We start from the raw sequence: 113,145 nt of genomic DNA, 5'->3' as shown, positions 1-113,145 counted from the left end.
ACCGGGCACTTCGCGGGCTCCTGGGTGCACCGGCCGATCTGCCGGGCCGTCTCCTCGTACATGCCGTCGACGCCGGAGTACGTGGCGGGGTGGGCCTTGACCTCGGCCTGGACCACGGCGACGGCGTCGACCCGGTGGACGTCGTCGCCGGGGACCTTGATGCCGGGGACGGTCTGGGTGTCGGTCTCGCCGTAGTCGAAGGGCGGCGCGGTCGCGGGCGCCAGGTCGGGCCAGAGGCGGACGGGGCCGACGGCGGCCGGCGTGGGACCGGCGCTCTGCAGGCCGCCCTCCTCATCGCAGCCGGAGAGCACGAGCGGCGCCGCCGCGGCCAGGGCCACGGCGGCGACGAGCGGCAGTCCGCGCGGTCTCACTCTGCTCCTCGGGTCGGTCGGTCTTCCCATAGACCTTATTCGTAGGGAAGTCCTTTTTGTCGACCTGCTGGAACGCGCGGACTGCTGGAACGGGAGGATCGCGAAGGTGGCGGCGGAGTGCGGCGGCGAAGCCGTCACAGCCCCGTCAGAGCTCCATCGGGTCGGCCATCAGAGCTCCGTCCGGTCGGCGTCAGAGCTCCATCCGGTCGAGCGCGGCGCGGCAGAAGGTCAGCAGCTTCTCGTCCTCGTGGACGTCATGACAGCTGTAGCCGCTCTCCCGCACGTTGTGACGGCGGCGCCGGGACAGTTCCGTACGGATCACCCACCGCGCCTCCGTCGCCGCGGGCCCCATCTCCGCCAGGCACTCCGCGATGTCCACGCGCGCGTGCCGGTTCTCCTCCCAGGCCGCGAGGAGCACGGGCAGCGCCGATGCAGCGTCCCCGGAGACCCGCCACAGGGCCGCCGCGCTGCGCACCCGTACCCACAGGTCGCGGGCCGCGAGCCCGGGGAACAGGGCGGGCGCGCTGCTCGCGGCGGCAGGGCCGATCGCGCCCAGGGCCCGGGCCGCCGCGCACCGGTCCGGAGCGGTGGCGTCCGGTCCCAGCCAGCCGGCGAGCGCCGGCAGTACCGCCCCGCGGTCGCCCTCCACCGACCACAGCGTGAGCGCCGCCTGCGCGGAGACCGCCGCCGACTCGCTCTCCAGGAGCGCCCGCGCGTCCGGGATCGCCTCCCGCGCGGCAGGACCGAAGGCCGCAAGCGCCCGCAGCGCCGCCTCCTGCACCCAGTCCCGCCGGTTCGGCGGCGCCCCGCGCAGCACTCGCAGCACCTCGGGCAGGGCCTGCACACCCCGCACCGAGGCCAGGGCGAAGAGCAGCGGCGCCGCGTGCTCGTACAGCCGGTCGTCGAGCTCGACGCGGGCCAGCCGGCGGCGCAGCAGCGGCGCGAGCGGCGCGGCGGCCGGCCCCAGGGTGGGGACGGCGTACAGCAGATCGCGCCGTACGTCCGGCTCCACCAGGGCGCGGGCGAGCAGCGGCACGGCCCGCGCGTCCCCGGAGCGGGCGAGGGCGAGCAGCGCCCTGGCGCGCCCGTCCGGCGCCCCGGGCGGCCCCTCCGGCCGTTCCGCCCACTCCGGCCGCTCGGGCCTGCCGGGGCGCGCGGCGAGCCGCGCCGCGAGGGCGTCGGTCGCGGGTCCGGTGAGCTCGAAGAGCCCCTCCAGGAACGAGGTGGCGGCCTCGCGCAGCCGTGGCTCGGGGTCGGCGAGCTGCGCCCCGATCAGTCGCACCACCTCCTCGTACCGTCCGCGCCAGACCCGTATCAGACCGCCGCTCAGCCAGATCGCGTCGGCGCGCTGGCACCGGTCGGGGCTGCGCAGCTGCGCGAGGATCAGCGCGATACGGTCCTCGACGCGGTCGTCGAGCGCGGTGTGCAGGGTGCGCATCAGCTCGTCGGTCCACGGGCACGGCCGGCCGGCCGAGTGCTCCTCGAACAGTTCGCGGACCTGCCCGGCGAAGGTGGGCGTGGACGGCCGGGCGGTCTCCGGCGCGGCCGGCTCCGGCGGCGCGGTCCGCACCTCGTCGAGCAGCCGCGTCACCCGCTCCACGACGTCGTCCGGGACCTCGCCCGGCTCGCACCGGGCCAGCTGCGCGAGCGCCGCGAGCCGCAGGCCGGGCGCGTTCGCCGCCCGGGTGAGCCAGCCGAGCCAGTCGACGGTCTCGGCCCGCAGCGACTCGTGCCGCCGCGCGATCCGCCCCACGGCCTCCACCAGCGCGAGCCGCACCTCCGTGTCGCACTCGACCGTCAGCCGCTCCCGCAGCAGGGTCAGGACGCGGGCCGGGTCGGGGTGCAGCGAGGCGAGCGCGCACGGCGCGGCGAGCCGCACCTCGGGGTCCGGGTCGTCGACGAGACCGAGGAAGACGTCGGCGCCCGCGGCGACCGCCGCGGCGGCCATCGCGTAGTTCGCCGCGGGAATGAAGTCCTCGTCCTCCGGGTCGAGTTCGTCGAGCTCCTCCTCGCCGCTCAGCTCGATCCCGCCGATGCTGGTCAGCAACTCGACGATGCCGCCCCGGTCCTGGACCTCCGGATCGGCGACCAGTTCGAGCAGGAAGGGGATGCAGGCGAGCGTCGAGTCGTACACGTCGCCCTGGTGGTGCACCGCGCCGTACATCCCGTCGAGGGCCAGCTCCCGCTCCGCGGGGTCGGACGAGGCGAGTCCGCGCAGCATCCCCGGTACATCGTCGGCGGGGCCGTAGGCATGCCCCAACGAGGCCCAGTCGACCTCCTCGATCCCCGTCAGCATGCGGCCGCCGCCTTCCCCGTGAGCGCTGTACCAGGCAGCAAGTGTGCACCACCACACCGTCAACCAGGACCCGCTGACCGGACGCGGTCCGCGAAGGGCCCTCGGGCCGCTCGCTTTGCGCCATCTGCGGGAGCGGTACGCGGAGTTGCTCGCGGCCGTCTGTCAACAGGGCCTGCGCGGGGCCTCCGAGGCCGCCCTCGGCGCCGCCGTCGCGCGGACTTCGACGCGGCCCGCGCGAGCGCCGGGCGGCGGCTGACTGTCGGCCCGCGCGTGCCTGACTGTCGGCCCACGCGCGCCTGACTGTCGGCCCGCGCGTGCCTGACGGTCGGACGGTGCGCGCCTGACGGTCGGTCCGTGCGCGTCGCCTGACGGTCGGTCCGGGCGCGCCTGACCGACGAACCAGTGCGCGCCTGACCGGCGGACCGGCGCGCGCCTGACCGGCGGACCAGCGCGCGCCTGACCGACGGACCAGCGCGCGCCTGACCCGACGAACCAGCGCGCGCCCGACCGTCGGCCCGCGCGCCGCCTACCCCTCGTACCGCACGCGCACGAAGCGGATGGTCACGTCGTGCCGCCCGCCCAACTGGCGCAGCTCGACGGGCAGCGGGTCGGCCAGCGGCGTCACCGGCCCGTGCTCGGGATCGACCACGGGCTCCCCCAGCCGGCCCGCCGCCAGTTCGCCGACCTCGCGGGCCTGCGCCGGAGTCAGCCGCGGCGAGGTCGTCACCGTACGGCCGTCGGTCAGGCGGACGACGAGCGCGCGCGGCCGGTCCACCGGGCCGACCAGGCCGAGAAGCGTGCCGTCGAGCGTGTCCATGTGCCGTACCTTCCGCCACGCCCACGTCTCGCCCGCCCGGTACGGCGAGCGCAGCGCCTTCGCCACGATCCCCTCGACGCCCACCGGCCGCAGATCGCGGAACCAGCCGCGCGCCGTCTCCTCGTCCAGCGTCGCGAGCACGGCCTGTACGGGCGGCCCGACCTCCCGCAGCGCCGTGCCGAGCAGCTTCCAGCGCTCGACGAGCGGCAGCGGCCGGACGTCCCGGCCGGGGAGGGCGAGGACGTCGAAGGCGATGTACGAGACCGCGACACCCGCCTGCCTGCGGTCGCCGCGGGAACGGAGCAGATCGGTGAAGCTCAGCCGCCCGTCGCGGTACGCGCACAGCTCCCCGTCGAGCACGACGCCGACCGGCAGATGCGCGCCCAGATGCGCCGCGATCTCGGGAAACTCCCGCGACAGGTCCCGGTGCGAGCGCGACTGCAGGAACACCCTGCGGTCCTCGAGTACGAAGGCGAGCGCGCGGAACCCGTCGAGCTTGAGGGAGTACTGGAGACCGCCCGGCGTGCTCCCCTGCGCCGGGATCTCGTCGGCAGGACGGGGGCGCATGACGTCGACGGGGGGCCGCAGGACGGGGGTCGTCGTGGGGACCGGGGTCATGGCAGGGCCCCGGCCCGGTCCGGGTCGAGGAGCGGCCCGAGCAGCTCTCCGTACCGCTCCAGACGTGGCGCGATGTCGTCCATCAGAAGGACGAGCCCCTCGGGTGTCTCGCACGCCTCGACCTCCTCCCACGTCACGGGCGCGGAGACGGTGGGCCGGGGCCGGGCGCGCAAGGTGTAGGGGGTCGCGGTGGTCTTGGAAGCCGCGTTCTGGCTGAAATCGACGAAGACCTTGCCCGGCCGCAGCGCCCGCGCCATCCGGTGGACGACCAGCGCCGGGTGGTCCGCCTCGGCCTGCACGGCGAGCTCCTTCGCGTACGCCGAGACCTCCTCGGACGGGGTCGGCTCCAGCGGTACGAGCAGATGCAGGCCCTTCGCGCCGGACGTCTTGGCGAAGGCCTCCAGACCGTCCGCCGCGAGCCGCTCGCGCAGCCAGAGGGCCACCCGGCAGCACTCCACGACGGTCGCGGGCGGCCCGGGGTCGAGGTCGAGGACGAGCCGGTCGGCGACGGCCTGGGAGCCGGCCCGCCACTGCGGGGTGTGGAACTCCACGACCAGGTTCGCCGCCCACATCAGGGAGGCGAGGTCCTGGATCATGACCTGCCGCGCGCGCGGGTCGTCGGAGCGGGGGACGGGCGCGGTCTTCACCCAGGCGGGCGTGCCGGGCGGCGGGTTCTTGGTGAAGAAGAGCTGCCCCTCGGGGCCGTCCGGATAGCGCAGGAAGGACACCGGGCGGTCGCGCAGATGGGGGAGGATCGCGGCGCCGATGGTGGCGTAGTAGTGCAGCAGCTCGCCCTTGGTGGTGCCGGTGGCGGGGTGGAGGACCTTGTCCAGATTGCTCAGCGGGAGGCGCCGCCCCTCCACCTCCGTGATCGGCGTCATACGATGAGAATCCCACGAATCCGGCACTTGTATGTGAAAGGGATGAAACGTGCGATCCATATGGAACGGCGCCATCTCCTTCGGCCTGGTCAGCATCCCGATCAAGCTGGTGAACGCGACCGAGAGCCGGTCCGTGTCCTTCCGCCAGATCCACACCGCCGACGGCGGCCGCATCCGCTACCGCAAGGTGTGCGAGCTGGACGGGGAGGAGGTCTCCCAGGCGGAGATCGGCAAGGCCTACGAGGAGGGCGACGGGACCATGATCCCGATCACCGACGAGGACCTTGCGGCGCTGCCGCTGCCGACGGCGAAGACGATCGAGATCGTGGCCTTCGTGCCGTCCGGGGAGATCGACCCGCTCCAGATGGACACCGCGTACTACCTCTCGGCGAGCGGGGTACCAGCCGCCAAGCCGTACATCCTGCTGCGGGAGGCGCTCAAGCGGAGCGAGAAGGTGGCGGTCGCGAAGTTCGCGCTGCGGGGCCGGGAGCGGCTCGGGATGCTCCGGGTCGTGGACGACGTGATCGCGATGCACGGACTGCTCTGGCCGGACGAGATCAGGGCGCCGGAGGGGGTGGCCCCGGAGACGCAGGTCACGGTGCGGGACGCCGAACTCGACCTGGCGGACGCCCTGATGGCGACGCTCGGCGAGGTGGACATCAGCACCCTGCACGACCACTACCGGGAGGCGGTCGAGCAGATGATCGCCGCCAAGGCGGAGGGCGGCGCCGCGGTGGCACCCCCGGAGCCCGAGGCGGAGGGCGGCAAGGTCATCGACCTGATGGCGGCCCTGGAGAGCAGCGTCCGCCAGGCGAAGGAGGCGCGCGGGGAGGCCGCGGAGGGCGAGGGCGCCGAGGTGACCGAACTGCCTCGCCGTAAGGCGGCCTCGCGCACGCCGAAGGAGACGGGCGCACGGAAGTCCACGGCGAAGACGGCGGCGAAGAAGACGGCGGCCCCGGCCCGCAAGTCGACCTCGAAGGCGACGGCCGCCAAGACGACGGCGGGCGACAAGGCGACGGCGTCCGCGAAGAAGACCACGGCGAAGACCACGGCGAAGAAGACGACCGCGTCCGCGAAGAAGACGACGGCGAAGAAGACGACGGCGTCCGCGAAGAAGGCGACACCGCGCAAGCGCTCGGCGTAGAAGGCCGCGGGGGCGGGGCGGGTGGCCGGGGCGAACGGGCCGGGGCGAACGGGCCGGGGCAGGTGGCCGGAGCGAACGGGCCGGTGACCTGACCCCGGCCCCCCGCGCTACCCCTCCACCAGCTCCCGCAGCGACGCCTTCATCGCGCTGACGAAGCCCTCCCGCTCCGCCTCCCCGACGAGGTCGAGCGAGAGGTACGGATTGAGGTCCTCCAGCTCCACGAGCAGCAGCTCCCCGCCCGGCGCCCGGCAGGCGTCCACGCGCTGGATGCCGTACGCCAGGTCGTTCCAGTCCACGAACCGCCGCGCGAACTCCAGGTCCGCGGCGGTCGGTTCGTACGGCTCAAGGACCCAGCGGGCCGCCGGATCGGGCGCGTGCAGCGCGTACTGGAAGGCGCTTCCGACGAAATAGAACGAGACCTCGTACGCGAACGGTATGCGCGGCTGTACGAGCATCCCGGCCGGGTCCACGTCCCCGAGCCGCGCCCGCTCCACGAACCGCAGGCCGACCGAATCCGCCCCGAGCAGCGGCTTGACGACGTACTCCTCGGCCTCCGGAAGCCGCGCGAACTCCTCGCGCCGGCCGGCCGTGGGAATGACCGGAAATCCCTCCCTCGACAGGTGGAGGAGATAGTCCTTTCCAGCCATGTCCCCCTTGCCGTCGAGAGAGTTGAAGACCTTCACCTGGTTCTCGCGGGCGGCGCGCGTGAAGGCGTCGTACGTCTCCTGGTAGTGGATGACGGGTCCGCTGTTGCGCACCACGACGGCGTCGAAGCGGTCCATCAGCGCGGCCGCGTCGAGCGGATGGCATAGCGCGACCTCGAACTCCTCGCGCAGCCGGCCTGACAGCCAGATGTCCTCGTCGCAGTAGCGCCGTCCCCGCGCCTGATAGCCGAGGTCGGTGACGTACAGAAGCTTTCCCATCCGGGTATCTAACCAGGCCGAATGCGCCGCATAACGGACACAGTTGGCCACCCTCCGGACAACTGATGGTCAAATCCTTGTTGCAGACCTGTCAAAAAGCCTCTTTCGCTGGCACGCTCACTGCCGCGCAACCCCCACAGCAGCATCAGCGAAGGAGCCCGCGTGACCCGCCTGCAGTCCTCGCAGCACCGCACCCCCGCACGTACCACCGCACGTGCCGCCGCACTGATCGCCTCCGCCGCCATGGTGGTCGTGGGCGTCCAGACCGGAACGGCCGGCGCCGCCGTCGACCGTGAGAACGCCACCACGACGAAGAGCGGCGCCACCGCGCTCGTCCTCTCCGCCGGTGAGCGCGCGACGGCGATCAAGGGTGCCCAGGCCGAGGCCGCCACCACGGCCCAGGAGATCGGCCTCTCCGGCAAGGAACGCCTCGTCGTCCGTGACGTCGTCAAGGACGCCGACGGCACGGTCCACACCCGCTACGAGCGTACGTACGAGGGCCTTCCGGTCCTCGGCGGCGACCTCGTCGTCCACGAGAAGAAGAGCGGCGCGCGCTCGACGACGAAGGCGACGCAGGCCCGCATATCGGTCCCGACCACGACCGCGGCCGCCCCCACCGCCCTGGCCGACTCCACCTCCCGCAAGGTGATCTGGGCGGCCAAGGGCAAGCCGGCCCTCGCCTGGGAGACGGTCGTCACCGGCACACAGGCCGACGGCACGCCGAGCGAGCGCCACGTCATCACGGACGCGACCACGGGCAAGGAGCTGTACGCCTACGAGGCCATCGAGACCGGCGTGGGCCACAGCCAGTACGCCGGCGACGTCACCCTCGGCACGGCTCCCTCGTACACCCTGACCGACACCCTGCGCGGCGGCCACAAGACGTACGACCTGAAGGGCGGGACCAGCGGCACCGGCACCCTCTTCACCAACAGCACCGACATCTGGGGCAACGGCCTGCCGACGAACCGGGAGACCGCGGCCGTCGACGCCCACTACGGCGCGGCCCTCACCTGGGACTTCTACAAGAACGAGCTCGGCCGCAACGGCATCAGGGGCGACGGCGTCGCCGCGTACTCCCGGGTCCACTACGGCAACGCGTACGTCAACGCCTTCTGGTCCGACCAGTGCTTCTGCATGACGTACGGCGACGGCGCGGGCAACGCCAAGCCGCTGACCTCGATCGACGTGGCCGGCCACGAGATGACCCACGGCCTGACCTCCGCCACCGCCGGCCTGCGCTACAGCCGCGAGTCGGGCGGCCTCAACGAGGCGACCTCCGACATCCTCGGCACCTCGGTCGAGTTCTTCGCGAACAACGCCGCCGACGCGGGCGACTACCTCATCGGCGAGAAGATCGACATCCGGGGCAACGGCACCCCGCTGCGCTACATGGACAAGCCCAGCCGCGACGGCAACTCCCGTGACTACTGGGACCGCAACCTCGGCCGCCTGGACGTCCACTACTCCTCGGGCCCGGCGAACCACTTCTTCTACCTCCTCTCGGAGGGCAGCGGCGCGAAGACCCTCAACGGCGTCACGTACGACTCCCCGACGTACGACGGCTCGACGGTGACGGGCATCGGCAGGACCAAGGCGTACCAGATCTGGTACAAGGCCCTCTCCACCTACATGACCTCCTCCACGGACTACGCCGGCGCCCGTACGGCGACCCTCCAGGCGGCCTCCGACCTCTACGGGGCGGGCAGCCCGGAGCAGGCGGCGGTGGCGACGGCCTGGAAGGCGGTCAACGTCAACTAAGTGGCCCCGGGGGGAGGGCCGGCCCGCCCTCCCCCCGGCTCAACTCCCGTCGTCTCAACTCCCGTAATGCAGAGTCCCGTCCAGATCCATGGTGGGATGCATCTTGATCGGCCCGTACTCGTCCACATCGGACGGGCGCGGCGTCTCCGGCCCGTCCTCACCGAACCTGACCAGCCGCTCGACCCGGCAGATCCGGAAGAGCCGGTCGTCCACCCGCGCCTCGTCGGCCCGCCCGGCGGCCCGGAACTCCTCGCCGGCCAGCCGGTAGCGCTCGGCCTTCCGCTCGCCGTACTCGTAGATCCGGGCCCAGAGCTCGGTCATCCCCGTGTAGAGCGTGCGCCGCGCGTCATGGGGAGTCGCATGCAGCGACCCTCTCGGCGTCCATCCCGCCCCACGACGCTCGGCGACGCCGAACGTGACGGGCAGCAGGGCGATGTCGGGGTGCGTCTCCACGGCCCGCAGCGAGTCGTCCCGTACGGCGGCGGGAAACCGCTCCCCGGTGTACGCGAACGTACGCAACCCCAGCTTCAGGGCCTCCTGGGTGAGCCCGTCCTCCCGCTCCGGCGCGAGCACGAACCCGAGATCGGGCGAGGGCGGCCCGCCCCGCCCCTCCCACGAGGGCTCGCCCGGTTCCGGATCGGTCGCCCGCGGCGGCTCGAGCCCGCCCTCCCCGCTCCGCGCGAACTCGTCGGCGCGCACGATCCGGTACCGCTCCCCGACGGCCTCGACCTCGTCGACGGGCTCCTTCTCCAGAATCGCGACGGCCGCCAGGAGATCCCGTCGCACCTCCGGATCGTCGGTGTCGTCCTTGGCCCGGAACCACAACAACGAATTCAGCCCGTCCCGAGCCTCCTGCGGCATCCCGGCCCCGATCTCCCTGACGACCTCCCACCTGCCCGCCCGCTCGACGGCCACCCCGAACAGGGGCCCGCGCAGGGCAAGATGGGGATACCGCAGGGAAGCCTCGACGCCATCGGCCTCCTTGACCCACGCCACGGGGTCGTCCCGCCCGATCAAGTCCTGATGCGCCTGCTCGAGCCGTCGCTTCCAGTCATCACCCATATACGCATTGTGTCGACGCGTGGAGTTGCCCGGGGCCGAAACGACCCAACTTCCGCCTTGGTTGGGATCAGGCGTGACGGGCGACGCGCAGTTGCAGCCAGCAGGCCAGTCGGTCGTCCGGGGCGTCGAGATCGAGCCCGAAGAGGTCCCGTGCGCGACGGAGCCGGTACTTGAGCGTGTTCTGGTGCACCATCAGCTGCCGTGACGCTTCGCCGATGTTGCCCACGGCGTCGAGCCAGGCCGCCACGGAGGCGGCGTACGAGGTGTGATGGGTGCGGTCGTGCTCCAGCATGGCCGCGATGGCGGGGTGGCGGAGGCGTGGGCGGCGGGCGAGTTCGTCCGCCACGTGCGCGAGGAGCACCTCGGCGCGTACGTCCGACAGGGCGGCGATCGGGGGTGCTTCGGGGTCCGCCGTGGTGACCCGCAGTACGTCGTCGACCTCCGCGCGCAGCTCCGGCAGTTCGGTCACGTGCGTGGCGGGCCGGCTGAGGGCGGCGCGCGGCGGCTCTGTCCGGGGCCGGGTGGTGGCGGCGACGGCCTGTGCCGCGAGCCGCCGGGCGGCTTCCACATCGTCCTCGGGCAGCAGGGTGTAGACGGCGCGCGGACCGGTGGCGACCGACGCGGAAGGGCGCAGCGCCGTCCAGTGCCGGCCGAGGTCGGCACCCATGCGGGCGAGGTGCGGTGCCGCCTCGGGGGATCCGCCGGCCGGGGATCCGCCGAGCCGGGATCCGCCGGCCGGGGCGAAGCCGAGGAGAATCAGCGGCGTGCCGGACGGCAGCCCGAGGCGGTAGGCCGCCTCCTCCGCCGGGCCCGTACCGTCCAGGGCGGCACGCAGCGCCTGCTCGCGCGCATGGAGTTCCAGGGCGGCGGCACCGCGCCGGCGCAACATGTGCAGGGCCGCGGTCCGGGCGCCGTCCAGCAGGGCCCGTTCGGCGGCCTCGCCCGGAGGAACGCTCTCCATGATCGCCCAGATCGTGCCGAGGGGGAGGTCCTTCGCCCGGACGGCGACCGCGGCGCGCGGCAACTCGCCCTCGGCCAGCGGCGGCAGCGACACGACGGCGGGCGCGGCCAGCACCTGCCGGTACTGGCGCAGCTGCCGCTCGGCCTGCTCCTCGGGCTGATCCGGGACGCGCCGGCCGAGAATGCCCTGGCGTCGCAGCTCGTCGATCCGCTGCCCCGGCAGCGTCGAGTACGCGAGGACCCGCGTGTCCAGGTCCTCGATGGCCACGGACCCGCCGATCACCGCCGCGATGGCGTCGGCGAGCGCGAAGAGCTCCTCACCCGTCCCGTCACCGGGCTCCCAGCTTGGCGATTCCGGCAAGGTCATGGTGCAAGCGTAGGCGATTTCACCAAAGCCACGGACACGGGCGGCCCCGAGCATGGTTCCACCGGCCCCGCGTGGGGGCCGGCGCACCACGCCACCGGAGGAACCCATGGCCCTACCGGCCACCGCCCCGCCCACCGCGACAGTCCCGACCGTCCCTTCCGTCCCACCTTCACAGGAGGAACTGCTCGACCTGTTCCCGCCAGGCACCGCCCTCGATGCCGACGGCGTCCTGATGATCGGCGGCTGCCGGGCGACCGACCTCGCGGAGCGCTTCGGCACCCCGGCGCTCGTCGTCGACGAGGCAGCCCTGCGCGCCCGTGCCCGCCGCTACGCCGACGGGCTCGCCGCCCGCTGGCCGAACTCGCGGGTCGCCTTCGCCTCCAAGGCCTTTCCCTGCACAGCCGTGTACCGGCTGCTGGCCGAAGAAGGGCTGAGCATCGACGTCGCGGGCGGCGGCGAACTGACCCTCGCCCTGGCGGGCGGCGTCGACCCGGCGTCCCTGGTGGTGCACGGCAACGCCAAGACGGACAGCGAACTGGAACTGGCCGTCGAGGCGGGGGCGGGGCTGATCGTCATCGACAACTTCGACGACATCGACCGCCTGGAACGGATCGTTCCGCCAGGTACCGAGCAGGGCGTCCTGGTGCGTGTGACGCCCGGAATCCGCCCGGACACCCACGCCGCCGTGGCCACCGGGCAGGAGGGATCGAAGTTCGGCCTGTCACTGCCCCAGGCCCGGGAAGCCATCGCCCGGCTGCGCACGAGTGACACGCTGCGGCTGGACGGCGTCCACGTCCACATCGGATCCCAGATCCTGGACACCGCGCCGTTCGCCCAGGCCGTGGAGGCGGTGGCCGGCCTCGGCGCCTTCGCCGTCTACGACCTCGGCGGCGGCCTCGGGTCCCGCTACACGTACGACGATCGTCCGCCGAGTGTCGAGGAGTACCTGGACACCCTCGTGGCAGCCGCCCGGAAGGTACTGCCGCCCGAGGCGCAGATCATCATCGAGCCCGGCCGGTCGATGGTGGCCGAGACGGGAGTGACGCTCTACCGGGCCGTCACCGTCAAGCACGGCACCGCCACCTTCGTCGCGGTGGACGGCGGCATGGGGGACAACCTCGAAGTCGCCCTCTACGGGCAGCGGTTCGAGGCCACTGTCGCCACTCGGGTGGGTGGTGGCGACCCCTGCCACCTGGTGGGCCGGCACTGCGAGTCCGGCGACACCCTCAGCGCCGGGGTGCCGCTGCGCGACCCGCGGCCCGGGGACCTGATCGCCGTACCGGTCACCGGCGCGTACTGCTACTCCCTCGGCAACAACTACAACGGCGCGCTGCGCCCGCCCGTCGTCTTCTGCCGGGACGGCGAGGCACGCGAAGTGGTGCGCCGGGAGACGTACGCCGACCTGCAACGCCGCGACCTGCCCTGACGAGAGGCCGCTCCACCCCACGCTTTCCCCCTTCACCCAGGAGAAATCCGATGCCAGTTGTTCAGCCGACGCTGCGCCAGCAGCTCCGCAGACGCAAGCCCCTGCACGCCTTCGCGGCCGAAACGGCCGGCGGCGGGCTGCGCCGGACCGTAGGCCCCTTCCAGCTCACGATGATCGGCGTCGGTGCCACCATCGGCACCGGCATCTTCTTCCTCCTCAGCGCGGCGGTGCCGGAAGCGGGCCCGGCGGTGATCGTGTCCTTCGCCGTCGCGGCGGCCGCCGCGGCCCTGACCGCACTGTGCTACGCGGAACTCGCTTCGGCGGTGCCGGTATCCGGCTCCTCGTACTCCTACGCGTACGCCACGCTGGGCGAGTTCGCGGCCTGGGTGGTGGGTGCGTGCCTGCTGCTTGAGTACGCGGTCTCCGGGGCGGCGATCGCGGTGAGCTGGGGGCAGTACCTCAACGATCTCACCGAGCGTCTCTTCGGATTCCAGATGCCCGACGCGATCTCGGCGCCGCCCGGCGCCGGGGGAATAGTCAACCTGCCCGGGGTCGTGCTGGTGGGTCTGTGCTGCCTGCTGCTGGTCCGGGGCGCCAGGGAATCGGCCGTGGCCAACACGGTGATGGTGCTCGTGAAGCTCGGGGTGCTCGCGCTCTTCGTGGTGGTCGGCGCCACCGGCTTCGACTCCGGCAACCTGCAGCCGTTCGCGCCCCTGGGGATGGCCGGTATCAGCACCGCCGCGGCCACGGTCTTCTTCGCGTTCATCGGCCTCGACGCCGTCTCCACGGCGGGCGAGGAGGTACGCGATCCCCGGCGCACCCTCCCCCTGGCCATCATCGGCGCCCTGTGCGTGGTCACCCTCATGTACATCGCGGTGGCCGTGGTGGGCGTGGGCGCCCAGCCCTGGACGGCCTTCGAGGGACAGGAGGCCGGGCTCTCCGCCATCCTCGCGGACGTCACCGGAGCCGGCTGGCCCGCCGTCCTGCTCTCTGCCGGCGCGGTGCTGTCCATCATCAGCGTCACCCTGGTGGTGCTGTACGGGCAGAGCCGCATCCTCTACACCATGGGCCGCGACGGCATGCTGCCCCGGGCCTTCCACCGGGTGAGCCCCCGCACCGGCACGCCGGTGTTCGCCACGATGGCGACCGGCGGCTTCGTCGCCGCCCTCGCGGCGGTCTTCCCGCTGGACCTGCTCACCGACCTCACGAGCATGGGCACGCTCGCCGCCTTCATGGTGGTCTCACTCGGCGTCCTGATCCTGCGCCGCACGGCCCCCCACCTGGAGCGCCGCTTCCGCGTCCCCGGCTACCCCGTGGTCCCGCTCCTGTCCCTCCTCGCCTGCGCCTACCTCATCTACGAACTCCCGCTGGACACCTACCTGCTGTTCGGAGCCTGGCTGACCCTGTCCCTGGCGGTCTACCTGCTCTACAGCCGCAAAACCTCCCACCTGAACGCGCCCCCCAACCCCACCCCCGCCGAGGCCCCGTCCACGCCACTCACGCGCGAGCTCTGACACAACGACGGAGAGCCGGACCCAGCGAAACTGGGTCCGGCTCTCGATGTCTGCCACGTCCACAGGCGAGCTGCTTGCTCACGCTGCTCCGGCCTCTGTGCCCCCAGCAGGACTCAATCGAAGGCAGGTGCAGTCTCGGGGAGCGCCTGCCGACTGCGTTGCTGTCACGCCTCGATCGTAACGGTGCGGGTGACAGGCCGGGGGTATGGGGCGGGCCTTCTGCGGCTGGGGTGTGGGTCAGCCCAGGTAGGAGAGGAACGTCTGCCAGGCGTGGGGGGTGAAGGCGAGGGCAGGGCTGGCGGGGCACTTGCTGTCGCGGACGGGGACGAGGTGGGGAAGGTTGGGGGCGACCTCGACGCACTCACCCTGACCGCCGCTGTAGCTGCTGGTGCGCCAAGCCGCTCCGGCGAGGTCGGGCAGGGCGAGGCGGGCCTGGTTCATGGTCTGTGCTCCTTGGCGATGCGGCGAATCAGCGCGAGCGATTCCGTCGGAGGCAGCGCAGAGGTGCGTGCATCGTCGAAGAGTCCTCGATAGCTTGCGACCTCGGACTCCCCTTCCGTCCAGATATTGCCGGTCGGGGTCTCCGTCAGCACGAGGTCCTGCGCCGACACCTGCGGAAAGCTCATCAGCAGGTACGGGCCGAACATACCTGAGTGCGCGCCACGCGAGAACGGCAATACCTGGACGGTGATGTTGGGCTGCTCGGCCATGGTCGCCAGGTGCTCCAGCTGGTCGCGCATCACGGCCGGTCCGCCGACCTGCTGCCGGAGCACGCCTTCGGCGAGCACGGCCCAGAGTTCCAGCTGCCCCTCGCCAGTCAGCCGCTCCTGCCTCGCAAGTCGCACCTGGACGAACTGTTCGATCTCCTCAGCTGTCTGCCACGCACGCGAGGCAACGGTGACGGCGCGACCGTACTCCGGCGTCTGAAGCAGCCCGGGTACCAGCTGTGCCTGGAAGGTTCGGATGCTGCCGCAGATGTCCTCCATCTCGATGTAGTCGCGGTAGGTGTCGCCGAGGACGGAGCCGTACTGGTGCCACCAGCCCTCACGCCGTCGTCGATTGGCCCTACGGGCCAGGGCGCTCAGGCGCTCCAGTGTCTCCGCATCATTTACCCCGTACGCGTTCAGGAGTGCGACGAGGTCTGGCGTCCGGACCGGAACGTGGCCGTTCTCGATGCGGCTGATCTTGCCGCCAGTGCAGTCGAGCGCCTTTGCGGCTGCGGCGGTGGTGAGACCAGCAGCATCGCGGAATCGCCTGAGCTCATCGCCGAGTTGGCGACCGAGGACGGTGGATGGCTTCACGTTCGGCATAGGTAATCCCTACCAGAAGCCGCGGCTTGGCCGAGGCGAGTTACTCGGAAGAGTGAATCCCGCTGGGATGCGGCATTCAATATTGCATGGATCAGCTTCGCGCGGCACTCTCTTCCTGTCCGGGCCGAACCCTTCGGCGCATCAACGGACTTGACCGACAGCTGTCGACCCTCAGGGGGCTGCTGTGTCCACGCTCAACGAAGCCGCCTTCCGGCTGTCCCGCCGCTCGCGCAGTGCGCCCAGAGCCAGGGCGGTACTGCACGCCGTGCTCGGCGACTGGGGCGCCGGCCAAGACATCGTGGAAGCCGCGGAACTCGTGCTGTCCGAGCTAGTCACCAACGCGCTGCGCGTGCGCGTGCCGAGCGACCGCCAGGTGGGCATCCGGATTGCGCACTCCACCAGGGACGGACTCCTCCGCCTGGAGGTGAGCGACGCGGGGGAGGGGTGCCCCGAGATCCAGGAGCCCGGTGAGGATGACACCCAGGGGCGCGGGCTCGTCATCGTGGACGCGCTCACGTACAGGTGGGGCGTGAGCCCGCGCGCTGGCGGGATCGGGAAGACGGTGTGGGCGGAGCTGAAGGCTCCGGAGCTGACCCTTCCGCCAAGGACGACGGAGGTTGCGGCCGTCACCGTTCGGGCGGGCCAGTCTGTACGGGTGTGGGGCGAATGGCGCACGGTCCGCAGCGTGGGCACGGAGCGGTACGCGACGGGCGGACTTGCGGTGGTGCTGGGGCTGGACGAGGGGCCACTCTTGCGAGTGCCGGCGGCGGAGCCGTTGGCCGTACGGACGCTGCCGTAGAGTGAAATGCGGATCCACAACGATCAGGTCCTGGCCCCGCACTCGCTCCCCGCAGGCAAGGAGGAGACACCTTGGCCAGCCCGGCCCCCCGGCCCATTCCAGTCCGCCGCGGACATCTGCGCGAAGCCGCCGAGAAGATCGAGCAGGCCACCGGCATGCGTGTGGAGATCATCGGAGGCACTCTCGTGATGTCTCCGAGCCCGAGTGGCAAGCACGCCGGGATCGTCATCGACCTGCGCGACACCATCCGTCCCGGTCTCGCTGCCGCGCACGAGGCGTACGAGAACGTATCTGTCCCCATGCCGGGGGATCCGGACGACTACTCGATCCCGGACCTGACCATCGGGCCACGCTCGTTCAAGGACGAGGACGGCTGGCTGCTGGATGCCGACGCGGTCGAGTTGGCGGTGGAGGTGATCTCCCCGAACGAGCGGCTGAAAGGGATCAACGAGAAGACCGCCTGGTACGCGGCGGCGGGCGTCGCCCGGCTCTTGCAGATCGATCCGCGCACCGGCACGTGGTCGTTGTTCACTCGCCCGGGAGAGGGCGAGTACAAAGGGGTCGTCCACGGGAAGTACGGCGAGGACGTCCCCCTCCCCGAGGAGCTCGGCGGCGATCTGGCCACGACCGGCCTCCCGGTCTACGGGACGCGGCCGGATCGTTGAGGACGGCGTGGTGCCATTGCGGGACTCGACCGAGCCGGGAAGGGCGGGCGCGTGGATTTTCCGCACGCGTCCCCCACCGTGCGTCAGGAGCTCTGGTCGAGCAAGCCTCGTTCGATCGCCTGTTTCCGAACCACAGCTAGCGGGATGTGGTTGCCGTCGGGGCGAGCGATGTGCCAGAAGTCCCATCCGGGACTGGACACGCTGCCGGTCGCGGCGGCGCCGGCGGCCGACAGGGATTTGAACTCCTCGCCACTCGGCTCAAGCCGGATCCCGCCGCTACTGGTGATCGTGGCGTCGAACACCCGCTGCGAACGCTTGAGTTCACCGCGCAGCTCGGTACCTGTGCTGAGCAGGCCCACGCGGATCAGATCGGTGATCTGTACCCCGTAGCGGAGTTTCTTTCGCTGCGGCGAGGTCACGCGCTGCGCGATCGGCGCTGCTGTCTCGATGAAACCGAGCTGATCGATCCGCCACACCCGCTCGCAGAGCTGTCGGTACAGCACTCCTCGCTGGTCGATCGCCTTCTTGTCGAAGCTATCCGGATGGGGAGTGAAGGAGCCTTCGAGGCCCCACTTCTTCCGAAACTTCTCGAACGTGGGATTTCGCTTGTAGGCGTTGGGGTGCAGTGACGCGGCCAGGATGTTCTGACGGAAGTAGTGAGGCAATTTTTCGGTGTAGATGTCTGCACCGAAGCTGGCGTTGATCGACTTTTCGAGGAGAAGCAGGCCACCCAGGCGGTTCCTTTCCCGCTTGAAGTCCTCCTCATTCGCCACGCCGGTTTGTACATGGAGGCTGTACTTGTTGGCCCAGATATGTTCGATCTCCCAGGGAGGAGAGCCATCTGTCACAGTGCTGGGCAACCCCAGGTATCGGTCTGTTTCGTCCGGGCGGCCGCATTCTGTCTCGGTGAAGGCCGTGAGCCGCGCAAGCAAATAGCGAATATGTTTCCGATTGTTGTGCAGGCTGAGTTTCTCAACTCCGGAGAACCCGTCAGGAAGGCTTGCTGCCTCACCGCCCAGGAGCTTGCGCAGCTCGTCGACCGTTGATGCCTGCCGGACGGCGGGCAGGAGGCGCTGAACCTCCTCTCTGAAGTCCTGTACCTGTACGGCGCTGTCATTGTTGGCGATGCGAAGCACGAAGAACAGGTCGAGATAGTTGGCGACGAGTCGCGCCTTCTCGCGAACTACCGGGAGTGAGTCTTCCAGCTGCAGCGCGGCCAGGATGAGGAGGAACTGGGAGTCAATGCCGTTGCCCGCGTTGTAGTAGACGGCGTGAAGGCCAGGGGTCCGGGCGCGGGCTGCCTCAAGAAGGAGGTTGTACTGCTCGGCGGACCGCGCGATGGTATTGAGGACGAAGTCGCGGTAGTCCTCGCCCTGGCGTTGGATGCCGACTCGCTCCGGCTTGGTGCGCACCCATTCGTGGAATGCTCGCTCGATCTTCTCGTCCTCGCTTCCGTCCGGAGGCGCGTAACGGGCCAGGAAGAGAGTCTCGAAGAACTTGCTGGGGTAGTGCCTCCCGAAGGCGCTGAGATCTGTGACCATCTTTCGCCACGCTGCGTTGATCCGGTCCTGATCGTGGTCCACCTGGGAGAGCACGAAGCTCTTCAGGAGGTCCAGGGAGGTGAGGCCGGCGCCGCGGTCGTTCATGGTCTCGAAGATTTCCCAGCCGAGATCCCGGTCATCAACGGAGATCTCGACGAGGAAGACGCGATCGGCCAGCCAGTCGGCGAATATGGGCAGGCACTCGTCTCGCACATCTGCAGGCAGGGTGTCGGCGACATCCTGGGCTCGCTGCCACAGGTTCTGTACGGAGACGGAGGCGCCGGTGGTGTCGAACTCCGCCCCGGTACGAAGTGCCTCCAAACACGCGCGGCGTTCCTCCACGTCAATCGCGTAGTGGTACTGCCCGGCCGCGTACCTACGGACCATGCTGCCCACCATCCCGGCGGCGCCTTCATCGCCCTGCTCCTTCAGTAGCCGCTCGATGTGCATGAGGAGCAGATGAAGTGTGGTGAAGCGCTGCTGTCCGTCAATCAGGTTCTTCTTCACCCCGAGGGTGTGACAGACGAAGGGGCCGAGGAAGTACGGCCGATACCGGGCGTAGCGCTGTCCGTCATGATCGACCCGCCAGTCGCGCAGAAACGCGTTCGCCAAGTCGTTTACGAGCTCAACGACGTGGTGTCGCTCCCACGTGTACTCCCGTTGGTAGGACTCGAGCACGTACTGCTTGGTGAACAGCTCCCTGACTGCGTAGTCCTTGCCGTGCAGTCCTTGCTGCGTACCTTCGCCCATCCTCACACCCCCAAGCTGCTGGCTTCGACGCGGTCGTCCTGCACGCGTCTCTTGGTTCTACCTGATGACACCGACAGCGGGGTGTGGATCAGCCAGATGTGTTCGCTAACCTCGCCGTTTCGGTTGGGTTGGTCCGGATGCTGGCCGATACGCGAAAGTGCCTTCCTGAGCTGGGACGATGAACCTTGTCTAGGGGTTTGATCGTCGCCAGCGGAAGGCACTTTCTACGTGCAGGTTATCGGTTCCCGTCCCAGGCTCGTGGTGTCCGCTGACGGGACTCGGGGGTGGTCGGGCATGCCGGGGCACGGTTGCTGGCTGATCTCGCCGATGCGACCGGGCTGACCAGCGCCTGTTCGAACGCTCTGCGGCGGTTGAGGCCGAGCGGGACCGGCCACGACCCGGGCCGGATCGCTACTGATCTCGCAGTGATGATCGCTGACGGCGGCGAGACCATCACGGACCTGGCCGTTCTGCGCGACCAGAGCGAGGTGTTCGGCCCCGTGGCCTCCACGCCCACGGCCTGGCGGCTGCTCGCCGACATGGACGGGGCCGGACTCGCTCCGCTGCGCTCGGCAAGGGCCCAGGCCCGGGAAGTGGCCTGGCTGCAGGCCGCCGAAACCGGCGAGGGCATACCCGCGGTGACGGCCGCAGGGCACGAACTGCCGGGGCTGGTCCTGGACATCGACGCCACACTGATCGCGTGCCACTCCGAGAAGGAGGCGGCCGCGCCCACCTACAAAGGCGGCTTTGGCTACCACCCGCTGCTGTGTTTCCTGGCGAACACCGGCGAGGCCATGTCCGGACTCCTGAGGCCCGGCAACGCCGGCGCCAACACCGCCGCCGATCACATCACGGTCCTCGACCAGGCCCTCGCGCAGATTCCCGACGCCCACCGGCACGGCACCTCGATCCTCATCCGTGCCGACAGCGCCGGAGGCGCGAAAGCCTTCCTGGCCCACATCCAGGCCCGGCGTGAGAACGGCCTGGACCTGCGCTTCTCGGTCGGATACCCGGTCACCGAACCAGTCCGCCGCGCCATCCGGGCCCTCCCCGACAGACTCTGGCACCCCGCCCTGGACCAGAACGGGACCCTGCGGGAGGGCGTGCCGAGGTCGCCGAGCTGACCGGCATGGCCGACCTTGCCGGCTACCCGGCCGGCACCCGCATCATCGTGCGACGCGAACGACCACACCCCGGTGCCCAACTGTCCCTGTTCGACCAGGACGAGGGCCTTCGCCACCAGGTGTTCCTCACCGACACTCCCCACGCGGGAGGCGGTTCCGCCCAGTTCCTGGAGGTCCGTCACCGCGGACACGCCACCGTCGAAGACCACATCCGGACAGGCCAGAGCACCGGATTTGGCCGCTTCCCCTCCCGGCGCTTCGCCATCAACGCCGCCTGGCTCGAGCTGTCCCTGGCCGCAATCGACCTGCTGGCCTGGGCACGCCTCCTGCTGCTGGACGGCGAGTTGGCCACCGCCGAACCCAAGAAGCTCCGCTACCGCATCCTGCACGTCGCTGCCCGCATCACCCGCGGCGGACGCCGCCTCCACCTGCGAATCTCCGCAACCTGGCCCTGGCGACACGAGCTGACCAGCGCATTCGCCCGCCTCACCGCCCTGCCCCGGCCATCGACCTGACCCGCGGCACCGCCCCTGCCCGCCCACGACCCGAGGCCCTGGAGCACCCGACCCGAGCGCCGGGCCCTACCCATACCCACCCGGCGACCAGCAAACGAAATCACCAGTACGCCGCGATCGGACCAGCTCAACCACCCAAAGCGAAACGGCGAGGTTAGCTTGCCGTTTGACGTCCGGCGGCCAGCACCAGCGCCCCGGGCATCCGTGCAACCATCACCCTCGCTCGGCAGCGAGCACCAGGTCATGGACCATGAAGTGGAGTTGCACGTCGTCCGTTGACTCCGCCCACAGGCCCTCGGCGTCAAGCACGGAGGCCGCGACCATCCGGTGCACTGTGACCGCGGGGGCCAGGCCTTTGTCCGGTCACAGTGATTCGGGCCTTTTCCTGGGCCCTGTGAGGCTGAAAAACGTGATGAGCGAGTACGACACGTCCGGCGGCTGGTTCGACGCCGATCCGGAGCTGGAGCCCACCGAGGACGCCTTGAGGTTTCTCGCCGCGCTGCGGGAGCGGGCGGAGTCCGGCGGATGGGGCTGCGAGCCCGACGACACCTGTGCGACATTCGCGGTCTTCGAGAATCGTACGGAACTGCTGGTCACCCTGGGTCTGTCCGATCCCACGACCGAGCCCGAGCAGCATGTGCTGACCGTGGGCGCGTTCTTCACCGGTTCGCGTCTCGTCGGCGCTGAATTCCACGATCAGCTGTACACCCCTGAGCGGACCCTGGAAACGCTGATCGAGGATGACGGGTCGCCGGAATTCCTCGCCGAGCGGGCGGCGGAGTGGTTCGCGCGGATGACCGAACTGCCCGTCCTGAGGAACGAGTTCGCCGTCGACGGCCGGGTGGTGAACCGGCAGTGGGGTGCTGGCCGGCTCCGGCCGGGAGCTGGCGGCGCAGTTCCGGGTGGAGCCGGGCGACCCACTCGCGCGCACGGTCCAGGTGCGGGGCGCGGGCGGTTCCGCGAGTGAGGGCGCGGCCAGCTCCACGGCCGGCTCCGAGGGCTGACCGCGGACGGACTCAGCCCTCCGCGGTGACGTCCCGCGCCAGGTCCACGAGCAGGCCGATCGCCGGGTGCGGGGCCGCGCCGCGCCAAGCGAGCACGACGGGGACGGGCGGGGCGTCCGCCAGGGTCCGGTGGACGACGCCGGGGTGCGGGTGCATCTCGGCGGTGGAGGCCGCCGAGACGCCGATGCCGCGGCCCGCGGCGATCGCCGTCAGTCGTGGTCTGGCGGCCGGGGGACCCCTGGCCCGCCGCGCGGTCTGGATTCCGCGGTGAGCGGGGCTGACGCGCTCGCAGCGAAAGCCTCTGACCTCCGTAGACGCGCTACGAGGGAGGCGGAATCCGCCACTTGGGACCCCGGTCGCCAGAGAAACTGCAACGGTCGCAAGACCGTTAACGTTTTGGCATGCACGAGAAAGGTCCCGACCGGCGTTTCCGCTGGCCAGGACCTCTTTCCGGAAGTGCCCCCGGCAGGGGACCCAGAACATGGGAACGGGGAGATCCGCCCGCGGGCAGGGGAGAGCTGATCATCCGAGACGTATTTCGGCTGCCGCGGTAGCCGTGGCCGAAGGTTCGAGTCCTGGGCGGGAGCCGCAAGCAAGGGTGGTCGGGACGCATCGCCTGTGGTCTGCGGAGATTCGCTCGTCGTCACCATGTCGGCGTGTCTACCGAAGACGCGGGTCGGCTGACGCGGTGATCACGATTCTGTGAATCGCTCGGTGCCGGTTGACGCTGTACGGCTACGGTGCCTGGGCGATGCGTAGCTGTCTTGGGGCCCAGGTGTCAGGGGCTCTCGGGCAACCATACGCCGGCACCCCACGCCTCTAGTCTGTCCCTCCGGATTTCGTAGTCGGGAAGGCCTCGGGAGACGGTCCGCCAGAAGTCGGGTGAATGGTTGGGCTCATGCAGGTGCGCCAGCTCGTGCACCAGGACGTAGTCCACGAGCGGGACTGGGAGCTGCATGACGGCCCAGTGAATGTTGAGTGCGCCTCGGCTGGAGCAGGAGCCCCAGCGGTAGCCGAGGGGACGGACTACCAGGTCGACGGGTGGGGTCCCAAGGCTCTTCGCCCATGGGCCGATGCGCCGGGGGAGCCATTGCCTTCCCCGGTCCACGTACCAAGCTGAGAGTGAGTCCTCGGCTGTCTCTACGCAGTCTCGTCGCAGTTGGAGCCGACCGGCGGTCAGCGTGACGGGGTGCGACGCGCTATCGATGACTTTGAGCCGGTAGCTGCGCCCGAGATAGTAGAAGCCCTCGCCGTCGACGAACCTGCGGCTTGGGCGCTGTGCTGCTTCCGCCTCGCGGTCTCGGACTTTGGAGTAAAGCCAGGGCAGGCGGGTGCGGATGAGACCTTCGAGGGCGTCACGGTCCGTGTCGCGCGGGACAGCCGCGACGATGCGTGCGTCGCGTTCCACCGTGACCCGGACGCTCTTGCGTCCGGGCACGTGGTGAACGTCGATGACGAGACCGCCTACGTGCAGCGGTTCCGCCGGGGTGCCGGGCATGGACGGGCTACAGATCCTTCTTGTTGTGCTGAATGATCTCCCGTACGGCGGGCGCGAGGCTGTCGACCGAGGGGAGGGTGCGATCGTTGACCGCGAGGAGCATCCAGATGTCGCTTTGCAGGTCGTGCAGTGCGGCGGCGTTGTGGAACAGGTCCTTGCGCGCACTGTGCCGTATCGCGACTGCTCGTGTTTCGCGCGCCAGCTCGATCAGTTCCACGCGCACATCGTCGGTGATGACTCCGTCGGTGAGGACGGTGGTCAGCTGCTGGTAGACGGCCTGCTCCAGCTTGCTGAGGTTGCGTACGTCTTCTGGGAGGCCTGAGGCCCGCCCGCGCGTCACGTCCTGGGCTTCCTGGGACAGGGTCTCGAAGGCTTCGGCCTGCTGAGCCCAGTTTTCTGCGTACTTCTTGAGGATTTCTTCCAGACGTTCACGGAGCTTCTCGTAGGCGACGGGGTTCTCCTGGAAGTGGAGTTCGATGTGGTTGCGCAGGGCGTGCGCCATCATTGATGCCTTGGCGCGGGCTCCTGGCATCTGCTCCACCTTGGCGCGGAAGTCATCGGAGGTGAGCCGGGTGGGCTCTATCGCGCGCTCCACGCCAAGGGACTTGACGTGTTCGTCGATCAGCTCGGCGACCCGCTCGCCGTAGGCGGCCGGGTCGAAGCCGTCCTCTTCCTCGCAGAACCGTACCCTCGCTGCCTGGGCGATGAAGCTGAATACCTTGGCTGGCTTCTGGTAGGGGCGGGTGGCCTCGCGCGGCATGAGCAGGTCGAGTGTCTGCAGGAAGGCCCGGAGTAGTTTGCGGTACGTGATCCGCCGCTCTTCATCCTCCAGGGTGTCCACCAGCCGGTGTACGGCGGTGGTGTTCTCGACGTCGACGAGGTCCCGAGTCAAGCCAAGGTGGTGGCGCAGTGCGTTGTACTGGTCTTCGAGCCTGTTCTCCTCGATGGCGAAGTCGAGGGGCGCTCCCTCGGCCTCGTCGGCGGCGTAGGCAGCCAGCGCTTCGAGCAGTGCTTTGGCCACGCCGGCGTAGTCGACGACGTATCCGGCCTGCTTCTTGTCCCCATAGGTGCGGTTCACGCGGGCGACGGCCTGCAGGAGTTCGGCTTCGCGCATCCGACGGTCCAGGTACATCACCTGCTCGATCGGTGCGTCAAATCCCGTGAGCAGCATGGTCCGTACGATAACCATGGCCACCGGCTTGGAGTCCGCGGTGAGATCAGAGGCGTTGGGGAAGGGGCTGCGGAACGCCTTGATGACCTTCTCCTGTGCGCTCCCATCGGACCAGGCGGCCCAGGAGGAGTCGTCCTCGGAGTCGGGTGAGATCACCGGCACGAAGTCGATGGCCTTGAGTAGTGCCAGCTGCTTGTGAGCGGCGACGAGCAGGCGCTGTCGGGGGGTGCGGTCCTCTGCCGGGGTGTCGTGAGCCTTGGCGAGAGTGCGGGCCGGTGCCTTGTCGGCCTTCTCCACCTCGGCGACCAGCTCATCCCGCGCATCGAGGAGAGCTTCCCGGTAGCGGACGGCGATGCCGCGTGAGTGGGCGACGACCTGGGCCTTGAAGCCCTCCTTCATGGCGCCTTCGACGTAGTGGCGCACTATGTGGCGGGCCTTGCGCCGGATCATGTCGTTGGCCGTGAGGACCGCCGAGGCATTGGCATAACGCTTCTGGAGCGCGTCGTACTGCTCGTCCGTGAGCTCTTCGAACTCTTCCTGCAAGGTCTCGTCCAGGGACTCGCCCTCAACGACCGCGCCCTTGGCGACATGCCCCTCGTAGTAGATGGGAACGATGGCGCCGTCGTCCTCGGCGTCCTTGAGGCGGTACGTGTCGATGAACTCGCCGAAGGTCGTGGTGGTCAGCTTGCGGCGGTTCATGATGATCGGTGTTCCGGTGAAGCCGATCCGCGCCGCGTTGGGCAACGACTCTATGAGGTTCTGGTGGAGCGCGGAGCTGTGCGAACGGTGCGCCTCGTCGACCAGGATGAGGATGCCGTCACGGTCGTTGACCAGCCCCCAGCCCGGGGTGCCCTCATCGGCGAGTGCGTCCGCGGCCTGCTGCCGGGCTTTCTCCGCGTCCTGCTGCTTTTGGATCATCACGAAGACCAGGCCGGCGTTCTCCAGGCCGAGGACCTTCGGTACCTGGGAGGCGCGGGTGATGACGTCCGGCTTCTCGCCCGCGAGGACGGCCGTCTCCGAGAGCTGGTCCTGCAACTGCTTGCGGTCGGTGACCACGACGACCTTGAAGTGGCCCAGGCCTGGCGTGGATCGCATCTTGCGCACCAGGAACACCATGGTCAGCGACTTGCCCGAGCCCTGGGTGTGCCAGATGATGCCGCCGCGCTTGTCCTCCTTGCCGTGGACCTGCCTGGTCTCACCCTTCTGCAGCCGTGCGATCGCCTTGTAGACGGCCCGGTACTGCTGATAGCGCGGGCCGATCTTCACGCGGGCCGTACGGCCCTCGGCGACCTCGACGTCCTTGAAGACGACGAAGTTCCGCACGATGTCGAGCAGCCGATGCGGATGCAGCACGCCGGCCACCAGCACTTTCTGAGCGCGGGCAAAGGCATCGTCCGGGTGATACGTCGTCTCTGCCACCTGCTGGGTGTCCAGGGGGTAGGCGTCTCGCCAGACCACGTAGTCCTTGGGACGGGAGGTGAACGTGCCCAGCAGAGCGGTGTCACCGGTCGTGGCCACGGTCAACTGCACCGTGCGGAAAAGCTGTTCGCTGCCCTCGGGAGTGGCCGACTCCCGCTTCTGGTTGGCGTACCGGCGCAGCTGCTGGATCGCCTTGTGGGCATCCCCCTGTCCGGCCTTGAGCTTCTTGCACTCGATGACGACCAGCGGAATCCCGTTCACGAACAAGACCAGGTCGGCAATCAGCTTCTTGGGCTTGCCATGGTCATCCCGCGCACCCGGGATCGTCATCGGGAACTGGGAGACGACCAGGAAGTCATTGTTCACCGGCGTCTCCCAGTCGATGAACCGAACCCTCTGCGCCCGCCCACCGTCCCAGCCCTCAATGCCGGGGACGGCAACACCTTCGATGAGAGCCTCGGTCGCCGCCTCGTTGGCGGCGATGAGCCCCCCGCCGGGAACGCCGCCCTTACTTAGGGCAGCGATCGCAGCAGCCGCGCGGGCATCATCCACCCACGCCGATCCGTCGGGCATCCGGTTGAGGCGCTCCAGCTGGCGCCGCAGGATCCCAGTGAGCAACGGGTCGTTGGTCCCCTGCCGGACGTAGGGTGCCTCGCCTGGCGCCTGCAGCTCCGCACCCTGAATCCCGACCACGTGCCGCCAGCCCATAGACGCATGGGTGAGCTGCGCGATCAGTGGAGCTTCTACGTACTTGTACTCGGGGCCGGACATAGAGGGTACGGTCTCCTTCAATTGACGGTACGCGGGGCTCATAGAGCAATGATTGGGGCTATGCGGGAGCGGGGAGTACGCAGACATTGCCAGTCAGGAGGTCGTCTATGAGGGCCCTCTTCACTTGGCGAAACTTTTCAACGTCTTTGAGGGCTTGAGTTCTCCTTGTCTTGAACTCCGACGCCAGTTTCATGGCTTCTGTCTGAATCTGTGCCGTCCCCCATGGGATGACCAGACCTCGCAGGGACTCCTGGCTGATGTTCTTCATGCTGTTGCTAGTTCCGGTGGCGGCCACCTCGATCTGGCGGCGCACTTCTGGAAGGCGCAGCAGATCGCTGAGGAACTGGGCGGACCCTGCGGTGCTGTGCAGGGTGAGCCGCAACGTCTTGTCGCAGAGCATAAGGCCGGGGCGGGTCGCCTCTACGACACATGACATTCCTACGAGGTCCGGTGTGTTCGCCCGTGTCACCAGCAAGTCACCGGGGCGCACTTCGATCGATGGATCGATCAGACTCGTATCATCGACCCGCTTGTTCTCTTCTTGACGGAAACCGTCGCGTCCTACTGCACTTACCTTGAGGAACCCCCACTGTCCTTCTCCGGCAGGCTTTCCCTCAAGGTCTGGACTGCTGCCTGCCTCGATGGCTGTGATGAGTTCGCCTAGGGTGGCGAACTCGAACAACCCTGATTTCGTGCCGACGAGCTCGCCAACACGCGACACCTCGGTCTCAGCAAGGTCCTTCAGTGGCTCGACTAGTAGGCGTCGAAAGGCAGAATTCCTGGCTGCACCGGCCTTGTGTGCCTCGTCGAGTGCCAGCTGAATTTGGGCGTCGACCTCGTCGAGGATCTCGGTGATTCGTCGCTGCTCTGCCAGTGGCGGAAGCGCGACTTCGATCTGCTTGAAGTCCCTGTACCGAACTGCGCCGCGGCGATCCACGGACGCCTGGTCGTGGAGCCCGTATTCGCGCAGGAGGTTGTCGCTCTTGAGTACGCGGTACATGAAGTTCTCGTCGACCTCAGGAGAACACGAGAAGACCGTGTAGATCGGGCTCACGCACGCGAGATCAACGAAATCCTGGAGCCCGATGGAGCCCTCAGTCAGGTGATTTGTCGCATATGCAAACCAGCCCCTCCGCACCAGCTTGTAGCCCGAGACGTCGTCGCTGTAGATCTGGCGATTCTTGAAGTACTCGTCTGACCTGACTAGACCGTGGTGTTTTGTGGACGAGAGGACAACCGCCTCATTCGCAAGGTCACCAACCCGAACACTTTGCTCCTGGGTGATAGCGCCTAGAGGAACTCGCTTCCAGCCTTCACGCATAGCCCAGCTCCTCCAGGTACCCTCGCAGTCGCTTGGCCGAGGCCTCGCGCGCCTGCTCCAGGTCGGTTAGTGGCACCGCGTATTTCTCGCCCCAGTTGCGGAAGACGTCCACCAGCGCACGGCGATCGGCGGCGACGAAGCGGGTCATGCGGGCGTACAGGTCCGCGTTCAGGAATCCGAGGACGACCTCGCGGGCCTGCTCGGGGGTCAGCTTCTCGGCTGCGCCCTCAAGTTCCGTCACAAATGAGGCCTTGATTCCGGCAAGGTTGAGCTTCGCTTCCCGGAGCTTCTTCTTCAGCGCGTTCAGCTGCTTGGGCGGCAGGACCTGGGACAGGTCGAGCTCTTCCTCGTCGCCGTCGTCTTCCTCGCTCGCCTTGGAGGTCTTTTTCGGTGGGGAGCCGGCCTTCACTTCCGCGTCCAGCTTGGCGACCAGGGCTTCTGCGGTCTCCAGTCGTTCCACATACGCTGGGATCAGTTCCGGGACCAGCCGGTGTTCGCGGGCCTTGCGCATTGCGGTCCGGTAGCGGGCCTTGGTCTTAGCATCGGCCTTTTCCGACGGCTCCTCGAAGGCCGAGGCGATGCTGCGGACCCATCCGTCGATCAGACCCTTGAAGTTCTTGGCCATCAGTACGTCGAGGTCGTTCTTCGCGTCGAACCACCACGCGGCCACGGCACCAGCTAGCTGGTGCTTGTCCAGCACGCCGACTGGCTCAAGCGCCGCGACGAAGGTGGTGAGCAACTCCTCGCGGGCCTGTGCCTTCTGCTGATGCACCGGGAGTTGTGCGAGCCGTCCCTGGTGTTCGTCCCACCATGTGTGGAAGGCGCGCCCGAGGATGACTTCCCGTTCCTGGGCCAGTCCGGGGATCTGGGCCGCTGTCGCCTCGTAGCCCTCTGCGAGGAAGTCGACGTAGTTGGGGTCGCTGTCCCTGAGCTTGAAGAGTGCGCCTTCGGGTTCGATGCCGAACGCCTCGAACTGGGCCTTGCGTGAGGCGATCTCGCTCCGCGGCACGCCCCCGTACAGGTGGGCACGTACATCCTGTGGCTCGGGCGGAGGTGTGTTGTCCACGTAGCGGCGGATGTTGAGGTTGTAGTCGTTCTTCGCCAGCTCGTCGAAGGGCACGACCCGGGCGAACCCGGGGATCTCCGCCCACTCCTCGTAAGCCGAGACGATCTTCTCGGCGTGCTGGGCCTCCAGCAGGTTCTGTGTGCGTCCGGCAGTGATCTCCCGGTCGGCGTTGATGAAGAGCACTCCGCCGCGACGCCCATCGGGCGCGCCGTTGCGCCCCCGCAGAACAAGGATGCAGGCGGGAATGCCGGTGCCGTAGAAGACGTTGGGGCCGATGCCGATGACGGCTTCCAGGCGGCCTTCCTCAATGATCCGTTCGCGGATCTTCTGCTCTTCGCCGCCTCGGAAGAGCACGCCGTGCGGCATGACGGATGCCGCGATGCCGTCGGCCTCCAGCACGGCGAGGACGTGCTGGATGAACATTAGGTCGGCCTTCTTACCGGACTCGGGAGTCCAGTTCACCATGCGTTCGGGGAACTTCATGCCTTCTCGGCGGTAGTTCTGTGCGAACGGCGGGTTGGTGAGGATGCGGTCGAAGCGCTGGAGCTGGCCGTCCTTGACGTGCTTGGGGTCGGCGAGAGTGTCGCCGTGGTGGATGACGCCATCGGCGACGCCGTGCATCAGCAGGTTCATCCGGGCCATGGCCCAGGCGCTGCCGTTGTCCTCCTGCCCGTACACCGCCAGGTGGGACTCGTCGCCGCCGTGGTCCTGCACATACTCCTTGGCGAGGATCAGCATGCCGGCCGAGCCGCAGCAGGGGTCGTAGACGGACATGCCCGGCTGTGGTTTGACCAGCTGGTTCATCATGCGGATGACGGAGCGCGGGGTGTAGAACTGGCCGCCCTTCTTGCCGCCCTCGTCGGCGAACTCGCCGATCAGGTACTCGTAGGCGTGCCCGAGCAGGTCCGGGAACTCGAAGTCGTCGTTGCTGAGCCGGTACTCACTGAAGTGATCGATGAGCTGCTGGATCACCGGCTTGGTCAGCTTGGTGTTGCCACCACGGGCCTCAGTGAAGCTGATGTAAGAAAGGACGCCGTCAAGTGCCTGATGATTGCTGTTCTCCAGCGCAGCCAGCGCGACGTTCAGTGCCCCGGCCGGGTCAGTGCGCGACTGGCTGACGATCGTGGACCAGCGGGATTCCTGCGGAACGTAGAACTCGTGCGCCTTGTATGCCCCACGGGCCTCGGAGATTCGCTGGGCCTGCTCCTTGGGCTTTCCCTCCGCAATGAGCTTCTTGACCATGGCGTCTTGCGCCACGTCGAACTGGTCGGAAGCACGCTTCAGGAACAGTAGCCCGAAGATGTAGTCCTGGTACTGCGCGGCGTCCATCTTGCCGCGCAGGATGTCCGCGGCCGCGTACAGATGCCTTTCCAACTGCGGCAGCGTGAGCTGTGCCACTCGGGTCTCCTCTTACTTCACGTCCCACAGGACGCGCGTCCTGTGACATATCGGCCCACCCTAGGGGTGGCCTATGACATTCGGTTCGTACGGCGGGTTCTCGGGGCTCTGCGTTCGAGGGACAACGTTTGCGGCCGGGAGGCCGCGCCCCCAGGCAGTTCATCGCCCAGCAGGTTTGTGAGCAGTCCCTGCTTGACAGAGTTCAGCCGGGTGAGGATCTGCTGCTGGATGTCCATCTGCACGCCTACCTCGGCGAGAGCCTTCGCCATGACCCGTTGGACGTCCGGCGCGGGCAGTACCACCGGCAGGCTCCTGAGCGATCCAGCGTTGAGGACCGGGACCGTGCCCACCTGCACGTGGGACAGAAGTTGGTCGACCACGGGGGGATGCGCCAAGTAGGCGGCGAGGTACACGGGGTTGACCCGCTCGGCGTCCGGGCGGATGCGGATACAGGACGAGTGGTACACCCAGTCGCCGGCGTCCGCGTCGAGCAGGGCGACCTTGCCGACGTTGCCGAGACGCACCAGTACCAGGTCTCCGGGGCGCAACCGGTACCGTTCCACGCCGGCAGGCGCATCCGGCAGACGGCGGAGTGTCTCGGTGCTGATCCGCTGGGTGCTGGTGATGTCAGCAGGAGTCACCACCGGCGTGCCCACCGCGCTGACGGTGAGCGTGGCGAACAGGTCGCTGGACGGGCTGGCTGTGATCTCGCAGAGGTCGCCGAGCGGCACGGACTGGGGCCTCATGAGCCGCCTCCCCCGCGCTGGGTGCAGACCCCGGGCCGACTTACGAGCAGCTGCGGCAACGCGGTGTCCGCCGCGTCGACACGGCAGGCCACCGCCTCGGACACGTAGCCGATCGCGGTCAGGGCGGATCTTCGGTCGGCCGCCAGATCGCGGCCCCCGATCCGGTCCTGGTGCGCCACCTTGTTGCGCAGCAGACGCAGATGATTCAGGCGGGCATGGAGCGGTCCGCGCAGGCCCCGGTAGCCGGGGAATCCGGAGCTGACCGGACGCCATACCTGCGTTTCGTAGTCGCGCCCGCGGCCCAGCAGCGTGACCCAGAACCCGAGCGGCACCTCGCGCAGGATGGCCGTAGGGGTGACCGGTACCCCGGCCAGTCGCAGCTTGTTCTCAGCGGTCTCGATCTTCTTCATGGTGCTGTACGTCAGCCGCAGACGGGGCGCATGCCACCAGTCCTCGCGCCCGTAGTGAGTCGACAGCCGGTCCGAGACAGCGCACCGCAGAACGTTCTCCAGGTTCCGGAGCAGCTCGTACGTCGCCTTCGCCGCGGCCATCTCCCAGTCGGACCAGGCGAGGACCTGCCGGCAGGTCGCCGAGCAGATCGTCGCGGGGTCAGCGTACCGCCCGGCATCGGTCACCTTGATGAGCTCCGTCTCGGCGGCAGTGGTGCACAGCATTGCGATCCCCCCCCGGGTTCGTGTTGCACAGCTAAGGGACAAGGCGTTACCGTGGCCCAGTAAGCCCCGGTGTGCGCCTCTGCTAGCAAGCGCCCCGGGGCATAGCTATGCCCCGGGAAAGCGGCTCTCCCGAACCGTGCGTCACGGCCCGAACACTGACTCGCAGGAGTACCGTAGCACAAGCCTTGGCCAAGGGGGCTCTCTAGCGTATGTGAATACACGACACTCTCACGCACCCTCTGGTTGCGGTGATGCGCATTGAGAGAGAGGTGGGCACGTCCCGCACGCCAAGGGGACCTCGGTCTGTGAGGAGTCGGCTATTCGTCCACAGGTCGGCGCCGTTATGGGAGCCTGAAGTGCTCAGGGCTCTCTTGATCGCGTACGGGTGAGGTGGAGGTGGCTGGCGGGGCGGAGTGGCGGTGCTCGTCCTGTCGCGCGGCGCTCAGCCGCTTCAACTCCGCCTCACAGTGCGGGCCTTGCCAGCATGGCACGGTCCCCAAGGTCGCCCCGGAGTTCTGGGCGGCTCCAGCCGTCGAGACGGCGGTCCGGGCCTGGGATCTCGGCGTGGTCGTGTGGCTCTTCCGGCAGCACACGGGGCTCTCGCAGGCAGCGCTGGCCCGACTGGTCAATATTGATCAGGCCGAAGTGAGCAGACGGGAGCGCGGCGGGAAGAAGGTCTGTGACTGGTGCCAATTCGCTCAGTGGAGCGAGGCCTTGGGCACGCCCAGGGAGCTGGTGAGCCCACTGCCAGACGCCGATCAGCCGTCCTTGTCGAGCAGGGGCGGCGCCGGTGGCCATCTGATGCTTCAGAACGGAGCGGGGCAGCTGCTTCTGCCCGCTGGCCGAAACCTTCCCCTGGCGGTGATCCCCACGCTCGCCGAACCTGTCGCGTCCGTGACAACACCTTGTGGCTCTCGCCGAGCCGGGACACCGCGGGCCGAGTCCTTCCTTGAAACCAGGGGGCTTCGACCGCGCGGATTGCCGCTCAGCGGTTCTCGCGCCGGAGATGAGCGAGGACGTCCGGGACCGCCAGGTCGTACTTGTCCTTGTCCCTCTCCCAGCGAGCCATGACGGTCGCCGCCGCATCGGCCATGTCCGTCGGTAGCCCGGCTTCGCGGAGCGTTTCGGCGATGTCCTGCATCTCGGGGGCCCAGCGCCAGGCCCTGGCTGCCACGCTGGGCAGGTATCCGGGGTCGGAAAGGATGTTGGAGGCCATCACTTCGGCCTCCGCGGTGAGCTGATCTCCGACGCCGTGGGCGTCCGCCAGTGCGTGTGCAACGCCTGCGAGCGTGCGAGCGGCCTTCTGGTAGCTGGCGAACGCCATCTTCAGTGCGGAGGCGGAGCCGACGTCGCCGCTCGCCCGCCGGACGGTGACGGCAGTGCCCTTGAACAGTGTCGCCAAGGAATCGGCCGCCGCACCGTCTCCGGCGAGGTAGAGACGGGCGGTCCGACCGCCGCGGGGCGGCGGGCCGAAGATCGCCCCGTCGAGGACCACACCTCCGGGACGGACCTCCTCCGCGATCCGCCGCATCCGCTGCGGGTTGATCGCATTGGCGTCGACGTACACCCCGGTGTACGCGTGGTCGGCAACGGTGGCCGCTACATCCTCCGCTGCCTGGGGCGGGCAGACCGACAGAACGACGTCGGACCTCCGTAGTGCCTCGCCGAGGGAGCCGACCGCCGTGGCCCCGGCTTCCTCGGCACGGCGGCGAGTCGCCTCGCTTCGGCGTTCCGGCACCCACAGCACCTCGTGGCCTGCCGCGACCGCCTGGGCGGCGACGGCCGATCCCATGGCTCCGGGGTGCAAGAGGGTCACGGTGGTCATTGGCTACCTCCGGGCGGAAGCTCGTGGGGTGTGCGCTGCTGATGAGCAATGATCACCTCACGGAGCCCGATCCCGGTAGCCGAGCCTGCGCCAGGATGCAGCGCGAGCTGTCGGCTGAAGTGGCCGACTCGGCGGTCGACGCTTTCGGTGCGACGTCGGGCGCTGACAGCGAGGACGGCGTGGACCTGGGTCGCGGCGCCGTCGATGTCACCCCGGCCCAGCCTCGCCATGGCCAGATCCATGCGGGCCAGCGACATCTCGCCCAGCCGTTGCTGTTCCGGCGGCGCTGCCTGGAACATCTCCACCGCTTGGTCGGCGCGTGCTTCAGCGTCGCTGAGGTGCTGTGCGCTTGCCAGCCAGAGGTGGGTGCTGCTGGCGTAGAAGAGTTGTTTCTCGACGGGGAAGGCCATCATCCCGCCGGGTACGTCATCGTCGGCCGCGAGACCCTCACGCAGACGGTCCGCTGCCTGAAGAGCGGCCAGAGCTTCGTTGCCTCTGTTGAGCTGCCCGAACGCCCGTGCCTTGATGCTCTCCAACCGGATCTGCGCCGTGCCGGATTCGGGGGTGAAGACGGTTCCCGAATCGGCGAGTCGCACGGCGTCTGCCGGGCGGCCGTCCCAGTACGCAATGAGGGCTTGGAGCCCGCGCACCCAGGAGCGGAGGCCGTTGTGGCCGGCGAGCTCGCCGAGGAGGAAGGCGGTGCGGGCCTGCGTCTCGGCGGCGTCGTAGCGACCGAGGTCGAAACTGGCATTCGCCAGCATTCCGCACAGGACGCCGGCGCCGACGTAAAGGTCTCGGGTGTACCGCGGTGGCTGGCGGCCTTCGAGGAGTTCGAAGGCGCGGTCGCGGAGGGAGCGCACTTCGCGGAACAAGGGCCCGATAGGTCGGCTGGGGTACGAGTGAAGAATGCGACGGATGTCAGCTTCCAGCTGCTCCAGTGTGTGCGGTCCCACGTTGCTGCTCTCTGCCTTGGCCGCGAACTGCGCCGACTCATTGGCCGCCGCCAGGACCACGTCCTCAAGGCCGTACTCGGATGGTTCCACTGCGATGCGGTCCTCGCCCGCATGCTGATGCGGCGAGGTGCCTGACCGGGAGGGCACGGGCCCAAGAAGGTGGGCGGCCGGGATGCCCGGGAACATGAACTCCAGGATTCGGCGCGCGACCGTCTGGGGGTTCCGGACCTCACCGTGCGCGTACCGGAAGAACTGACGCTTCTCGAGCGTCGCTGTCGGGAGCGAGCGCGGGCCTTCGAGCTCGGCTAACTGCTTGGCCGCCTGCTCGTACCGCTTCCTAAAGACCTCGTAGTCCTGCCAGCCCCGCTGGTTGATCAGGGTCTGAAACAGGGTCGGTCCTGCTTGCTCCACAGCGGCTCCCTCGCGCCGGCGCCTTCCTCCGGCGACCACGCTAGGCAGCAACCACAGTTCGGTGCAGGGGCATAGCCCAGAAATCCGGGCCGTACGGCGAATAGACACCGGTTCGGCACGAAAGGGCCGCGTTAGACATCGCTCAGGGCCTCGTTCAGGCAGCGCAGACGGAGAACACTTCGGCGTCGGCCCGGCAGTGCGGAGACCGCTCGTAGTCACCATCCAGCCGCGGTCCCGCAAAGCCAGGCAGCTCAGGAGGCCCGCTCATGGCAGTGCACCATCCGCTCGTGTTCCCTGTCCCTTGCACGGAGTCCGCCGTGCGGTCGGCGCGGCATCGTGTCGTGGCCACCGTCCGCGCCTGGGACATACGGCTCCCTGAGGACGTCCTGGACGCGATCGAGCTGGTGACCGGCGAGCTCATCGCCAACGCCGTGCAGCATGCAGCACTCGGTCCGATCTCCGTGGGCCTCCGACAGGACAGTGACGCTCTCGTCGTCGAGGTCGAGGACGCCGCGAAGGCGATGCCTCGCACGAACCCGTTGGATCCGGACGCTGAGTCGGGACGAGGACTTCAGCTTGTCTCCGCACTCGCCGACCGTCACGGCGCCGATCTGACGGAGACCGGTAAGCGCTGCTGGGCCCAGTTCCGCCTGCCCGCCGGGGCCAGCAGCAGGGGAGAGGACCAGAGCAACAACCGATGGGAGCGGCCGGTCTGCGCCGGAACCGCGTTCGCCTTCGGGACGGTCCGTCTCGCGCGTACGGGGTGACCGAAGGGCAACAGTCGGAGCGCTGACGAGCCACCGAATCGGCTGAATCGCTCGACTTTCAGGGGAAGTTAGGGCCCTAGACTCGTGCGCTTCCCCGAGGACACGCCCACGCGCGAATCGGCCTCGGGGGGGCATGCAGCTCCGGCTCCAGCAGGGGCCTGGGCCTCAGCTCAATGCACACCACGTGGAGGTAACCGATGCCCGAGAAGGTCACGAAGGAGAAAGTGCTCGTCTACGTCGTTCGCGACGGGAGACTGCTGGTGTTCCGCCACCCCGACTACTCGTACGAGGAGGTCGGTATCCAGGTGCCGGCGGGCAGCATCCGTCCCGGTGAGACGCCTGAAGCCGCCGCCCTCCGCGAAGCCCGTGAGGAGACGGGCCTGACCGACTTCAAGATCGTGCGCAAGCTCGGCGAGGCCGAGTACGACATCAGCCCGTACCGGTTCGAGATCCAGCACCGGCACGTGTTCCACCTGGAGCTCACCGAGCTGACACCGGAGCGGTGGATGAGCCAGGAGGACCACGACGGCCAGCAGGAGCCCACTCACTTCGAGTGCTTCTGGATCCCGCTGGAGGCCGCGCACATCCTGCAGTCCGGCCAGGGCGCCCTGCTCGGACGCCTGTACGACTAGCGATTCGTCCGTCTCAGCAGCACATGAGGAGGCAGCCGATGAACCACAGCATCGACGAGCGCCATCCAGTAGAGGGGCTTTACCAGAGTCTTGACGTGGACGACACCCGCACCGCGGTGTCCGTCATCGTCAAGACGCGCGGTGAGACGTGCGACATCGACTGCCTCTACTGCTACGAGAAACGCAAGGAGGCTCCCGGAGGGGCCCGCGTCAGCGCCAACCAGATCCGACGCCTGGCCGATCTCTTCCGGGGCCGCCCGCTCGCAGTAGAGCTCCACGGCGGCGAGCCGCTGACGGCAGGCCGTGACCACATTGCCGAGATACTGACCGAGCTGGCTCGCCTGTCCCAGGTCGTGCGTGTCACCGTGCAGACCAATGGGGTGCTGCTGGACGAGGACTGGCTCGACATGTTCGACGAGCTCTGTCCGGACCTGAGGATCGGTGTGTCCCTCGACGGTGACGCCCGAGGCAATGCCTGGCGAGTCGGATACGACGGCAAGCCCGTCTACCCGCGGGTCGCCGCCGCCCTGGAACTCTTGTCCCAGCGAGACCGCCACGTCGGCGTGATCGCTGCCGTCACCTCGGCGGTACTCGGGCGTGCCGAGGAGGTACTGGAACACCTCGCCGGATTCGGCTGCGTCAACGCGGTCAGCTTTGTTCCCTGCTTCGACTCCACGATCCGGCGGTCCACCGCCCTGCCTGGCCGACGCACTCCCGCCAGCCGGCAGCTCCAGCAGGCAGCGGTGAACGGCGCCAAGGGACCGGCGTGGGCGGTTCACCCCGATGAATACGCGGAGTTCGTGCTCGCTGCCACGGCCTACTGGATCAGCGCCGGGCACTTCTCGCGCATCAAGCTCGAGCCGGCCGTGTCCACGATCCGACGCTTACGGGGCCTGACGACCGGGTTCTGCCACTTCTCCGACCTGAAGTGTGACCACGTCTTCACCCTGTACCCCGATGGCCGCCTCGGATCCTGCGATGAGCTGCCATGGCCGCAGGCCCGGCTGGTCCAGCTCGACTCGGTGACCGAACAACGAGAGGTGGTTCTCGCCCAGCGGGACTCCCTCCTGCTGGATCAGGGCAAGGCCCTGATGGCCAAGTGCGCGACCTGCGGCTACCGCGACACCTGTGGCGGCGGCTGCATCGCCACCCGGTGGCGCATGGACGCGGTAGGCGGACATGAGGCGTACTGCGACTACCGGATGCGGATGGTCGACGGTATCGCCGCCCTCCTCGCACAGCCCGCGCGTCGCGAAGGCGCCTGGTGCCAGACCCTGCGATGGCGCCCGCGAAGCCCGAACACCATGCGCGACGTGAATGCCTTCCTCGTCCGCTGGGACAACTCCGAGGTCCACCGAGGCGAAGTGACGCTGCGCACCAGCGAGCACGGCAACATCAACACCGTCGGGATGGCCGGCGTACACGAGGCCGACGATCTCGACCCGGCTCACGCGATGTGGCGGGCAGCCATCGAGCCGGGTGTCTGGCCGCTGGTCGACACGATCACGCGCCACTGGGGCCTCATCACCTACGACAGCTGCCAGGGGCACCAGTACGTGGGCCTGGACCTTCCTCCGACGGGCTTACGCGTCGGGGTCCTCGCCCGCGACCGCGAGGAGTACGCTCGCGCAGCTGCAGCTCTGTGCCGGGCGGCGACAGTCGCCGCAGCGGCTCTTCCCGCGGGCATCGAGGTCAACGTCGGCCGCTCCGAACTGACCTGCGAGACCTCGGGTGTCACCACTCCGGTCCTCGATCTGAGCCTGGTCCCCAGCGTGGGCCGGAGCTGGGAGGCGTACTTCGCCAGCCTGGACCATGCCGCCGCCGTGCTGACCGCAAAACTGCTGGCCGAGCGCCCGGACAAGGGCACCACGTGTGCGTGCCCGCTTCCGGTACGGGCCACGGACGCGCAGGCGATGTCGGCATGAAGCCCGCGGACGAGGTCACCGTCCACCAGTTGCTGGGTCGCATCGCCTACTTCCACACGCTGTTCGTGGAGCCCGCCCTGACGTCGAACGGCCGGGCTGACACCGGCGAACTGTGCTGCAACCACCGGGAGACCGACCAGCCCGGCCATCCCGATGTCGGCACACTGCTGGCCGCCACCGCATGGTCGGTCCTCGACGAGACGGCCTCCGGCGTCGGCGAGCATCTGCGGCTCTGCCCGAAGACCGATGGTCACTGTTGCGCGACGTGCAGAGTCGCCGCATCCGCCGCTGCCATTGCGGAGGCGTGGGCATCCACCGAGCGCCGCGCCTACGGGCTGCCACCGCCCAGCGACCCGCTTCGGCAGGCGTGTCGCGCCGCAGCCGCGGTCCGTCTCGCCAGCGTGTTCGCCCAGCAGTACAGAACTCGCTGCTCGGCCCTCAACAAGCCTGCGGAGCCGGGCCCGCTGCCCGGCAGCGACGAGCTGCCGCTGACCGGAGAACTTCTCGCCCTGTGGGCGAACCCACTGACCGCCACCCGCAGCCCGGTCGTCAGCTGGCTCAACCACTGCACCGACCTGCACGACATCCACCGCGTGCTCCTGCAAAGGGGGACCACCAAGTGATCCACATCGCCGAGACCGTCGGCGTCGGCAGCATCGAGAACTTCCTCAGCACCGCCGAACGGAACCACCTCGCCGAGCTGATGTACGACGTCGTCCACGCGGACGACTCCGCCCGCTTCGGTTCCGAACGCCGCACCTCCATCCACGAGATCCCCGGCCACAGCCCCGAGGACGCCATGGCGGTCTACGAGCCCGCCGGACGCATCGAGATCCCCACAATCCCCGAGGCCGCCGACAAGCTCCTCGGCGCCGCCTTCGAACGTGCCCGCCCCGCCCTGTCCCGGATCATGCCCTCCATCACGGTGTGCCGTCCCTGGACGTACGTCGAGTACGGCGTGGGGCAGCACATCACCAGCCACCTCGACGGCATCGCGCCCGACCCGTTCGGATGGCCCCGCCAGATCGCCGGCATCAGCGTGGTGATCAGCGAGGCCGAGGCAGGCGGCGACTTCTACGTCGAGACGACCTCCAGCGACCTCCTGTGGTGCGAGCAAGCGCCCGACGCCGCCGCTAACGGCTACGCGGACGGGATGTGGCTGGCCCACGACGGAGCCGACAACTCATCCGACTGGTTCCAGGAGATGCCCCGCACCCGTTGGAGCGTCGCGCCCGCGCCTGGCACCGCTCTGCTGTACGGCTCCCAGCTCACCCACGGCACCCTCCCCGTCACGGCGGGCCGGGTCGCCAAGTTCATCAGCTGGCTGATCGCCGAACCGCCCGAGGTGAGGTGAACCCGTGCTCCTGGCACTGGAAGGCATAGCCGGCGCCGGAAAGAGCACCCTGCGAGACCGGCTCCTCGCCGACGCCAGCGCGGAACACCCCCTCAGCCACATCGGCCAGTTCTCCTGGCTCTCTCTGTCCGCCGCGCGCACCCTGGTCCGGCTGCGTGCCGGGCACCCCACGCACCCGGAAAACGCCGTGCAGGCGGCCTGCCTGGACCTGGCCTTGCACTCCTGCTTCAACCTCACCCCCGCCCTCGCCCAGGGCCCGGTCATCGCCGACCGATTCGCGTTGTCCACCGCCTGCCTGCTCGCTCTCCTCCACCGCCGACCTGTCAGCGCGTACGTCGGGCGCCTGGCCGCCGAGGAGCGGGCCCGACCGCAGCTGACGGTCCTCCTGACCACCGAGCCCGACCTCTGCCACACCCGCGTCACGCAACGCGCGACCGGCCGACGCTTCACCGACCACCCCATGGTCGCCGCCCGACTGGCCGACCTCTATCTCGAGGCCGCGACCGCCTGGACCAAGACAACCGGACTGCCGGTCGTCCACCACCCCTGTGCCACCCGCGAAGACCTGACCGTCCTGGCCGCTGCCTGCACGCGCGACCTCTGGGGCGGCAGCGGCCACACACCCCCGACCACGGAATTGAGCCGATGAGACTGCACCCGATGCACCCCGCAGCCTGGGTCCTCGACCAGCTCCGCACGGACGGCTGGCACGTGAAGGGCCTCCTCGCCTTCACCCGCGCCAGCACCTTGGTCAAAGCCAGCCGCCCGGGCCACGAGGACGTCGTCCTGAAGGCCGGCTTCGGCAGCAACCACGTCCTCAACGAGCTGGAGTCCGCCGAGCGCCCCGCAGCGTACGGCTTCTACTGGTACGCCCAGATGACCGATGCCGAGCGAGCCCTCACCCGCGAGGACTTCCGGCACGAGATGGAGGTCACCGCCGCGGCCGGAGCGTCGGACCACGTTGTCCCTCTGCTGGCACGCGGCAGCTCCGAACGGTTCGACTGGTACACCATGCCGCTCTGCGACGGAGGCAACTTCAGGTCCTTCATGGCCTCGTCGAAGGACACCGCCCACGGCCTCCGCATCCTGGCGGACGTCGCGGGCGGCCTGCACTGCCTCCATCAGCGAGGCATCGTCCACCGCGATGTCTATCAGGAGAACATCCTGATCGACCGCGGCCGTGGTCTGATCACCGACCTCGGCGCCGCCCGCCGCCTGGACATCCCCCGCGGACCCGAGCAACGGGGACCGGAGGTCCACTGGCCACCCGAATACCTCACCGGGCACCACCAAGCCACCCCTGCTGCCGACGTCTTCAGCCTCGCTGTTCTGATCTACCGCTACCTCGCCGTCGACATCCCCCGCCTCGGCGGCCGCAAGAACCTGGGCCTGATCCCGAGGCCGCTGCGCGCCCTCGTCGCGGCCGCGCTCTCCGACGTAGCCGAAGAGCGTCCCCGCATGGAAGAGCTACGAGACGCGCTCCGCGCCGAAGCCCACAACCTCCGGACCTGACCTTCGGGAGCACACACATGGCGAGGGCGAGAGCACCGCCCGGCAGCCCTGAAAGCGCCACTGCCAGGGCACAAGCCGAAACCGACTCACCGAAAGGCGGAACCACCCATGAACGACGACCGCATCGCCGACTTCCTCGCCAACGTCGAGGACCTGCGCGGCCAGGACGAGACCGTCCGCACCACCGCCCACACCTCCAGCGTCTCGGCCGAGGGCTGGCCGGCCGCCGAGGCGGACACCACCACCGCGTGACCCTCAACCGCACGGCGCTCTGAGCGCCGCCGGTGAACACACCTGGGGCCGGACCACCAGCAAGACCGGGTCCGGCCCCAGGCCCCACCCATCCGATCAGGAGCCGCTCGTGGACGCCCTTGCCGACCTCTTCGACTTCCCGCCCATCAGCTGTCTGCACCAGGACCGCGCCCGGCGCATCCAGGCGATCATCCACCCAGGCGCCAACCGTTATGAATCGGGCATCAGCACGGCCGCCGAGTACTCCCTCGCCCACCACACCCTCGAAGGCGCCGAAGCCGCTGCCCGCGTCGGTGACACGGCCACATTCGACTGGTACACGGCCCACCCTGACGCGGGTGCCACCGATGTCCCCGTCGTCGTCGCGCCCGACCTCACGGCGCTGCCGCGATCGCCGATCTCCGAGACGCCGTATTACGTGCTCGGTCCTGACAATGAGCCCGCCCCGGCAGACCTGCGTGACCTCGCCGCCCACGCATTCGCCGTGGCGACCGACACCGGTTTCGGCAACCTGCTCGACGCGCACGCCGTCGTTGTTTGCCTGCTGAGGGCCAAGGAGCTCGGCGACACCCTCGACAGCTGGACCATCACGCGGCTGCCCGGCACTGTGTTCGTCGATCACGTCCAGGACCCGGTCGTTCTGGCCCGTGACCTCATCCACGAAGGCGGGCACAACTGGCTCAACGACGCTCTCGCAGCCACTGGCTGCAAGATCGACGATCAGGCGCGCTTCTACTCCCCGTGGAAGCAGACGATGCGACCGGCCTTCGGCTTCCTCCACGCTTGCTGGGCGTTCCCGCTGACGATGCTCTACACCGTGCGGGCGCTGACGAATGCCACCGGAGCCCTGTACCGCTTTCTGGCCGCCTACCTCGACCAGCAGCGAACCCTCCTCGCCAGCACAGCGAACGACCACGCCCGCGCGCTGGAGCTGATCAGGGACGAAGACCTCCGTTGTCGCCTGGCCACGGTCCACGGGAAGGCACTCGCCCTGTGACCGCCGACCGCCGCCGCACCCCGGGCCTGTCCTTGCTCCTCCACGGGCCGGGAGAGGAGCCCGCCACTCTGCACACCGGGCTGTCCAGTCTCGAACACGGAGTCGCCATCGGGCCGGAGACCGCCTTCAACACCGGATCCGTCGCCAAGCAGATCACCGCTCACCTTGTCCTGCTGGCCGCCAAGGACGGCCTCCTGCATCTCACGCAGAAGGCGGCAGATCTGCTGCCCAGGCTGAGGATCAGCGACATTACCGTCGGGGACCTGATCACTCACCGATCGGGCCTTCGAGACGCCGAGTCCCTGCTCTCGCTCGCCGGCTTCCGTGACCTCGACCACTACACCGCCAACGACCTGCGGAACCTCGCCTACCGCCAGGACAGGCGCGCCGTTCCCAACGACCGCTTCATCTATAGCAACACCAACTACCTCCTCCTCGCCGAGATCCTCGAAATAGTCCACGGCATCACGCTGGCCGGTGCCGCCCAGCGCGCCCTCTTCGGCCCACTCGGCATGAACGCCACCAGCTTCAAGACCGATCCGCACGAAGTCATCCCGGGAGGCGCAGCCGCGTACCGCGCTGCTGCCACCGGCTGGGAGCACTCCGCGGCACCCGTCACCCTGCCCGGCCCGGGAAGCCTCTGGACCACGGCCAGCGACCTCAGCCGTTGGCTCGAGTACCTCCACGACCGCTGGCAGCCTGAGCAGCTCCCAGGGCAGAAGGACGTCCACTATCACCCCAGCGACTACCAGCCCTACCTCTACGGGCCCGGCCTGTACGCCGACGCCCGGCCCGGAAGAGCCTCGGTATTCCATTACGGCCATGAGCAGGGATTTTCCGCCGCGACTCATCTGAGCTCGACGGGTCTCAGGGTGGTCTGCCTATCCAACAACGCCGGCATTGCTGCCGATTACGTAGTCGCCGCACTGCTGCGCGAGCTGCGCACACGCCCCGCCCAGGATCTGGCTGACCTCTTGTCTCGTGCAGCTGCCACACAACCGCGATCCCAGAGGGTCACTCCCGCGAGCCCGGCACCGGCTGCGACCGAGCAGCACACCGAGCTCGGCACTTTCACGTGCGACCAAGTCCCGGGGCACCTGCGGATCACCCACATCGGTGACGCCTTGTACCTCTGGCGCCGAGGCACTGCTGACCAGCTCACCAAATCGGGGCCGCGGTCGTACAGCGGAGACGGGTACCGCCTCACCCTCATGGGCGATGCCGAACGACCGGACGCCTTCGTCCTCAGCCTTGACCGGGCACCGGGGCTCGTCTATGCCCGCCGCTAGTGCGACCTGACTGGAGTCCCTCGCTGAAATCTCACGCGCCACTGACTCGCGATCTCTGACACGCAACGACAAAAAGCCGGACCCAGTGGGACTGGGTCCGGCTCTCGATGTCTGGCACTTCCGCAGGTCAGCGGGTTGATCACGCTGGTCCGGCTTCTGTGCCCCCGGCAGGATTCGAACCTGCGCACACGGCTCCGGAGGGCATGATCAGGTGTAGAGAGAAGCCGCCTTTGACCTGCGTAAACGCCATTTCGAGATCAGGTGAGTGGGTGGCTCACACACTCCTCACACGAATGTGTCTGGCAGTCGACCAGGCGCGGCGGGGTCAGATGATCACCTGCCATGCCTGACTCTTGTTGCCGAGGCACGTCCACTGCGCATGGTCCGGGGGTTCAGAGGGCTGGTCCAACTTGGGACAAGTACCGGTTCGCCCAACCTCCGTTGCCCAGATGCGGTGGGATAGCTCGTCATGAGGCTTCGTAAACTTGCCAGGACTCGCATGCGGATCTCGACTCGCTGGATCCAACGCCACCGCGTCGCGGTAGGGCTGGCCATAGGTGCGCCAAGTGTCCTTCTAATCATCCTTGCAGTGCTGGGCCCAGTGTCCTGGCTGGTTGCCGGCGACGCCGTCCGTGGTCTGCATGGCAAGGAACAGGTAGACGCGCTGAACTCAGTGCGTCAGACCGTGCTGACCGCGACGGCAGGCACAGCCGTACTGCTCGGGCTGGGGTACACCGCGCGCACATATCAGTTGTCGCGTCGAGGGCAAGCCACTCAGCGGTTCAGCACTGCTATCGGGCAGCTAGCCTCTGCCAAGCTCGAAGAGCGGTTGGGAGGCATATACGCGCTAGAGCACGTCATGCTGGAGTCTCCGCAGGAACATACTGCGGTGGTTGGCGTGCTGGCCGCGTTCGTGCGCGAGAACGCCCGACGGGACACCCCGCCAGGTGCTGGCCCTCTCAACTTCACGGGGGACGAATGGGAAGACTCCCTGCCGCAGTGGGGCACCGAGCCACCGGCAGATATCAGGGCCGCGGTGGACGCGCTGGCCCGTCGGCCTGAACGCAATGAACCACGCCGCGTCGACCTTAGGTCTACCAACCTTGTCGGACTGTGGATACGCAGCTTTGAATTCGATGCTCCGCCCCGTCTCACTCGCATGTTCTTGACCTGGGCGGATCTACGCCGGGCAGCTCTGCACGGTGCTGACCTGCGTGGCACGATTCTCAACGGTGCGGAACTTAGCCGGGCAAACCTCGACAGCACGCGGCTCGACGGGACCCAGCTCGCCCATGCCAACCTGCGTGGCGCCAGACTTGTCGGCGCGGCACTGCTAGGTACCGATCTCATAGGTTCAGATCTCCGGGATACCGTCGGCCTGAGCGCCGAGCAGCTGTCCGGCGCCGTGATCGACGAGACAACGAGGTTGCCCTCGGCACTCGAAGATGATCCGTGGGTGCTGACCCGCATCGCAGACTGCCGCGCGTGGCGGGACGAGCACCAAGCACCCGCGCCACCTGCGCCGCCGACTGCCCAACCAGTGTGATCAGGATCGCCATGCGGCTGGTGTCTGATGACTGGCGTCGCTTCTGGCATCAGTATCGAGACTGCGGAGCCGTCTGGCGGGCCACACGTATTGTGCTTCGTGTGCAGCTGCTTGCTCTCTTCGACCTCGACAACACCCTGATCGACCGGCACGCCGCGCTGAAGGCGTGGATCGGGGACTTCTGCGAGTCTCGGGGGCTGGCTCATGACGCTGAGTTCCTACTTGGGGACACGCTCCGGGCGAGGGCCTATCCAGCAGAGTTCGAGCGGCTCCGGGGCTCCCTAGGCCTGACTGACTCGGTCGAATCGCTATGGAACGAATACGTCGCGGGCATGTCCGGCCGCGCGCGCCGTCTACCCGGGACGCGCAGTGGCCTCGGAGGGATGCGGGCGGCCGGGTGGACGCTCGGAGTTGTCACCAACGGCGCCGTGGACATCCAGCTAGCCAAGCTGGAGAGCGCGGGGCTGGCGGACCTCTTCGACGGAGTGTGCGCCTCGGGAGAGGCCGGCGTGCGGAAGCCCGCACTGGCCGTCTTCCACGCCGCCGCCGAGCGCTGTGGCACCACCCTCGCCAAGGGCGGGTGGATGGTGGGCGACAACCCAGAGACGGACATCGAAGGCGGTCGCGCGGCGGGGCTGCGGACGGCGTGGATCTCCGCCGGACGGCAGTGGCCCGAGGGTGCCCGCAGCCCCGACGCGATGGCCGTAGACGCCGTGGGAGCCATCCAGCACCTCATGGAGTGGGGACGCTCCCCCTCGCTTCAGCCTTCGCGGGCAGAGTGAAACGCGTCCAGCGCTTCCATGAGCCCCAGAGGCTGGTCCTTGAGGGCCGCCCACCGCTCCAGTACGTCAGCCGAGGCTTCCATGAGCGCGGCCGGAAGGTGCGCATCGTCAAGGGCGCTCGCTGCCTCACGCATTTCCGGGGCCCATCGCCACGCGCGAGCGGCCGTCTTCGGGAAGTAGGCCGTCTCCGTCAGATAGCTGGTCGTTCGTCCCTCGGCGATGTCGAGGAGCTCCTCCTCCACCCCGTGGTCGCTGGCGAGCGCGTACGCGACGGCAGCGAGAACCCGGCTTGCTTTCTGGTAGCTGCTGTAGGCCAGCTTCAGAGCTGACGCCTTCCCGAGGCCGCCAGCGAGAAGCAACGGGCGAACAGCCGAGCTATCGAAGAGCCGAGCCACGGCGGCTGACTCTGCTGCCGGGCCCGACAGATACAGCCGCGGCCGTTTCGATTCGGACGGGGGTGACCCGATCACTGAGCCATCAATCACTGCAGCTGCGTGCGGCGCCATGATCGTGCTGATCTGCGCCACGTGGGCAGGCGAAATGGCGTTGGCGTCAACGTAGATGCCAGAGAATGACTCAGCGGCGACGGATGCCGCGACTTCCAGCGCGTTGGCCGGCGGACAGAGGCTGATGATGAAGTCGCACCGACCGCACAGATCCGCGAGGTCCGGCGCTGCGGTCAGCCCATATCGAATGGCCCTTTCCCTGCTCGCGTCACTGCGTCCCTCTGAGCACCAGAGGACTTCCGCACCCGAGTGCCGCGCCTGTGCGCCGACAGCGGCGCCCATGCTGCCGGGGTGCAGAATTCCGAGCGTCGTCATCCGACCAGTCCTCGGATATCGCGAGTCTCCGCCGAAACTGCGGCCGTCACGGCGTCGTTGATGATGGCCGCGGTTTCGGCGGGGGAGTGGAGCTGCGTCTCGATGACGATGGACCACGGCTCTGCTGCGTGGTCCAAGAGGTCCTGCCGTGTCTCGTGCCAGACCTTGAGCCGAGCGTCCACGTCCTTGTCGCCGCGGTTAGTGCAGCGGTCGCGGGTCACATCCTCGGGACACCACAGCAGCACCTTGACCCAATGGATAGGAAAGGCTCCAACGGCACTCGCGCCGACAACCTGACCCATGTGCAGGACCGGGATGCGCCCCGCGTCGACGAGTGCGGACACCTCGCTGCGGTCGATCGCGTACTCAGCTCCGTACCGGGAGTTCCGGTACAGCAGTCCTCCGGCGTGTGCCAGTTCCTCGATGTGCTCGGCAGTCGTGAGGCGGTAGCCAGTGCTCCGACCCGGTCCGGCCTTGAGCCGCTGGAAGAGGGCGAAGGCGGGCCGCAGGCGAGACAGCTCGGCTGTCACCGTGTCCTTACCGGAGCCCGGCGGGCCGTACAGGATGACTCCGGACGGTGTCACAGCCCTCCTCCGCTCAGTACATCCTTGGCTTCGTCTACGAGGGCGACAGCGGCACCAAGTCGGTTGTCCACCACGAAATGCGGACCCTGCGGGCGCATCTTCAGATCAAGCCCCGAGACGTACTCGTCCCATGACTCCATCTTCCAGGCGTCACGGGCCGCTCCCCGGAACTCGATGTACTCGCGCATCGACTCCGGGTCGCACTCGACCCATATCGTCGCTACTGAGACTCGCTTTGAGCGGCAACGATTCTGGAAACGCTGCATCCATTCAGCCTGTGAGAATTCGGAGATGAATGGGGCGTCGAGAATGGTGGAGATGCCGCAATCGACGTTGTCCCATGCAGCCTCCATGAGGCAGCGATATTCCAGCGGCCGGACTTTCTCGCGGTACAGCGCTGAGCTTCGGTCGTGAGCTTCGCCGCCGAGGGCGACCAAGAGCTGATCCACCAGCGGGCGCGTGAGCGAGTCTTTGTCCAGGATGGGCCAGCCAGTGAGCCCACCCAGGAACTTGGCGAACTCGGATTTGCCGGATCCGGCGAATCCGCCCACGAGCACGACGGACGGTCCGTCGAGGCTTCCGCCTGTCGTGCGACGGCCCCACGCGTCCATTACGCGGTTGAGCAGAGCCTCGCTGTCCACGTCTTGCGTGCCTTCGCGGATGCTGCTGAGTGCCTGGCGTACTGCCTGGGGCTGGTCCGGGAGCTTTCGCTCGACCTGCGCGGGTACCGGGGCGGACTCCACAGGAGTTTCCTCTCCGGGCAGTGCTCGGCGGAAGCCCAATTGGGCTTCATTTCGACGATAGAGGCGGCAGTACGCGCGGCGGTAGTGAGGGCCGGGGTACACCGAACCTTTCTCGTGGCCCCAGATGGTTTGGAAGTTGGCTGCAATGTTGAAGCCGTGGCGCTCCGCGATTTCGCGGAGCTTTTCCCCTGTGTCTTCCAGTGTCAGCCCGATCTCTTCCCTGTGCTTGCGCAACAGATCGGGATTCCAATCCGGGTGCTTCCGAGCCATCTGCCCCTCCTAGATGGGTAGTCGGAGCCGCGAGTGTAGCGGTCCGAGTAGTCCCATGGAAATCAGTGATAGCGCATGTATAAGCGGATGTGTAAAACGGCTGAGACTTAGTCAGGTAACGGAACGTGATACAGGTTTATCGGCCGCAGTAGTGAACTGGAGCACATCCGAACGGGAGGTGTTCATGTGTCACTACGCGGCCACAGCGGGCGGGGTTGGGCCTGGTCTGGGCTCAGTTGCCTTCGAGGGCAGCAACGCGCTCCCGCAGGTCTCCGACCTCGGTCCGGAGTTTGGCCACCTCGTCTCGCAGCTCGGCGATCGCCCCGATCGGGTCCGCCGACTTTGCGGCGGTGCCGGCGTCTGCGGTCAGGAAGGCTCCCTTGCCCTGGTGGCTCACAGCGAGCCCATCGGTCTTGAGCTGCCTGATCGCGTCGCGGGCCACCGTGACGGTGATCCCGTAGGCAGCCTGGAGTTCTGCGAGCGAGGGCAACTTCCCCGAATCGGCGAACTCGTCGGCCGCGATCCTCCGGCGGAGGTCTGCCGCCACCTGCTGATAGGCGGGCTTACCGGTCCACTCGACCATCTTCACCTCGGTGTCTTCCTGTCTTCCGCCGTTTCCTGGCCTCTGCCTCATAGTGCCCAAGCGGCAGAGGGAGAACCAGCTCCCGCGACGACTTGTTCCGCACAGGCTTGACGCACTCTGCCTCACAGTGCACTCTGAGGCAGAGCCGCAAGGCGGTCCCTCGCTTGGAGGGACACCAGCCTCGCGACCTCTGTTTGACCTGCGTAAACGCCCGATGGGTCTCCATCGGGTGGTCTGAGTTCAGGGCGGGGACGCTGCAATCCCGCTAAAGGCCAGAGGACAGGGCTTCGGCCCGACTGGCGAGGTGGCCCGGTGACCGCGAGCAACGGCCGGAGGGTGGGGACACAGGTCCCCCTTGCAGTGCACATCTAACTGGATCGACAGGGAGGAAGCCCCTGATGCATCGACGAAGACCCCGGGCGCCGTACGTGCTGGACCTGCACGCCGGCCATGCTCACCGCGTCTCCCTGATCCGCCGCCACGGCGCACCGGGATAGCCGGTGATTCGCGGAGTCAGGTCACCTGCGCAGCGGTTTGCTGCGACCGGTTGCCTCCTCCGCCCGTCCGGCCCCCGCACGGGGCTCGTACGGGCGGGGTTGAGGGGAGCCGGAACTACAAGGCCCCACCCGCCGGAGCGGCTGCCTCTCACCACGGACCGAGGCCGCTCCGGTGTCCCTTCGACACCACCAGGAGTGATCAGTCATGCGTACATACATCGGCGGTCATCAGGCCGTCAGCAGCAACGACTTCGTGGAACTGGCCCTCGGTACCCCGGTGGAGTTGTGGCTCGGGGTGGAGGGCGAGAGCGAGATGGAGCGCGTGGCCCGGCTGGACGCGGCGCGCGACATCCTCGCGGACAACCCGAACCTGCCGGATGACGTGAGCCGGGTCGCCGCCGAGGCGATCGAGGCGTACGCGCCGGAGCTGTTCAACGTCATCCCGCTGGTCCGTCCGAGGGTCCGCCGGACGCGGTCCCGGAAGGGAGCGGCGGCATGAGCGGGAAGATTCTGCGTGCGCAGATGAGTGTGCGCTGCTGCGGGACAACCGCCCCTGAGCCGACCGCGGGTCCGTGCTGGCAGCTCTTCGTCGTCATCACGGGCTCGGTGAGTGAGTGGCCCGTCTTCACCTGGCCGACCTCGCTGGAGGTTCCGACGGTGGAGGAGCGGTCCGCGGCGCTGGCCTCGCTGGGGTTCGCGCTCGCTGACGGCACCGAGTGGGAGTGGACGGAGGACCTCAGCCCGGAGTACCACCCGCACCCGGTGCGGGTGAAGCTGACGGCTGGAGCCACCCAGATCGTGCGGCTGGACGGTGGCGCGCGATGACGGCCACGACCATGCCGGAGCGGTCGGCGGTTCCGCCGCTGACGCGCCCGGAGATGGGTCTCGCCGGGATCGGCGCGCTCGCCGCGGCCGGTGTCGGAGCGCTGGGGCTGATCTCCTCCTTCGACGCCGTGTCCGCTGCCGCGCTGCGGTGGGGGTTCGGTGAGCCGTGGATGCTGCCGGTCGGTATCGACGTGGCGATCCCGGTGTTCACCGTGGCCAACCTGCTGCTGATCCGGATGGACATGGCCCTCGCGTGGGTCAGGTTCGTGCCCTGGATTCTCACCCTGGTGACCTGCGGGCTGAACGTGGCCGCCGGCCATGGGGTGTGGGCGAAGGTCGCGCACGGCACGATGCCGCTGCTGTGGGTGGTGTTTTCCGAGATCGGCGCGCACATCTATGCCGTACGGATCGGGGCCGCGACCGGCCGTCGGATGGACAAGATCCGCGCCTCGCGCTGGCTGCTGGCCTTCCCTTCCACGTTCTCTCTGTGGCGCCGGATGACGCTGTGGGAGATCACCTCCTACGCCGACGCTCTCGCCCGGGAGAAGGAGCGGCAGCTCGCCCGCGCCGACCTGCGAGAGCAGTACGGGCGACGGTGGCGGTCGAAGACACCACGACGCGAGCGCGTTCTGCTCCGCCTCGGAGACCTGGCCCCCGAGGGAGCCGAGCCTGAGCCCGAGCCGGAGCCGAAGGCCCCGGAGGAGCCTGTACCGCCGCAGGAGCCGAAGGAGCGGGCGCCGCGCAAGCGTCCGGCTCGCTCGAAGGCGAAGGCGAAGGCTCCGCGTACGGGAGCGGAGCTGCTGGCGGAGGCCCGCGAGGCCACGGCCGAGTGGGCGGATGACGCGATCAACGCCGAGGCGATCCGGACCGCGCTGCACTGCTCGGCGGCGAACTCCCGGGCCCTGCGGGATGCGTTGCTCGCCGAGCGGGCCGACGGCCGGCCGCTCCACTCCGTCGACACCACCGACACGGACGAGACCGCGGAGACGGCCGAGGAGGTCGCGGCATGAGCACCCTCTTAACCGCTCTGGCTGCGGCCGGGCCGCTGGCTGCCGGTTGGTCCGGCCACGTGCTGTGGCTGCGCCGTCGGCTCCACACCGCCCGCCGCGACCCGCTCACCGGGCTGCGGACCCGCGAGGGCTTCACCCGCCGCGCCACCGCGCTCCTGCGCGACGAGCGGGCCGTCGTGATCCTCGCGGACGTCGACCACTTCAAGCAGATCAACGACCGCTACGGCCACGCGGCGGGAGACGTGCTGCTGAAGGCCACCGCCGAGCGGCTCGCCCACTACGTCGGCTCCCACGGTGTCGCCGGGCGGCTGGGGGGCGATGAGTTCGCTGCCGTCGTCATCGACACCCACGGCACGATCGCCGACCTCCTCGCCGTCCTGCACGGTGTGCTGGCCCGACCGGCGGACAGCGCCAACCCGCACGTGGCGACCACGGTGTCGCTCGGCTGGGTCCGCGCCGCCGACCACCCGGGCGAAGACCTCTCCGCGCTGCTCGGCCGGGCGGATGAGGCGATGTACGCGGCCAAGCAGGTACGCGCCGGGGTCCGGCGGGCGGGGCTGGGGCGGCTGTTCGCGACGGTGGCCGGCCGCCGCTCCGGACGCCGAGGCGCCCGCACCGACGCTCCGGCGATCGGGGTGGCTGCATGAGCGGGCTGCGGATCGGTTCGCTCTGCACCGGTTACGGCGGTCTGGACATGGCTGTCCGGGCCGTCTTCGGCGGGACGCTCGCGTGGGTCGCGGACAACGACCCCGGAGCCTCCCGGACCCTGGCCCACCACCACCCCGACGTGCCGAACATCGGGGACCTGACCACGGTCGACTGGCACGCCCTGGAGGGCGTGGACATCGTGTGCGGCGGCTATCCGTGCCAGCCGTTCAGCTCTGCGGGCAAGCGGAAGGGAACCGAGGATGCCCGGCATATCTGGCCCCATATCGCCCGTGCCCTTGGCGTTCTTCGACCCCGCTACGCGGTCTTTGAGAACGTCGCAGGGCACCTTTCTCTCGGATTCGACGCCGTCCTCGCCGACCTTGCCGCCCTCGGGTTCGATGCGGAGTGGTGCACTCTTCGCGCGTCGGACGTCGGCGCCGCACATCAGCGGAACAGGCTCTTCCTCCTCGCCCGGCCTGCCGACGCCAGCCGCGAGGGAGTGGCGGGGCGGCGGGCAAGCGGGGCAGCTTCCCACGGCCGTCACCTCGCTGCTGCCGACGCCTTCGACGTCGGAGAGCACGGGTGCGGGGCACGCGGCGCAGGGCGGGATGAACCTGCGGCACGTCGTCTCCCTGCTGCCGACCCCGAGGGCGTCGGCGAACGAGAACCGGCAGACCAAGCGGACCCCGTCGCAGGAGGCGGGGACGCACGGCCGCTGCCTGGCGGCCGAGGTCTGCGAGCTGCTGCCCACCCCGGCAGCAGCGGACGGCGAGCGTCAGAGCGCGACCTACGGGCGGGGCAACCCGACATTGCGTGGGGCTCTTACGAGCCCGCGATCACACGGTGGACGGAAGTCATCGGACGCCCCGCCCCCGGGCCAGTTGACGCTCTGGGACGGCTGAACCCGCCCCTAGTCGAGTGGCTCATGGGCCTGCCCGAGGGCCATGTCACCCACGTTCCGGGGCTGTCCCGTACGGCGCAGCTCAAGGCGCTCGGCAACGGTGTCGTTCCGCAACAGGCCACGGTAGCGCTCCGCGCGCTGCTGGCCCGTCTGGAGAACGCGGGACAGGGCGGGAGGGCGGCGTGATGGGGTCCGAGCCGATCGCCGCTGCTCGTCTGTTCCGCGCGGTGATGGTGGCCGCCGGCCACCGCTGCCAGTGCGAGGGAGAGTGCGGCCAGCCGCACACCAGGGGCGAGGGTCGCTGCGCTCGGGTGCACGACACCTACGCGAGCAAGCACAGCGGGCCGGTCCGCCTCATGGCCGCCGCTGCCGACCCGCTCACCCCCGACCGCGAGGCCGCGGCACTTCCCGCGAGCGAGCTTCGGGCCTGGTGCCCGAACTGCTTCACCGCCGCCCGCCGGGCCGCTCAACGGCAGACCACCCAGAGCCCGACCACGGATCAGTGCGGCCTGTTCGACCTGTGAGAAACGGGGTCCGGTCACGACCGACCAAAGCAGCGGCCGGACCCCGCCATCCCTCTTGAGAGAAGGAAGCCTCAGTGAAGCACCCCGACGAAGAGAACGAGTTCTTCAACCGACTCGAAGCTGACATGGCCACCGACTGGACTGCCGACTCGGGCGCCGATGTGGTCGACCTCGACAAGGCCCGGTCCGCCCGTACCGAGTCGGCCGACCCCGCGACCCGACCGGCCGCCGACGCGTCGGGCGACTCCCGCACCGACGAGTCGGGCAACGCCACTGCCGAGGGGGCGGCCGACTCGGACGATGACGAGTCGGCTGCCGTGTTGGTCGACGGCCCGGCGCCGACTGGACCGGGTCTGATGGACAGGGTCCGGGGCGGCAGGCGCCGTGACGTGATCCCCGGGTGGGCCCGCTCGAAGCCGGAGTTCCTGGACGCGCTTGGGTGGCTGGGCGGTTACGCGTGGCACACCACCGCGTTCCACACGGTCCGGCTGCCCTGGTACGGGCTGCGGCTCGCGTTCCAGGCACCGGCGGGTGCGGCGAAGTTCGTCGGCGGCGCGATGCGCTGGGTCGCGGACGCCGAGGGTGAGCCGCTGCGTCAGGTCGCCGCCCGGCGCGAGGACGTCGAGCAGTACCTGAAGTTGTCCCGGCAGCGGGACAACCGGGTCAAGCTCCGGGGCATCCTCGCCGTCCTCTCCCTGATCCTCGGGCCGGTCCTGGCGCTGCTGCTGTTCGTGCTCGCCCCGACCTGGCTGACGGTCATCGCGGTTGCGGTGCTGACGGCGGGGCTGGGGTTCCTCGGGGCGCCGGCCGACAAGCCCGTCATCTCTCGCGCGGTCGTGGCGACCGAGGTGGAGCGGTTGACGTCCGGGATCGTGGAGCGTGCCCTCGGCGCGCTGGGTATCGCGGAGATCAACAAGGCCCTGGCGAAGGGTGGGGAGGGCATCAAGTTCCCCGCCCCGATCACCCGCGACGGACCGGGTTGGCGTGCGGACGTCGACCTCCCGTACGGCGTGACGGTGCCGGACATCCTGGACCGGCGCGAGAAGCTCGCCTCGGGCCTGCGGCGCCCGCTGGGGTGTGTGTGGCCGGAGCCGGTCGCGGATGAGCACGCTGGCCGGATGATGCTGTGGGTGGGTGACAAGGCTCTGAACAAGACGCCGAAGGCGCCTTGGCCGCTGGCCAAGGGTGGGGAGGTGTCGCTGTTCAAGCCGTTGCCGTTCGGCACCGACCAGCGCGGGCGGAACGTCGACATCACGGTGATGTATGACAACGTCCTGATCGGTGCCATGCCGGGCATGGGCAAGACGTTCTCCCTGCGTACGCCCCTGCTCGCGGCCGCGCTGGATCCGCTGGCGGAGCTGCTGATCTGGGAGCTGAAGGGCACCGGCGACCTGGACCCGCTGAAGAAGGTCGCCGCCGACTACGGCTCCGGCCCGGACGACGAGACCTGTGCCGCCGCGCTGGACTCGATCCGCTACGTCCACAAGGACCTGGAGCGGCGGGCGAAGGTGATCGCCTCGCTGCCGAAGGACAAGTGCCCGGAGAACAAGGTGATCCCGTCGCTCGCGGGCAACCGGTCGCTGGGGCTGCACCCGCTGGTTCTCGCGGTCGATGAGTGCCAGGAGCTGTTCTCCCACGAGAAGTACGGCAAGGAAGCCGGGGCCCTGTGCACGGCCATCATCAAGCGCGGCCGTGCCCTCGGGGTGATCCTGCTGCTCGCCACCCAGCGCCCGGACAAGGACTCCCTGCCGCCCGCGATCAGCGCGAACGTGGGGACGCGGTTCTGCCTGCGGGTCATGGGCCAGATCGAGAACGACATGATCCTGGGCACCTCCACGTACAAGAACGGCATCCGGGCGACGTCGTTCACCAAGTCGGACAAGGGCATCGGCTACCTGGTCGGTGCCTCCGATGACCCGCAGATCGTCCGCGGCTACTACATGGACAACCCTGCAGCGGACGCCATCTGCGACCGGGCCCGCAAGGCCCGTATCGACGCGGGCACCCTCACGGGACTCGCGGCCGGCATCGCGCCGGAGCGGCGGGCGGCGGCGGACACGCTGCTGGAGGACGTCCTCGCCGTCACCCCGCCGGATGAGGCCAAGCCGTGGAACGACGTCACCGTCGACCGGCTCGCCGAACTCCGCCCGGAGCTGTACGGGCCGTGGGCGGAGTTGGAGCCTGCCGAGAAGGCCCGGCAGCTCACCACCGCGCTCAAGCCGTACGGCGTCACCACCGGCCAGGTGGCCCGCCGCATCAACGGCAAGACCGTCAACCGGACCGGGTTCGAGCGCTCCCGCATCCCCACCGCGATTGCGGAGCGTGACCGGAAGCGGGACGCAAGCTGACCGCCAGGGACCTCTAGCGCTAGGGGGCAAACCCTCTAGCGCTAGAGGTCCCGCTAGCGGCCCCTACGGCACTTGATCAGGCCGCTAGCCGATAGCGGCCCACCTGCAGAAACCCCGGAAACAGCCCTGGGAGGGCCCCTCATGACCCCTGCCCTGCTCGCTATCGCACTCCTGCTGTTCATCACCCTCAGTTACGCATCTCTGTGTGCGGCATCGCCGTTCGGAACCTGCCGCAAGTGCAACGGCTTCGGCTTCGCCACGACCACCGACCGCAAGGGCAAGCCCAAGCGCGGCAAGACCTGCCGCCGCTGCAAGGGCCACGGCAAGCGCATACGCCTCGGCCGCTGGCTCTACAACCGCGCCTCGCACACCTACCGCGTCGGCAGCCGCTGACTCGCTCCCAACGACCCGACAGGAGGCCCCTCGTGGCCGTCACCGTCTCTCTGGTTCTGCTCTTCGGACTCGTCCTGTTCTTCCTCCTGCGCTCCAAGAGCCTCGGCTACGGATCCGCGTTCATCGCCGTGATGTTCGGGTTCTTCCTCGCCTCCACTGGCGCCTCCGGACCCATCAACGAACTCGCCACCGCCGTCATCGACGCCATACCGAACCTGTAGGGAGCCCGCGATGAACGAACCGATCGTTGCCCGCCACTGGCTCGCCCACGCCGCCCCCAAGGCGGCCCCGGCGATCGCCACGTCCACGGTGCTGATCCTCGGCCGGATCTGGAACGCCAACGGCGCTGAACACTCCTTCGGGAACGCCGCGCTGATGGTCGTGCTGGCCGCTGGAGCGGCAACGGCTGGCGCGTTCGCCTCCGCCGGACGCAGCGGGGACGGTGTCCTCGCCGGAACCGCGTTCGCCACCTCGGGCGGGCTCGCGCTCGCCGGGGTCGCCGGATACGCCGACGGCCTCTCCCTGCCGCTGCTGCTCTGGGCGCTCGCCACGGCCGTGGCCTACGGGCTCGCCGCCCGCTACTGGCGTACCGACCGTCGCGACACCGTCGCGTACGAGCGGCGCAGCATCGAGCGGCGCGAGGACCACGCGCACGTCGAGCGCGTGGAAGCCCTGCGGGCCGGGGCACAGATCGAGGTCGCCCGCGAGAGCGCCGTCTACGCCACCGCCCTCGCCCAGGCCCTCACCCAGCGCGCCGCCCTGCCCGGCTTCGACCCGCTCGCCCTCACGAACGCCGGACTTCCCGAACTCCCCGCCATCGAGATCACCAAGGAGCACTGACCCATGTTCGAGATCCGCATCATCTGCGACCCCGACGACACCGACCGCATCACCACCACGCTGGCGGAGACGTTCGCGACAGGAGCCGTCCGGCGCGCGCCCTCCCGCACCACGGACAAGGCACGGCTCTACGTCACGGCCGAGCACCGCGACGACACCGACGCATGGCCGACGCCGGAGCAGGCGTACGCCAAGGCACCGAGCGTCATCAGCGAGATCGGATGGACCGCGCAGAGGGCTCGCGAGGCCCTGTGGCCCCTGCACCAGCCGGACGTGCGGGAGTTCTGGCTCCGCAAGGCCGCCCTGCTCGACCGCCTCGCCCTCGGAGACGCCAAGGGCCTCTCCGCCTCGGACGCGACCGAGCTGGCGACCGAGGCCGCCGAGGAGCTGACCGTCCTGGACTACGTCACCCCTGCCCGCGGGCCGCGGGCGTACGTCCGTCAGCAGTACGCCCTGTGGGCCAAGAACCAGTAGCTACGCCCGAGGCGGCCGCCTCTCACCACAAGACCGCGGCCGCCCCGGCTCTCCGTCCCTTCGACAGAAGCAGGAGAAACCCCAGCATGACCCATCCGATCCCGATCCTGGGAGACGGCCGGCCGGATCACCTTGGGACCGCGCTGCGCTTGGCCGCCGCCGGCGTGCCGGTGCTGCCGCTACGCGCCGGGAAGGTCCCGTTCGGCAACTGCTCCGCCTGCACGGACCTGGCGTGCGGCGGGCGGCCGAACATGAAGACCCCCGGACCCTGCACGTGCCCGCTGGCGTGCCACGGCTGGGCCGCAGCCACAACCGACCCGGACGTCATCTCCTCCCCCGAGTGGAAGGCGGCCTGGCGGCACGCCGGAGGAGTCGCGTACCACCCCGGCGGCGCGGTAGTGACCGTCGTCGACCTGGACAACGCCGACGCGGTTGCCTGGGCCCGCCAGACCCTTCCCGCCACCCGGACCGTGGCCACCACGCGCGGGGAGCACTGGATCTACCGGGGTGCCATGCGCTCGGTGAACGGCGCTCGTGAGGGTGTCGACCTCAAGTCCACGATGTCCTACGCGCGGTGGCGTGGGCCCGGCGCCGGGGCCATGGCGGACCTGCCGGCCATCGTGCGCGAGCTGGCCGTGAAGGAGCCCAGCGCGGTCCGCCCGGCGCCGTGCGCCGTCAGCGTGCCCGCACTGCCCGGGGGCGGGGAGTGCCCGCACCGCTCGCCTGCCTACCTGGAGCGTGGCATCGCCATGGCGGAGCAGCGCATCGCCGACGCCCGCAGTGCGGTCCACACCACCGTGTACCGGACCTTCCTCGCCGTCCTGTCCGCCCATGGCCGGTGCGGCTGTCTCACCGATGCGCACATCGCGCGACTGTTCACCGCCGCTCAGGCCAAGGGGGAGTCCCCCCGGCACTGCACGGACGCCTGGGACAACGCCCGTACGAGGTTGGGACTGTAGCCATGGCCGACGACGAGAAGACTCCGGCCCGCGAGGTCATCACCGACTACGCGCAAGCGCACTTCCGGTACTTCCGCACCGCCGACGGCACCGTGTTCGCGCAGAAGAACGGCCACCCCGTGGCGCGCCCGATCCGCTCGCAGGGCACCGCGGGCAGCCACCGGCAGGAACTGATGGTGGGCCTCTACGCCGACGGCTGCGGCGTATTCAACGGAACCGCATTGAAGGAGGCGTTGGACTTGATCGAGGCACTGGCGATGAGCCAGGAGGTACAGCCTGTCCACATCCGGGTTGCGCCGGGATTCGACGGGGCGACGTGGCTCGACCTGGGCCGCAACGACGGCAAGTCCGTCCGCATCCACCCCACCGGATGGGACATCGTCACCCCGCAGCCGCAGGAGGTGTGCTGGCGGCGGACCCAGCTCACCGGGGAACTGCCGCTGCCGGCCAAGGACACCGACGGCAAGGGAATCGACCTCCTGCTGCGGCTGTGCAACTTCGCCAACGCGGAGACCGAGTGCCTGGCCATCGCCTGGTTGATCGGCTGCCTTGGACCGTCCGTGCCCGTCCCCGCCCCGTTCCTCACCGGTCCCCAGGGCGCGGGCAAGTCCACCGGCGGGCGGATGCTCATCCGGATCATCGAGGGCATGAGCGGCGACCTGCGCCGCGCGCCGAAGGATGAGGAGAACCTGATCGCGGCCGTGGCTGCGGGCTGGGTCACGGCCCTGGACAACCTCTCCCATCTGGCCCCGGACCTGTCCGACCTGATGTGCTGCATCGTCACCGGGGCCGAGACCATCAAGCGGGCCCTGTACACCGACGGCGACGTGGTCCGCGCCCGCTACCGCCGCCCCCTGCTGCTGACCGGCATCGACGTCGGCGTCATCCGGCCCGACCTCGCCGAGCGACTCCTCCCGCTGCGTCTGGAGCGGCCCGGCGTGCGGCGGACCGAGGCGGAGCTGTGGGCGGAGTTCGAAGAGGCCCTGCCCGTGATTCTCGGGTCTCTGCTCGACCTCACCGTGAAGGTCCGGGCCGCTCAGGCAGACATCCCGACCGACCTGCGCATGGCCGACTTCGCCCACCTGTGCGCGCAGCTCGACGCGGCGACCGGCCTCGGAGCGCTGGACGCGTACCGGGCCAGCCTGGACGACCTCAACGACGACGTCATCGAGGGCGACCTGCTGGCGCAGACCGTCCTCAAGCACGCCGCCGGCATCGAGCCGGGGACGGAGGTTCGGATGACCTCGGCCGAGTGGCTGCACTGCCTCACCCAGCTCTACACCGGAGAGGACTTCCGCCCACTGCCAAAGGGGTGGCCCACCACGGGCAAGGTCCTCTCCGACCGCCTCAAGCGGCTCCAGCCGACCCTCGCCGCCCGCGGCGTCCTCGTCGACTGGGGCCGTACCAGCGCTGCCCGGTACATCGAGATGGCCCGACCGTCCGGCCCGCCGGCGGACCAGCAGGAGCCGCTGCTCTAGCCCGCGCCACGACGACCGCCCTCGCACAGGCAAGAGGAGCACCCCGCCGGGCGGCGCGGCGGTGCTCCTCTTGCTCTTCCGGCGGCAGCGCCGCCGCTGTAAGGGACGTGCCGCGCAGCGGCTCCTTCTTCGCGTTCTGAGACGCGCGGCACCACAACAGACACCCCACCCCCTTTTCCTAAGAAAGGGAACGCTGCGTCACCTGCGTCACCACAGGACAGCAAACGGCCTGTGAGCTGCGGCTACATCGGTGACGCAAGAGGTCGACGGCTGCGTCATCCCGCGTCACCCGCGTCACCGGTGACAGACACGGTGACGCACCGGTGACACACGCCGACGCCCCCTGCGTCACGCAAAGCCGCAGGTCAAGCGCGCGAGAGACGCAGATGACGCAGTGACGCAGAAATCCGCCCTTCGGACAGGAGCGGACTTCCAAGAACCCCTAACCCGGCCGCGATGCGTACGGCCGGACCCAACTTCCCTCGCGCACAGAAGGAGGCGAGCTGATGAGCTCGACCACCCGCCGACGGCCGTCCAGTGACGAGATGCTCACCATTGCCCAGGTTGTGGAGGAGATCGGAGTCTCTCTGGCGACCTTCTACCGCTGGCGGCAGCTGAAGAAGGGCCCCAAGGCCATCAAGCTCCCGAACGGCGCGGTCCGCATCCGCCGCTCCGAGCTGGAGAACTGGATCGAGGCCCTGGAGGAGGCCGCGTGACCTACCGCAAGACCAGCGAGTCCCCGGGCGCCCGCAACAGCGGGCGCCCGCCCGCGTCCGACGAGCCGATCCTCTCCACCGACGTGCGCATGTGGAAGATCAGCAAGATTTCCAGCAAGAAGGCTCCCTACCAACTCCGTTGGGTGGTGGCCGGCAAGGTTTGCCACGCCTCCTTCGCCACAGTGACCCTGGCGGATAGTCGCCGTTCCCAGCTGTGGCAGGCCATGCAGAGAGGCGAGGCATTCGACGTGGAGTCCGGGCTGCCGGAGTCCGAACTCCGGGCGGCCGCGGCGAAGGCGAACACCCGGCCTGATCCGTCGTGGTGGGAGTTCAGTCAGGAGTACATGGCGCTCCGGTGGCGCGCGGCAGCGGCCAAGACCCGCGAGGGTCTGGCCGACAGCCTGGCCACGGTGGCGCTCGCCATGGTGGAGGCGGGAAGGAAGGCGCCGACGCCGGAGGAGACACGTCTGGCGATGCGCTGGGCGGTCGTACCCGCGCATAAGGGCGAGGACCCTCCGGAGGAGCTGGCGGCTGCCTGCACGTGGCTCCAGAACCGTTCGCTGCCCTTGTCGGCCCTCACTGACCCCAAGGTGGTGCGGGATGTCCAGTACCGGCTTTCGTTCAAGCTGGACGACACCCCGGCAGCGGGGGAGACGTACAAGCGCCGTCGCCGCGGCTTCAACACGGCCATGGAGTACGCCATCGAGTGTGGGTACCTGGAGGAGAACCCGCTCCTGGGAGTGAAGCGCAAGGGGTCCACCAAGGGCGATGTGGTGGACCCCAGGGTCTTGGTCAATGCCGTCCAGGGCGAGCAGCTGCTCACGGCCATCTCGTACGTGGGGTCCGTACACCGGAACCGCGGGCGCCGACTGGTCGCCTTCTTCGCCTGCCAGCTGTACGCGGCGATGCGGCCGGCCGAAGCGGTGGGGCTCCGGAGGAAGGACTGCTACCTCCCCGAGAAGGGATGGGGGACGCTCACGCTCAAAGAGACCCGGCCGGTGTCGGGCAAGAGATGGACGGACTCGGGGCAGCGCCACGACAAGCGCGGGCTCAAGTCCAGGGAGCCCAAGGCGGACCGGCCGGTCCCGATTCCTCCGCCGCTGGTCGCCATGCTCCGCGCGCACATCGCGGAGTTCGGCACGGCGAAGGACGGCCGACTCTTCGCCAACGAGCGCGGCGCCGTGCTCGGGACGTCCAGCTACTGGAGGGTCTGGCAGGAGGCACGGCCGATCGCCCTCCCGCCGGAGAAGGTGGATTCCCCACTCGCCCACCGGCCGTACGACCTGCGGCACACCTGCATCACGAACTGGCTGAACGCGGGGGTCCCCGTCGCGGAAGTGGCCCGCCGCGCGGGCAACTCGCCCGAGGTCATCCACCGCCGATACGAGGGCTGCATCGACGGCCACGAGGAGCTGAACAACAAGAAGATCGAAAAGGCCATGGGGTGGGCTTCGGACGCCCAGTGAGGGGCGCGAGCGCTCACACGCCACTCACACGCGACCAGTGATAGACAACGACAAAGAGCCGGACCCAGTGGGACTGGGTCCGGCTCTCGATGTCTGGCACTTCCACAGGTCAGCGGCTTGATCACGCTGGTCCGGCTTCTGTGCCCCCGGCAGGATTCGAACCTGCGCACACGGCTCCGGAGGCCGTTGCTCTATCCCCTGAGCTACGGGGGCGTCCGCCGCGTTCGGCGGCGACGGGTAGAACCCTACCAGCATCCGAGGCGTGGCTGTGAACAGGTATTTCCGTCGCGTCACCGACCCCTCGTTCCCCCTCACGGGTCGGAAGTGGGCAAAACCCGGACGCAGCCACTTCCCGCGACCTACTCTCGTCGTGTGTCAGGCATGTCCGGTCGGGTGCTTGTTGTCGATGACAACCGGGTGATCCGGCAGTTGATCAGGGTCAATCTCGAGCTTGAGGGCTTCGAGGTCGTGACCGCGGCCGATGGTGCCGAGTGTCTGGATGTCGTGCATCAGGTGCAGCCCGATGTCGTCACCCTCGACGTCGTCATGCCCCGGCTGGACGGGTTGCGCACCGCCGAGAGGCTGCGGTCCGATCCGCGGACCAGTCATCTGCCCGTCGCCATCGTCAGTGCCTGTACGCAGTACGAGATGGACAGCGGCGTCGCCCTCGGTGTCGACGCCTTCCTCGCCAAGCCCTTCGAGCCCGCCGAGCTCGTACGTGTCGTCCGCAAGCTCATGCACCGCGACGGGCGGGAGCCGGGGGAGCGGCGTGGTGGACAGGAGGGGCCGTCGGGGGTCGATGGCAGACACGACGGCGCGCGCGACGGGAGACACGGGGCCGGGCGCGCCGGTACGTGCCCCCAGTGACCGTCCCGCGTCGCCGTTCCTCGGTGCCGCCCCACCCGCCCCACGCGCCCCCAGTGACCGCATCGCGAAACCGGTTCGCGTTCCGACCCCCCTTCTCCCCTACGCTTGTCCCGTGACCCCCGCGGACCTCTCCCTCACCGTGCTGCACGCCGTGCGCCGCGCGGTCGACGACGGTGCGCTGCGGGTCGATAGCCAGGACATGCCCCAGCGCGTCACGCTCGAGCGGCCCCGGCCCGGCGGTCTCGGGGACTACGCCAGCAACGTCGCCCTCACCCTCGCCCGTGCCGCCCGCCGCCCTCCCCTCGACGTCGCCGCCGTCCTCCGCGACCGGCTCCACCAGAGCCCCGGGCTTGCCGCCGTCGACATCACCGGGCCCGGGTTCCTCAACTTCACCCTGCGCCACGATGCTCAGCAGGACCTCGTACGCGAGATCCTCGGCCGACGCGACACGTACGGGTGGTGCGAGGCCCGCGGGGAGACTGTGCGCCTCGCGCACCGGCCCGACCTGCGGGCCCGGGTGACCGTCGAAGCCCTCCGGCGCATCCTGCGTACCCAGGGCGTCGAGGCCGAGGCCGTCCCCGGGCACGACATCGCGCCCCTGCCCGTCCCGGACACCGACCCCTTTCCCCGCCTCGGGCCCGACGCCGCCCGCTGGGGGCTCCTCGCCTCCGCCGGCCACGACCGCGCGCCGCTCGGCGATGAGCTTCTCCGGCAGCACGAGGACAATCCCCTCTTCCGCGTCCGGTACGCCCACTCCCGTACCCGCGCCCTCATCCGGAACGCCGAACAGCTCGGGTTCCACCCCCAGACCGACGAGGCCGTGCACGCGCCCGCGCTCACCCGCGCCCTCGGCGATCACCCCGCCGTCCTCGCCTCCGCCGCCCGCCACCGCGCCCCCGACCGGGTCGCCCGGCACCTGGAAGTCACCGCCGACGCGCTGCTCGACTTCCAACACACCGTCCTGCCCCTCGGCGACGAGAAACCCTCGGCCGCCCACCGTTCCCGGCTCGCGCTCGCCGAAGCCGCCGGGGTGGTGCTCGCCGGTGGCCTCTCCCTGCTCGGCATCAGCGCCCCCGACCAGATGTGAAAGATGCAGACATGAGCCGTTCCGCCCACCCCGCCGGGCCCCGCCACGCCGACGTCCTCCCCGAAGGGCACTACACCGCCCCGCCCAGCGACCTCAACCACCTCGACCCCAAGGTGTGGGCCAGGACCGTCGAGCGGAACGACCGCGGCGTCGTCACCGTGGGCGGCATCGGAGTCGACGAGCTCCGCGAGCAGTTCGGCACCCCCGCCTACTTCCTCGACGAGGACGACTTTCGCACCCGCTGCCGCTCCTGGGCCGACGCCTTCGGCCAGGACGCCGACGTCTTCTACGCCGGGAAGGCCTTCCTCTCCCGGGCCATCGTGCGGTGGCTCAAGGAGGAAGGGCTGAATCTGGACGTGTGCTCCGGCGGCGAGCTCACCACCGCCCTCTCCGCCGGCATGCCCCCCGAGCGCATCGCCTTCCATGGGAACAACAAGTCCCACGAAGAGATCCAGCGCGCCGTCGAGGTCGGCGTCGGGCGCATCGTCCTCGACTCGTTCCAGGAGATCGTCCGCGTCGCCCACATCGCCCAGTCCCTCGGCAAGCGGCAGCGCGTCCAGATCCGTGTGACGGTGGGTGTGGAAGCGCACACCCATGAGTTCATCGCCACCGCGCACGAGGACCAGAAGTTCGGCATCGCCCTCGCCGGGGGACAGGCCGCCGAGGCGGTGCGAAGGGCCCTCAAGCTCGACGGGCTCGAGCTCATCGGGATCCACTCGCACATCGGGTCGCAGATCTTCGACATGGCGGGTTTTGAAGTGTCCGCGCGACGCGTCGTCCAGCTCCTCGCCGACGTTCGTGACGAGCACGGCGTCGAGCTCCCCGAGATCGACCTCGGCGGCGGCCTCGGCATCGCGTACACCTCCGAGGACGACCCCCGCGAGCCGCACCACATCGCCAAGGCCCTCAACGAGATCGTCACCCGCGAGTGCGAGGCCGCCGGGCTGCGTACCCCCCGGATCTCCGTCGAGCCCGGGCGCGCCATCGTCGGACCGACCGCCTTCACCCTGTACGAGGTCGGCACCGTCAAGCCCCTCGAAGGCCTCCGTACGTACGTCTCCGTCGACGGCGGCATGTCCGACAACATCCGCACCGCGCTGTACGACGCCGAGTACAGCGTCGCCCTCGCGTCGCGGACGAGCGACGCCGAGCCCATGCTCGCCCGCGTCGTCGGCAAGCACTGCGAGAGTGGCGACATCGTGGTCAAGGACGCGTTCCTGCCGTCCGACCTGGCCCCCGGCGATCTCATCGCCGTGCCGGCCACCGGCGCCTACTGCCGCTCCATGGCCAGCAACTACAACCACGCCCTCCGCCCGCCCGTCGTCGCCGTTCGCGACGGCCAGGCGCGGGTGATCGTCCGGCGCGAGACGGAGGAAGATCTCCTGCGTCTCGATGTCGGCTGATGAAATAAGTGTCTCAGGATCCGGACGAGGCATAGAAACCCTCGTCCGGTGAGTGAGACTGGTCCAACCGTAGAGATACGACGAAGAAGTACGAGAAAGAGGTCGGATGATGCGTACGCGTCCGCTGAAGGTGGCGCTGCTGGGCTGTGGTGTGGTCGGCTCAGAGGTGGCGCGCATCATGACGACGCACGCCGACGACCTCGCCGCGCGCATCGGCGCCCCGGTCGAGCTCGCCGGCGTCGCGGTCCGCCGCCCGGACAAGGTCCGGGAGGGCATCCCCGCCGAGCTGATCACCACCGACGCCACCGCCCTCGTCAAACGGGGCGACATCGACGTCGTCGTCGAGGTCATCGGCGGTGTCGAGCCCGCCCGTACCCTCATCACCACCGCCTTCGAGCACGGCGCCTCCGTCGTCTCCGCCAACAAGGCGCTCCTCGCCCAGGACGGCACGACGCTCTACGCCTCCGCCGACGAGCACGGGCAGGATCTGTACTACGAGGCCGCCGTCGCCGGCGCCATCCCGCTCATCCGGCCGCTGCGCGAGTCCCTCGCCGGTGACAAGATCAACCGCGTGATGGGCATCGTCAACGGGACGACGAACTTCATCCTCGACAAGATGGACACCTCCGGCGCCGGGTACAGCGAGGCCCTCGACGAGGCCACCGCCCTCGGGTACGCCGAGGCCGATCCGACCGCCGACGTCGAGGGGTTCGACGCCGCCGCCAAGGCCGCGATCCTCGCCGGTATCGCCTTCCACACCCGCGTACGCCTCGACGACGTCTACCGCGAGGGCATGACCGAGGTCACCGCCGCCGACTTCGCCTCCGCCAAGCAGATGGGCTGCACCATCAAGCTGCTCGCCATCTGTGAGCGGGCGGTCGACGGCGAGTCCGTCACCGCGCGCGTGCACCCCGCGATGATCCCGCTGAGCCACCCGCTCGCCTCCGTCCGCGAGGCCTACAACGCGGTCTTCGTCGAGGCCGAGGCCGCCGGCCGGCTCATGTTCTACGGCCCCGGCGCCGGCGGCGCTCCGACCGCCTCGGCCGTCCTCGGCGACCTGGTCGCCGTGTGCCGCAACAAGCTCAACGAGGCCACCGGCCCCGGCGAGTCCGTGTACACCCAGCTGCCCGTGAGCCCCATGGGCGACGTGGTGACGCGGTACCACATCAGCCTCGACGTGGCCGACAAGCCTGGCGTACTCGCCCAGGTCGCGACGGTCTTCGCCGAGCACGGCGTATCGATCGATACCGTCCGCCAGACGGGCAAGGACGGCGAGGCCTCCCTCGTCGTCGTCACCCACCGCGCGCCCGACGCCGCCCTTTCCGGGACCGTCGAGGCGCTGCGCAAGCTCGACACCGTGCGCGGTGTCGCCAGCATCATGCGTGTTGAAGGGGAGTAAGGACCCATGACCAGCAAGGGCACCCACCAGTGGCGCGGCATCATCGAGGAGTACCGGGACCGCCTTCCGGTCACGGACAAGACGCCGGTCGTCACGCTCCGTGAGGGTGGCACGCCGCTCGTCCCCGCTCAGGTCCTCTCCGAGCGCACGGGCTGCGAGGTGCACCTCAAGGTCGAGGGCGCCAACCCCACCGGTTCCTTCAAGGACCGCGGCATGACCATGGCCATCTCCAAGGCCAAGGAGGAGGGCGCGCAGGCCGTCATCTGCGCCTCCACCGGCAACACCTCGGCGTCCGCCGCCGCTTACGCGGTGCGCGCCGGGATGGTCTCCGCCGTCCTCGTGCCGCAGGGCAAGATCGCGCTCGGCAAGATGGGTCAGGCCCTCGTGCACGGCGCGAAGATCCTCCAGGTGGACGGCAACTTCGACGACTGCCTCGACCTGGCCCGCGCGCTCTCGGACAACTACCCGGTCGCGCTGGTCAATTCGGTCAACCCGGTACGCATCGAGGGCCAGAAGACCGCCGCGTTCGAGATCGTGGACATGCTGGGCGACGCCCCGGACATCCACGTCCTGCCCGTGGGCAACGCCGGCAACATCACGGCGTACTGGAGGGGGTACCGGGAGTACGCCGCGGACGGCCTGGCGACGCACAAGCCGCGCATGTGGGGCTTCCAGGCCTCCGGCTCCGCGCCGCTCGTACGCGGTGAGGTCGTCAAGGACCCGTCGACCATCGCCACCGCGATCCGCATCGGCAACCCGGCTTCCTGGGACTTCGCGATCGCCGCGCGGGACGAGTCCGGCGGCTTCATCGACGAGGTGACGGACCGTGAGATCCTGCGCGCCTACCGGCTGTTGGCGGCTCAGGAGGGTGTCTTCGTCGAGCCCGCCTCCGCCGCGTCCGTGGCCGGTCTGCTGAAGGCCGCCGAGCAGGGCAAGGTCGACCCGGGCCAGCGGATCGTCTGCACCGTCACCGGCAACGGCCTGAAGGACCCCGACTGGGCCGTCGCCGGCGCGCCCCAGCCGGTCACCGTCCCCGTCGACGCCGCCGCGGCGGCCGAGCGCCTCGGCCTCGCGTAAAGCACCACAAGTCAGGCAAGTCCCCGACGGGAAGCGCCTCTCCGGGAAACCCCCGGAGAGGCAAACCCGATCAGGAACGTACATAGGCGCACAGGAAGGCTTGCGACACGCATCGTGCGCCTCCTGTGCGCCCTATGTCGCCACAGAACCTTCCTTCGATAGGCTGTACCGAACCCGCCCCGTTGCATATGCGCGGTGTCGTCGCCGTTGTCGCCCCCCGAGGCAGACGCGGCCCCCGGGTTTCCGTGTACTTCACTTGAAATCCCGCAGTCGAATCCCGTAGTCGCAAGTCAAGGAGAGTCATCGAGCGATGGCCGGTCCCGCGTTCCGCGCCGCCGCCGTACGGGTGCGCGTTCCCGCCACCAGCGCCAACCTCGGCCCGGGCTTCGACGCCTTCGGCCTGTCGCTGGGTCTCTACGACGACGTCGTCGTCCGGGTCGCCGACTCCGGGCTGCACATCGACATCGCCGGCGAGGGCGCCGACACGCTCCCGCGCGACGAGAGCCACCTGCTCGTACGCTCCCTGCGTACCGCCTTCGACCTGCTCGGCGGGCAGCCCCGCGGCCTTGAGGTCGTCTGCGCCAACCGCATCCCGCACGGCCGCGGCCTCGGCTCCTCCTCCGCCGCCATCTGCGCCGGCATCGTCGCCGCCCGCGCCGTGACCATAGGCGGCGACGCCCGCCTCGACGAGGCCGCCCTGCTCGAACTGGCCACCGAGATCGAGGGGCACCCCGACAACGTCGCCGCCTGTCTGCTCGGCGGCTTCACGCTCGCCTGGACCGAGTCCGGTGCCGCGCGAGCCATCAGGATGGATCCTTCCGATTCCATCGTTCCGGTGGTTTTCGTCCCCGGAAAGCCCGTACTGACCGAGACCGCCCGTGGTCTGCTGCCGCGCACCGTCCCGCACGTCGACGCCGCGGCCAACGCCGGACGCGCCGCGCTCCTCGTGGAGGCGCTCACCCGCCGCCCCGAGCTGCTGCTCGCGGCCACCGAGGACCGGCTGCACCAGGAGTACCGGGCTCCCGCGATGCCCGAGAGCATCGCCCTTGTGAACCGGCTGCGGGCGGACGGAGTCCCCGCGGTCATCTCCGGCGCGGGCCCCACGGTGCTCGCGCTGGCCGAACACGGGACGGCCGACAAGGTCGCCCGGCTGGCGGGCGAGGGATGGGCCGCGAACCGGCTCGACCTCGATGTGTCCGGGGCGAGTGTTCTGCCGCTCGCGTCATAGGGACACGTGATTGCCGGTGAGGGAGAGGGGGAATGTTTGTTGGAGCCGGTAGTGTTAACCTCAAGTCAGCACCCGGCGCCTTTGTGGCGCGGTGCTGAGTGTCCCCATCAGGGACCACCGATTCTTCCGGGAGCCTCCCACACTGCCTGAGCAGCCTGCCTGAGCAGTTTCGAGCACGCTCCGGAACCGGCACGACACCCCTCGCTCTTTCCTCGTGAGGGCCGAGCAGGGGGCCTCGGGCCGGACCCACAGCACGTTTTTTCTCTTCCGCCGTACCCGGCGGGACCACCGCCCCGACACGATCCGCACACCAGGACCGTCGTCGGACAGCACAACCGGTCGCCGAGCCAGATGGCCGACGTCCGCTCCAGGGAAGGACCCTTCGTGAGCGACACCACCGATCTGATGGGCGTGACTGCCGACAACAGCGTCGACACTTCCGCGCCCGCCGCAGGTGCTGCCACTGGCACCACCGCACGGCGCCGCCGCTCCGGCACCGGCCTCGAGGGCATGGTCCTGGCCGAGCTGCAGCAGGTCGCGTCCGGCCTCGGCATCAGGGGCACTGCGCGGATGCGCAAGAGCCAGCTGATCGAGGTCATCAAGGAGGCACAGGCCGGTGGAGGCTCCGCCCCCGCCAAGGCCGCCGCCGACACGGCTGACACCAAGCCGAAGCGCCGCGCCACCTCCAAGGCCCGTACGGCCGAGGGCGCCGCCGAGACCGCTGCGCCGCAGGCGGAGAAGGCCGAGAAGGCCGTCGCCCAGCAGCAGATCGAGATCCCCGGCCAGCCTGCCTCCGAGGACCAGCCGGCTGGCGAGCGCCGCCGCCGCCGGGCCACCGCGCCCGCCGGCAGCCCGGAGGGCGAGGCCAAGGCCGAGTCCGCCCAGGCCGTCAAGACCGAGACCAGGGCCGAGACCCGGACGGACTCCCGAACCGAGTCCCGTACGGAAGTCTCCGCCGAGGCCAAGGCCGAGACCGCCGCCGACACCGCCGAGGGCCGCGGCCGCCGCGACCGCGGCGAGCGGGGCGAGCGTGGGGACCGCCGTGACCGTGGCGACCGTCAGCGCGACCGTCGCGACCGCGGCAAGGGCGACGACCAGCAGGGTGGTGGCCAGGGTGGCCAGCGCCAGCAGCGTCAGGGCGGCCAGCCGCAGGCCGGCCCGCAGGACGACTTCGATGACGAGGGCGGCCGTCGTGGCCGTCGGGGCCGCTACCGCGACCGCCGTGGCCGTCGTGGCCGCGAGGACTTCGCGACCGGTGAGCCGCAGGTCTCCGAGGACGACGTCCTGATCCCCGTCGCGGGCATCCTGGACATCCTCGACAACTACGCGTTCATCCGGACCTCCGGCTACCTGCCCGGCCCGAACGACGTGTACGTCTCCCTCGCCCAGGTCCGCAAGAACGGCCTGCGCAAGGGTGACCACGTCACCGGCGCCGTGCGTCAGCCGAAGGACGGCGAGCGCCGCGAGAAGTTCAACGCGCTGGTCCGCCTGGACTCCTCGAACGGCATGGCCGCCGACTCCGGCCGTGGCCGCCCGGAGTTCAACAAGCTGACCCCGCTGTACCCGCAGGACCGGCTCCGTCTGGAGAGCGACCCGGGCGTGCTGACCACGCGGATCATCGACCTCGTGTCGCCGATCGGCAAGGGCCAGCGAGGCCTGATCGTGGCCCCGCCGAAGACCGGCAAGACCATGATCATGCAGGCGATCGCCAACGCGATCACGCACAACAACCCCGAGTGCCACCTGATGGTCGTCCTGGTCGACGAGCGTCCGGAAGAGGTCACCGACATGCAGCGGTCGGTCAAGGGCGAGGTCATCTCCTCGACCTTCGACCGCCCGGCCGAGGACCACACCACGGTCGCCGAGCTGGCCATCGAGCGCGCCAAGCGTCTCGTGGAGCTGGGTCACGACGTGGTCGTCCTGCTCGACTCGATCACCCGCCTGGGCCGCGCGTACAACCTCGCCGCCCCGGCCTCCGGCCGCATCCTGTCCGGTGGTGTCGACTCGACCGCGCTCTACCCGCCGAAGCGCTTCTTCGGTGCCGCGCGGAACATCGAGGACGGCGGCTCGCTGACCATCCTCGCGACCGCTCTGGTGGACACCGGCTCCCGCATGGACGAGGTGATCTTCGAGGAGTTCAAGGGCACCGGCAACATGGAGCTCAAGCTCGACCGGAAGCTCGCCGACAAGCGCATCTTCCCGGCCGTCGACGTCGACGCCTCGGGTACGCGTAAGGAAGAGATTCTGCTCGGCAGCGACGAGCTCGCCGTCACCTGGAAGCTGCGTCGCGTGCTGCACGCGCTCGACCAGCAGCAGGCGATCGAGCTGCTTCTCGACAAGATGAAGCAGACGAAGTCGAACGGCGAGTTCCTTCTTCAGATCCAGAAGACGACGCCGGGCGGCAACAACGACTGAGGCGAGACCTCCGTCACACGCCCAGCGCCCACCGTGCCCCGCACGGTGGGCGCGGGGCGTTTTTCATGGCGCTCGCGGGGCGTTTTCATGCGCTGTTCTCATGCGCTTACGATCCGTCGCTCTGCGAAACCTCACAGGTTCCTATGCAACCCTTTCGGGTGCTTCGCCGTCACACAAGGTGAACCGAGGACCTGAGGTACTGAGATGGGCAGATGACCGAGCAGAGCAAGAGCGGCCGAATACGGGGCAACGGCCGCCGCCGCAAGCAGCCCGCCACGGGCCGCCGGGCGGTGACCGTCGCCGCGTGGAGCGCGGCCGCGCTCGTCGTGCTCGGCGGCTCCGGCCTCGGCTACGTGTACCTCAAGCTCAACGGCAACATCCAGGGCGTCGACATCAACGCCCAGCTGGGCACCGACCGCCCCAAGAACCTCGACAACGGCTCGATGGACATCCTGGTCCTCGGCTCCGACTCCCGCTCCGGCGCCAACGACGCCTACGGCAAGGACGAGGGCGGCGCCCGCTCCGACACCGTGATGGTCGTCCACGTCTACGAGGGCCACAAGAAGGCCAGCGTCGTCTCCATCCCGCGCGACACCCTCGTCGACCGCCCCGCGTGCAACGACGAGCGCGGCACGGCCGTCCCCGCCGACAGGCGCGCGATGTTCAACACCGCGTACGAGGCCGGCGGCCCGGCCTGCGCCGTGAAGACGGTCGAGTCGATGTCCGGCATCCGCATGGACCACTACGTCGAGGTCGACTTCACCGGCTTCAAGAAGCTGATCGACAAGCTCGGCGGCGTCGAGATCACCACGACCCAGGCCATCAAGGACTCCAAGAGCCACCTCGACCTCGCACCGGGCACCCACACCCTCGACGGCGAGCAGTCCCTCGGTCTGGTCCGCACCCGCAAGAGCGTCGGCGACGGCAGCGACCTCGGCCGTATCCAGCTCCAGCAGGCGTTCATGAAGGCCTTCATCGACCAGGTCAAGGACGTCGGCGTCTTCAGCGACCCGAAGAAGCTCCTGGACATCGCCGACACCGCCACCAAGGCCATCACGCCCGATTCGGAGCTCGACTCGGCGGCCGAGCTGATGGGCTTCGCCCAGGGACTCGCCGGGCTCGGCGCCGAGGACGTCCACATGATCACGATGCCGGTCGAGTACGACCCCGCCGACCCGAACCGTGTCGTACCGCTGGAAGCCCAGTCCCGGCAGGTCTGGCAGGCGCTCAAGGGCGACCGGCCCATCCCCGCCTCCGCGACGAAGGACACCGCCACGGGCAAGACCGAGGGCCTGGTGAAATAGCCCGGAATAGTTTCACCACGGACCCGGTTTTGGGAGATACGGCCGGTCCTGGCAGACTGGTACGTCGGCCCCGGTTCACGCACGCGCATCCCGCGCGGCGACCCGGTGCCCTCCCGAAACTAGGAGACACCTTGAAGCGCGAGATCCACCCCGAGTACGTCGAGACCCAGGTCAGCTGCACCTGCGGCGCGTCGTTCACCACTCGTAGCACCCTGACCGACGGCACCATCCGTGCCGAGGTCTGCTCCGAGTGCCACCCGTTCTACACGGGCAAGCAGAAGATCCTCGACACCGGCGGCCGTGTCGCCCGCTTCGAGGCCCGCTTCGGCAAGGCTGCGGCCAAGAAGTAGCACGTCACTGCGCCGGTCCTTGGTCGCTCCCGCAGGGGGCACCCGGACCGGCGCTTTGCCGTCCCCGCAGTCCGTTCGTACGAAAACCAGGAGCCCCCGATGTTCGAGGCGGTCGAGGAACTGATCGGCGAGCACGCCGATCTCGAGAAGAAGCTCGCTGACCCGTCGGTCCACGCCGACCAGGCCAACGCGCGCAAGCTGAACAAGCGTTACGCCGAGCTGACCCCGATCGTCGCCGCCTACCGTGCCTGGAAGCAGAACGCGGACGACATCGAGACCGCCCGCGAGCTCATGCACGAGGACCCCGACTTCGCGGCCGAGGTCAAGGAGCTGGAGAAGCAGCGCGAGGAGCTCGTCGACCGGCTGCGGCTGCTGCTCGTCCCGCGCGACCCCAGCGACGACAAGGACGTCATCCTGGAGATCAAGGCCGGCGCGGGCGGCGACGAGTCCGCCCTGTTCGCCGGCGACCTGCTGCGGATGTACCTGCGCTACGCCGAGCGCGTCGGCTGGAAGACCGAGATCATCGACTCCACCGAGTCCGAGCTCGGCGGCTACAAGGACGTCCAGGTCGCCGTGAAGACCAAGGGCGGCAACGGCGCTACCGAGCCCGGCCAGGGCGTCTGGGCGCGGCTGAAGTACGAGGGCGGGGTGCACCGCGTCCAGCGCGTGCCCGCCACCGAGTCGGCCGGCCGGATCCACACCTCAGCGGCCGGTGTCCTCGTGACCCCCGAGGCCGAGGAGATCGACGTCGAGATCCACGCCAACGACCTGCGCATCGACGTGTACCGCTCGTCGGGTCCCGGCGGCCAGTCCGTCAACACGACCGACTCCGCGGTCCGCATCACGCACCTGCCGACCGGCATCGTCGCCTCCTGCCAGAACGAGAAGAGCCAGCTCCAGAACAAGGAGCAGGCCATGCGTATCCTGCGGTCCCGGCTGCTCGCCGCCGCGCAGGAGGAGGCCGAGTCCAAGGCCGCCGACGCCCGTCGCAGCCAGGTCCGTACGGTCGACCGGTCCGAGAAGATCCGGACGTACAACTTCCCGGAAAACCGGATCTCGGACCACCGCGTCGGCTTCAAGGCGTACAACTTGGACCAGGTGCTCGACGGCGATCTGGACGCGATGATCCAGGCCTGCGTCGACGCCGACTCTGCTGCGAAACTGGCCGCCGCGTAAGTTCCGTAAGCCCCGCCCCGTACCGCCCGCACCACGGAGGACCAGCGTGAACCTGCTGCTTGCCGAGGTGGCCCAGGCCACCCAGCGGCTGGCCGACGCCGGCGTTCCCTCGCCGCGTTTCGACGCGGAGGAGCTCGCCGCGTTCGTGCACGGCGTCAAGCGGGGGGAGCTGCACAACGTCAAGGACGCGGACTTCGACGCCCGCTACTGGGAGGCGGTGGCCCGCCGCGAGGCGCGCGAGCCGCTCCAGCACATCACCGGCCGGGCGTTCTTCCGTTACCTGGAACTCCAGGTGGGTCCTGGCGTCTTCGTGCCCCGGCCGGAGACCGAGTCGGTGGTGGGCTGGGCCATAGACGCCGTACGGGCCATGGACGTCGTCGAGCCGCTGATCGTCGACCTGTGCACGGGCTCGGGCGCGATCGCGCTCGCCATGGCGCAGGAGGTGCCGCGTTCGCGCGTGCACGCCGTCGAGCTGTCCGACGACGCGCTGGTGTGGACCCGTAAGAACGCGGAGGGCTCACGGGTCACGGTCCACCAGGGCAACGCGCTGACCGCGCTGCCGGAGCTCGACGGCCAGGTCGACCTGGTCATCTCCAACCCGCCGTACATCCCGCTCACCGAATGGGAGTACGTCGCGCCCGAGGCGCGGGACCACGACCCGGAGATGGCGCTGTTCTCCGGCGAGGACGGCCTCGACACGATCCGCGGGATCGAGCGCACCGCGCACCGCCTGCTGCGCCCGGGGGGGCTCGTCGTGATCGAGCACGCCGACACCCAGGGCGGCCAGGTGCCGTGGATCTTCAACGAGGAGGCCGGCTGGGCGGACGCCGCCGACCACCCCGACCTGAACAACCGCCCGCGCTTCGCGACCGCCCGCAAGGCGATGCCGTGACCGGCGCTGCCCTGACCGACCCTGTGTACGAGGAGGCCTGCGAGTAATGGCTCGGCGATACGACTGCAACGAGGCGACCGACCGCGTCACCGGGCTGCGCGAGGCCGCGTCCGCGGTGCGCCGCGGCGAGCTGGTCGTGCTGCCCACCGACACCGTGTACGGGATCGGTGCGGACGCCTTCAGTTCCGAGGCCGTCGCGGACCTGCTGGACGCCAAGGGCCGGGGCCGTAACATGCCCACGCCCGTCCTCATCGGCTCGCCGAACACGCTGCACGGGCTCGTCACGGACTTCTCCGAGCAGGCGTGGGAGCTCGTCGACGCGTTCTGGCCGGGTGCGCTGACGCTCGTCGCGAAGCACCAGCCGTCGCTGCAGTGGGACCTGGGGGACACCCGGGGGACGGTCGCGATCCGGATGCCGCTGCACCCGGTCGCGATCGAGCTGCTGACGGAGGTCGGCCCGATGGCGGTGTCCTCGGCGAACCTCACGGGGCACCCGGCGCCGGAGGACTGCGACGCGGCGCAGGGCATGCTCGGCGACTCGGTCTCCGTGTACCTCGACGGGGGCCCGACCCCGGGGATCGTCCCGTCCTCGATCGTGGACGTCACGGGCAGCGTGCCGGTCCTGCTGCGTCAGGGTGCGCTCTCCGCGGAGGAGCTCCGGAAGGTCGTACCCGACCTCGAGGTGGCCAATTGACCGCCCCTGAGGGGCGTGGCATAGCGGGGCACGAGAGCAGTTCCTTCCGCATCCTCCACGTCAGCACCGGCAACGTCTGCCGCTCGCCGATCACCGAGCGGCTGACCCGCCATGCCCTGAGCGACCGCCTGGGCGACCCCCGGGGCGGCGGCCTGATCGTGGAGAGCGCGGGCACGTGGGGCCACGAGGGGGCCCCGATGGAGGCCAACGCGGAGCTGGTCCTCGCCGACTTCGGCGCGGACTACAGCGGTTTCGTGGGGCGCGAGCTCCTCGACGAGCACGTCATCCGCGCGGACCTGGTCCTGACGGCGACCCGCGACCACCGGGCGCAGGTCATCTCGATGGGCCACTCGGCGGGCCTGCGCACCTTCACCCTGAAGGAGTTCACCCGTCTCGTCCGCGCCATAGACCCCGCGACGCTGCCGGACCCGCTGGGCGACGGCATGGTCGAACGCGCGCGTGCGCTGGTGCGCGCCGCGGCGGCTCTACGCGGGTGGCTCCTGGCCCCGAACGCGGAGGCGGACGAGGTCAACGACCCGTACGGCGCCCCGATCACGTTCTTCCGCTCGATCGGCGAGGAGATCAACACGGCGCTCGATCCCGTGGTGACGGCCCTGACGGGAGTCCCTGCGCGCCGTTGACCGGGCCGTAGGGCCATCCGGACCAGGAACCAGGTGAACAGCGGGCAAACCCGCTTCCGCGCGCCTACATTGGAGCTGAAGGCCAGCCCACGCGCCTGGAGCCACAGATGCCGGTCACCGCTCCACCCGATGAGGATCTCGACGTCCTGCGCCGGCAGGACCCGGAGATCGCCGATGTGCTGCTCGGTGAGGCGCGCCGGCAGAGCGACAGCCTGCAGCTGATCGCCGCCGAGAACTTCACCTCGCCCGCCGTCCTCGCCGCCCTCGGCTCCCCGCTCGCCAACAAGTACGCCGAGGGCTACCCCGGCGCCCGTCACCACGGCGGCTGCGAGTTCGCCGACGCCGCCGAGCGGATCGCCGTGCAGCGGGCCACCGCGCTCTTCGGAGCCGAGCACGCGAACGTCCAGGCCCACTCCGGCTCCTCGGCCGTCCTGGCCGCCTACGCGGCCCTCCTGAGGCCCGGAGACACCGTCCTGGCCATGGGCCTCGAACACGGCGGGCACCTCACCCACGGCTCGCCCGCCAACTTCTCCGGCCGCTGGTTCGACTTCGTCCCGTACGGCGTCGACGCCGAGACCGGTCTCGTCGACTACGAGCAGGTCGCCGCCCTCGCCCGCCACCACCGCCCCAAGGCGATCGTCTGCGGCTCCATCTCCTACCCCCGCCACCTCGACTACGCGCTCTTCCGCGAGATCGCCGACGAGGCCGGCGCCTATCTCATCGCCGACGCCGCCCACCCCATGGGCCTCGTCGCCGGGGGAGCGGCCCCCAACCCCGTCCCGTACGCCGATGTCGTCTGCGCCACCACCCACAAGGTGCTCCGTGGCCCCCGCGGCGGGATGATCCTCTGCGGCGCCGAGCTCGCCGGCCGCGTCGACCGGGCGGTCTTCCCCTTCACCCAGGGCGGCGCCCAGATGCACACCATCGCCGCCAAGGCCGTCGCCTTCCACGAAGCGGCAACCCCCGCCTTCGCGGCGTACACCCATCGGGTCGTCGCGCACGCCCGGGTCCTCGCCGACGCGCTCGCCGAGGAGGGCTTCGCCATCACCACCGGCGGCACCGACACGCACCTCATCACCGCCGACCCCGCCCCCCTCGGCGTCGACGGCCGCACCGCCCGGACGCGCCTCGCCGCCGCCGGGATGGTCCTCGACACCTGCGCCCTGCCGTACGGGGACGGGCGGGGGATCCGTCTCGGCACTGCCGCCGTCACCACCCAGGGGATGGGCGCGCAGGAGATGGCCAGGATCGCCGCGTTGTTCACGATCGCGCTACGGGACGACCCGGCGGAGACGGCCCGGGTACGCGCGGAAGTACGCGAACTGGCCGGGCGATTTCCCCCGTATGGCCGGTGACGAACCCCGGAGCGCAACCATCCGGCGGGCCCGTATGTCCTCAAGCACATGGACAGCACGGCTAGGGTGTGGGGCTGAGATGGCCAGCGATTCCTGTGGGGCAGCCCGTGCGTGATTACCTGCTGACGCTCTGTGTCACGGCCGCGGTGACCTATCTGCTGACCGGTCCGGTGCGGAAGTTCGCCATCGCGACCGGCGCGATGCCGGAGATCCGTGCCCGAGACGTACACCGAGAACCGACTCCGCGGCTCGGTGGCATCGCCATGTTCTTCGGCCTGTGCACGGGCCTGCTGGTCGCCGACCACCTGCAGAACCTCAACAGCGTCTTCGAGCTCTCCAACGAGCCCCGCGCGCTGCTCTCCGGCGCCGCCCTGATCTGGCTGATCGGCGTCCTCGACGACAAGTTCGAGCTGGACGCCCTGATCAAGCTGGGCGCGCAGATGATCTCCGCGGGTGTGATGGTGATGCAGGGTCTGACGATCCTGTGGCTGCCGATCCCCGGTGTCGGCACGGTCGCGCTCACCAAGGGCCAGGGCACGCTGCTGACGGTGGCCCTGGTGGTCCTGACCATCAACGCCGTGAACTTCGTGGACGGCCTCGACGGCCTGGCCGCCGGCATGGTCTGCATCGCCGCCGCGGCCTTCTTCCTGTACGCGTACCGCCTTTGGTACGGCTACACGATCGAGGCCGCCGCCCCCGCGACGCTCTTCGCCGCGATCCTCATGGGCATGTGCCTGGGCTTCCTGCCGCACAACATGCATCCGGCCAGGATCTTCATGGGCGACTCCGGCTCGATGCTGATCGGCCTGATCCTGGCCGCCTCGGCGATCTCGATCACGGGTCAGGTCGACCCCGACGTGCTGAAGCTCTTCGAGGGCTCGACCCGTGAGGCCACCCACGCTGCCCTCCCGGTCTTCATCCCGCTCGTGCTGCCGCTGACGATCATCGCGATCCCGATGGCCGACCTGATCCTGGCCATCGTGCGCCGCACCTGGAACGGCCAGTCGCCGTTCGCGGCCGACCGCGGCCATCTGCACCACCGGCTCCTGGAGATCGGGCACTCGCACAGCCGGGCCGTCCTGATCATGTACTTCTGGTCGGCGCTGATCGCCTTCGGGACGCTCGCGTACTCGGTGCACTCGACGTCCATGTGGATCGTTCTCGGGGTGGTGTTCCTGAGCGCGATCGGCCTGGTGCTGCTCCTGCTGCCGCGCTTCACGCCACGGGCCCCGCTGTGGGCGGAGTCCTTCGTTCCGCCGCGCTACCGGCGTCGTAGGGCAGTCGTCTCGGAACCCCTCGCTCCGGTCGCCGCGGCCGTCGAGGAGCCCGCGGAGGAGCGCGTACCGGTTCCTGCCGGGGTCAACGGGTCCACCGCCATCGGCCACCGTTCGCGCTTCACCGACCGACGGAAGGCCGGAACGCCGAGTTGACGAATGTCATATTCGGCCGCACTACCAGACAAATCCGCCCCGCGTCGTGCACACACGCGCGGGGTAACTCTCATGTGTGACAGTCAGCACACCTCGCGGGTAAAGAACTACTCAAATAGTTTGTGATACCGTTCACGAGACCCGGCGACAGAGCCGAAAGACCGTAGTGCGACGGTCCGTTGGCCCCGAGACACACCTCGGACCGGGCATACGCTCGTCCCTGACGACACCATCGCCCCCACCAGCAACAGCGGAGACACCGCCATGCCGTCGAACGACGCCCGCATCCTTCTGTCAGCTGCCATTCCCGCTGCTGTCACCGGCGCCATCGCCGCGGTCATCAGCGGTGTGGTCGCCGGCGGCAAGGGGGCCACCGGCGCCGTCATCGGCTGCGCGCTCGTCCTCGCGTTCATGGGGATCGGGCTCGTGGTGCTCCAGCGGACGGCGAAGTCACTGCCGCACCTGTTCCAGGCCATGGGCCTCATGCTCTACACGGCCCAGCTGCTGCTTCTCTTCATCGTGATGGCCCTGCTCAAGAACACCACGTTCTTCGACTTCAAGGCCTTCGCCTTCACCCTTCTCGCGGTGACCATCGTCTGGATCGCCGCACAGGCCCGTGCCTACATGAAGGCCAAGATCATGTACGTCGACGAGCCCAAGGACCCCAAGAAGCCGGGGTCGTCGACGTGAGGGGTAGGGCCGGGATAAAGGCGCGTTCGGCTTCCTGCTATCGTCCGGTGCCAACTGCGGCACTGCGGGCGCGGGCATCCGAGCTGACGCCTGTCCCAGCGCGAGGCTCGACGCCGAACCGCCGCCCCCTTATCCGTAAGACCAGTCCAGTGCCGACCCGCGGCTGCGTGCCGCGCCGACACAACGAGGTTGCCGTACCTATGCGCCACGCTGAAGGAGCCCGCGGTGAGTGCTGACCAGACGCTTGCCTTCGACCCGGATTGCCAGATCTTCACTGGCTGCGGCTTTCCGGCGCCGGGCCTGCACACGTTCATGTACGAGCCGATCGCGACGTGGGGAGGCTTCGAGTTCACGAAGCCCATGCTGCTCGCGCTGATCAGCTCGCTCGTGGTCGTCGGGTTCTTCTGGGCGGCGTTCGCCAAGCCCAAGCTGATCCCGGGCAAGATGCAGATGGTCGGTGAGGCCGGATACGACTTCGTGCGTCGCGGCATCGTCTACGAGATCATCGGCAAGAAGGACGGCGAGAAGTACGTCCCCTTCATGGTGTCGCTGTTCTTCTTCGTCTGGATCATGAACCTCTGGTCCATCATCCCGCTCGCGCAGTTCCCGGTCACCTCGCTGATCGCCTTCCCGGCGGCTCTCGCTCTGATCGTGTACGTGGTGTGGGTCAGCCTGACCTTCAGGAAGCACGGCTTCGTCGGCGGCTGGAAGAACATCACCGGCTACGACAAGTCGCTCGGCCCGATCCTGCCGCTGATCATGTTCCTCGAGTTCTTCTCGAACCTGCTGATCCGGCCCTTCACCCACGCGGTCCGACTGTTCGCGAACATGTTCGCCGGTCACCTGCTGATCGTGATGTTCTCCCTCGCGAGCTACTACCTGCTGAACAGCATCGGCATCGTCTACGCAGCGACCTCCTTCGTGATGGTCCTCGTGATGACCGGCTTCGAGCTCTTCATCCAGGCTGTCCAGGCGTACGTCTTCGTCCTCCTGGCCTGCAGCTACGTCCAGGGCGCGCTCTCCGAGCACCACTGAGCCACGTCCGGCATCCCAGCTCCACCCCCAATCCAACAATCGTCCGGTGGCCAACCCCCACCGGGTCCTTGAAAGAGAAGGAAGAACCGGCATGTCCGCTCTCCAGACCCTTGCCGCCGTCGAAGGTAACGTCGCCTCCATCGGTTACGGTCTCGCCGCGATCGGCCCCGGCGTCGGCGTCGGCATCATCTTCGGTAACGGCACCCAGGCCCTCGCCCGCCAGCCCGAGGCTGCCGGCCTGATCCGCACCAACCAGATCATGGGTTTCGCCTTCTGTGAGGCGCTCGCCCTCATCGGCATCGTCATGGGCTTCGTCTACTAAGCCAGACCCCGACGGCAGCCCAATTTTTTACGGAAGGCACTGATGTGAACGCTCTGCTTCTTGCGGCAGCGGAGGAGCCCCAGCCTCCTCTCGTCCCGCATCTCGACGAGCTCGTCATCGGCCTGATCGCCTTCGTCATCGTCTTCGGCCTCCTCGCCAAGAAGCTCCTCCCGAACATCAACAAGGTTCTGGAGCAGCGCCGCGAGGCCATCGAGGGTGGCATCGAGAAGGCCGAGTCGGCCCAGATCGAGGCCCAGAGTGTGCTGGAGCAGTACAAGGCCCAGCTCGCCGAGGCCCGCCACGAGGCCGCGCGTCTTCGCCAGGAGGCGACGGAGCAGGGCACCGCGATCATCCAGGAGATGAAGGCGGAAGGCCAGCGCCAGCGCGAGGAGATCATCGCGGCCGGCCACGCCCAGATCGAGGCCGACCGCAAGGCCGCGGCGTCCTCGCTGCGCCAGGACGTGGGCAAGCTCGCCACCGACCTGGCCGGCAAGCTGGTCGGTGAGGCCCTCGAGGACCACGCCCGCCAGAGCCGCACGATCGACCGCTTCCTCGAAGAGCTCGAGGAGAAGGCCGAGGCCGTCCGATGAACGGAGCGAGCCGCGAGGCACTGGCCGCCGCACGTGAGTCCCTCGACGCGCTGACCGACAACACCTCGGTCGACGCGGCGAAGCTCGCGGGCGAGCTGGCTTCCGTCACCGCGCTGCTCAACCGCGAGGTGTCGCTGCGTCGGGTCCTGACCGACCCGGCGCAGGCGGGCGAGGCCAAGGCCGAGCTCGCCCGGCGACTGCTCAGCGGTCAGGTGGGCAGCGAGACCGTCGACCTGGTCTCCGGCATGGTGCGTTCCCGCTGGTCGCAGTCGCGTGACCTGGTCGACTCGCTCGAGGAGCTGGCCAGCACCGCCGACCTCACGGCGGCGCAGCAGGCCGGCGCGCTGGACGACGTCGAGGACGAGCTGTTCCGGTTCGGCCGGATCGTCTCCTCCAGCACCGAGCTCCGCTCGGCGCTGACGGACAAGGCCGCCACGGTCTCCGCCAAGAGCGAGCTGCTGCGCAGCCTGCTCGGCGGCAAGGCCAACGCGGTCACCGAGCGCCTGATCGTCCGTCTCGTGACCCAGCCGCGGGGACGTAGCCTGGAGGCGGGACTCGAGTCCCTGTCCAAGCTCGCCGCGGCGCGCCGGGACCGGATGGTCGCCGTCGTGACCACGGCGGTGCCGCTCACCGACCAGCAGAAGCAGCGCCTCGGTGCCGTCCTGGCCAAGCTTTACGGCCGCCAGATGCACCTGAACCTGGACGTGGACCCCTCGGTCCTCGGCGGGATCTCGGTGCAGGTCGGCGACGAGGTCATCAACGGGACCATCGCGGAGCGCCTCGGCGAGGCGTCCCGTCGACTGGCCGGCTGACGTCAGCCACCAACTGAACACAGCATCACCTGCGGCCCGGTTGGGCCGTGCAGAGATTGCAGAAGATTCCTGGGGGTCGCCCCCAGACCCCCAAGAAAACTTCGGGCCCAACAAGGAGAGCAGGGAACCCAGATGGCGGAGCTCACGATCCGGCCGGAGGAGATCCGGGACGCGCTGGAGACCTTTGTCCAGTCGTACCAGCCGGACGCGGCCTCGCGCGAGGAGGTCGGAACGGTCAGCCTGGCCGGCGACGGTATCGCCAAGGTTGAGGGTCTTCCCTCGGCCATGGCGAACGAGCTGCTGAAGTTCGAGGACGGCACCCTCGGTCTCGCCCTCAACCTCGAGGAGCGCGAGATCGGTGCGATCGTTCTCGGCGAGTTCAGCGGTATCGAGGAGGGACAGCCGGTGCAGCGCACCGGTGAGGTCCTCTCCGTAGGTGTCGGCGAGGGCTACCTCGGCCGCGTTGTCGACCCGCTCGGCAACCCGATCGACGGCCTCGGCGAGATCGCGACCGAGGGCCGCCGCGCCCTCGAGCTGCAGGCCCCGGGCGTCATGGCCCGTAAGTCGGTCCACGAGCCGATGGAGACCGGCTACAAGGCCGTCGACGCGATGACCCCGGTCGGCCGTGGTCAGCGTCAGCTGATCATCGGTGACCGTCAGACCGGCAAGACCGCGCTGTGTGTCGACACGATCATCAACCAGCGTGACAACTGGCGCTCGGGCGACGTGAACAAGCAGGTCCGCTGCATCTACGTCGCCATCGGCCAGAAGGGCTCCACCATCGCGTCCGTGCGCGGCGCCCTGGAGGAGGCCGGCGCGCTCGAGTACACGACGATCGTCGCCGCCCCGGCGTCCGACCCGGCCGGCTTCAAGTACCTGGCGCCGTACACCGGCTCCGCCATCGGTCAGCACTGGATGTACCAGGGCAAGCACGTCCTGATCGTCTTCGACGACCTGTCGAAGCAGGCCGACGCCTACCGCGCCGTGTCCCTGCTGCTGCGCCGCCCGCCGGGCCGTGAGGCCTACCCGGGTGACGTCTTCTACCTGCACTCCCGCCTGCTCGAGCGCTGCGCGAAGCTCTCGGACGAGATGGGCGCGGGCTCGATGACCGGTCTGCCGATCGTCGAGACCAAGGCCAACGACGTGTCGGCGTTCATCCCGACCAACGTCATCTCCATCACCGACGGCCAGTGCTTCCTGGAGTCCGACCTGTTCAACGCCGGCCAGCGTCCGGCCCTGAACGTCGGTATCTCGGTCTCCCGCGTCGGTGGCTCCGCCCAGCACAAGGCGATGAAGCAGATCTCCGGTCGCCTCCGTGTGGACCTGGCCCAGTTCCGTGAGCTGGAGGCGTTCGCCGCCTTCGGTTCCGACCTGGACGCCGCGTCGAAGGCGCAGCTGGAGCGTGGTCAGCGCATGGTCGAGCTGCTCAAGCAGGCTCAGTACCAGCCGATGCCCACCGAGAACCAGGTCGTCTCCATCTGGGCCGGCACCACCGGCAAGATGGACGACGTCCCGGTCGCCGACATCCGTCGCTTCGAGGCCGAGCTTCTCGCGTACCTGCGCCAGAACCACGCGGGTCTCATGACCTCCATCCGTGAGGGCGGCAAGCTGTCGGACGACACCCTGCAGTCCGTCGGTGACGCCATCGCGGAGTTCAAGAAGCAGTTCGAGACCTCTGACGGGAAGCTGCTGGGCGACGTCGCTTCCGCTGCCGTCAACGTCTCGAAGTGACGACGGAAGGGACCTGACTCATGGGAGCGCAGCTCCGGGTCTACAAGCGTCGCATCAAATCCGTCACCGCGACGAAGAAGATCACCAAGGCGATGGAGATGATCGCCGCCTCGCGTGTCGTCAAGGCGCAGCGCAAGGTGCAGGCGTCGACCCCGTACGCGACCGAGCTGACCCGCGCGGTCACCGCGGTGGCCACGGGTGCGAGCGACAAGCACCCGCTGACCACCGAGGCGGAGAACCCGACCCGTGCCGCGGTCCTGCTCCTCTCGAGCGACCGCGGTCTGGCCGGCGCCTTCAACTCCAACGCCATCAAGGCGGCGGAAGCGCTCACCAGGAAGCTGGAGGGCGAGGGCCGCGAGGTCGACGTCTACGTCGTCGGTCGCCGTGGCATCGCGCACTACAACTTCCGTGAGCGGAAGCTGGCCGACTCGTGGGTCGGTTTCACGGATCAGCCGGAGTACGCGGACGCCAAGACGATCGCGGCACCGCTGATCGAGGCGATCGAGAAGGACACGGCCGAGGGCGGAGTGGACGAGCTCCACATCGTCTACACCGAGTTCGTCTCGATGATGACCCAGACGGCGGTCGAGGCCCGGCTGCTGCCTCTCAGCCTCGACGAGGTGGCGAAGGAGGCGGGCGAGCAGGACAAGCTCCGTCCGCTGTACGACTTCGAGCCGTCGGCGGAGGACGTCCTCGACGCCCTGCTGCCGCGCTACGTCGAGAGCCGTATCTACAACGCACTGCTCCAGTCGGCTGCCTCCAAGCACGCCGCCACGCGCCGTGCGATGAAGTCGGCGACCGACAACGCGGGAGACTTGATCAACAATCTCTCCCGACTTGCCAACGCGGCCCGCCAGGCCGAAATCACCCAGGAAATCAGCGAGATCGTCGGTGGCACCGCAGCCCTGGCCGACGCGACCGCGGGGAGTGACAAGTAATGACGACCACTGTTGAGACGGCCGCCGCCACGGGCCGCGTCGCCCGGGTCATCGGCCCGGTCGTCGACGTGGAGTTCCCCGTCGACGCGATGCCGGAGATCTACAACGCCCTGCACGTCGAGGTCGCCGACCCGGCCGAGGAGGGCGCGAAGAAGACGCTGACCCTCGAGGTCGCGCAGCACCTCGGTGACGGCATCGTCCGCACCATCTCGATGCAGCCCACCGACGGTCTGGTCCGCCAGGCCCCCGTGGTGAACACCGGCGCCGGCATCACGGTGCCCGTCGGTGACATCACCAAGGGTCGCGTGTTCAACACGCTGGGTCAGATCCTGAACGACCCCGAGGCCGAGGCCGAGGTCGGCGAGCGGTGGTCCATCCACCGCAAGGCCCCGGCGTTCGACCAGCTCGAGTCGAAGACCGAGATGTTCGAGACCGGCCTGAAGGTCGTCGACCTTCTCACCCCGTACGTCAAGGGTGGAAAGATCGGTCTGTTCGGTGGTGCCGGTGTCGGCAAGACCGTTCTGATCCAGGAAATGATCATGCGTGTGGCGAAGCTGCACGAGGGTGTTTCCGTCTTCGCCGGCGTGGGTGAGCGCACCCGTGAGGGCAACGACCTCATCGCCGAGATGGAAGAGTCCGGCGTTCTGGACAAGACCGCGCTGGTCTTCGGCCAGATGGACGAGCCCCCGGGCACCCGTCTGCGCGTGGCCCTGGCCGGTCTGACCATGGCGGAGTACTTCCGCGATGTGCAGAAGCAGGACGTGCTGTTCTTCATCGACAACATCTTCCGCTTCACCCAGGCCGGTTCCGAGGTCTCCACGCTGCTGGGCCGCATGCCCTCCGCGGTGGGTTACCAGCCGAACCTCGCGGACGAGATGGGCATCCTGCAGGAGCGCATCACCTCGACCCGTGGTCACTCGATCACCTCGATGCAGGCGATCTACGTCCCCGCGGACGACCTGACCGACCCGGCTCCGGCCACCACCTTCGCCCACCTCGACGCGACGACGGTTCTCTCCCGTCCGATCTCCGAGAAGGGCATCTACCCGGCCGTGGACCCGCTGGACTCCACGTCCCGGATCCTGGACCCGCGCTACATCGCGCAGGACCACTACGACGCCGCCATGCGCGTCAAGGGCATCCTGCAGAAGTACAAGGACCTCCAGGACATCATCGCGATTCTCGGTATCGACGAGCTGAGCGAGGAGGACAAGCTCGTTGTCCACCGTGCCCGGCGTGTCGAGCGCTTCCTGTCCCAGAACACCCACGCGGCGAAGCAGTTCACCGGTGTGGACGGTTCGGACGTTCCGCTCGAGGAGTCGATCGCCTCGTTCAACGCGATCTGCGACGGTGAGTACGACCACTTCCCCGAGCAGGCCTTCTTCATGTGTGGTGGGCTCGAGGACCTCAAGAAGAACGCCAAGGAGCTCGGCGTCTCCTGAGCCCCGTGCTCTCGTGAGGGGGGCGGGCATGTCCCGCCCCCCTCGTCACGCCCATTAGAATTGACCCCAACACCCGGCAGTACCGCCGGGTGGTGACCCGAGGAGCCACCCTTGGCTGCTGAGCTGCACGTCGAGCTGGTCGCCGCGGACCGGAGTGTCTGGTCCGGCGAGGCCACCCTGGTCATCGCACGCACCACCTCCGGCGACATCGGCGTCATGCCCGGCCACCAGCCGCTGCTCGGTGTGCTGGAGTCGGGCCCGGTGACCATCCGTACCAGCGAGGGCGCGACCGTCGTCGCCGCTGTGCACGGTGGATTCATCTCGTTCGCCGACGACAAGCTGTCTCTGCTCGCGGAGATCGCCGAGCTGGCGGACGAGATCGACGCCCAGCGCGCCGAGCGTGCGCTGGAGCGCGCCAAGGCGGAGTCGGACGCCGCCGCCGAGCGTCGCGCCGATGTCCGGTTGCGTGCGGTAGCGGTCCGCTAGCGGACCGCGCCGAGAGTTGTGCCCTCAGCCGCGGCACGGCTGGAATCGTCCAGACCGTGTCGCGGCTGAGGCGATGCAGATGCAGGTTGTATTCGGTTACGCCGGCGATGCCGGTCACGGGACGCAGCGAGGAGGTCGGTGAAGATGTTCCTCGCTCTGCTCGTGAGCGGTCTGGTCGTCGCACTGGTGGTGATCGGGCTCTTCGTCTTCGGCTTGCGCCGCAGGCTGATCCAGCGGGCCGGCGGCACCTTCGACTGTTCCCTGCGCTGGAACGTCCCCGAGGAGCCGGACCCCTCCGGCAAGGGCTGGGTGTACGGCGTCGCCCGCTACAGCGGTGACCAGGTCGCCTGGTTCCGGGTCTTCTCGTACGCCCCCCGCCCCCGCCGCGTCCTGGAGCGCTCGGCCATCGAGGTCCTGGAGCGCCGGATGCCCGAGGGCGAGGAGGAGCTCGCGCTGCTCTCCGACGCCGTGATCCAGGGCTGTATGCACCGGGGGACCCGCCTTGAGCTGGCGATGAGCGAGGACGCACTGACCGGCTTCCTCGCCTGGCTGGAGGCGGCGCCTCCGGGGCAGAGAGTGAATGTGGCCTGAGACAGACGTGAAGCGGGGGACGGCGTGCTGCGCCGTCCCCCGCTTCGTCGTAGCGGCTAGCTCAGCCCGCTGTTGATGGCGCCGACCAGCTCGCCATTGCTGGTGTCACCGCTGAACTCCCAGAAGAACGCGCCGCCCAGGCCCTGGTTCTTCGCCCAGCTCATCTTGGACGTGACCGTGGCCGGGGTGTCGTAGCTCCACCAGTTGCTGCCGCAGTGCGCGTACGCCGTGCCGGCCACTGTGCCGTTGGCCGGGCAGGAGTTCTTCAGGACCTTGTAGTCCTCGATGCCCTGCTCGTACGTGCCGGCCGCCGGGCCCGTCGCTGTGCCGCCGGGCGCGGACTGGGTGACGCCGGTCCAGCCGCGGCCGTAGAAGCCGATGCCGAGCAGCAGCTTGTTGGCCGGAACGCCCTTCGCCTTGTACTTGGCGATCGCCTCGGCGGAGTTGAATCCCGCCTGCGGGATGCCGGCGTACGAGGTCAGCGGGGAGTGCGGGGCCGTCGGGCCCTGCGCGGCCCAGGCGCCGAAGAAGTCGTACGTCATGACGTTGAACCAGTTCATGTACGGCGCGGCGCCCGCGTAGTCGGCGGCGTCGATCTTGCCGCCGGAGGAGGCGTCGGCCGTGACGGCCGCGGTCACCAGGGCGCTGCTGCCGAACTTGGCGCGCATGGCCTGCATCATGTTCTTGAACGAGGCCGCGCCGCTGGTGTCGCAGGACAGACCGCAGGCGTTCGGGTACTCCCAGTCCAGGTCGATGCCGTCGAAGACGTCGGCCCAGCGCGGGTCCTCCACCAGGTCGTAGCAGGACTGCGCGAAGGCGGTCGGGTTCTGCACGGCCTGGCCGAAGCCGCCGGACCAGGTCCAGCCGCCGAAGGACCAGATGACCTTGATGTGCGGGTAGGCCTTCTTCAGCTTGCGCAGCTGGTTGAAGTTGCCGCGCAGCGGCTGGTCCCAGGTGTCGGCGACGCCGTCGACGGACTGGTCGGCGGTGTACGCCTTGTCGTAGTCGGCGTAGGCGTCGCCGATCACGCACTTGCCGCCGGTGACGTTGCCGAAGGCGTAGTTGATGTGCGTGATCTTGGACGCGGAGCCGGACGTCGCGATGTTCTTGACGTGGTAGTTCCGGCCGTAGACGCCCCAGTTGGCGAAGTAGCCCAGCTTGACCGCGTTGCCGACCGGCGGGTTGGTCCCGCCGCCCGTCGTACGGACGGAGACCGCGCCGCTCGCGGGGCCGGTCTGGTCAATGGTGTCGCGGGCGACGACCGTGTAGCTGTAGTCGGTGCCCGCGGTCAGCCCGGTGTTGGTGTACGTCAGTCCGGTGACCGTGGCGATCGTGGTGCCGCCGCGCTTGACGTCGTAGTTCTTGATGCCTTTGTCGTCGGTGGCGGCGGTCCAGGTCAGTGTGACCGAGGTGTTGGTGATGTTCGAGGCGACGGGCGTGCCCGGGGCGGAGGGCGCGTTGTCGCCGGGCTGGCTGGTGCCGTCGCAGGAGCCGCCGTTGACCTTGCAGCCGGACGGCGCGCCGGAGCCCGTGCCGTTGAAGCCGAAGGAGATGGAGGCGCCGGGGGCGAGGGTGCCGTTGTACGACTTGTTCTTGGCGGTCCAGTGGGTGCCGGCGCTGGTGACGTCGGCGTCCCAGGCCGAGGTCACGGCGGTGCCGGAGGGGTAGTCCCACTCGACCGTCCAGGAGGAGAGGGTGGTGGTGCCCGTGTTCTTCACCGTCCACTTGCCCTCGAAGCCGGTGCCCCAGTCCTGGGTCTTGGTGTATGTGGCGGTGGCCGAGGTCGCGGCCTCGGCGGGGGTGGCGAGGCCGACCATGGCGGCCAGGGGCAGGATCAGGGCGGTCAGACCGGCGGCGGCCCGGTGTCTGAAACCTGATCTGCGCGTCGGTGCTTGAGTGCTCAACGGTGCTCCTCAAGTTGCGGGACGGACAAGGTGGGGGTGGTCCGTGAAAGTGCGCGCGCCCCGCGAGCGTAGGAAGGTCTGGACCAATCGTCAAGAGGTCCAGACCAACGTCGGAGTTGGGCTCTCAGACGCCCAACTCCTGGGCGAGCACGGCCGCTTGAACCCTGCTGCGCAGCTCCAGCTTCCCCAGCACCTTGCTGACGTGCGTCTTCACCGTCGCCTCCGCCATGTCCAGTCGTACCGCGATCTCGGCGTTCGACAGACCCTTGCCCAGCGCGGACAGCACCTCCCGCTCCCGCGGGGTCAGTGCGTTCAGTACGGACGGGTTCCTGCGGGTGGTCTTCGGCGCCGCGAACTCGGCGATCAGCCGCCGGGTCACGGCCGGTGCGATCAGGCCCTCCCCGCGCGCCACCGTCCGTACCGCCTCGATCAGGTCCTTCGCCTCGGTGTTCTTCAGCAGGAAGCCCGCAGCGCCGGCCCGCAGCGCCCCGAAGACGTACTCGTCCAGATCGAACGTGGTCAGGACGAGCACATCGGCAAGCCCCTCGGACACCACGAGCCGGGTCGCCGTCACCCCGTCCATCCGCGGCATCTGAACGTCCATCAGGACCAGGTCCGGGCGCAGCTCCCGGGCCAGCTCCACCGCGCGCTCGCCGTCCGCGGCCTCCCCGACCACCTCGATGTCCGGTGCACTGCCCAGGATCAGGACCAGTCCTGCCCGGACCGCGCTCTGATCCTCGGCCACGATCACCCGAACCATGCCTGCGGCTCCCTGTCGCTCGTCCCCACGGGCAGGACCGCCCGCACCCGCCATTGTTTCCGGCCGTCGTCCGTCGCGTCCGCCGTCACCGGACCGGCCTCGAACTCCCCGTCGAGGAGCGCCACCCGCTCCCGCATCCCGACCAGACCCGCCCCCGAGCCCGGCGCGCGCGGCCCGGGCTGAACGCCGAGCGGGCTGGTCACCACGATCGTGAGCGCCCCGTCCCGGTGGTTCGCGAGCGCCACCCGCACCTCGCCGGGCGCGGCGTGCTTGAGGGCGTTGGTGAGCGACTCCTGCACGATCCGGTACGCGGCGAGCTCGACCGGGGCCGGAAGGCGACCCTCGGCTCGGATGTCGTCGATCGTGAACGTCAGCCCGCTCGGCCTGCCGTTCGTCGCCGCCTGCGCCACCAGAGCGTCCAGACCGTCCAAGGTCGGTGCGGCCGCCGGTTCGGCGTCCCCGCTGCTGTCCCGCAGCAGCCCGATGAGGCGCCGCATCTCCGCCAGGCCCTCCACGCTGTTCTCCCGGATCACGGTCAGCGCCTGCCGGGTGGCGCCCGGATCGTCCAGCGAGAGCGCGGCCGTGGAGTGGATCGCGATGGCGGAGAGATGGTTGGCGACCATGTCGTGCAGCTCCCGCGCCATCCGGGCGCGCTCGGCCACGACGGCCTGGGAACGGTCCATCTCGGCGAGCAGCGCCGTCTGCTCCGCGCGCAGGCGGGCGGCCTCGGCGGCCTGGCGGTGGTTGCGGACGATGGCTCCGGTGACGGCGGGCAGGAACGACACCATGCCCGAGAGCACGCCGACGAGCAGGGCGACCGCGTTCTGCCACCAGATCAGCAGGGCCACCGTGATGCCCACGGTGATCAGGGCCGTGGTGTACGGGATGCGGCGCGCGGAGACCGGCGGGCCGTACACGACCGCCGCGTAGACCACGTCCGTGAACATCAGCACGGTGGCCAGATTGCCGTTGGTGAACTGGTCCCCGGCGATGGCCAGCGTGCCGACGACCAGTGCGGTACGGGGGGTGGTGCGGCGCAGCGCCTCCATCGAGGCCATCACGACCAGCGGGATCAGCGTGGCCCAGCGCTGACCGAAGACGTGGTCCCGGGTCACGTACAGCCCGAACCACCACAGGAGCAGGCCGCAGGACAGGCCGCCGAGGGCGATGAGCAGATCGTCGCGATGGGGTCGGGGGAGTCGCACGCACCCATCCAACACGCCGCACCGTCCCCCGACGTCGCCGTCCGGGCCGATCCGCCCCTCCGTCGAAGGATGTAGTCGTACTTCGTCACTGGCGACGACGAACCGGGTCCGGCGGCACGGGACGCTGAGAGGGACGTACGAAAGGGGAGTACCGCCGTGATCGTCACACTCATCGTGATCTGCGAAGTCGGCTTCTGGGTCCTGCTGGCCGCCGGCCTCGCCGCCCGCTACCTGCTCAAGATGCCGCGCACGGGCATGGCGCTGCTCCTGTGCGAACCGCTCCTCGAGGTCCTGCTCCTCGTCGTCACCGCAGTCGACCTCAAGAACGGCGCCGAACCGGACTGGAAGCACGGCCTGGCCGCGCTGTACATCGGCTACACCGTCGGCCACGGGCACCGGACCGTGAAGTGGCTCGACGGCCACGCCGCCCACCGGCTCGGCGGAGGCCCGCGCCCGGCCAAGCCCCCGCAGTACGGCATGGCCCGCGCCCGCCACGAGGGGAGGATCTGGCTCGGCTCGCTCCTCGGCGCGGTCGTCGCGAGCGGTCTGCTGCTGATCGCGATCTGGTACGTCGGCGACGACGGGAACACCGGCTCGCTGCGGAGCTGGCTCTACGGGGCCTGGCGGGCGGCCGGCATCCACGGCCTGATCGCGCTGTCGTACGCGATCTGGCCGAAGAAGGCCCCGGCGAGCGAGGCGTCAGCGATCTCCGCCCGGGACCCAGAGCACGTCCCCGACCTCGCTGTTCGCCGTCCTCGCAAGGATGAAGAGCAGGTCTGACAGCCGGTTGAGGTAGGTCGCCGTGAGGGCGTTCATCGTCTCGCCGTGGACCTCGATCGCCGCCCACGTGGAGCGCTCCGCACGCCGGACCACCGTGCACGCCTGGTGCAGCAGCGCCGCACCGGGCGTGCCGCCCGGCAGGATGAAGGAGCGCAGCTTGTCGAGCCGCTCCAGGAAGCGGTCGCAGTCCGCCTCCAGCTTGTCGATGTACGACTGCTCGACCCGCAGCGGCGGATATTTCGGGTTCTCGACCACCGGTGTGGAGAGGTCCGCGCCCACGTCGAACAGGTCGTTCTGCACGCGGACGAGGACCTTCACGACCTCCTCGTCGAGCTGCCCGAGGGCGATGGCCGTGCCGATGACGGCATTGGCCTCGTTGGCGTCGGCGTACGCCGAGATCCGCAGATCGGTCTTGGCGGTCCGGCTCATGTCGCCCAGCGCGGTGGTGCCCTGGTCGCCGGTACGGGTGTAGATGCGCGTCAGATTGACCATGCCTCCAGCGTAGTGACGCTCCGGCCCTCAAGAACGCCCGTGTGCCGACCGTCACGGCCCCGACGAGACCGAGGAGCCGCTCGGCGAGCGGCTGCCGGCGTACGCCGTGCGGGCGTAGCAGACCTGTCGTGAGTGTGACGTCCGTCAAACCGGGCGTGACGCGCGTTACTTCACGGTCACTTCGCGCTCCCCGACCGCTAATCTCCGCCGGAGAGCCAGCAGTGAACAGGCGTTAAGGGGTGGAAGACGTGGCCAGGAAGCTCGCCGTCATCGGAGCCGGACTCATGGGGTCGGGTATCGCGCAGGTCTCGGCCCAGGCGGGGTGGGACGTCGTCCTGCGGGACGTCACCGACGAGGCGCTGACCCGCGGCACCGACGGCATCAAGGCGTCGTACGACCGGTTCGTCGCCAAGGGCAAGCTGGACGCGGCCGACGCCGAGGCCGCCCTCGGCCGGATCACCGCCACCACCGAGCTCGACGCGGTCGCCGACGCCGACATCGTCGTCGAGGCCGTCTTCGAGAAGCTCGAGGTCAAGCACGAGATCTTCCGCTCCCTCGACAAGATCGCCAAGGACGGCGCGGTCCTCGCCTCCAACACCTCCGCCATCCCGATCACCAAGATCGCCGCGGTGACGGAGCGCCCGGAGGCCGTCGTGGGCACCCACTTCTTCTCGCCGGTCCCGATGATGCAGCTCTGCGAGCTCGTCCGCGGCTACAAGACAAGCGACTCCACCCTCGCCGCCGCGCGGGAGTTCGCCGAGTCGGTCGGCAAGACCTGCATCGTCGTCAACCGCGACGTCGCCGGCTTCGTCACCACTCGCCTCATCTCCGCGCTGGTCGTCGAGGCCGCCAAGCTCTACGAGTCGGGCGTCGCCACCGCCGAGGACATCGACATCGCCTGCAAGCTGGGCTTCGGCCACGCCATGGGCCCCCTCGCCACCGCCGACCTCACCGGCATCGACATCCTGGTGAACGCGACGAGCAACATCTACACCGAGTCCCAGGACGAGAAGTTCGCGCCGCCGGAGCTGATGCGCCGGATGGTGGACGCGGGTGACATCGGCCGCAAGAGCGGGCAGGGCTTCTACAAGCACTGAGCACCGGCAGCCACTCGGCTATCACCCCACAGGGTGAATTCGGTATCAGTTCGCTTACAAGGCGCAACGCTTCTGCGCCGACGACAGTCAGTTGTTGAAAAGACGGAGCACTCCCGGGGAGCGCATATGCACATCAGGGGCGACCATGTCGAGCTGGTCGTCGGGGGCCGCCTCGACGTCCGGAGCGCGGCGGACGCCCGTACGGTCCTGCACTCGGCCGTCGACGACGGAGTCGGCGACCTCGTGCTCGACCTGACCGGTCTCGACTCCTGGGACGCCACCGGGCTCGGGGTCATCATGGGCGCGCACCGCCGGGCCGGCCGCTGTGGACGGCGGCTGGTGCTGCGCGGTGTGCCGCCCCAGATGCAGCGCCTGCTCGTGGCGACCCGGCTGCACCGCATCCTCGCCATCGAGGGCGGCCTCGCCGCGGAGTCGCTGCCCCGGGTCTGACCCGCGTGTGAACCGTCGCCGTACCGCTTGTGAAGCTGCTGTGCGAAACCGGCGTCCCGCCCCAATCCTCGACGGACCATGACGTCTTGGTCGGGGCAGGACCCCGGCTGTTCCGGGAAACCGGAAGAAGGTCTAGGGTTCGGTCGCCTGCCCAATGACGGACCCACCCGGCGGGCACCGGACCAGAAGCGACAGCGAGCGTGCAGATCGGCCGGAGGGGCTTCCGTACGCACCGCTTTTGGGGGCTTTGACGATGGACCCGATGAACCGGGGGCCGGAAGACTACGGCCACGACACCGAGGGCGACGACGTCCGCGACGGACGCGGCGGCCCGGCGGCCGAACGCGGACCGGTCACACCCGCCGCCCGCGTCCGCACCGCCCGCGTCGTCGCGGGCGACCTGCTGCTCACCGTCAACCCCGTCGACGGCAGCGAGATCGAGGCCTGCCCGCCCGGGGAGCAGCCCGCGCCGCCCCGCCGCCGCACCGCCCAGGAGCGCGCCGAGGCCGCCCGCGCGGCCACCCCTCCCGTACCGCCAGGACCGGCCGCGCCGCGACTGCCGCTGCTGGAACGGCAGGAGGAGCACGAGCGGCTCGTCCAGCTCCTCGCCCGCGGCCGCTCCGTCCGCCTCACCGGCCCCGCCGGCTCCGGCCGCACCGCGCTCCTCGACGCCGTCGCCGCCGACTGCGCCGACCTCGCGCCGGACGGTGTCGTCCGCCTCTCCGGCCACCATCGGACCCCCACCGAGCTGCTGTACGACCTCTTCGCCACCGTCCAGTACGCCCCGGACCACCGGCCGGACCGCCCGGCGCTGCTCGAACTGGCCCACGACATCGGCGCGATCGTCGTCGTCGACGACCTGGAGTTCGGCGGCACCACGCTCGACGAGCTGCTCACCGCGGCGCCCGAGTGCGCCTTCCTGCTCGCCGCCACCCCCGACGTCCCGGCCCCCTCGCCCGAGGCCCACGTCGAAGAGGTCTCCCTCGCCGGCCTCGGCCGCGCCGCCTCCCTCGAACTCCTGGAGCGCGCCGTCGACCGGCCGCTCACCGACGACGAGGCCAACTGGGCGGGCGACCTCTGGTTCGAGTCCGAGGGCCTGCCGCTGCGCTTCGTCCAGGCCGGCGCCCTGCTCCGGCAGCGCGACCGGCTCCGCCTCTCCCCGGCCGAGTTCGACGCGTTCGGGGCGGCCGCCAAGGAGGACGCCGTCCCCGCGGAGTTCGACGCCTTCGGCGCCCTCGACGAGGCCTTCGGCCCGGCCGCCCCGGCCCCCGCGCCCGAACCGGACCCGGCCGAGGTCGAACTGCGCGAGATACCGCTGCCGAGCCTCGGCGAGGGCGCGGCCCCCGCCGCCCTGCTCGCCTCCCGGCTCAGCCGCTCCGCCCAGGACACGCTGCGGTTCGCCGTCGCCCTCGGCGGCGAGGTGCCGCACCAGGCCCACCTCCCCGCGCTCGTCGGCGACACCCACGCCGACGCCGCCCTCGGCGAGCTCATGGCCTGCGGACTGCTGACCCCGGTCGGCGTCCGCTACCGCCTCGCCGCGGGCATCCTCACCCAGCTCGTCGCCCACGGCTACGACGAGGACGCCACCACGCGCGCCCACACCGTCGCCCAGCACTACACCTGGTGGGCCGGACACCCGTCCGTCACCCCCGCCCGCGCGGTCGCCGAGGCCGACGTCGTCCTCGCCGCCCTGGCCGCCATCGTGCCCGGCGCGAGCCCCGAGCACCCCGCCACCGCCGTCCTGCTCGCCCGCAGCGCGGCCCCCGCCTTCGCCGCCGGGCTGCACTGGGGCGCCTGGGAGCGGGTCCTGCGCGGCGGCCAGGAGGCCGCCCGGCTTGCCGGTGACGTCGCCGAAGAGGCTTACTTCCACCACGAGTTGGGCGTCCTCGCGCTCTGCGCCGGAAACCTGCAGCGGGCCCGCGCCGAACTGGAGGCGTCGATCGGCATGCGCGGCGTCCTCGCCGACAAGCGCGGCACCGTCGCCGGCCGCCGGGCGCTCGCCCTCGTCGCCGACCGCGCCGGAACGCCGTCGCACGGCGACGCCGAGCCGCCCGCCGCGCGCCGCGAGGGGCCCGTCTCCCCGCCGCGCGGCATCCCGAAGGCCATCGTCCCGGCCGTCTCCCGGACCGCCGCCGCACCGCCGTCGCCCATCCCCGCGTTCCCGGACTTCGCCGACGAGGGCCCGACCCTCATCTCCCGCCCGGACACCCGGCCGAGCGAGAACGGTACGAAGCGGGGCGGCCGCTTCGGCCTCATCGCGGGGGCCCGCCGCAACCTGGTCGCGGTCGGTACGGGAGCGCTCCTGGCCGCCGTGCTCGGCACCGTCGTCACGATCGGGGCCACCTCGGGCGACGCCGAGGACCCCGGCGCCGACAGGGTCACCTCCGACCGCACGGCCAGCGAGGACGACGGCGACGACATCCTGGACGCGGACGAGCCGACCGACGACTCGACGAGCCACCCCTCGGACAGCGCCTCGCCCTCCCCGTCCGGCTCGGCGACCTCGGGCGCGCCCACCACCTCGGGCAGCCCGTCCGCCCCGTCCTCCGGCACGCCGACCACCACGGCCCCGACGACGGGTGCCCCGGCCCCGACGACGACGGCTCCGCGGCCGACGACGAGCCCGACGAGGACGACGCCGCCGACGACGAAGCCGCCGACGACCCCGCCGACCACGCCGCCGCCGACGTCGACACCGCCCAGCACGACGCCGACGCCGACTTCGACCGACCCCCAGCCCCCCAGCTCCGCCTCGGGCGACACCAGCCCGACCGGCGCACCGGCGTAAGAACGACGACGGCCCCGGGCGCGTTCACCGCACCCGGGGCCGTCGACGTATCCGTACGTACTAGAAAAGCCGCAGCTTGTCGTCCTCGATGCCGCGCAGCGCGTCGTAGTCGAGCACCACACAGTCGATACCGCGGTCCGTCGCGAGGACGCGGGCCTGCGGCTTGATCTCCTGCGCCGCGAAGACGCCCTTCACCGGCGCGAGGTGCGGGTCGCGGTTCAGCAGCTCCAGATAGCGGGTCAGCTGCTCCACGCCGTCGATCTCGCCGCGCCGCTTGATCTCCACCGCGACCGTCGCCCCGTCGGCGTCCCGGCACAGGATGTCCACCGGGCCGATCGCGGTCGGGTACTCGCGGCGGATGAGCGTGTGGCCCTCGCCGAGCGTCTCGATGCGGTCGGCGAGCAGCTCCTGGAGGTGCGCTTCCACGCCGTCCTTGATGAGGCCCGGGTCCACGCCGAGCTCGTGCGAGGAGTCGTGGAGGATCTCCTCCATCGTGATGATCAGTTTCTCGCCCGCTTTGTTCACCACGGTCCAGATGCCGGACTCTCCGTTGAGACCCTCCTTCAGGGTGCACGGCGGCGACATCCAGTTGAGCGGTTTGTACGCCCGGTCGTCCGCGTGGATGGAGACGCTGCCGTCTGCCTTGATCAGGATCAGACGGGGAGCGGAGGGCAGGTGGGCGGTGAGCCGGCCGGCGTAGTCCACGGAGCAGCGGGCGATGACGAGACGCATGGTCGGCAACGCTACAAGACACACGCTCTTCCGCGCGATTCGGCTCTTAACGCCCGCTGGACGACGGTCACTTATTGGCCGGTTGTGTTCCCAATCTCCTGGTGCGCTCCCCACCGCGCGCTTACCGTGGAAGCAGGAGGTCGCCGTCCGTGCACGCTGCGTGTCGCGCGGGGGTCTCCATCCCTGCCCGTAAGACCCCGCCCGTCGGGGTCGCGAGAGGAGAACCCATGTCGCTCGACGTCTCACCGGCGCTGTTGGAACAGGCCGAGCGAGGCGAGGTCGACGAAGCCGACTTCGTCGACTGCGTCCGGACCTCCCTGCCCTACGCATGGGAGATGATCAGTTCTCTGGTGGCTCAGCTGAAGGTCGACGGCGGCGAGTTCGCCGACAACCAGACGCCGCCGCCGAACGAGCAGGCACGTGGTCAGCTGTTGCGTGCACTCGCGAGCGATGCGATCCGTGGTGCGCTGCAGCGGCACTTCGGGGTGCGTCTGGCCTTCCAGAACTGCCACCGTGTGGCGGTGTTCCCGCTGGACCCCGCGGTTGACGAGCGGCTCGCCCGCTTCACCTCCGTACGAGGTCAGCTGCTCAACCAGTCGCCGGAACTGCGCGACTGCTGAGGCACTGGTGCTGCCGCTCCGCATCGCGGGAGACGCGAACGATGCGAGAGATGCCGGAGCGGCGGCATCGCACCCGCACCACCGCACCCGACTCATGGATTCATGGACTCAGACCAGCAGGGGGAGCACCTCTGCGCCGAGCCGCCGTACGTTCTCCTCGGTGGCCGCGAGATCGCCCGTGCCCTCGGCGAGCAGCGCGAAGCGCGTAATGCCCGTACGCTCGGAGGTCGCCGCGAGCCGGTCCGCCGCGAGCCGTGGCGTGCCCACGGGGTGCAGCCCGCACAGCAGCTCCGTGTACGCGACGGGGTCCCGCATCGCGCGGTGCCGGCCGTCCACGGTCACATGGGCGTCGAGGCCCTGCTTCAGCCAGCCGGGCATCGCCTTCACCAGCGCCTCGGCCGCCTCCGCCGTACCGTCCGCGAGCTGCGCGACGCCCGCCGAGACATGGCCGGCGCCGATCCGCGCGATCTCGTCGGGGTCGCGGCCCGCGTCCCTGGAGAAACGTTCCCATGCGGCCACCATCTCGGCCTTCTCCTCGTCGCCGCAGTGCATCCCGAGCAGCATCGGCAGCCCGCGTCGGGCGGCCAGCTCGACGCTCTTGGGGGAGGTGCAGGCGAGGACCACCTCGGGCGCCGTGTCCCCGCCGATGAGCTCGCCGGGGCGCGGGACGACGGCGACCTCGCGGAAGGCGAATCGTTCTCCCTCGGCGGAGACCCGGGGCTCGGTCAGCCAGCGCAGCAGCAGGTCGAGCGATTCCGGGAAGCCCTCTTCGTACGCCTTCAGGCCCGCGCCGAACACCTCCAGGTCGACCCAGGGCCCGCCTCGGCCCACGCCGAGCGTGAACCGGCCTCCCGAGGTGAGATGGAGCAGGGCGGCCTGCTCGCCCAGGGCGACCGGATGGACCGTCGGCAGCACACTGACCGCTGTGCCGACCCGGAGTCGGCGCGTCCGCCCCAGGAGCAGCGCCGCGAGCGTCACGGCCGACGGACAGACGCCGTACGGAACGAAATGGTGCTCGGCCAGCCAGACGGAGTCGAGCCCCGCCTCCTCGGCGACCTCGGCGGTCCGCACCGCCCGGTGCAGCGCCTCGCCCTGGCCCTGGCCCGGGAACTGGGCGGCCAGAACAAACGTACCCACGCGCATCGCCTTCTGCCTCCTTGCGGCCGACGCGGATCTCCCCCTCGTACTGGCAACAACGTCTGACACGTGCCAAAGGCAACGGCCTCTCCTGAAGTTCTTGCGATTTTCCGCTGATTCGGCCTGGCGGGTGGGACGGGCCACTCCGTCGCGGCCCGTAGGCTTGATGGAACGTTCCGTGCTCCCGGCCCCGTGAGGTGATTACGTGTCTCCGCGTCGCAACCGTCCCCATGGCGGTGAGAAGCCCGATCCTCAGGGTGATTCGGGCGACCGGTACGGAGGGTCGCAGCGCAGCGAGACCTGGCAGGGCGAGGAGTGGTTCGTCCGGCACGTCGCCGGCGCGAGCGCCCCCGGCAAGCGCTACCGCTGCCCGGGCTGCGACCAGGAGATCCCCGGCGGCGCCCCGCACGTGGTGGCCTGGCCCGAGTTCGGGGGAGTGGAGGACCGTCGCCACTGGCACAAGGCTTGCTGGAACGCGAAGGACCGCCGCACCACGAGGGTGCAGCGGTCCCGTAACGCGCCGAAGTACTGACCGGCGGTCGGATCTTGGATCCAATGTCCAGGATCTTGGATCCGATGGCCCGGATCCGCCGTCAGACGTCCCGGCTGTTCAGGAGGGCGTACGCGCCGCCCATCGCCGCGACCGTGAGAGCCAGCAGGATCCACACCGGGTCCCAGCCCGCGGGCCCGGACTGCGTCATCGCCGACTTGCCCGCGTACAGCGCGATGAGCTGGCTCGGGATCGCGTAGTCGAGGAGCCACTCCTGGACCTTGGCCAGCGACTCCGAGAACATGAACATGGCGGCCACCAGCGGCAGCAGCAGGATGCCGATCATGATGGTGATCGCGCCGGCCGAGTGCCTGATGATCGCGCCGATGGCCAGCGACAGCAGCCCGAGCAGCGCGACGAACAGCCCCACGCCGACCGTGGCCCGCAGCCACTCCGCGCCCGTCGGCTCCGCGGCGTCCACCATCGCCACCTGCGCCAGGGCGACCACCGTCGCGGTGACCGTGGTGATGGTGAAGACGAGCAGGAAGAAGATGATCGCCTTCGCCGTCAGCACCCGGGCGCGGCTCGGGCAGGCCGTCAGCGTCGTACGGATCATGCCCGTGCCGTACTCCGAGGCGACGGTCAGCACGCCCAGCGTGATCACGCAGATCGAACCGAGAAGCACACCGAAGAAGCCGAGACCGAGCGCCGACTCGCCCTCCGTGGACACCTGCGAGTTGGCCACGATGGCCGCGACGCCGAGGCCGATGCCCAGCATCAGCAGCACCATCACGCCCAGCGTCCACATCGTGGAGCGCACGGAACGGATCTTGGTCCACTCCGAGGCCAGCGCGTCACCGAGGTGCGCCCGGCGCACCGGGATGGGGGAGACGTACGAGTACGGGGTGGTCATCGGGCGTCCTCGGCGTTCGTGGCGTTCTGCGCAGGCTCGCTCTGCTGCTGCGTGGTGTACGGGTTCTGTCCGGGCGGCGGCGGGGCGTACCAGCCCTGCTGCGGCACCTCGGGGACCACCGGCTGCGGCGGCGCGGCGTACCCGGCCCCGTGGGGCTGCGGCGGCTGGAGATGCGCCAGCTGGTCCTCGGTGGAGCGGTAGTCCACGGCGCCCTGCGTCATCCGCATGTACGCCTCCTCCAGCGACGCCTGGTGCGGGGACAGCTCCCAGAGCCGTACGTCCGCGTCGTGCGCCAGATCGCTGATCCGGGGCAGCGGCAGACCGGTCACCCGCAGCGCGCCGTCCGGCTCCGACAGCACCTGGCCGCCGGCCTCGATCAGCGCGGCGGTCAGCTTCTCCCGCTGCTGCGGCTCGGTCTGCGGCGTCCGTACGCGGGCGAAGTCCGCGGAGTTCGCCGAGATGAAGTCCTTGACGCTCATGTCGGCCATGAGCTGGCCGCGGCCGATCACGATCAGGTGGTCGGCGGTCAGCGCCATCTCGCTCATGAGGTGGCTGGAGACGAAGACGGTCCGGCCCTCGGAGGCCAGCTTCTTCATCAGATTGCGGACCCAGAGGATGCCCTCGGGGTCGAGACCGTTGACCGGCTCGTCGAAGAGCAGCACCTGCGGGTCGCCGAGCAGCGCGGCGGCGATGCCGAGACGCTGCCCCATGCCCAGCGAGAAGCCCTTGGAGCGGCGCTTGGCGACGTCCTGGAGGCCGACGACCCCGAGGACCTCGTCGACCCGCTGGGCCGGGATCCCGGCGAGCTGGGCGAGCGACAGCAGATGGCTGCGGGCGCTCCGCCCGCCGTGCACGGCCTTGGCGTCGAGCAGAGCGCCCACCTGGCGGGGTGCGTTCGGCAGCTGCCGGAAGGGGTGGCCGCCGATCGTGACGTGCCCGGAGGTCGGCCGGTCGAGCCCGAGGATCATGCGCATCGTCGTCGACTTGCCGGAGCCGTTGGGGCCGAGGAAGCCGGTGACGGTGCCCGGCCGCACGTGGAAGGAAAGGTTGTACACGGCCGTCTTGGCGCCGTAGCGCTTCGTCAGGCCGACTGCCTCGATCATTCTCCAGCCCCATCGACAGGTCAGGTCGTCGGGGCCGTGGCCGATGGCCGGAACCCCCGTATGAGCTAGGAGCTTATCCAGCCGTTGACGGTTGCGCCCCCGCCAGAACCGTGACCTGACCGTTCCCCTCGCCCCCCGCGGGTCCCTTCCCCTACGCGTCCCGCTTCTTCATCACCACGTAGCCGCCGAGCAGCGCAGCCGCCACCCAGATCAGCATGATCCCCAGACCGCCCCAGGGTCCGTACGGCGCCCTCTCCGTGTTCATGGCGTCCGGAACGACCTGCATGATCTTGGATCCGGCCTGGTCGGGGAAGTAGAGCGCCACCTCCTTCGCCTTCGGGACCGCCGAGAGGATCTGCGAGACCAGGAAGAAGAACGGCACCAGGATGCCGAGCGAGAGCATCGAGGAGCGCAGCATCGTCGCCACACCCATCGAGAAGATCGCGATAAGACCCATGTAGAGCCCGCCGCCGACGACCGCCCGCAGGACGTTGTCCGCGCCCAGCGTCGTGCGGTGCTCGCCCAGCAGAGCCTGTCCGAGGAAGAACGACAGGAAGCTGGTCGCCAGACCGACGATCAGGGCGAGCGCCCCGGCCACCGTGATCTTGGAGAAGATGAAGGTCGCCCGCTGCGGGACGGCCGCGAGCGAGGTGCGGATCATACCCGAGCTGTACTCCGTGCCGACCACCAGGACGCCGAAGACCACCATCGCCAGCTGCCCGAGCACCATCCCGGAGAAGCTGACGAAGGTCGGGTCGAAGGTCGCCTGCTCGATCTCGGAGAGATCGTCGAAGGTCGACTTCAGCAGGGCGCACAGGGCCGCGCTCATCGCCACCGTCACCAGGAGCGCGCTCGCCAGGGTCCAGACCGTCGACGAGACCGTCCGGATCTTGGTCCACTCCGACTGGAGGACCGCCGATACCGCTGCCATCGCTCAGGCTCCCTTGGTGGTGTCGCCCCAGCGGGGGCCGGGCGCGTCCGCCGCGTGTACGTCGGTGCCGTGCGCGTGGTACTCGACCGCGGCGGCGGTCATCTGCATGAAGGCCTCCTCCAGGGAGGCGCGCTGGGAGCTCAGCTCGTGCAGCACGAGCCCGTTCTCCGCGGCCAGTTCACCGAGCTTCTCGGTGGTGGTGCCGTCCACCTCCAGCGTGCCGTTGCCCGCCTCGACGGCCGTGAACCCGTTGGCGTGCAGCACGTCCCGCAGCCGCTCCTGCTGCGGCGAGCGGAGCCGTACGTAGCTCCGCGAATTCTGGTGGATGAAATCCGCCATCGACGTGTCGGCCAGCAGTTTTCCCTGCCCGATCACGATCAGATGATCGGCCGTCAGAGCCATTTCACTCATCAGATGGCTGGAAACGAAGATCGTCCGGCCCTCGGCGGCGAGCGCCTTCATCAGATTGCGGATCCAGTGAATTCCCTCGGGGTCCAGACCATTGACGGGCTCGTCGAACATCAGGATCTCGGGATCCCCGAGCAGCGCCGAGGCGATTCCCAGGCGCTGGCCCATGCCGAGGGAGAAGCCCTTCGACTTCTTTCTCGCGACCGGGGTCAGGCCGACCAGATCGAGGACCTCGCCGACCCGGCTCTCCGGGATGCGGTTCGACTGGGCGAGGCAGAGCAGGTTGTTGTACGCGGAGCGGCCGCCGTGCATCGCCTTGGCGTCGAGCAGGGCGCCGATGTACTTCAGCGGTTCCTGGAGGTCGCGGTAGTGCTTGCCGTCGATCCGGACCGTTCCGCTGGTCGGATTGTCCAGATCGAGCATCATGCGCATGGTCGTGGACTTGCCCGCGCCGTTGGGCCCGAGGAAGCCGGTGATGACGCCGGGCCGTACCTGGAAGGAGAGATGGTCGACCGCCGTCTTCGTACCGAACCGTTTCGTCAGCGCCTCGAGCTCGATCATGCGTACCAACCTAAGGGCGCGAAAAACCCTCCGCCACTGGAATGGCGGAGGGTTTTGCGGGCGTTCGCGTTCCGGTTGCCGGTCCTGCTGGGCCGGGACGTTCCCGTTAGCGGGTCTGCTGGGCCGGGACGCCGCGGGTGGACGGCTCGTCGTCGATCGGGGAGCCGGCGGCCGCCACGGCGGCACCGGTCAGCGTCGCCAGCATCTCGCGGACGTTGGTCAGCTGGGCGTTGATCGAGTCGCGGCGGTTCGTCAGCGCCGCCAGCTCGCGCTCCGATTCCGAGCGGATCCGGTCGGCCTTGGCGTTCGCGTCGGCCACGATGTCCTCGGCCTGGCGCTGCGCGGTCTCCACCGTCTGGCGGGCGCGGCGCTCCGCGTCGGTACGCAGCTTCTCGGCCTCCAGGCGGAGCTGCTCGGCGCGGTGCTCGATCTCGGCGAGGCGCTTCTCGGCCTTGGCCTGACGCGAGGCCAGGTCGCGCTCCGACTGCTCCCGGCGCTTGGCCAGGTTGGTCTCGAAGTCCGCGGCGGCCTGGGCGGCCTTGGCGCGGGTCTCCTCGAAGAGGGCGTCCGCCTCCTCGCGCTTGGACTGCGCGTCCTTCTGCGCCTCGCCACGCAGCGAGTTGGCCTCGCCCTGCGCCTTCTCGACGATCCGGACGCCCTCGTCCTCGGCCTTCGCCTTGCGCTCGGCGGCGAACGACTCGGCGTCGTTGCGCACCTGCTGCGCGGCCGACTCGGCCAGCTCGCGGTGCTGCTCGGCGGCGCGACGGGCCTCCTCGCGCAGGTCCTTCGCCTCCTCCTCGGCGAGGCGGAGGATCTTCTCGACGCGGGCGCCGAGACCGGCGTACGACGGCTCGGCGTCGGAGACCTGGGCCTGGGCGTTCTGCGTCTCGAGGTGGAGCTCCTCGATGCGCTTTTCCAGAGAGGTGATTCGGGCCAGAGCACTGTCACGGTCGGCGACGAGCTTGGTAATGCGGTCGTCCACCTGACCGCGGTCGTAACCACGCCGCACGAGCTCGAAGCCGAAGGGGGAGGAAGTGTCGCTCATGGGGTTCCTGTCGAATGAGACCGGTGAGGTGTTAGGGGGAATCCTAGGGGCCGAAGCGGCGTGTCATCGAGCGGATGCCCGTTTGATCTGGAGAATGTCCAGCCTTTTGAGTGGCTAGCCATCGGAGGACTTGCCACTCGAACGTGTCGCCCCTGCCGAAACACCCGCCTTGACCCCATCCTTCGTCCCCACGGACGGTGCCTCGAAACTCTCCAACGCTTCGAGGACGTCCTGGACACGGGAGATCTCGGCATTGATGTCCTCGCGCCGGCGCACCAGCACATCCAGCTCGCGCTTGCCCTCGGAGATCATCTGCTCGGCCTCCGCCTCGGCCTCGGCCTTGATCTTCTCCGCCTCGCCGACGAGCGAGGCCTTCTTCTGCTCGGCCTCCTTGAGCAGCGCCTCGGCCTTCCTCACCGCGGCGATCCGGACCTTGCTCGCCTCCGAACTCGCATCGGAGAGCATCTCCTTGGACTTCTTGTCGGCGTCGGCCCGCTGCTCCTCCGCGGCCTTCACCAGCTTGTCGACGCGCTCGCCCGCCGTCTTCATCTGCTCGGCCGTCTCGCGCCGCGCCCGCTCGTGCAGCTCCTCGATCTCGCCCTCGATCCGGGCGCGCAGCTCCTCCGCCCGCTCCCTTATGGCCGTCGCGTCGCTGCGCGCGCCCACCAGGAGCTCGTCCGCGTCCGTACGGGCCTTCTCCACCAGCGAGTTGCCCTCGACCGTCGCCTCGGCCACGATCCGCTCGGCCTCCTGACGGGCCGCGCCGACCATCGTGTCCGCCTGCGACTCGGCCTCGGTGGTGGCGCGCAGCGCCTCCTCCTGGGCCTTCGCCATCAGCTGGTCGGCCTGCTCGGCCGCGTCCGAGCGGCGCTTGGCACCGGCCTCGCGCGCCTCGTCGAGCGTACGGTCGGCCTCCTCGCGCGCCTCGGAGCGCATCTGCTCCGCCGCGGCCTCGGCGTCCGCCCTGACCCGCTCGGCCTCCGCCCGGATCCGCTCGGCGGCCTGCTGGGCCTGCCCCACGTTCTCCGCGCCCTCGGCCCGCAGCCGCTCCGCCTCGTCGGCCGCCTCGGCCGTGATCCGCTCGGCCTCGCTCGTGGCCTCCGTGATGAGCGTGTCCGCCTGCTCGGCCGCGTCGGCGCGCCGCTTGTCGGCGGCCTTGCGGGCCTCGTCGAGGACCTGCTCGCCGTCCGCCCGGGCGGCGGCCCGCAGCGCCTCCGCCTCGGCCTCGCCCTCGGCCTTGACCTGCTCGGCCTCGGTCCGCAGCCGCAGCGCGTCCTGCTCGGTCGACTCGAGCAGCGCCACCGCCTCGGCGGTGATGCGCTCGGCCTCGCTCGTCGCCTCGCCGATGAGCGCGTCCGCCTGCTCGGCCGCGTCGGCGCGCCGCTTGTCGGCGGCCTTGCGGGCCTCGTCGAGGACCCGCTCGCTGTCGGCGAGCGCGGCGACCCGCAGCGCCTGGGCGTGCGCCTCGCCGTCCGTCTTCAGCTGCGCGGCCTCGGCCCGCAGCGCCTCCGCCTCGGCCGTCAGCCGCTCGGCCTCGCCCGCGGCCTCCGTGATGAGCGTGTCCGCCTGCTCGGCGGCGTCCGTGCGCCGCTTGTCGGCCGCCTTGCGGGCCTCGTCGAGGATCTGCTCGCCCTCGGTGCGGGCGAGCGTGACCAGCTCCTCGGCCTCGGCCGTGAGCCGCTCGGACTCCGTGGCCGCCTCGGAACGGATCCGGTTGGCGTCCTCCCGGGCGTCCGCGCGGGTGCGGGCCGCGTCCTGCTCGGCCGAGGCGAGCGCGTCGGTCGCCTCCGTCCGTACCCGCTGGGCGTACTCGGCCGTGTCCGCGCGCAGCTTCTCCGACTCGGAGATCGCGTCCGCGACCGTCCGCTCGGCCAGCGACTTCGCGGCGTCGGTCTCCTCCTGGGCGCGCTCCCGGACGCGGTTGGCGTCCTCGGTGGCCCGCTCCCGCTCCTCGTACGCGTCGGCGCGGACCCGGTCCGCCTCCTCCTGCGCCTCCGTACGGGTGCGCTCCGCCGCGTGCTCGGCCGCGCTGCGCAGCCCGGCGATCTCCTCCTCGGCCTGCTCCTGGAGGCCGGCGACGGAGTCCCGTACCTCCTTGGCCGTCTGCTCGGCCGCGGACACCATCTCCGTGGCCCGCCGGTCCGCCTCCTCGACCAGGCGCTGCGCCTCGGTCTGCGCCTCCTCCACCCGCTTGCGGGCGGAGGCGAGCAGTTCCTCGGACTGCTCGCGGGCGTGCTCGCGCTCGCGGTCGGCCTCGGAGCGGGCCGACTCCAGCGTCTCCTCGGCCTCCCGGCGCCGCCGGTTGGCCTCCTCCTGCGCGGCGGCCAGCGCCTCGGCGGCCTCGGCGGCCACCCGCTCGGCGGCGGCCGCGGCCTCGGCACGGACCCGGTCCGCGGTCTCCTGGGCCTCCGACTTCAGCCGCTCGGCCTCCGTCGCCGCCTCCGTCCGCAGCCGTACGGCCACGGCCTCCGCCTCGGCGCGTGCCGTCGACGCGTCCGACGCGGCCTCCGTGCGCAGCCGGTCGGCCTCCTGCTCGGCCTGTGCCTGGAGCGTACGGATCCGCTCGGCGGCCTCGCTCCGCAGCCGCTCGGTCTCCTCGGCGGCCTCGCGCCGGAGCCGCTCGCTCTCGGCACGGGCGTCGGTCAGCGCCTGCTCGGCGCTCTCGACCCGCGACTCGGCCTCGGTGTGCAGCCGGGTCAGCTCCTCGGCCGCCTCCTCGCGCCGGGCCCGGGCGGCCCGCTCGGCGTCCTCGCGCAGCTCGGCGGCGGCCTTCTCGGCCGCCTCCTTGACCGCCTCGGCCTGCTCCTCGGCCTCCGCGCGCATCCGCTCGGCCTCGGCGCGGGTGCGCTCCAGCGTCTCCTCGGCCTGCGTACGCAGCGTCTGGGCGCGCTCCATCGCCTCCGAGCGGACCCGGTCGCCCTCGGCGCCCGCGCTCGCGCGCAGCTCGTCGGCGTCGGTACGGGCCTTGGTGAGCAGCTCCTCGGCGGTTCTGGCCGCCTCCTCGATCTGCTGGAGCGCCTCGCGCCGGGCCTCGCCGCGGATCTTCTCGCCCTCGGCGATCGCCTCCGCCCGCAGCCCCTCGGCCTCGCCGCGTAGCCGTCGCGCCTCCTCCTGGAGCTCGACGGTCTTGGCGCGGTACTCCTTGGTGTCGTTCTTCGCCGTGCCCAGGAACTCGTCGGCCTGCTCCTCGGCCTGGGTGCGCAGCCGGTCGGCCTCCGCCTCGGCCTCGCGGCGGATGCGCTCGGCCTCCTCGGAGGCCTTGCGGGTGGTCTCCTGGGCGTCCTCGGACGCCTTGGTGAGGACCTCCTCGGCGGTACGGGCCGCCTTGGCGAGCGCGGCGGCGGCGTCCTCGGCCGCGACCGTACGGGCCTTGTCGGCGGCCTCCGCCATCAGCTTCTCGGCCTCGGCGTTCGCCTCGCGGAGCTTCTCCTCGGCCTCCGCCTTGAGGGTCTCGGACTCCTTCGTCGCCTCCGCGACGAGCCGGGCGATCTCCGCCTTCGCGGTACGGGTGCGCTGCTCGTTGACGGACTCCGCGGAGGACAGCTGCCTGGCGGCCGCCTCCTTGGCCTCGGCCAGCGCCTTCTCGGCCTCCGCGCGGGCCTCGCGGAGCCGGACCTCGGCCTCCTGCATCCGCTGCTCGGCGGCGCGGGACAGCTCGGTGGCCTGCTGACGGGCCTGCTCGGTCTCGACGGTGGCGGAGGACCGCAGCTGCTCGGCGTGGCTGGTGGCCTCCTGCGCCTGCGTGGACGCGGCGTTCAGGAGCCGCTCGGCGTCCTTGCGGGCGCGCAGCAGAATCGCTTCGGCCTCGGCACGGGCGGCCTCCGCCTCCGAGCCGACGCGGTGCCGGGTCTCCTCGGCGAGCCGGGTGGCCTCCGCGCGGGCGGCGGCGAGGGCCTGCTCGGCCTCGGCGCGGGACTCCTCCATGAGGCGGCGGGCCTGGGATTCCGTACGGGCGCGCAGCTGTTCGGCCCAGGCGACGTTCTCGTTGACGTGCGCCTCGACGGTCTGGCGGCGCTCCGCCAGCTCCTGGTCCAGACGCTGCCGGCGCTGGACGGCCTCGGCGTGCAGCTCGGCCTGGAGCCGGGCCTGGTGCTCGGCGTGCTCCTGGAGGATGCGCTGGGTCTGGGCGCGGGCCTCGCGCAGCTCGCGCTCGGCGTCCTGGCGCAGCTGGTCGGCCTGGATCTGGGCGTTGCGCAGCAGCTGCTCGGCCTGGTAGCCGATGTCCGCGCTGTCGTAGGCGGGGCGGGACGCGATGGTGCGGCGCGCCTCGTGGAGCTTGGCGCGCAGCACCTCGACCTGGTAACCGAGGTCGTCGGCGTGCTGGACGGCCTTCTCCCGCTCGGTCTTCAGCCGGTCCATCTCGGCTTCGAACCGCGAGAGATGGTCGTCTTCAGCTCGGTGGCTCTCCTGGTGTTCGTAGCCCCGCACTGCGCGGTCCCATCCGTCCCCTGGTCGCAACACTCCAAACGAGCACCGTTCCCCGGAGAACGGCCCCCCGGGGAATCGTGGCAGATCGGATACCCCGACTTCGACGCCGCATGGCATGCGGCACCGACCGGCCCCGGCCCGGAGTCGCCCACTCTACCGGGCCAGGAATCCGGAGGTCAGTGCTCCGCTGAGGAGTGGTCGCCCGACGGCTCGGCCGACGTGACCAGTTCGGTCAGCACGCCGTGGCAGTCCTTGGGGTGGAGGAAGGTGATACGGGAGCCCATGGAGCCGATCCTGGGCTCGTCGTACAGGACCCGGACGCCCTTGCCGCGGATGGCCTCGGCGTCGCCGTCGACGTCGGCGGTGCCGAAGGCGATGTGGTGCACGCCCTCGCCGTTCTTCGCCAGCCACTTGCCCACCGCGGAGTCCTCCCGGGTGGGCTCCAGGAGCTGGAGGTACGAGGCGCCGCCGTCCGAGGTCTCGTTGATCTTGAGCATGGCCTCGCGGACGCCCTGCTCCTCGTTCACCTCGGAGTGGAACACCTCGAAACCGTAGGTCGCACGGTAGAACTCGACGGTCTTGTCGAGGTCGAAACAGGCGATCCCGATGTGGTCGATTCGCGTCAGCATTCCTCCAGTGCAGCGCTAGGGGGATGGTTACGCAACGTGCGCGCCGTCACACTGGATGCCCGGTGACCTCGTGCGGCACCGCTCAGTACATTGGCGGTAAACCCTCGTTCACTCCTCATCCCAAGGGGCTGTGCCTCATGTCTGGAACGACCGGTACCACCTCAGTGATCGTCGCGGGCGCCCGTACGCCCATGGGACGGCTGCTCGGCTCCCTCAAGTCCTTCTCCGGCGCCGACCTGGGCGGCTTCGCCATCAAGGCCGCGCTCGACCGGGCCGGGATCGGCGGCGACCAGGTGCAGTACGTGATCATGGGGCAGGTGCTCCAGGCGGGCGCCGGCCAGATCCCCGCCCGCCAGGCCGCCGTCAAGGCCGGCATCCCGATGAGCGTCCCGGCGCTCACCATCAACAAGGTGTGTCTGTCCGGTCTGGACGCCATCGCGCTCGCCGACCAGCTGATCCGCGCGGGTGAGTTCGACGTGGTCGTCGCCGGCGGCCAGGAGTCGATGACCAACGCCCCGCACCTGCTGCCGAAGTCCCGCGAGGGCTTCAAGTACGGCGCGATCGAGATGCTCGACTGCATGGCGTACGACGGTCTGACCGACTCCTTCGAGAACATCGCCATGGGCGAGTCCACGGAGAAGCACAACACCCGCCTGGGCATCAAGCGCCCCGAGCAGGACGAGATCGCCGCGCAGTCGCACCAGCGTGCCGCCGCCGCGCAGAAGAACGGCATCTTCGAGGCCGAGATCACCCCGGTCGAGATCCCGCAGCGCAAGGGCGAGCCGGTCGTCTTCTCGAAGGACGAGGGCATCCGCGCCGAGACGACCGTCGAGTCGCTCGGCAAGCTGCGCCCGGCCTTCGCCAAGGACGGCACCATCACCGCCGGCACCTCCTCGCAGATCTCGGACGGCGCCGCCGCCGTGGTCGTGATGAGCAAGGCGAAGGCGCAGGAGCTGGGCCTGGAGTGGATCGCCGAGATCGGCGCCCACGGCAACGTGGCCGGCCCGGACAACTCGCTGCAGTCGCAGCCGTCCAACGCGATCCAGCACGCCCTGAAGAAGGAGGGTCTGGGCGTCGAGGACCTCGACCTCATCGAGATCAACGAGGCGTTCGCGGCGGTCGCCGTGCAGTCAATGAAGGACCTGGGCGTTACCCCGGAAAAGGTGAACGTCAACGGCGGCGCGATCGCCCTTGGCCACCCGATCGGCATGTCCGGCGCCCGTGTGGTGCTGCACCTGGCCCTGGAGCTCAAGCGGCGCGGCGGCGGTGTCGGCGCGGCGGCGCTGTGCGGCGGCGGCGGTCAGGGTGACGCTCTGATCGTTCGCGTACCCGGCAAGTAACCCACCCAGGCAAGGAGCTCGGCACATGGTGGACGTCCCCGAACTGGTCGCCCAGGCACGGGAGGGCCGGCCGCGCGCCGTGGCCCGGCTGATCTCGCTCGTGGAGGGGGCGTCCCCGCAGCTGCGCGAGGTGATGGCGACCCTTGCGCCGCTGACCGGTGGTGCGTACGTGGTGGGCCTGACGGGCTCGCCGGGCGTGGGCAAGTCCACGTCGACGTCCGCGCTGGTCGCCGCGTACCGGCGGGCGGGCAAGCGGGTCGGCGTCCTGGCCGTCGACCCCTCTTCCCCCTTCAGCGGGGGAGCGCTGCTCGGCGACCGGGTCCGGATGTCGGAGCACGCCTCGGACCCGGGCGTCTACATCCGCTCGATGGCGACCCGTGGCCACCTGGGCGGGCTCGCCTGGGCGGCGCCGCAGGCGATCCGCGTCCTGGACGCGGCCGGCTGCGACGTGATCCTCGTGGAGACGGTGGGTGTGGGGCAGTCGGAGGTGGAGATCGCCTCTCAGGCCGACACGTCGGTGGTGCTGCTCGCGCCGGGCATGGGCGACGGGATCCAGGCCGCTAAGGCGGGCATCCTGGAGATCGGCGACGTGTACGTGGTGAACAAGGCGGACCGGGACGGCGCGGACGCGACGGCCCGCGAGCTGAACCACATGCTCGGCCTGGGCGAGGCGCGCGGTCCTGGCGACTGGCGCCCGCCGATCGTCAAGACGGTCGCGGCGCGCGGTGAGGGCATCGACGAGGTCGTCGAGGCCCTGGAGAAGCACCGCGCGTGGATGGAGGAGCACGGGGTCCTGGCGGAGCGCCGCCGCTCGCGCTCGGCGCGCGAGGTGGAGACGATCGCGGTCACCGCGCTCCGCGAGCGCATCGGCGACCTGCACGGCGACCGCCGCCTGGACGCGCTGGCGGAGCGGATCGTGGCGGGCGAGCTGGACCCGTACGCGGCCTCCGACGAACTGATCGCGAGCCTGACGGGCAACTAGCTCCGGCAGGAAAAGTGTGGGGGGGGGGGGGGGGGGGGGGGGGCGCCCCCCCCCCCCCCCCCGGGGGGGGGGGGGGGGGTTTTCCCTCCCGCCCCCCTTCCCACCCCCCCCCCCTCCCCCCCCCTCCCTCCCTCCCCCTCTCCCCCCCACCCGCCACA

General features: G+C 69.7%; 105 protein-coding genes, 1 tRNA gene and 3 pseudogenes (1 of these 109 only partly in view). 72 read left to right on the top strand and 37 right to left on the bottom strand.

Annotated features, from left to right (window positions below; translation table 11 throughout):
* Positions 1 to 371, bottom strand: the start of a protein-coding gene (locus ACZ4VI_RS29545; protein WP_468004120.1) for a hypothetical protein. 403 nt of this gene lie to the left of the window's left edge; only the first 371 of its 774 coding nucleotides appear in the window; its start codon is at positions 369 to 371; the stop codon falls past the left edge of the window.
* Between the two features lie 190 nt (positions 372 to 561).
* Positions 562 to 2,667, bottom strand: a complete 2,106-nt coding sequence (locus ACZ4VI_RS29540) for a HEAT repeat domain-containing protein (RefSeq protein WP_468004118.1) — start codon at positions 2,665 to 2,667, stop codon at positions 562 to 564.
* Positions 2,668 to 2,710: 43 nt separating this feature from the next.
* On the opposite strand from ACZ4VI_RS29540, the gene ACZ4VI_RS29535 reads away from it, so the two are divergent.
* Entirely contained in the window at positions 2,711 to 2,923 is a 213-nt protein-coding gene (locus tag ACZ4VI_RS29535; RefSeq protein ID WP_468004116.1) for a hypothetical protein, read from the top strand.
* A gap of 270 nt (positions 2,924 to 3,193) precedes the next feature.
* Here the strand turns inward: ACZ4VI_RS29535 and ACZ4VI_RS29530 are convergent, their stop codons facing one another.
* Positions 3,194 to 4,102, bottom strand: coding sequence for an ATP-dependent DNA ligase (locus ACZ4VI_RS29530; protein WP_468004115.1), 909 nt, complete (start codon positions 4,100 to 4,102; stop codon positions 3,194 to 3,196).
* Positions 4,099 to 4,983, bottom strand: coding sequence for a non-homologous end-joining DNA ligase (gene ligD / locus ACZ4VI_RS29525; protein ID WP_468004114.1), 885 nt, complete (start codon positions 4,981 to 4,983; stop codon positions 4,099 to 4,101). Before ligD ends, ACZ4VI_RS29530 begins: the two co-directional genes overlap by 4 nt.
* 49 nt (positions 4,984 to 5,032) lie before the next feature.
* Here ligD and ku point away from each other — a divergent pair, with 49 nt between their 5' ends.
* A complete protein-coding gene (ku, locus tag ACZ4VI_RS29520) occupies positions 5,033 to 6,127 on the top strand; it encodes a non-homologous end joining protein Ku (RefSeq protein WP_468004112.1) in 1,095 nt (364 codons plus the stop codon).
* 107 nt (positions 6,128 to 6,234) lie between these two features.
* Here the strand turns inward: ku and ACZ4VI_RS29515 are convergent, their stop codons facing one another.
* Positions 6,235 to 7,050, bottom strand: a complete 816-nt coding sequence (locus ACZ4VI_RS29515) for an ATP-grasp domain-containing protein (RefSeq protein WP_468004111.1) — start codon at positions 7,048 to 7,050, stop codon at positions 6,235 to 6,237.
* Between the two features lie 243 nt (positions 7,051 to 7,293).
* Between ACZ4VI_RS29515 and ACZ4VI_RS29510 the strand changes: the two genes are divergently transcribed.
* Positions 7,294 to 8,811 (top strand): M4 family metallopeptidase, encoded by a 1,518-nt coding sequence (locus tag ACZ4VI_RS29510; RefSeq protein WP_468004195.1) that lies wholly within the window; start codon positions 7,294 to 7,296, stop codon positions 8,809 to 8,811.
* A gap of 54 nt (positions 8,812 to 8,865) precedes the next feature.
* On the opposite strand, the gene ACZ4VI_RS29505 is transcribed toward ACZ4VI_RS29510, so the two are convergent.
* A complete protein-coding gene (locus ACZ4VI_RS29505) occupies positions 8,866 to 9,873 on the bottom strand; it encodes a DUF5954 family protein (protein WP_468004109.1) in 1,008 nt (335 codons plus the stop codon).
* A 67-nt stretch (positions 9,874 to 9,940) separates the two neighbouring features.
* Positions 9,941 to 11,200: a PucR family transcriptional regulator gene (locus tag ACZ4VI_RS29500; protein ID WP_468004107.1), complete on the bottom strand. Its 1,260-nt coding sequence runs from the start codon at positions 11,198 to 11,200 to the stop codon at positions 9,941 to 9,943.
* A 106-nt stretch (positions 11,201 to 11,306) separates the two neighbouring features.
* On the opposite strand from ACZ4VI_RS29500, the gene lysA (ACZ4VI_RS29495) reads away from it, so the two are divergent.
* Entirely contained in the window at positions 11,307 to 12,626 is a 1,320-nt protein-coding gene (gene lysA, locus ACZ4VI_RS29495) for a diaminopimelate decarboxylase (protein WP_468004106.1), read from the top strand.
* A gap of 50 nt (positions 12,627 to 12,676) precedes the next feature.
* Positions 12,677 to 14,140, top strand: coding sequence for an APC family permease (locus ACZ4VI_RS29490; RefSeq protein WP_468004105.1), 1,464 nt, complete (start codon positions 12,677 to 12,679; stop codon positions 14,138 to 14,140).
* Positions 14,141 to 14,377: 237 nt separating this feature from the next.
* Here ACZ4VI_RS29490 and ACZ4VI_RS29485 read toward each other — a convergent pair whose 3' ends face one another.
* Positions 14,378 to 14,581 carry a DUF397 domain-containing protein gene (locus ACZ4VI_RS29485; protein WP_468004103.1) on the bottom strand — a complete coding sequence of 68 codons (204 nt, stop codon included), beginning with the start codon at positions 14,579 to 14,581 and terminating at the stop codon, positions 14,378 to 14,380.
* Positions 14,578 to 15,450, bottom strand: coding sequence for a helix-turn-helix domain-containing protein (locus tag ACZ4VI_RS29480; RefSeq protein WP_468004101.1), 873 nt, complete (start codon positions 15,448 to 15,450; stop codon positions 14,578 to 14,580). The genes ACZ4VI_RS29485 and ACZ4VI_RS29480 overlap by 4 nt, the downstream gene beginning before the upstream one ends.
* Before the next feature lie 184 nt (positions 15,451 to 15,634).
* Here ACZ4VI_RS29480 and ACZ4VI_RS29475 point away from each other — a divergent pair, with 184 nt between their 5' ends.
* The gene (locus ACZ4VI_RS29475) at positions 15,635 to 16,249 is read left to right on the top strand and encodes an ATP-binding protein (RefSeq protein ID WP_468004099.1); all 615 of its coding nucleotides are present in this window, start codon (positions 15,635 to 15,637) and stop codon (positions 16,247 to 16,249) included.
* 71 nt (positions 16,250 to 16,320) lie between these two features.
* Positions 16,321 to 16,914, top strand: a complete 594-nt coding sequence (locus ACZ4VI_RS29470) for a Uma2 family endonuclease (protein WP_468004097.1) — start codon at positions 16,321 to 16,323, stop codon at positions 16,912 to 16,914.
* Positions 16,915 to 16,997: 83 nt separating this feature from the next.
* On the opposite strand, the gene ACZ4VI_RS29465 is transcribed toward ACZ4VI_RS29470, so the two are convergent.
* Positions 16,998 to 19,205, bottom strand: coding sequence for a GmrSD restriction endonuclease domain-containing protein (locus ACZ4VI_RS29465; RefSeq protein WP_468004095.1), 2,208 nt, complete (start codon positions 19,203 to 19,205; stop codon positions 16,998 to 17,000).
* A gap of 228 nt (positions 19,206 to 19,433) precedes the next feature.
* Here ACZ4VI_RS29465 and ACZ4VI_RS29460 point away from each other — a divergent pair.
* Together ACZ4VI_RS29460 and ACZ4VI_RS29455 are read left to right on the top strand one after the other, a co-directional pair.
* Positions 19,434 to 20,844: pseudogene (locus ACZ4VI_RS29460) on the top strand (IS1380 family transposase).
* A gap of 355 nt (positions 20,845 to 21,199) precedes the next feature.
* The gene (locus tag ACZ4VI_RS29455) at positions 21,200 to 21,811 is read left to right on the top strand and encodes a hypothetical protein (protein ID WP_468004094.1); all 612 of its coding nucleotides are present in this window, start codon (positions 21,200 to 21,202) and stop codon (positions 21,809 to 21,811) included.
* A gap of 49 nt (positions 21,812 to 21,860) precedes the next feature.
* Here the strand turns inward: ACZ4VI_RS29455 and ACZ4VI_RS29450 are convergent.
* The 7 genes and pseudogenes from ACZ4VI_RS29450 to ACZ4VI_RS29420 all read right to left on the bottom strand — a co-directional run.
* Positions 21,861 to 22,082 (bottom strand): annotated as a pseudogene (locus ACZ4VI_RS29450) (LysR family transcriptional regulator); the annotation flags it as partial.
* A gap of 544 nt (positions 22,083 to 22,626) precedes the next feature.
* Positions 22,627 to 23,346, bottom strand: coding sequence for a M48 family metallopeptidase (locus tag ACZ4VI_RS29445; protein WP_468004093.1), 720 nt, complete (start codon positions 23,344 to 23,346; stop codon positions 22,627 to 22,629).
* Positions 23,347 to 23,353: 7 nt separating this feature from the next.
* Entirely contained in the window at positions 23,354 to 26,707 is a 3,354-nt protein-coding gene (locus ACZ4VI_RS29440) for a type I restriction endonuclease subunit R (RefSeq protein ID WP_468004091.1), read from the bottom strand.
* A 58-nt stretch (positions 26,708 to 26,765) separates the two neighbouring features.
* A complete protein-coding gene (locus tag ACZ4VI_RS29435) occupies positions 26,766 to 28,028 on the bottom strand; it encodes a restriction endonuclease subunit S (RefSeq protein WP_468004089.1) in 1,263 nt (420 codons plus the stop codon).
* Entirely contained in the window at positions 28,021 to 30,492 is a 2,472-nt protein-coding gene (locus ACZ4VI_RS29430) for a type I restriction-modification system subunit M (RefSeq protein WP_468004087.1), read from the bottom strand. Before ACZ4VI_RS29430 ends, ACZ4VI_RS29435 begins: the two co-directional genes overlap by 8 nt.
* 71 nt (positions 30,493 to 30,563) lie before the next feature.
* Positions 30,564 to 31,223, bottom strand: coding sequence for a restriction endonuclease subunit S (locus ACZ4VI_RS29425; protein ID WP_468004086.1), 660 nt, complete (start codon positions 31,221 to 31,223; stop codon positions 30,564 to 30,566).
* A gap of 11 nt (positions 31,224 to 31,234) precedes the next feature.
* Positions 31,235 to 31,912, bottom strand: a complete 678-nt coding sequence (locus ACZ4VI_RS29420) for a hypothetical protein (protein ID WP_468004084.1) — start codon at positions 31,910 to 31,912, stop codon at positions 31,235 to 31,237.
* A 390-nt stretch (positions 31,913 to 32,302) separates the two neighbouring features.
* Between ACZ4VI_RS29420 and ACZ4VI_RS29415 the strand changes: the two genes are divergently transcribed.
* Positions 32,303 to 32,983 (top strand): helix-turn-helix domain-containing protein, encoded by a 681-nt coding sequence (locus ACZ4VI_RS29415; RefSeq protein ID WP_468004082.1) that lies wholly within the window; start codon positions 32,303 to 32,305, stop codon positions 32,981 to 32,983.
* Here ACZ4VI_RS29415 and ACZ4VI_RS29410 read toward each other — a convergent pair.
* Positions 32,898 to 33,737 carry a DUF1932 domain-containing protein gene (locus tag ACZ4VI_RS29410; protein ID WP_468004080.1) on the bottom strand — a complete coding sequence of 280 codons (840 nt, stop codon included), beginning with the start codon at positions 33,735 to 33,737 and terminating at the stop codon, positions 32,898 to 32,900. The genes ACZ4VI_RS29415 and ACZ4VI_RS29410 overlap by 86 nt on opposite strands.
* Positions 33,734 to 35,101: a hypothetical protein gene (locus ACZ4VI_RS29405; RefSeq protein WP_468004079.1), complete on the bottom strand. Its 1,368-nt coding sequence runs from the start codon at positions 35,099 to 35,101 to the stop codon at positions 33,734 to 33,736. The genes ACZ4VI_RS29410 and ACZ4VI_RS29405 overlap by 4 nt, the downstream gene beginning before the upstream one ends.
* Positions 35,102 to 35,388: 287 nt before the next feature.
* Between ACZ4VI_RS29405 and ACZ4VI_RS29400 the strand changes: the two genes are divergently transcribed.
* The 12 genes from ACZ4VI_RS29400 to ACZ4VI_RS29345 all read left to right on the top strand — a co-directional run bounded on the left by ACZ4VI_RS29400 (position 35,389) and on the right by ACZ4VI_RS29345 (position 46,157).
* Positions 35,389 to 35,868, top strand: coding sequence for an ATP-binding protein (locus tag ACZ4VI_RS29400; protein ID WP_468004077.1), 480 nt, complete (start codon positions 35,389 to 35,391; stop codon positions 35,866 to 35,868).
* A 197-nt stretch (positions 35,869 to 36,065) separates the two neighbouring features.
* On the top strand, positions 36,066 to 36,500 hold the full coding sequence (locus ACZ4VI_RS29395) for an NUDIX hydrolase (RefSeq protein WP_468004075.1): 435 nt from the start codon (positions 36,066 to 36,068) through the stop codon (positions 36,498 to 36,500).
* Positions 36,501 to 36,538: 38 nt separating this feature from the next.
* Positions 36,539 to 38,425: a radical SAM protein gene (locus ACZ4VI_RS29390; protein WP_468004073.1), complete on the top strand. Its 1,887-nt coding sequence runs from the start codon at positions 36,539 to 36,541 to the stop codon at positions 38,423 to 38,425.
* Positions 38,422 to 39,048 (top strand): hypothetical protein, encoded by a 627-nt coding sequence (locus tag ACZ4VI_RS29385; RefSeq protein WP_468004071.1) that lies wholly within the window; start codon positions 38,422 to 38,424, stop codon positions 39,046 to 39,048. The genes ACZ4VI_RS29390 and ACZ4VI_RS29385 overlap by 4 nt, the downstream gene beginning before the upstream one ends.
* Positions 39,045 to 39,779, top strand: a complete 735-nt coding sequence (locus tag ACZ4VI_RS29380; RefSeq protein ID WP_468004069.1) for a hypothetical protein — start codon at positions 39,045 to 39,047, stop codon at positions 39,777 to 39,779. Before ACZ4VI_RS29385 ends, ACZ4VI_RS29380 begins: the two co-directional genes overlap by 4 nt.
* Before the next feature lie 4 nt (positions 39,780 to 39,783).
* On the top strand, positions 39,784 to 40,428 hold the full coding sequence (locus tag ACZ4VI_RS29375) for a hypothetical protein (protein WP_468004067.1): 645 nt from the start codon (positions 39,784 to 39,786) through the stop codon (positions 40,426 to 40,428).
* Positions 40,429 to 40,439: 11 nt separating this feature from the next.
* A complete protein-coding gene (locus ACZ4VI_RS29370) occupies positions 40,440 to 41,291 on the top strand; it encodes a protein kinase domain-containing protein (RefSeq protein ID WP_468004065.1) in 852 nt (283 codons plus the stop codon).
* A gap of 108 nt (positions 41,292 to 41,399) precedes the next feature.
* On the top strand, positions 41,400 to 41,543 hold the full coding sequence (locus tag ACZ4VI_RS29365; protein WP_363137612.1) for a hypothetical protein: 144 nt from the start codon (positions 41,400 to 41,402) through the stop codon (positions 41,541 to 41,543).
* 109 nt (positions 41,544 to 41,652) lie between these two features.
* A complete protein-coding gene (locus tag ACZ4VI_RS29360; RefSeq protein WP_468004063.1) occupies positions 41,653 to 42,540 on the top strand; it encodes an aKG-HExxH-type peptide beta-hydroxylase in 888 nt (295 codons plus the stop codon).
* Positions 42,537 to 43,829 carry a serine hydrolase domain-containing protein gene (locus ACZ4VI_RS29355; protein ID WP_468004061.1) on the top strand — a complete coding sequence of 431 codons (1,293 nt, stop codon included), beginning with the start codon at positions 42,537 to 42,539 and terminating at the stop codon, positions 43,827 to 43,829. Before ACZ4VI_RS29360 ends, ACZ4VI_RS29355 begins: the two co-directional genes overlap by 4 nt.
* Positions 43,830 to 44,430: 601 nt before the next feature.
* Positions 44,431 to 45,375, top strand: coding sequence for a pentapeptide repeat-containing protein (locus ACZ4VI_RS29350; protein WP_468004059.1), 945 nt, complete (start codon positions 44,431 to 44,433; stop codon positions 45,373 to 45,375).
* Positions 45,376 to 45,476: 101 nt separating this feature from the next.
* Positions 45,477 to 46,157: an HAD family hydrolase gene (locus ACZ4VI_RS29345; RefSeq protein WP_468004057.1), complete on the top strand. Its 681-nt coding sequence runs from the start codon at positions 45,477 to 45,479 to the stop codon at positions 46,155 to 46,157.
* On the opposite strand, the gene ACZ4VI_RS29340 is transcribed toward ACZ4VI_RS29345, so the two are convergent.
* The 4 genes from ACZ4VI_RS29340 to ACZ4VI_RS29325 all read right to left on the bottom strand — a co-directional run bounded on the left by ACZ4VI_RS29340 (position 46,136) and on the right by ACZ4VI_RS29325 (position 49,158).
* Complete coding sequence (locus tag ACZ4VI_RS29340; RefSeq protein WP_468004056.1) at positions 46,136 to 46,978, bottom strand: NAD(P)-dependent oxidoreductase; 843 nt, start codon at positions 46,976 to 46,978, stop codon at positions 46,136 to 46,138. The genes ACZ4VI_RS29345 and ACZ4VI_RS29340 overlap by 22 nt on opposite strands.
* Entirely contained in the window at positions 46,975 to 47,508 is a 534-nt protein-coding gene (locus tag ACZ4VI_RS29335; RefSeq protein WP_468004054.1) for a guanylate kinase, read from the bottom strand. Before ACZ4VI_RS29335 ends, ACZ4VI_RS29340 begins: the two co-directional genes overlap by 4 nt.
* Positions 47,509 to 47,558: 50 nt before the next feature.
* Positions 47,559 to 48,575, bottom strand: coding sequence for a P-loop nucleotide/nucleoside kinase family protein (locus ACZ4VI_RS29330; protein WP_468004052.1), 1,017 nt, complete (start codon positions 48,573 to 48,575; stop codon positions 47,559 to 47,561).
* 232 nt (positions 48,576 to 48,807) lie between these two features.
* Positions 48,808 to 49,158: a winged helix-turn-helix domain-containing protein gene (locus ACZ4VI_RS29325; protein WP_468004193.1), complete on the bottom strand. Its 351-nt coding sequence runs from the start codon at positions 49,156 to 49,158 to the stop codon at positions 48,808 to 48,810.
* Positions 49,159 to 49,860: 702 nt separating this feature from the next.
* On the opposite strand from ACZ4VI_RS29325, the gene ACZ4VI_RS29320 reads away from it, so the two are divergent.
* The 17 genes and pseudogenes from ACZ4VI_RS29320 (at position 49,861) to ACZ4VI_RS29240 (ending at position 62,237) form a co-directional block, all read left to right on the top strand.
* Positions 49,861 to 50,154, top strand: a complete 294-nt coding sequence (locus ACZ4VI_RS29320) for a hypothetical protein (protein ID WP_468004050.1) — start codon at positions 49,861 to 49,863, stop codon at positions 50,152 to 50,154.
* Complete coding sequence (locus tag ACZ4VI_RS29315; protein ID WP_468004048.1) at positions 50,151 to 50,480, top strand: DUF6303 family protein; 330 nt, start codon at positions 50,151 to 50,153, stop codon at positions 50,478 to 50,480. The genes ACZ4VI_RS29320 and ACZ4VI_RS29315 overlap by 4 nt, the downstream gene beginning before the upstream one ends.
* Positions 50,477 to 51,490 (top strand): DUF2637 domain-containing protein, encoded by a 1,014-nt coding sequence (locus ACZ4VI_RS29310; RefSeq protein ID WP_468004046.1) that lies wholly within the window; start codon positions 50,477 to 50,479, stop codon positions 51,488 to 51,490. Before ACZ4VI_RS29315 ends, ACZ4VI_RS29310 begins: the two co-directional genes overlap by 4 nt.
* Entirely contained in the window at positions 51,487 to 52,137 is a 651-nt protein-coding gene (locus ACZ4VI_RS29305; RefSeq protein ID WP_468004044.1) for a GGDEF domain-containing protein, read from the top strand. The genes ACZ4VI_RS29310 and ACZ4VI_RS29305 overlap by 4 nt, the downstream gene beginning before the upstream one ends.
* Positions 52,134 to 52,601 (top strand): annotated as a pseudogene (locus ACZ4VI_RS29300) (DNA cytosine methyltransferase); the annotation flags it as partial. The gene ACZ4VI_RS29305 and the pseudogene ACZ4VI_RS29300, both read left to right, overlap by 4 nt.
* Positions 52,602 to 52,746: 145 nt before the next feature.
* Positions 52,747 to 53,040 carry a hypothetical protein gene (locus tag ACZ4VI_RS29295; protein ID WP_468004205.1) on the top strand — a complete coding sequence of 98 codons (294 nt, stop codon included), beginning with the start codon at positions 52,747 to 52,749 and terminating at the stop codon, positions 53,038 to 53,040.
* Positions 53,041 to 53,063: 23 nt separating this feature from the next.
* Positions 53,064 to 53,225 (top strand): hypothetical protein, encoded by a 162-nt coding sequence (locus ACZ4VI_RS29290; RefSeq protein ID WP_468004203.1) that lies wholly within the window; start codon positions 53,064 to 53,066, stop codon positions 53,223 to 53,225.
* Positions 53,225 to 53,563 (top strand): hypothetical protein, encoded by a 339-nt coding sequence (locus ACZ4VI_RS29285; protein WP_468004043.1) that lies wholly within the window; start codon positions 53,225 to 53,227, stop codon positions 53,561 to 53,563. Before ACZ4VI_RS29290 ends, ACZ4VI_RS29285 begins: the two co-directional genes overlap by 1 nt.
* Positions 53,564 to 53,637: 74 nt before the next feature.
* Positions 53,638 to 55,911: a cell division protein FtsK gene (locus ACZ4VI_RS29280; RefSeq protein WP_468004041.1), complete on the top strand. Its 2,274-nt coding sequence runs from the start codon at positions 53,638 to 53,640 to the stop codon at positions 55,909 to 55,911.
* 141 nt (positions 55,912 to 56,052) lie between these two features.
* Positions 56,053 to 56,304 carry a hypothetical protein gene (locus tag ACZ4VI_RS29275; RefSeq protein ID WP_468004039.1) on the top strand — a complete coding sequence of 84 codons (252 nt, stop codon included), beginning with the start codon at positions 56,053 to 56,055 and terminating at the stop codon, positions 56,302 to 56,304.
* Between the two features lie 32 nt (positions 56,305 to 56,336).
* A complete protein-coding gene (locus ACZ4VI_RS29270) occupies positions 56,337 to 56,525 on the top strand; it encodes a hypothetical protein (RefSeq protein ID WP_028810400.1) in 189 nt (62 codons plus the stop codon).
* A gap of 10 nt (positions 56,526 to 56,535) precedes the next feature.
* Positions 56,536 to 57,144: a hypothetical protein gene (locus tag ACZ4VI_RS29265; protein ID WP_468004037.1), complete on the top strand. Its 609-nt coding sequence runs from the start codon at positions 56,536 to 56,538 to the stop codon at positions 57,142 to 57,144.
* A 3-nt stretch (positions 57,145 to 57,147) separates the two neighbouring features.
* Positions 57,148 to 57,618 (top strand): hypothetical protein, encoded by a 471-nt coding sequence (locus tag ACZ4VI_RS29260; RefSeq protein WP_468004036.1) that lies wholly within the window; start codon positions 57,148 to 57,150, stop codon positions 57,616 to 57,618.
* An 86-nt stretch (positions 57,619 to 57,704) separates the two neighbouring features.
* Complete coding sequence (locus ACZ4VI_RS29255; RefSeq protein ID WP_468004034.1) at positions 57,705 to 58,577, top strand: bifunctional DNA primase/polymerase; 873 nt, start codon at positions 57,705 to 57,707, stop codon at positions 58,575 to 58,577.
* A gap of 2 nt (positions 58,578 to 58,579) precedes the next feature.
* A complete protein-coding gene (locus ACZ4VI_RS29250; RefSeq protein ID WP_468004033.1) occupies positions 58,580 to 60,055 on the top strand; it encodes an ATP-binding protein in 1,476 nt (491 codons plus the stop codon).
* A 506-nt stretch (positions 60,056 to 60,561) separates the two neighbouring features.
* Entirely contained in the window at positions 60,562 to 60,771 is a 210-nt protein-coding gene (locus tag ACZ4VI_RS29245; protein WP_468004032.1) for a helix-turn-helix transcriptional regulator, read from the top strand.
* Positions 60,768 to 62,237, top strand: coding sequence for a tyrosine-type recombinase/integrase (locus ACZ4VI_RS29240; RefSeq protein ID WP_468004030.1), 1,470 nt, complete (start codon positions 60,768 to 60,770; stop codon positions 62,235 to 62,237). The genes ACZ4VI_RS29245 and ACZ4VI_RS29240 overlap by 4 nt, the downstream gene beginning before the upstream one ends.
* A 141-nt stretch (positions 62,238 to 62,378) precedes the next feature.
* Here ACZ4VI_RS29240 and ACZ4VI_RS29235 read toward each other — a convergent pair.
* Positions 62,379 to 62,450: transfer RNA gene (locus ACZ4VI_RS29235), tRNA-Arg, on the bottom strand.
* Between the two features lie 168 nt (positions 62,451 to 62,618).
* Here ACZ4VI_RS29235 and ACZ4VI_RS29230 point away from each other — a divergent pair.
* From ACZ4VI_RS29230 to ACZ4VI_RS29110, 25 genes are all read left to right on the top strand, one after another.
* A complete protein-coding gene (locus ACZ4VI_RS29230; protein WP_468004191.1) occupies positions 62,619 to 63,104 on the top strand; it encodes a response regulator in 486 nt (161 codons plus the stop codon).
* 112 nt (positions 63,105 to 63,216) lie between these two features.
* A complete protein-coding gene (nrtL, locus tag ACZ4VI_RS29225) occupies positions 63,217 to 64,191 on the top strand; it encodes an ArgS-related anticodon-binding protein NrtL (RefSeq protein WP_468004028.1) in 975 nt (324 codons plus the stop codon).
* A gap of 11 nt (positions 64,192 to 64,202) precedes the next feature.
* Positions 64,203 to 65,594: a diaminopimelate decarboxylase gene (lysA, locus tag ACZ4VI_RS29220; RefSeq protein ID WP_468004026.1), complete on the top strand. Its 1,392-nt coding sequence runs from the start codon at positions 64,203 to 64,205 to the stop codon at positions 65,592 to 65,594.
* 106 nt (positions 65,595 to 65,700) lie between these two features.
* On the top strand, positions 65,701 to 66,993 hold the full coding sequence (locus ACZ4VI_RS29215; protein ID WP_468004024.1) for a homoserine dehydrogenase: 1,293 nt from the start codon (positions 65,701 to 65,703) through the stop codon (positions 66,991 to 66,993).
* Positions 66,994 to 66,999: 6 nt separating this feature from the next.
* The gene (gene thrC / locus ACZ4VI_RS29210) at positions 67,000 to 68,070 is read left to right on the top strand and encodes a threonine synthase (protein WP_468004022.1); all 1,071 of its coding nucleotides are present in this window, start codon (positions 67,000 to 67,002) and stop codon (positions 68,068 to 68,070) included.
* A 310-nt stretch (positions 68,071 to 68,380) separates the two neighbouring features.
* Positions 68,381 to 69,298 (top strand): homoserine kinase, encoded by a 918-nt coding sequence (gene thrB / locus ACZ4VI_RS29205; protein ID WP_137993333.1) that lies wholly within the window; start codon positions 68,381 to 68,383, stop codon positions 69,296 to 69,298.
* 384 nt (positions 69,299 to 69,682) lie between these two features.
* A complete protein-coding gene (rho, locus tag ACZ4VI_RS29200) occupies positions 69,683 to 71,713 on the top strand; it encodes a transcription termination factor Rho (RefSeq protein WP_468004020.1) in 2,031 nt (676 codons plus the stop codon).
* Between the two features lie 212 nt (positions 71,714 to 71,925).
* Complete coding sequence (locus ACZ4VI_RS29195; RefSeq protein WP_468004018.1) at positions 71,926 to 73,017, top strand: LCP family protein; 1,092 nt, start codon at positions 71,926 to 71,928, stop codon at positions 73,015 to 73,017.
* Positions 73,018 to 73,148: 131 nt separating this feature from the next.
* Positions 73,149 to 73,367: a 50S ribosomal protein L31 gene (gene rpmE / locus ACZ4VI_RS29190; RefSeq protein WP_137993330.1), complete on the top strand. Its 219-nt coding sequence runs from the start codon at positions 73,149 to 73,151 to the stop codon at positions 73,365 to 73,367.
* A 99-nt stretch (positions 73,368 to 73,466) separates the two neighbouring features.
* Positions 73,467 to 74,543: a peptide chain release factor 1 gene (prfA, locus tag ACZ4VI_RS29185; protein WP_468004016.1), complete on the top strand. Its 1,077-nt coding sequence runs from the start codon at positions 73,467 to 73,469 to the stop codon at positions 74,541 to 74,543.
* A gap of 46 nt (positions 74,544 to 74,589) precedes the next feature.
* Positions 74,590 to 75,435 carry a peptide chain release factor N(5)-glutamine methyltransferase gene (prmC, locus tag ACZ4VI_RS29180; protein ID WP_365220419.1) on the top strand — a complete coding sequence of 282 codons (846 nt, stop codon included), beginning with the start codon at positions 74,590 to 74,592 and terminating at the stop codon, positions 75,433 to 75,435.
* 46 nt (positions 75,436 to 75,481) lie between these two features.
* A complete protein-coding gene (locus tag ACZ4VI_RS29175; RefSeq protein WP_468004015.1) occupies positions 75,482 to 76,129 on the top strand; it encodes an L-threonylcarbamoyladenylate synthase in 648 nt (215 codons plus the stop codon).
* On the top strand, positions 76,126 to 76,770 hold the full coding sequence (locus ACZ4VI_RS29170) for an arsenate reductase/protein-tyrosine-phosphatase family protein (RefSeq protein WP_468004013.1): 645 nt from the start codon (positions 76,126 to 76,128) through the stop codon (positions 76,768 to 76,770). Before ACZ4VI_RS29175 ends, ACZ4VI_RS29170 begins: the two co-directional genes overlap by 4 nt.
* A 107-nt stretch (positions 76,771 to 76,877) precedes the next feature.
* Positions 76,878 to 78,125, top strand: a complete 1,248-nt coding sequence (locus ACZ4VI_RS29165) for a serine hydroxymethyltransferase (RefSeq protein WP_468004012.1) — start codon at positions 76,878 to 76,880, stop codon at positions 78,123 to 78,125.
* A gap of 107 nt (positions 78,126 to 78,232) precedes the next feature.
* Positions 78,233 to 79,555 carry an MraY family glycosyltransferase gene (locus tag ACZ4VI_RS29160; RefSeq protein ID WP_468004010.1) on the top strand — a complete coding sequence of 441 codons (1,323 nt, stop codon included), beginning with the start codon at positions 78,233 to 78,235 and terminating at the stop codon, positions 79,553 to 79,555.
* Between the two features lie 264 nt (positions 79,556 to 79,819).
* Complete coding sequence (locus tag ACZ4VI_RS29155; RefSeq protein ID WP_468004009.1) at positions 79,820 to 80,245, top strand: hypothetical protein; 426 nt, start codon at positions 79,820 to 79,822, stop codon at positions 80,243 to 80,245.
* Positions 80,246 to 80,470: 225 nt separating this feature from the next.
* The gene (gene atpB / locus ACZ4VI_RS29150; protein ID WP_468004008.1) at positions 80,471 to 81,280 is read left to right on the top strand and encodes a F0F1 ATP synthase subunit A; all 810 of its coding nucleotides are present in this window, start codon (positions 80,471 to 80,473) and stop codon (positions 81,278 to 81,280) included.
* A gap of 91 nt (positions 81,281 to 81,371) precedes the next feature.
* Positions 81,372 to 81,602: an ATP synthase F0 subunit C gene (atpE, locus tag ACZ4VI_RS29145; protein WP_137993321.1), complete on the top strand. Its 231-nt coding sequence runs from the start codon at positions 81,372 to 81,374 to the stop codon at positions 81,600 to 81,602.
* A 44-nt stretch (positions 81,603 to 81,646) separates the two neighbouring features.
* A complete protein-coding gene (locus tag ACZ4VI_RS29140) occupies positions 81,647 to 82,192 on the top strand; it encodes a F0F1 ATP synthase subunit B (RefSeq protein ID WP_468004006.1) in 546 nt (181 codons plus the stop codon).
* Positions 82,189 to 83,004 (top strand): F0F1 ATP synthase subunit delta, encoded by an 816-nt coding sequence (locus ACZ4VI_RS29135; RefSeq protein WP_468004004.1) that lies wholly within the window; start codon positions 82,189 to 82,191, stop codon positions 83,002 to 83,004. The genes ACZ4VI_RS29140 and ACZ4VI_RS29135 overlap by 4 nt, the downstream gene beginning before the upstream one ends.
* Before the next feature lie 132 nt (positions 83,005 to 83,136).
* Entirely contained in the window at positions 83,137 to 84,735 is a 1,599-nt protein-coding gene (gene atpA, locus ACZ4VI_RS29130) for a F0F1 ATP synthase subunit alpha (protein WP_468004002.1), read from the top strand.
* A 20-nt stretch (positions 84,736 to 84,755) separates the two neighbouring features.
* Complete coding sequence (locus tag ACZ4VI_RS29125; RefSeq protein WP_468004000.1) at positions 84,756 to 85,673, top strand: F0F1 ATP synthase subunit gamma; 918 nt, start codon at positions 84,756 to 84,758, stop codon at positions 85,671 to 85,673.
* Complete coding sequence (atpD, locus tag ACZ4VI_RS29120; protein WP_468003999.1) at positions 85,673 to 87,115, top strand: F0F1 ATP synthase subunit beta; 1,443 nt, start codon at positions 85,673 to 85,675, stop codon at positions 87,113 to 87,115. Before ACZ4VI_RS29125 ends, atpD begins: the two co-directional genes overlap by 1 nt.
* 111 nt (positions 87,116 to 87,226) lie before the next feature.
* Positions 87,227 to 87,601 (top strand): F0F1 ATP synthase subunit epsilon, encoded by a 375-nt coding sequence (locus tag ACZ4VI_RS29115; RefSeq protein ID WP_468003997.1) that lies wholly within the window; start codon positions 87,227 to 87,229, stop codon positions 87,599 to 87,601.
* A 144-nt stretch (positions 87,602 to 87,745) separates the two neighbouring features.
* Positions 87,746 to 88,192 carry a DUF2550 domain-containing protein gene (locus ACZ4VI_RS29110; protein WP_468003995.1) on the top strand — a complete coding sequence of 149 codons (447 nt, stop codon included), beginning with the start codon at positions 87,746 to 87,748 and terminating at the stop codon, positions 88,190 to 88,192.
* A 56-nt stretch (positions 88,193 to 88,248) separates the two neighbouring features.
* On the opposite strand, the gene ACZ4VI_RS29105 is transcribed toward ACZ4VI_RS29110, so the two are convergent.
* The 3 genes from ACZ4VI_RS29105 to ACZ4VI_RS29095 form a co-directional block, all read right to left on the bottom strand.
* The gene (locus tag ACZ4VI_RS29105; protein WP_468003994.1) at positions 88,249 to 90,096 is read right to left on the bottom strand and encodes a glycosyl hydrolase family 18 protein; all 1,848 of its coding nucleotides are present in this window, start codon (positions 90,094 to 90,096) and stop codon (positions 88,249 to 88,251) included.
* Between the two features lie 124 nt (positions 90,097 to 90,220).
* Positions 90,221 to 90,856, bottom strand: a complete 636-nt coding sequence (locus tag ACZ4VI_RS29100; protein WP_468003993.1) for a response regulator — start codon at positions 90,854 to 90,856, stop codon at positions 90,221 to 90,223.
* Entirely contained in the window at positions 90,844 to 92,061 is a 1,218-nt protein-coding gene (locus ACZ4VI_RS29095; protein WP_468003991.1) for a sensor histidine kinase, read from the bottom strand. Before ACZ4VI_RS29095 ends, ACZ4VI_RS29100 begins: the two co-directional genes overlap by 13 nt.
* Positions 92,062 to 92,217: 156 nt before the next feature.
* Here ACZ4VI_RS29095 and ACZ4VI_RS29090 point away from each other — a divergent pair, with 156 nt between their 5' ends.
* Positions 92,218 to 92,841 (top strand): hypothetical protein, encoded by a 624-nt coding sequence (locus tag ACZ4VI_RS29090; RefSeq protein ID WP_468003989.1) that lies wholly within the window; start codon positions 92,218 to 92,220, stop codon positions 92,839 to 92,841.
* On the opposite strand, the gene ACZ4VI_RS29085 is transcribed toward ACZ4VI_RS29090, so the two are convergent.
* The gene (locus tag ACZ4VI_RS29085; protein ID WP_468003988.1) at positions 92,761 to 93,333 is read right to left on the bottom strand and encodes a cob(I)yrinic acid a,c-diamide adenosyltransferase; all 573 of its coding nucleotides are present in this window, start codon (positions 93,331 to 93,333) and stop codon (positions 92,761 to 92,763) included. The two genes, ACZ4VI_RS29090 and ACZ4VI_RS29085, sit on opposite strands and share 81 nt — an antisense overlap.
* Positions 93,334 to 93,581: 248 nt before the next feature.
* Between ACZ4VI_RS29085 and ACZ4VI_RS29080 the strand changes: the two genes are divergently transcribed.
* From ACZ4VI_RS29080 to ACZ4VI_RS29070, 3 genes are all read left to right on the top strand, one after another.
* On the top strand, positions 93,582 to 94,430 hold the full coding sequence (locus tag ACZ4VI_RS29080; RefSeq protein ID WP_468003987.1) for a 3-hydroxyacyl-CoA dehydrogenase family protein: 849 nt from the start codon (positions 93,582 to 93,584) through the stop codon (positions 94,428 to 94,430).
* A 126-nt stretch (positions 94,431 to 94,556) separates the two neighbouring features.
* The gene (locus ACZ4VI_RS29075; protein ID WP_024761898.1) at positions 94,557 to 94,880 is read left to right on the top strand and encodes an STAS domain-containing protein; all 324 of its coding nucleotides are present in this window, start codon (positions 94,557 to 94,559) and stop codon (positions 94,878 to 94,880) included.
* A 253-nt stretch (positions 94,881 to 95,133) separates the two neighbouring features.
* Positions 95,134 to 97,668, top strand: coding sequence for an ATP-binding protein (locus ACZ4VI_RS29070; RefSeq protein WP_468003985.1), 2,535 nt, complete (start codon positions 95,134 to 95,136; stop codon positions 97,666 to 97,668).
* 60 nt (positions 97,669 to 97,728) lie between these two features.
* Here the strand turns inward: ACZ4VI_RS29070 and nucS are convergent, their stop codons facing one another.
* Entirely contained in the window at positions 97,729 to 98,400 is a 672-nt protein-coding gene (gene nucS, locus ACZ4VI_RS29065; RefSeq protein ID WP_468003983.1) for an endonuclease NucS, read from the bottom strand.
* Positions 98,401 to 98,627: 227 nt separating this feature from the next.
* Here nucS and ACZ4VI_RS29060 point away from each other — a divergent pair, with 227 nt between their 5' ends.
* Entirely contained in the window at positions 98,628 to 99,020 is a 393-nt protein-coding gene (locus tag ACZ4VI_RS29060; RefSeq protein WP_017236120.1) for an SCO5389 family protein, read from the top strand.
* Positions 99,021 to 99,128: 108 nt separating this feature from the next.
* On the opposite strand, the gene ACZ4VI_RS29055 is transcribed toward ACZ4VI_RS29060, so the two are convergent.
* Positions 99,129 to 100,163: an LLM class flavin-dependent oxidoreductase gene (locus tag ACZ4VI_RS29055; protein WP_468003981.1), complete on the bottom strand. Its 1,035-nt coding sequence runs from the start codon at positions 100,161 to 100,163 to the stop codon at positions 99,129 to 99,131.
* Between the two features lie 199 nt (positions 100,164 to 100,362).
* Here ACZ4VI_RS29055 and ACZ4VI_RS29050 point away from each other — a divergent pair, with 199 nt between their 5' ends.
* Positions 100,363 to 100,689 (top strand): ATP/GTP-binding protein, encoded by a 327-nt coding sequence (locus tag ACZ4VI_RS29050; protein WP_468003979.1) that lies wholly within the window; start codon positions 100,363 to 100,365, stop codon positions 100,687 to 100,689.
* 61 nt (positions 100,690 to 100,750) lie between these two features.
* On the opposite strand, the gene ACZ4VI_RS29045 is transcribed toward ACZ4VI_RS29050, so the two are convergent.
* The 7 genes from ACZ4VI_RS29045 to mce form a co-directional block, all read right to left on the bottom strand.
* A complete protein-coding gene (locus ACZ4VI_RS29045; RefSeq protein ID WP_468003977.1) occupies positions 100,751 to 101,560 on the bottom strand; it encodes an ABC transporter permease in 810 nt (269 codons plus the stop codon).
* A complete protein-coding gene (locus ACZ4VI_RS29040; protein ID WP_468003975.1) occupies positions 101,557 to 102,663 on the bottom strand; it encodes an ABC transporter ATP-binding protein in 1,107 nt (368 codons plus the stop codon). Before ACZ4VI_RS29040 ends, ACZ4VI_RS29045 begins: the two co-directional genes overlap by 4 nt.
* 151 nt (positions 102,664 to 102,814) lie before the next feature.
* Positions 102,815 to 103,594: an ABC transporter permease gene (locus tag ACZ4VI_RS29035; RefSeq protein WP_468003973.1), complete on the bottom strand. Its 780-nt coding sequence runs from the start codon at positions 103,592 to 103,594 to the stop codon at positions 102,815 to 102,817.
* 3 nt (positions 103,595 to 103,597) lie between these two features.
* Positions 103,598 to 104,563 (bottom strand): ABC transporter ATP-binding protein, encoded by a 966-nt coding sequence (locus tag ACZ4VI_RS29030; RefSeq protein ID WP_468003971.1) that lies wholly within the window; start codon positions 104,561 to 104,563, stop codon positions 103,598 to 103,600.
* 106 nt (positions 104,564 to 104,669) lie between these two features.
* Positions 104,670 to 105,608, bottom strand: coding sequence for a cellulose-binding protein (locus ACZ4VI_RS29025; RefSeq protein WP_468003969.1), 939 nt, complete (start codon positions 105,606 to 105,608; stop codon positions 104,670 to 104,672).
* A gap of 114 nt (positions 105,609 to 105,722) precedes the next feature.
* Positions 105,723 to 110,036, bottom strand: a complete 4,314-nt coding sequence (gene scy / locus ACZ4VI_RS29020; protein ID WP_468003967.1) for a polarized growth protein Scy — start codon at positions 110,034 to 110,036, stop codon at positions 105,723 to 105,725.
* Between the two features lie 176 nt (positions 110,037 to 110,212).
* Entirely contained in the window at positions 110,213 to 110,665 is a 453-nt protein-coding gene (gene mce / locus ACZ4VI_RS29015) for a methylmalonyl-CoA epimerase (RefSeq protein ID WP_468003965.1), read from the bottom strand.
* A 137-nt stretch (positions 110,666 to 110,802) separates the two neighbouring features.
* Here mce and ACZ4VI_RS29010 point away from each other — a divergent pair, with 137 nt between their 5' ends.
* Positions 110,803 to 112,005 (top strand): acetyl-CoA C-acetyltransferase, encoded by a 1,203-nt coding sequence (locus ACZ4VI_RS29010; protein ID WP_468003963.1) that lies wholly within the window; start codon positions 110,803 to 110,805, stop codon positions 112,003 to 112,005.
* Between the two features lie 25 nt (positions 112,006 to 112,030).
* Positions 112,031 to 112,987 carry a methylmalonyl Co-A mutase-associated GTPase MeaB gene (gene meaB, locus ACZ4VI_RS29005; protein ID WP_468003961.1) on the top strand — a complete coding sequence of 319 codons (957 nt, stop codon included), beginning with the start codon at positions 112,031 to 112,033 and terminating at the stop codon, positions 112,985 to 112,987.
* Positions 112,988 to 113,145: the final 158 nt, after the last annotated feature.

The organism is Streptomyces sp. NPDC029169 (genome assembly GCF_055563935.1).
The sequence above is the reverse complement of the archived record's forward strand: the minus strand, read 5'-3'. Positions and strand labels throughout refer to the sequence as shown.

Excerpts from the sequence above, each read along its gene's own strand:
- ACZ4VI_RS29365 (WP_363137612.1), top strand. The coding sequence starts at position 41,400 with ATGAACGACGACCGCATCGCCGACTTCCTCGCCAACGTCGAGGACCTG.
- ACZ4VI_RS29340 (WP_468004056.1), bottom strand. The coding sequence starts at position 46,978 with ATGACGACGCTCGGAATTCTGCACCCCGGCAGCATGGGCGCCGCTGTC.
- ACZ4VI_RS29390 (WP_468004073.1), top strand. The coding sequence starts at position 36,539 with ATGAACCACAGCATCGACGAGCGCCATCCAGTAGAGGGGCTTTACCAG.
- ACZ4VI_RS29230 (WP_468004191.1), top strand. The coding sequence starts at position 62,619 with ATGTCCGGTCGGGTGCTTGTTGTCGATGACAACCGGGTGATCCGGCAG.
- ACZ4VI_RS29320 (WP_468004050.1), top strand. The coding sequence starts at position 49,861 with ATGCGTACATACATCGGCGGTCATCAGGCCGTCAGCAGCAACGACTTC.
- ACZ4VI_RS29440 (WP_468004091.1), bottom strand. The coding sequence starts at position 26,707 with ATGTCCGGCCCCGAGTACAAGTACGTAGAAGCTCCACTGATCGCGCAG.
- ACZ4VI_RS29250 (WP_468004033.1), top strand. The coding sequence starts at position 58,580 with ATGGCCGACGACGAGAAGACTCCGGCCCGCGAGGTCATCACCGACTAC.
- ACZ4VI_RS29085 (WP_468003988.1), bottom strand. The coding sequence starts at position 93,333 with ATGGTCAATCTGACGCGCATCTACACCCGTACCGGCGACCAGGGCACC.
- atpA (WP_468004002.1), top strand. The coding sequence starts at position 83,137 with ATGGCGGAGCTCACGATCCGGCCGGAGGAGATCCGGGACGCGCTGGAG.
- thrC (WP_468004022.1), top strand. The coding sequence starts at position 67,000 with ATGACCAGCAAGGGCACCCACCAGTGGCGCGGCATCATCGAGGAGTAC.
- lysA (WP_468004026.1), top strand. The coding sequence starts at position 64,203 with ATGAGCCGTTCCGCCCACCCCGCCGGGCCCCGCCACGCCGACGTCCTC.
- ACZ4VI_RS29505 (WP_468004109.1), bottom strand. The coding sequence starts at position 9,873 with ATGGGTGATGACTGGAAGCGACGGCTCGAGCAGGCGCATCAGGACTTG.
- ACZ4VI_RS29070 (WP_468003985.1), top strand. The coding sequence starts at position 95,134 with ATGGACCCGATGAACCGGGGGCCGGAAGACTACGGCCACGACACCGAG.
- ACZ4VI_RS29025 (WP_468003969.1), bottom strand. The coding sequence starts at position 105,608 with ATGAGCGACACTTCCTCCCCCTTCGGCTTCGAGCTCGTGCGGCGTGGT.
- atpE (WP_137993321.1), top strand. The coding sequence starts at position 81,372 with ATGTCCGCTCTCCAGACCCTTGCCGCCGTCGAAGGTAACGTCGCCTCC.
- ACZ4VI_RS29110 (WP_468003995.1), top strand. The coding sequence starts at position 87,746 with ATGTTCCTCGCTCTGCTCGTGAGCGGTCTGGTCGTCGCACTGGTGGTG.
- ACZ4VI_RS29175 (WP_468004015.1), top strand. The coding sequence starts at position 75,482 with ATGGCTCGGCGATACGACTGCAACGAGGCGACCGACCGCGTCACCGGG.
- atpD (WP_468003999.1), top strand. The coding sequence starts at position 85,673 with ATGACGACCACTGTTGAGACGGCCGCCGCCACGGGCCGCGTCGCCCGG.
- ACZ4VI_RS29315 (WP_468004048.1), top strand. The coding sequence starts at position 50,151 with ATGAGCGGGAAGATTCTGCGTGCGCAGATGAGTGTGCGCTGCTGCGGG.
- ACZ4VI_RS29055 (WP_468003981.1), bottom strand. The coding sequence starts at position 100,163 with ATGCGCGTGGGTACGTTTGTTCTGGCCGCCCAGTTCCCGGGCCAGGGC.
- ACZ4VI_RS29310 (WP_468004046.1), top strand. The coding sequence starts at position 50,477 with ATGACGGCCACGACCATGCCGGAGCGGTCGGCGGTTCCGCCGCTGACG.
- ACZ4VI_RS29385 (WP_468004071.1), top strand. The coding sequence starts at position 38,422 with ATGAAGCCCGCGGACGAGGTCACCGTCCACCAGTTGCTGGGTCGCATC.
- ACZ4VI_RS29435 (WP_468004089.1), bottom strand. The coding sequence starts at position 28,028 with ATGCGTGAAGGCTGGAAGCGAGTTCCTCTAGGCGCTATCACCCAGGAG.
- ACZ4VI_RS29410 (WP_468004080.1), bottom strand. The coding sequence starts at position 33,737 with ATGACCACCGTGACCCTCTTGCACCCCGGAGCCATGGGATCGGCCGTC.
- ACZ4VI_RS29060 (WP_017236120.1), top strand. The coding sequence starts at position 98,628 with ATGTCGCTCGACGTCTCACCGGCGCTGTTGGAACAGGCCGAGCGAGGC.
- ACZ4VI_RS29030 (WP_468003971.1), bottom strand. The coding sequence starts at position 104,563 with ATGATCGAGCTCGAGGCGCTGACGAAACGGTTCGGTACGAAGACGGCG.
- ACZ4VI_RS29515 (WP_468004111.1), bottom strand. The coding sequence starts at position 7,050 with ATGGGAAAGCTTCTGTACGTCACCGACCTCGGCTATCAGGCGCGGGGA.
- ACZ4VI_RS29480 (WP_468004101.1), bottom strand. The coding sequence starts at position 15,450 with ATGCCGAACGTGAAGCCATCCACCGTCCTCGGTCGCCAACTCGGCGAT.
- ACZ4VI_RS29155 (WP_468004009.1), top strand. The coding sequence starts at position 79,820 with ATGCCGTCGAACGACGCCCGCATCCTTCTGTCAGCTGCCATTCCCGCT.
- thrB (WP_137993333.1), top strand. The coding sequence starts at position 68,381 with ATGGCCGGTCCCGCGTTCCGCGCCGCCGCCGTACGGGTGCGCGTTCCC.
- ACZ4VI_RS29075 (WP_024761898.1), top strand. The coding sequence starts at position 94,557 with ATGCACATCAGGGGCGACCATGTCGAGCTGGTCGTCGGGGGCCGCCTC.
- ACZ4VI_RS29165 (WP_468004012.1), top strand. The coding sequence starts at position 76,878 with ATGCCGGTCACCGCTCCACCCGATGAGGATCTCGACGTCCTGCGCCGG.
- ACZ4VI_RS29215 (WP_468004024.1), top strand. The coding sequence starts at position 65,701 with ATGATGCGTACGCGTCCGCTGAAGGTGGCGCTGCTGGGCTGTGGTGTG.
- ACZ4VI_RS29245 (WP_468004032.1), top strand. The coding sequence starts at position 60,562 with ATGAGCTCGACCACCCGCCGACGGCCGTCCAGTGACGAGATGCTCACC.
- ACZ4VI_RS29465 (WP_468004095.1), bottom strand. The coding sequence starts at position 19,205 with ATGGGCGAAGGTACGCAGCAAGGACTGCACGGCAAGGACTACGCAGTC.
- ACZ4VI_RS29395 (WP_468004075.1), top strand. The coding sequence starts at position 36,066 with ATGCCCGAGAAGGTCACGAAGGAGAAAGTGCTCGTCTACGTCGTTCGC.
- prfA (WP_468004016.1), top strand. The coding sequence starts at position 73,467 with ATGTTCGAGGCGGTCGAGGAACTGATCGGCGAGCACGCCGATCTCGAG.
- ACZ4VI_RS29540 (WP_468004118.1), bottom strand. The coding sequence starts at position 2,667 with ATGCTGACGGGGATCGAGGAGGTCGACTGGGCCTCGTTGGGGCATGCC.
- ACZ4VI_RS29285 (WP_468004043.1), top strand. The coding sequence starts at position 53,225 with ATGGGGTCCGAGCCGATCGCCGCTGCTCGTCTGTTCCGCGCGGTGATG.
- meaB (WP_468003961.1), top strand. The coding sequence starts at position 112,031 with ATGGTGGACGTCCCCGAACTGGTCGCCCAGGCACGGGAGGGCCGGCCG.
- ACZ4VI_RS29035 (WP_468003973.1), bottom strand. The coding sequence starts at position 103,594 with ATGGCAGCGGTATCGGCGGTCCTCCAGTCGGAGTGGACCAAGATCCGG.
- ACZ4VI_RS29530 (WP_468004115.1), bottom strand. The coding sequence starts at position 4,102 with ATGACCCCGGTCCCCACGACGACCCCCGTCCTGCGGCCCCCCGTCGAC.
- ACZ4VI_RS29420 (WP_468004084.1), bottom strand. The coding sequence starts at position 31,912 with ATGCTGTGCACCACTGCCGCCGAGACGGAGCTCATCAAGGTGACCGAT.
- ACZ4VI_RS29305 (WP_468004044.1), top strand. The coding sequence starts at position 51,487 with ATGAGCACCCTCTTAACCGCTCTGGCTGCGGCCGGGCCGCTGGCTGCC.
- ACZ4VI_RS29040 (WP_468003975.1), bottom strand. The coding sequence starts at position 102,663 with ATGATCGAGGCAGTCGGCCTGACGAAGCGCTACGGCGCCAAGACGGCC.
- ligD (WP_468004114.1), bottom strand. The coding sequence starts at position 4,983 with ATGACGCCGATCACGGAGGTGGAGGGGCGGCGCCTCCCGCTGAGCAAT.
- ACZ4VI_RS29510 (WP_468004195.1), top strand. The coding sequence starts at position 7,294 with ATGGTGGTCGTGGGCGTCCAGACCGGAACGGCCGGCGCCGCCGTCGAC.
- ACZ4VI_RS29500 (WP_468004107.1), bottom strand. The coding sequence starts at position 11,200 with ATGACCTTGCCGGAATCGCCAAGCTGGGAGCCCGGTGACGGGACGGGT.
- ACZ4VI_RS29490 (WP_468004105.1), top strand. The coding sequence starts at position 12,677 with ATGCCAGTTGTTCAGCCGACGCTGCGCCAGCAGCTCCGCAGACGCAAG.
- ACZ4VI_RS29295 (WP_468004205.1), top strand. The coding sequence starts at position 52,747 with ATGAACCTGCGGCACGTCGTCTCCCTGCTGCCGACCCCGAGGGCGTCG.
- ACZ4VI_RS29260 (WP_468004036.1), top strand. The coding sequence starts at position 57,148 with ATGTTCGAGATCCGCATCATCTGCGACCCCGACGACACCGACCGCATC.
- mce (WP_468003965.1), bottom strand. The coding sequence starts at position 110,665 with ATGCTGACGCGAATCGACCACATCGGGATCGCCTGTTTCGACCTCGAC.
- ACZ4VI_RS29195 (WP_468004018.1), top strand. The coding sequence starts at position 71,926 with ATGACCGAGCAGAGCAAGAGCGGCCGAATACGGGGCAACGGCCGCCGC.
- nucS (WP_468003983.1), bottom strand. The coding sequence starts at position 98,400 with ATGCGTCTCGTCATCGCCCGCTGCTCCGTGGACTACGCCGGCCGGCTC.
- ACZ4VI_RS29325 (WP_468004193.1), bottom strand. The coding sequence starts at position 49,158 with ATGGTCGAGTGGACCGGTAAGCCCGCCTATCAGCAGGTGGCGGCAGAC.
- ACZ4VI_RS29485 (WP_468004103.1), bottom strand. The coding sequence starts at position 14,581 with ATGAACCAGGCCCGCCTCGCCCTGCCCGACCTCGCCGGAGCGGCTTGG.
- ACZ4VI_RS29010 (WP_468003963.1), top strand. The coding sequence starts at position 110,803 with ATGTCTGGAACGACCGGTACCACCTCAGTGATCGTCGCGGGCGCCCGT.
- ACZ4VI_RS29290 (WP_468004203.1), top strand. The coding sequence starts at position 53,064 with ATGGGCCTGCCCGAGGGCCATGTCACCCACGTTCCGGGGCTGTCCCGT.
- ACZ4VI_RS29125 (WP_468004000.1), top strand. The coding sequence starts at position 84,756 with ATGGGAGCGCAGCTCCGGGTCTACAAGCGTCGCATCAAATCCGTCACC.
- ACZ4VI_RS29330 (WP_468004052.1), bottom strand. The coding sequence starts at position 48,575 with ATGGCTCGGAAGCACCCGGATTGGAATCCCGATCTGTTGCGCAAGCAC.
- ACZ4VI_RS29370 (WP_468004065.1), top strand. The coding sequence starts at position 40,440 with ATGCACCCCGCAGCCTGGGTCCTCGACCAGCTCCGCACGGACGGCTGG.
- ACZ4VI_RS29255 (WP_468004034.1), top strand. The coding sequence starts at position 57,705 with ATGACCCATCCGATCCCGATCCTGGGAGACGGCCGGCCGGATCACCTT.
- ACZ4VI_RS29265 (WP_468004037.1), top strand. The coding sequence starts at position 56,536 with ATGAACGAACCGATCGTTGCCCGCCACTGGCTCGCCCACGCCGCCCCC.
- ACZ4VI_RS29135 (WP_468004004.1), top strand. The coding sequence starts at position 82,189 with ATGAACGGAGCGAGCCGCGAGGCACTGGCCGCCGCACGTGAGTCCCTC.
- lysA (WP_468004106.1), top strand. The coding sequence starts at position 11,307 with ATGGCCCTACCGGCCACCGCCCCGCCCACCGCGACAGTCCCGACCGTC.
- ACZ4VI_RS29445 (WP_468004093.1), bottom strand. The coding sequence starts at position 23,346 with ATGCCCGGCACCCCGGCGGAACCGCTGCACGTAGGCGGTCTCGTCATC.
- ACZ4VI_RS29100 (WP_468003993.1), bottom strand. The coding sequence starts at position 90,856 with ATGGTTCGGGTGATCGTGGCCGAGGATCAGAGCGCGGTCCGGGCAGGA.
- ACZ4VI_RS29275 (WP_468004039.1), top strand. The coding sequence starts at position 56,053 with ATGACCCCTGCCCTGCTCGCTATCGCACTCCTGCTGTTCATCACCCTC.
- ACZ4VI_RS29045 (WP_468003977.1), bottom strand. The coding sequence starts at position 101,560 with ATGACCACCCCGTACTCGTACGTCTCCCCCATCCCGGTGCGCCGGGCG.